The organism is Nitrospiraceae bacterium (assembly GCA_019637075.1).
GTDB lineage: Bacteria > Nitrospirota > Nitrospiria > Nitrospirales > Nitrospiraceae > JAHBWI01.
In genome coordinates this window covers 513,487-627,253 of record JAHBWI010000002.1, presented here as the reverse complement: position 1 = coordinate 627,253, position 113,767 = coordinate 513,487, and the positions used below count along the sequence as shown (strand labels likewise).

Sequence of the window (113,767 nt, the reverse complement as noted above, 5' to 3'; positions counted from 1 at the left end):
TGCCGTGGGTTGCTCCGGTAAGACCATCCAGTACAAAGATGATCACGATCGTCTGCTTCGCATCGACAAAGCAGTCGAGTCGCTGCGTAAGTCCTACGTCGAACGAGATCGAAGCGCCTTCGACGCCCTGTGTTTGCCCTCCGGTATCCTGGATCAACTGCAGCGGGATATCGAAGGTGATTTCGAAAATTTTCGCGAGATCCACTTGGAATTTGCCATGGATCGCATCCTGATCGACGGCGACAATATCGATGTGTTCGTCCATTGGCAGGGCCAATGGAAACGCAATTCGACCGAGACCGGGACACGTCAACGAGGGCACGCGCGTTTGGGGTGGGTCGGCACCCAGTCGATCCTTTTGCGTGATGTCCAAGGGGACCTGCCGTTCGGCATGGTCGGCCGAGTCAGCCAAGCTGAAGAACCGGCGCGTGGCACCCCCGCCCGATAAACTTATGAAGCCAACCGCGGCCAAGATCGAAACAGATTTTCTCGTCGTGGGGAGCGGCGTGGCCGGTCTCCGTGCCGCTATCGAGCTCGGTCGCGCCGGCCGTGTCCTGATGTTGACCAAGGGGCAGCCCCTCGAGAGCAATTCGATGTATGCCCAGGGCGGTGTCGCAGTGGCCTTGAGCGAGGAGGACGACGTCGCCATCCACCTTGCCGACACTCTCAAAGCCGGTCACGGACTCTGTCGCCGGGAAGCCGTGCGGGTACTCGTCGAAGAAGGCCCCGAACGGATCCAGGAATTAATTTCGTGGGGCGCCAAGTTCGACAAGATCGGCAAGCGGTTTGCCTTCACCCGGGAGGCCGCTCATAGCCGGAGCCGGATTCTGCGGGCTCGGGGGGATGCCACGGGCAACGAGATGGTCCGGGCGCTCATGGCGTACGTATCCCGACAACCACGGATTCAACGGCTCGATCGGCGGTTTACGGCGGATCTCGTCGTGCAGAACGGCCGTTGTTGCGGGGCCGTCGTATTGAACGAACTGACCGGCGAGCGAACGGTCTTGGCCGCGGGCGCCGTCGTGCTCTCGACCGGCGGTGCGGGCCAGGTCTATGCGCGGACGACCAATCCAGGCAATGCGACCGGCGATGGCATGGCTATGGCACTGAGAGCCGGCGCCATGCTGACGGACATGGAATTCGTCCAGTTCCATCCCACGTCGTTGTATTTGCCGTCGAGTCCGCCGTTTCTGCTGTCGGAAGCCATTCGGGGCGAGGGCGGCCAGCTACGAAATATCAAGGGCGAATTGTTCATGCATCGCTATCATCCGGACGGAGCGCTGGCCCCGCGGGATGTGGTGTCACGCGCGATTTGGTCTGAGATGGCGGCAACCAGGTCTCGGCATGTGTACCTGGATGTGACGCATCTGGGGCCTGCTTTCGTGAAACGCCGATTCCCGACCATTTACGCTACCTGCCTCCGATACGACATCGATATGACCGAGGAGTGGATTCCGGTGTCGCCCAGCGCGCACTATATGATGGGGGGCGTCTGGACGGACGTGAATGGCGCGACGACGCTGCCGGGTTTGTATGCAGCCGGCGAAGTGGCCTGCAGCGGGGTCCACGGGGCAAACCGTCTGGCCAGCAATTCGCTGTTGGAAGGGCTCGTGTTTGGGATGCGTGCCGCTCAAGCGGCTGTGGCCCATGCGGGGCGTAGCCCGTTGCCGGGTGGATTGCCCTCCCTCGAGGAACTCGAGGGGGGACGGGTTAAGGATTTGGACGATCCCGAAAAGCTCCGCAGTTCCTTGCGGCGCCTCATGTGGGGCAAGGTGGGGCTGGTGCGCTCGCGGGAATCCCTTATCAGCGCCTCCGCTCAGCTGTCGCGTTGGATGCGCACACTGGAAGGGCCTTTTGCGACCAGAGCCGCTCTCGAAGTGCGAAACATGGTGCAGGTCGGTCGGTGCATTACCGACGCCGCTCTGTGGCGCGAGAACAGTGTGGGCGCCCATTACCGGTCGGATTTTCCTGACGCGAAGGGCACAGGCTGGCAGGACCACAGTCAGATCGTGATGGGAGCTGAGCCGGCTAACGAGACGCCACAGAAGGCGGCAGGCCTCGTGATTGGTTTGAAGGGGTATAAGCGCGGTAGGAGCCGGAGGGCAGCCGGTCGTTCGTGAGGAACGTCCGATAATACCGCAACACTTTCTTGACGTATTGCCGAGTTTCCTCGATCGGTGGAAGCCCCTGATATCGTTCCACCGCGTTTTCCCCGGCATTGTAGGCGGCCAAGGCGAGGGGAAGATTTCCGTTGAACCGATCGAGCAATTGCCGCAGGTATCTGGTTCCCCCGCCGACGTTCTCGTCAGGGTTGTAGAGATCCCGCACATCCAATCGCACCGCCGTCTGCGGCATCAGTTGCATCAGGCCGATGGCGCCGGCTCGTGACACGGCCATCGGATCAAAGTCCGATTCCGTCTTGATCACTGCCCGAATCAGTGCAGGGTGAAGCCGGTTGGCGCGGGAGTGACGAGCGATCACCGGGTCCAATTCGCGGTCGGAAATCGAGGTGCGTGCCCGAGGAAGTTCGGAGATAATTTTCTGGTACCGCGGATCATTCGGGACGTTCGTGAGGGAAATCGTGCCGTTCGTATCGACGTACTGGTAGACGTCGGCGACCGCCGGAATTGGTGTGGCGGTCAGGGCCAGCAGTGCGGTTCCCAGGCAGTAATGAAGGGCAGATTTTGCCACAGGTTGCATAGCTGAAACGCCTTCCTTCGGAGGACTGTTTCAACCGTAGCACCCACCCCCAACCCTGTCAAAAGACCGCCCGATCGAGTCGCTCGAGGTGTGTGGCGCGCAACCTTCTGATCTGGTTCGTCTTTTAGTCTTGTGGCCGGCTAGGCGGTTCGAGAAAACGGGCTCGATTGGAGATGAACAGGCTATGCAGCCGGTTGGTGATGGGGCCAGGGCGTCCATTGCCGATCGGTGCCCCGTCGAGCCTCGTCACAGGCATGATCTCCATGCTGGTGTTCGTCACGAAACACTCGTCGGCCAGCGCCAGCGCCTCGACCCCGTACGCTCCTTCCTCGGACGCGAGTCCTGCTTCACGCGCGAGGGCGAGAACGAAGCCTCGCGTAATGCCGTCCAGAATGCCGCAGGTTAAGGCGGGCGTTTTCAGCATCCCCTTCGAGACAAAGAAGAGATTGCTGATGGTGCATTCCGTCAGCTCGTCGCGCCAGTTCAAGAGCAGGCTGTCGAAAGTGCCGGCCGCAATGGATTCGCGTTTGGCCAGGATGTTGTTGAGGAAGTTCGTTGCCTTGATGTGCGGCGACAACGCTTCGGGCAGATTGCGTTTGGTTTTGGCCACGGTGAGCGAAACGCCTTGTTGCCTCAGCGACGTGGGGTACGGAGCAAGCGTCTTGGTCATGATGACGGTGGTGGGTTTGGGGCAGAGACCGGGATCGAGCCCGATTTCGCCTACGCCCCGCGAAATGGTGATGCGGAGATAGGCATCCGACCGGTCAGTGCCGACCTCGTTGCGCCGCATGGCTTCGTGCAGGAGCGATGGCCACTGTTTTCCCGGAATCGGTACCTGCAGCCCGATCGCCTCCGCTGAACGTCGGAGCCGGCCGAGGTGCTGATCCCTCATGAAGATCCGATCCCCATAGGATCGCAAGGTTTCGTATACGCCGTCTCCATACAGAAATCCGTGGTCGAAGACCGACACCACCGCCTCCTCCTCGCGGACGAAGCGATCATTCAAGAACACCCACATTTACCGTTCCTCCAAGATTTTGAAAAATGCCCCTGCTTTGGATAACGTTTCCTCGTATTCCCGGTCGGGGATGGAATCCGCGACGATGCCGGCCCCGACCTGCAAATACCCTTGCCCTTGCGTGAGCACGAGGGTTCGAATCAGGATATTCAAGTCGAGGTCGCCGCTCCAGCTGAAGTATCCGAGCGCGCCGGTATAGAGCCCTCGCCGCACCGGTTCAAGCTCCTCGATAATCTCCATGCAACGCAGTTTGGGGACCCCGGTGATCGTGCCGCCTGGGAACGTGGCGCGGACGAGGTCGAGCGGATCCGTGCCGGGGATGAGCCTGCCGTGCACGTCTGACACGAGATGGCTGACATGGGAGTATTGCTCGATGGTCATGAACTCATCGACGCGGACGGAGCCGAAGGTGCAGACCTTGCCGAGATCATTGCGTTCCAAATCCACGAGCATCAGATGCTCGGCGCGCTCCTTGGGGCTGGCCAGCAACTCTGCCCGATAGCGTCCGTCTTCGTCAGTCCCCTGCCCACGAGGCCTTGTGCCCGCAATGGGCCTGGTGGACGCCAGATCGCCATCCAACCGAACGAGCCGCTCGGGAGAACAACTGACGAGATTGATTTCGTTGAACCTGACCAACCCTGAAAAGGGTGATGGATTGACGCGGCGAAGGCGTTGGTAGAGGTCGAGGGCTCCGTCTCGTTCGAATGGGCCGTCGTCCGTTCCCGCTGCGGCGAGTCTAAATCGATGCGAAAGATTGGCCTGATAGATGTCGCCTGCAGCGATGTAGTCTTGGCAGGCCTGGGCGCGCGCGACATATTCCTCCCGGGACTGTTCCGGGCGAAAACGGGCCTTGCCCCAGGAAAAGGCCGGTGAGGGGGCGGCGACCGCGCCGGCGAGTTCGGCTTCCATCGCCGCCAGGCGATCGCATCCCTCACGAAAGAGTTTGTCGCGCGGTTCGCCGAGGAATCGGGACAACGGCGGACAGTACATCAGAAACAGCATTCGGCTCTGGTGATCGATGACGGTCACGAGATCGAAGAAGGCCATGGCGACATCGGGGACCGGCACGTCGTCGATGGCATGGGTCGGGAGCCTCTCGAAACTTCGCACCAGGTCGTAGGCCAGGAATCCCATGGCTCCCCCGAAAAACGGCGGAATGCCTGGAGGTCGTACGATTCGTGAGCCAGCCAGCGCGTGTTGAAGAGCGGTGAAGGGAGAGCCGTCATGGAGCCTCATATGTCCGTCCGACCACACGCGAGTTTCCGATCCCTTCCCGGCAAGGGTCATGTAGGGATTCGCGCCGATAATTGAATAGCGGGCGGTGGTCTGGGTGCCGTGAGCGCTTTCGAGCAGGAGGGAAGGACGGTCAGGGCGGTCGAGCCTGCGGTAGAGTTCCAGCGGATCGACGGCCGGAAGAGGAATTGTCACTACCAAGGGCTGCGGAGGACCCTCGAGGAATGTTGCCGTGATTGGGCTGGTCATGTGAGCGGTCGAGGCCGGTGGTTACCTCGAGCGAAGACTATACCGTATGGAGCGGTCCGCCTCATAGGGGCCCATGTTCTTGACAAAACCCCGGTGACTTTGCTTGAATGGCGCGCCCGCCTGAGGGCGAACCCTATCCGACTGTGCGGAGCGGGCGCCGCCCGTAGGTGTGTTATGCCCGCCACCAATGATCCGTTTTATGCGGGGCTCGGACAGGCTGTCCGAATCGGGACGGAACTGCTTGCTGCGCTGATCGTCGGTGGGGGACTTGGTTGGGTTGTTGATACGTATCTCTTCGACTCCAATCCCTGGGGATTGGTGGTGGGTTTGATATTCGGGGCTGCGGCAGGAATGCGCAACGCCTACCGGGCGGCGCAGGTATGGCCCGCCGGCCAAGAGACGACTGACCGTCAAGACAAAGGATAATCGTGGAAGAAAGTCCCTTACATGCGTTTGAACTGCACGACCTGATCTCCATTGGAGCGGGAGCCTTGGATCTCTCGATCAACAAGGCCGTGATCTTGATGTGGATTGTGGTTGGCCTGGTGTCGTTTCTGATGATTTCCGCTGCCGCCACCAGACAGTTGGTCCCCGGAAAGTTGCAGAACCTGGCCGAGATGATCGTCGATTTCATTCGCGGCATCATTTTGGACACGATGGGCGAACAAGGGATGAAGTTTTTCCCGTTGATTGCGACCCTGTTTCTGTTCATTCTCTTTTGCAATTTGCTGGGGCTCATCCCCGGGTCCTACACGGTTACCAGCCAAATCATCGTGACCGCGGTGTTTGCGGTCGGCATCTACGGACTGAGCCTCGTGCTCGGATTTTCGCTGCACGGCGCCAAGTTTCTGGGCATTCTGGTTCCGCCAGGAACGCCGGGGTGGTTGTTGCCGCTCATGATTCCGATCGAGCTGATCAGCCAGTTGGCTCGTCCGATCTCGTTGGCGGTGCGGTTGTTCGCCAATATGACGGCAGGACACGTTATCTTGGGCGTGCTGTTCGGCCTCGCCATCAGCGGCGGGTTGCTGATCGGTTGGTTGCCATTTGCGTTTACGATTGCGATGAACGGCTTGGAAGTCGGTATCGCATTCATCCAGGCATATATTTTTACCGTGCTGAGCTGTGTGTATCTCGGCGATGCCATTACCTTGCACGGTCATAGCGAGCACGCCCATTAGACGGCGTGTACATAAGGGAGGAAGGACAAACAATGGATGCAGCAGCAGCAGCGTTGGTCGGTATGGGGTTGGCCGCAGCGGGATTCGCCGGGGCAGGCGTCGGCATCGGCTACATTTTCGGCAAGATGATCGAAGCGGTCGCGCGGCAGCCGGAAGCTGAAGGTCGTGTCGGCAAGTATATGTGGATCGGGTTCGCATTGGTCGAAGCCATCGCTCTGTACGGCCTCGTCATCGCGTTCATTATCATGGGGCTGCGCAAGTAGCACCGTCAGGTTAGGGTTGAGGGGTAGGCGAGCCGCATGCGGTCCGTTCCTCCAGCCTGAGCCTCAACCTCACAGTGGGTTAGAACGATGCCTCAATTCGAATCGCATTTTTTCTCGTCGCTGATTTTCTGGGAGATCCTCTCGTTCGGGATCCTCTTCTTCTTGCTCTACAAGTACGCATTCCCGAGCTTGCTCGGCATGTTGGAAGAGCGCGAAAAGAAGATCAAGGACAGCTTGGACCAGGCCGAGCGTCACCGTTCCGAGGCTGAGCGGAAGCTGAAAGACTATGAGGCCAAGCTGGCCGCCGCTTCCAAGGAAGCGGAAGGCTTATTGGCTCAGGCCAAGGAGCGCGCGCAACGGCTGATGGAAGAGAACGAGCAGCGGATGACGACGGAAGCTGAACGTATCCGTGGCGATGCCACCAGAGAGATCGAACAGGAACGCCGACGCGCGATCCAGGACATCCGATCCCAGACTACCGACCTTGCACTGCTGGTCGCGGAGAAGGTGGTGGGACGTGCGCTGACGGAAGCCGATCACCGGCGCCTGGCCGATGAGGCCTTGGAAGCCTTGGCGAAGACCTACCAGAGCCGCAACTAGTCCTTCACGCCGGGGAGGTTAGGCTCACGCCTCCCTGGCGGTATCCCTCCAGATCCAGCGTTACGAAGCGGTAGCCCAAGGCCTTGAGCTCTGCTGCAATGCGGTTGCGCCTTGCATCGTCAAGGAGACGTAAGCACTCCTCCGTCGCGACTTCGATGCGGGCGATCTCTCCGTGGTCTCTCACCCGGCATTGACGGAATCCTTCGCGCGCCAGCACGGCTTCGGCTCGATCGACGCGCGAGAGCGTGACGCGCGTGATGGGTATGCCTCGTGGGACGCGCGATGACAGGCAGGCCGCTGCCGGCTTGTCCCAATTTGAGAGCCCCAGTTCCTTGGCCAGCGCACGCACCTCGGTTTTGGAAAGCTCTGCCTCGAGCAGCGGACTGCGAACACCCCACTCGCGTGCGGCCTTCAGTCCCGGGCGATCGTCGCCTAGGTCATCCGTATTGGTTCCGTCAACAATGTGAGCATACTGCTCCGCTCGCCGTAGCGCGCCGAGCAGCGAGTAGAGGTCGGTTTTGCAGTGGTAGCAACGGCTGGCGTCGTTGACGACAAACTCCGGAATCTCCAACTGATCGGTTTCCACGAGTCGGTGTGTTGCCCCGATTTCGGCCGCAATCCGGCGCGTCGCCTCAAGTTCCGCTTCGGGCAATGTGGGGGACACTGCCGTGACTGCGACGGCCTGTGCGCCGAGCGTATCATGCGCCAGTTTGAGCACCAAGGTGCTGTCGATCCCACCTGAGAAGGCTACGATGACGGACCCCAACTCCCGGAGGACGTCCTGTGCGCGGTGCAACTTCTCGGTGAGGATGGCGGTGGGCATGGGAGCACTCATTTCAGGCGGTATGACTCGGAACCGGAAACAGCTGGCTATTGCTTGACCTTGGCTTTGGAAATGGCGCCGACGACGACCAAGGCATAATGTTGGACGTCGAGGTATTGCTTGGCGACGCGCAAAACATCCTCCTTAGCGACCTTCTCGATGGCTTTCGGATACTGGGTGAAGTAGTCCAGACCGAGATTGTAAAACTCGACCTGTGCGAGGACATTGGCCAGCTTGGCGCTGCTGTCGATCCGCAGGGGAAAGCTTCCGACGATGAAGGCTTTCGCCTCACTGAGTTCTTGATCCGTGACCGGAGCCTCACGCATGTTCTTGATCTCTGCTAGGACACCGGTGATGGCTTGATTGGTGGCTTCGGTGCGCGTTTGTAAGTTAACGAGGAAGGCGCCGGGCATCAGGCGCGTGTCGAACTGGCTCATGATGCCGTAGGCCAACCCTTGTTTGTCCCTGATGGAATCCATGAGCCTGGACGAGAAGCCGCCTGCGCCAAGGATGTAATTCATGACCGTGACGGCGTAATAGTCCGGATTGTTCCGGCTGATTCCCGTGTGTCCGAGCACAATGGTGGATTGCGTCAGATCTTTTTCGATCAGCTGGACCATCTTGCGGTCGAGCGAGGCGGGTCTCTTGAGTTGAACGGTGCTCGACGCCCCCTTCTTCCATCCGCCGAAGTGGCTTTGCACCAGGTTGTTCACCTGGTCGACCGTCAGATCTCCGACCACGACCAGGATGGTCTGGTTGGGCAGGTACTCTCGTGCGTGAAATTGCTGCACATCGGCGAGGGTGATTCGGTTGAGCGACTCCTCCGTACCTTCGGCAGGCCAGCGATAGGGGTGGCCATGGAACACGAGCTGGTTGAACGCCTTCATTGCAACGTGGCCCGGGTCGTCCTCGTCGTTCAGTAACTCTCCGATGATTTGGGTTCGAACGCGCTCAAATTCCTGCTTGTGGAAGGCTGGGTGCTGCAGCATATCCGCCAGCAGCGTAAACCCCAAATCGACATCCTTCTTGAGGACGCGGGCAGAGGCGGTCGTAAAATCTTCCGAAGCTCTGGCTTCCAGCGAGCCTCCGACGAAATCAATCTGCTCGGCAATTTGCTTCGAGGTTCGGGTCGTCGTGCCTTCGTCGAGCAGGCTTGCCGTCAGGTGAGCGAGTCCTGCCTTGTCCGATGGGTCCTGCGCGGCCCCCACCTTCAGAAGAGCGTGAATTTCGGCCGTCGGCAGAAAATGCTGTTCGAGGAACAGTACGGTCATGCCGTTCGGCGTGACGAACCGAACCGGGGTGATATCCGCAGCGTGGGCCGACCAGGTGACGCACAGGAGGAGCACCACGCACAGTGCGGCAGCCAGTTGGGCTATTCTGTCGGGACGTGGAGATTGCACGCGGTCACCAGATAGGAGGTTTACCATGGGCATCGCTTGTTATGGGGCCGGCGTGGCTGCGGCATTCTGGCGCGGAGGGTTCGGCAACAGGATGCCGGTGGTGCGCACGTCCGCGCTCAGATATTGATTGGCCACGCGAAGCACGTCTTGCACTGTGACGGCCCTCGTTCGATCGATGAATTGCTCAACCTTCCGCCACCCGGCGCCGACGGTTTCGGCTTCGCCCAACAACATGGCGTGCCGGAAGTTGGAATCTTGTTCAAAGATATGGGCGGCTTCGATTTGATTCTTGGCACGCTGCAATTCGAGCTCGGTCGGCGGTTCCGTCTGAAGACGATGGATCTCCTTCAATAGGGCTTCTTCCACCGCTTCCGTCTTCTCGCCTGGCTTCACCAAAGCATAAAAGTAAAAGAGGCCTGGGTCCGCCTGCATCAAACCGTAATCAGCTCCCACCGCGAGGGCCAATTTCTGGTCATACACCAGACTTTGATAGAGGCGTGCGCTCTTCCCATGCGACAAAATGGATTCGAGAATGTTCAAGGCGTAGGAGTCATCGCTTGTGTAGTTCGGTACCCGATAGCCCATCATGACGAAGGGGAGCTGGGCTTCACGCTTGAGCAGGAAGCGCCGCTCGCCTCGTTGATCGGGCTCCCGCACGGTCAGCGGTTTGGGGGACGGTCCCTTAGGAATGGGCTCGAACAGCCTGGCGATCGTCGGCAACAGTGATTCGGCCTTGATGTCGCCCACCACGACCAGGGTCGCATTATTGGGCGAATAATAGGTGTCATAGTGGCGCTGCAAATCGTCCAGGTTCATCGCCTCGAGATCCGCAAACCACCCGATGACCGGCCAGTGATAGGGGTGGCTCATAAAGGATTGGGCGAAGAGTGATTCAACCAGGGCTCCTTGCGGATCATCCTCCGATCGGAGCCGGCGCTCTTCCTTGACCACTTCGCGCTCGGTCTTGAATTCGTTCACGTCGAGTACCAAGCCCTGCATGCGGTCTGCTTCCAGTTCCAGTGCGAGGCCCACTCGGTCAGCGGCGAGATTCTCGAAATAGGCGGTAAAATCCTGACTCGTGAAGGCGTTGTCCATGCCGCCATTCTTACGAATCAGGCGGGAGAACGAGCCTTTCGGGTATTTGGTCGTTCCCTTGAACATCATATGTTCGAGCATGTGGGACAGGCCTGCCCGCCCCATGACCTCATTGCGGGAGCCGACTTTGTACCAGACCTGCACGGTGGCAACGGGTGCCTTCGGCACCTCGACCAGCAGGACCTTCATATCGTTCGACAGGGTAAATTCTTTGGGTTCGACGGCTTTCGCCGGCGTCGGAAGCCAGGCAAGAAGCAGAGCCGGAAATAAAGCGCTCAGGATTGACGCGCGGAACCGATTGGGGCGTGTCGACTGGCTAGTCATCTAAGAAAATCATGCTAGCAACGGGGCTGAATCTGTGTCAAGGCAACCGGCGGATTCGACTGACCGAGGCGTCCGAGTTGACCGCAGGCACCCAGCACATCGCGACCTCGGCTCCTCCGCAGATACACATCCACGTGTGCGCGGCGTAAAGTTTCCTGGAACGCCGCAACGGTTTCGTCGGTCGGCCGCCGATAGGGGCTGCCCGGGAACGGGTTGAAGGCAATGAGGTTCACTTTGCAGCGGAGCCCGCGAAGCAGCCGCACCAACGCTCGGGCTTGTTCGGGGCCGTCATTGAGGTCAGCCAGCAGCACGTATTCGAAGGTGAGACGGTCGCGCTGTGCCAGGGGGTAGGCCCGACAGGCCGCCATGAGATGTTCAAGCGGGTGCAGTCGATCGACGGCGGGCATGATTTCGCGGCGAAGCTGGTCGGTCGGAGCGTTCAAGGAAATGGCCAGGTTCACCTTCAGCGGCGCCACGTCTTTGATGCGCGACGCGAGCCCAGCCGTCGAGATTGTGATGCGCCGAGGGGAGAAGCCCAGCCCCCATGGTTGATTGGTGAGCTTGATCACGGCGTCCGCCACCGCATCCAGATTCGCTAGGGGTTCTCCCATGCCCATGAACACGAGATTCGTCAGGCGGCGGTCCTCGCCTAACTCATCCTGGGCCAGCAGCACCTGGCCGAGGATCTCGTGGGTTTTCAGATTCCGTTGTAGCCCCATCGTGCCGGTCAGGCAGAATCGACAGTCGAGCGTGCACCCGACTTGGGTAGAGATGCAGAGCGTCAGCCGATCGTCGTCGGGTATCAGCACGCACTCGATCTGCCGACTATCCACGAGCGTAATGACGAACTTTTGGGTGCCGTCTTTCGAGGAGAAGCGCTCAACCCGTTCCGGCTGCTCGATCGTGCAGGTTTCGGTCAAACGTGTGCGATCCGCCTGAGACAAGTTGGTCATTGCGGCCGGGTGTTTGATCCGGTGCTGATACAGCCAACGGAGAATTTGCTGTGCGCGATAGGCAGGCCAGCCGAGCCCGCGCACGAAGTCGGCGAGTTCTGCTTCGCTCAGCGCCAGCAGATTGATGCGTTCGCCGATGGAAGGGGGCATAGAAAGAGCCTAACATAGGAAAAAAACCTGCGACAAGCAATGCAAATCGGGTCGCCTTTATTGGATGCTTTGTTATAATAGAGCGCTGCCCACCCTCTTTCCAGGATGAACGTGAGCCGACCTTCCCGACGGACCCTTTCTGTCTGTCTTGCAGCGTGGATCCTGGCCTCGTGCGCCCTTCCGACGGCCATTGCCGATTCTCCGCCGATTCCTGCGACCACGCCTCCAGCCTGTGAGGAGCCGGAAGCCTGTTTCCGAGCCGCAGTCGGGATCAAGGAGGGGCGAGGTACGCCGGCTCAGCGTGATCAATTATTGGCATCGAAGATCGAGCAGCTGCGCCAGCTGTTGAACCTTTACCCTGGGACGATCTGGGCTAAACGCGGGGAGATCTTGCTTGGCACACTGCTGGTCGAGCGAGAACCTGCCGAGGCGGTTCGTTACCTGAGGGAGGCGCAGCGGGACACACCCATCTTGGACGACTATCTCCGGCTGTGGATCGGCGGCGCGTTACTCAAGATGAATGATGCGCCTCAAGCCGCTGAAATGCTCGAAAGCATTCCCCAGGCGGTGCCTGATTCCAATGTGTTGGCAAAGGCGGCCTATCTCACGGGCGACGCCTGGTATGCGGCCGGCGCCTATGGGAAGGCGGCCGATTGGTTCAGTCGGGCGCTCGGCCTGGCCGACAAAGATCCGGCGGCACCGGCAGCGTTACTGCATTTGGCGGATTGCCAAGTTCGAGATGCTAAATTTCCGGAGGCCCGGGCGACGTTGAAGCTCCTCTATTTGCGGTATCCCCACAGTCCGGAGGCGAAGGACGCGAAGACGCGACTTGATGCGGGTGTCGGCGGTGAATTCTGGACTCCTACGGCAGAGGACCATTACATCCGTGCCCAGGCGTTCTTCGCGCAGGCCCTCCAAGCTGAAGGAGTCGAGGAGGTCCGCCGGTTTTTGGGTATGGCACCGGGACATCCACGGCGTTTCGAAGCGCGTCTGAAGTTGGGGGTTGCGGCGGTGCGGTTGAAACAATACGACGTGGCCAGGGACGTGTTCCGAGGGCTTGCGGCCGATCGGGTCCAGGAGTCCGCCGAAGCCACCGTGTGGTTAGCGCGGGTGTACCTGCGGCAGGGGCATGGGGACAAGCTGTTGGATTTGGCCCGGTCTGTCGGCAACGGCTCGCTGAGCGGTGACCAGCGGGCGATGGTCCACCTCTTCGCTGGCGTGTGGCTGGAAGACCAGGGGCGATTCGATGAGGCCATTGCGATGTTCCAGCATGTGGCCAAGCTTGGGGATTCCGCCAGTCAACGCGCCGAAGGGCTCTGGCGAGTCGGTTGGGCCCAGTATCGCGTGGCGCGGTATCAAGAGTCCGCCGGCACATTCAGGCTCGTCGCAGAGTCTCGGGCAAACGGATTGGACTCTCAGGGGATGTATTGGCAGGTGCGGGCGAGTGAGCGTGACGCTCGTCAGAGGGACAGGTCAGCCGAGTCCTACGCCCAGGTGTGTGAGCGCTACGCCTACAGCTACTATTGCCAGCTGGCCGCACAGCGCGCGACGCTGTCACCATCGGTCCCGCCGCCCTCTACGCCTCAACCTGCCGAGTCCACGACCGGTGTGAATGGCGAGCGGCTGCCCGAGACGCGCCGTGCCGAGATTGAGCGGCATCCGGCCTATCGCCGAGGTATTGAACTGAAGACTTTGGGCTTGGGACAGGACGCCTCCCGCGAAATCGGCTACCTGACGGAACTGTACAGTCGCGATCAGGATGTGTTGCTCGCGTTTTCCGCCATGCTGAGTGAGGCGGGTGCCTACCATCCTGCATTGCGGATCGCCAAGATCCATTTCCGCGACAAGTTGGAGCGGGCGGGGATGCCCGTTGCACCGGAACTCTGGTCGGTCGCGTACCCGACGGGTCTGTTGCCGTTGATTGAAGCGCAGGGGATCAAGACGGTCGACCCACTCCTGGCTGCTGCCATTATTCGGGAAGAGAGCCAGTACGATGAAAAAGCCGTATCGATGGTGGGCGCGATCGGATTGATGCAACTCATGCCGGTGACGGCCAACGCCGTGGCGCAACGCTATGGATTTCCTGCTGTGAGCCGGGAAGAGCTCTTCGATCAGGAGACGAACATTCGGCTGGGCGTGCGCTATCTGGGCCAGCTCCTCGAGCAATATTCTGGAAATATGGCCTATGCGGTGGCGGCGTACAATGCCGGTCCGATTGCCGTGAACGGCTGGATCGCCATGCATCGGGGGCGGGATCAAGATGAGTTTGTGGAACTGATCCCCTACCAGGAAACCCGATTGTATGTGAAGCGGGTACTCCGAAGTTATGGTGAATATGTCCGTCTGCGAAGCGGTGCCGCGACCGCCTCCGCTGCTCCGGTTTCTTGACAACCCTGGGCCAACTTCCTATATTTCGCCCATTGTTTTTTATTGCTGAACATTTCCTGCAAAGTGAGGAATTCGTATGACTTTAGAGCGTCTTGATGCCCTGGAATCCCGTATTCGCGATTTGGTGAAGTTGGTCCAAGATGTAAAGCGGAAGAACGCCTCGCTCGAGGACGAGCTTCGGCTTGCACGGGAGCGCCTGGCAACTCGTGATGATGAAAACCGCCGTTGGGAGCGCGAACGCCTGGATATTCGGTCCCGTATCGAAAAGGTACTGGGGGAAATCGAGGTGTTGGAGTGTTTAGACACATCCAAGGAGGTGGCGCTTGACTAAAACCATCGAGGTCGAGATCTACGGACAGCGCTACACCGTCAATGGTGATGCCGATGAATCGTATGTGAGGCGCCTCGCTGAAATTGTTGATAAACAAATGAAAAACGTGTCGACGAGCATGAAGACTGCCACCCCCGTCAAGCTGGCTGTCCTGGCTGCCATCAATCTTGCCCATGAATGGCTGGAGTCGGAGCGCCGCCATCAGCAGGGTGAGGCCGATGTGGATCGCCGTATGGCATCCCTCATGGATTCGATCGACCAACAGATGCCATCGATCCTGTCCCGTTGAGTTTCGCCTTGCAATCGAAGAAGTGCTTTGTTATCGTCTCCCCTGTTTCTAAGTGAGTGGTTGTAACCTGGAGGGGGCAGCCAACGCACGACAGGAAAGGAAGTTTGGGGTAGGGCGGAATTTGACGACAGTGTTCGAGCGCTAAACATATGGAATCGCTACAATTCGTGGTTGTGGTCAGCGTGGTCTTCGGGGCATGGGGCAGCCGGTTCGCAGCACATGCCTGTGTCATCGTGCGACAGATTTCAGATTGGATGCTCAGCGGGAAGGGACATGTCTTGGCTCGGCTCACGCCGCAGGCGCGACTTCTTCCCGTACGGACAACATACTTGTCTCGGCGGCTTTGCCGGAATCGGGGGCGAAGCGCAGAGATGGTTGATTTGGGTCGAGGACGGCCACGCCTCGTTCCAAATGGGCTCGGGCGATTCCGCGACTCGTCTTCACTGATCTGATAGGGCCGTTCTCTTCCTTTCGGTTTTCTTCCGCCGGTCTCGGCTGGCTCGCTTTCCCTCCCTCAGATTCGTACAGTTGACTGTTGCACTGAGGCGTGCGACGGCCTCGTGCATGTAAGGGAGGTGGTTCCCATTTCTCTCAGCGTGATTGCCTATATTCTGACAACATTGTTAGGCGCGGGCGCGGGCGTCGGGTTGTATGAGTTCCTTCGCCGCCGGTCGGCACAGGCTCGCCGGGTTGAAGCCGAGGACCAGTCTGCGCAGATCATTCAAGCGGCGCAACGGGAAGCCGAGAATGTGGTGAAGGAGGCCAGACTAGAGGCCAAGGACTTGGTGTTTCAGGCCAAGACTGATGTGGAAAAGGAGCAGAAGTCTCGGCTAGCTGAGACCGCGACGGTCGAGAGGCGCATCGCCCAGCGAGAGGAAACCCTCGACAAGAAATTCGGCGTCCTCGAAAAGCGGGAAGGTGAAGCACTCAAGCGCGAGCAAGAGTTGATCCGGCGTGAAGAGGGCTTGGTTCAAAAAGAGGCGCAGTGCGCCCAGGCTGTCAAAGAACATCGTGAAGCGTTGGAACGGGTGGCCGGACTGACGGCCGACGAAGCCAAGCGGCAGCTGGTTCAGGAGATGGAGAGCCAGGCACGGTTGGAAGCTGCGGGGCTTGCCAAACGGACGCTCGAGGAAGCAAAGGAAAACGCCGAACGCGAGGCGCGTGAAATAATCGCCCGATCGATTCAGCGGGTTACCCGCGACTACGTGAACGAAGCCACGATTTCTGTGGTTCCGATTCCAAATGACGCCATGAAGGGGCGCATCATCGGTCGCGAGGGCCGGAATATTCGGGCAATCGAGGCGGCGACCGGCATCGATCTCATCATCGACGAAACACCGGAAGCCGTCATTATTTCCGGATTCGATCCGCTACGCCGAGAGATCGCGAAGGTTTCCCTTGAGCGCCTGATGCACGACGGTCGGATTCACCCGACGCGTATCGAGGAAATCGTCGACAAGGTGAAGACGGAGATCGAGAAGCTGATGATCGAAGAGGCGGAAAAGGTCATCTTCGAGGTCGGGCTCTCGGATTTCCATCCTGAACTGGTCAAGGTACTTGGGCGGTTGAAGTATCGCACCAGTTACGGCCAAAACAATCTCTACCACGCCCGCGAGGCCGCGTACATCTGCGGTATTATGGCTTCCGAACTCGGCCTGGACGTGAAGTTGGCAAAGCGCGGTGCGCTGCTGCACGACATCGGCAAGGCCGTCAGCCATGAAGAGGAAGGGCCCCACGCCATGCTCGGGGCCGAGATCGCGAAGAAATACGGGGAACATCCCAAGGTGGTGAACGCGATCGCTGCCCACCACGAACAGGTCGAGCCGATTTGTCCTGAGACGGTCTTGGTCGCGTCGGCTGAGGCGCTCTCGGCCGCCAGGCCAGGGGCAAGGCGAGAAGCGCTCGAATCGTACGTCAAGCGGCTTGAGAAATTAGAGTCGCTGGCCACCGGGCTCAAGGGAGTGCAGAAGGCCTACGCGATTCAGGCCGGCCGTGAGATTCGCGTCATTGTGAAACAGGAAGATTTGACCGATCCCGAGTGTTTTCAGCTGTCGAGGGATCTGGCGAAGAAGATCGAACAGGAATTGACCTATCCGGGCCAGATCAAAGTGACAGTGATCAGGGAAAGCCGGTTCGTCGATTACGCCAAGTGAGTGAAGGAATATGAAAGTTTTGGCCATCGGCGACATCATGGGGGAACCGGGCCGTCGAGCTGTCGGTCGGCTTTTGCCGAAACTGATTGCTCAGCACGATATCGATGTCGTGATCGGCAATGGAGAAAACGTCGCGGGGGGATTCGGGATTACTCCCGACCTCTGCGACGAGCTGTTCGATTTGGGCGTGTCGGTCATTACGACGGGCAATCACGCTTGGGACAAGAAGGAACTTCTGGACATGTTTCCTCAGGAGGCACGGTTGCTACGGCCGGCCAACTACCCCGAGGGCGTACCGGGAAGAGGCAGTTACATCATGACGACGCCCGGTGGGGAGTCACTCGGTGTGCTGCAATTGATGGGGCGGGCATTCATGCCGACAATCGATTGTCCCTTTCAGGTCGCGAAGCGTGAGCTGTCCCGTCTGAAGACCCAGGTGGCGGCGGTGGTCGTCGACATGCATGCCGAGGCGACGTCCGAAAAGATGGCTATGGGGCATTTTCTTGACGGGCAGGTGACAGCGGTGGTCGGGACCCATACCCATGTCCAAACTGCGGACGAACAGATACTTCCCAAGGGTACCGCCTACATTACCGATATCGGCATGACGGGGCCGCTGCATTCCGTCATCGGCATCAAAAAGGAGCTTGCGATCGAGAAGTTTTTGACGGGCATGCCCCGTCGGTTCGAAGTCGCCTCCGGTCCGACCGTCTTCTGTGCCGTTCTCGTGGATTTGGATGCAAAACTCGGCAAAGCGCTGTCCATTCAGCGCATCAGAGTGGTGGATTGACCTCTCACCCTGCGTGGCGACTGGCCCGGTGAACCATGCCTGGGCCTGATGCGCTTCCTCGCCAAATCGTTTCCGTTTCAGCACTTACTCGGATCATCCGCCGTTCTCTGGAAGAGCAATTCCAGGATGTGTGGATTGAAGGAGAAGTGTCCAACCTTCGTGTCCCTAGTTCCGGCCACATGTACTTCACGTTGAAGGACGAGCAGGCTCAGATTCGCGCGGTGCTGTTCCGATCGGGCGCGGGCCGGCTGAGGTTTGCTTTGCAAGAGGGCTTGTCGGTCATCGTGCGTGGACGCGTCACGGTGTATGAGCCGCGTGGCGAGTACCAAGTGATCGTTGACTATGCAGAGCCGAAGGGGATTGGCGCGCTCCAACTTGCGTTCGAGCAGCTCAAAGCACGATTGGAGGCTGAAGGCCTGTTCGCAGAGGACCGGAAGCGTCCCCTTCCGGCGTTTCCTCGAACCGTCGGCGTCGTGACTTCCCTGACCGGCGCGGCCATCCGTGACATCCTCGCGGTGTTGCAGCGACGGTTTCCCGTCGCCGACGTCCTGATCGCACCAGTGGCGGTACAGGGGCAGGAGGCCGCGGTTCAGATTGCCGATGCGATCAGCGCTTTGGGTTCCCAGCGGGATGTTGATGTGCTCATCGTCGGACGGGGCGGCGGGTCGCTGGAAGATCTCTGGTCCTTCAATGAAGAGATCGTGGTCCGTGCCATCGCGGGGTCACCGGTGCCGGTCGTGTCGGCGGTCGGGCATGAAATCGATGTGACGCTGTCAGATTTTGCCGCCGACTATCGCGCGCCGACTCCCTCGGCGGCGGCCGAAGCGGTCGTGCCGGTGTTGGAGGAAGTGGTCGATCGTCTGGCCTCAGCCGAAAGCCGCGTGCGGCGGGCGATGAAGGTCTGTCTACTGCAGTCGCGGCATATGTTGGACCGGTACGTGAGTCTGCTGGCGGACACGCGGTATCTGGTCCACCGTCAGACTCAGCGGCTCGACGAGGCGGAGGCGGCCTTGGTACGATGGATGAGTCAGCGTGTGACGCAATTGCATCGCCACGCGGTGGAATTGGATTATCAGGTGCGGGTCTCCAGCCCTCAACGGACGATCAGGCAATCCATGGGCCTGGTCCCGCAACTCCTTCAGCGGCTGGATCATGCGATTGGGAAGAGGTTGCTGCAACGGCGGCAGGTGCTCCATGCCAGGCTGGCCTCGCTCGATGCACTGAGCCCATTGGCCATCTTGCAGCGCGGATACTGTTTGCTGCAGACCGTCCCTGACGGGCAGATCATCAAGCGGGCATCGGAAGTTCATATTGGCGACAAGGTGACGGCGAGATTGGCGACCGGGCGGTTGGTCTGTTCGGTCCAAGATGTTCAATCCCATGTGTCGACTTGACCTGCATGGGGGTGTGGACCAATAATGCTCGATTCGTCCCCCTGGAGTAGGAGCGGAAGTGGCTGCCATTAAGTTCGAACAAGCAATGGCTCGACTCGAGACGATTGTCGGCGAGCTCGAAAAGGGTGATCTACCCCTCGATGAGTCGCTCAAAATCTTTGAAGAAGGTATTCGCCTGTCGAAAACCTGCTTAAAGATGTTAGAGGATGCCGAGCGCAAAGTTGAAATCCTTGTGCAGGAAAAGGACGGCCGTAAGCGGTTGCAGGCCTTTTCCCTGGAGGATGACGACGCCGGTGCCCCCTCTGCCAAAGTCTAGAATCCATCGGTCGGTAGCGGACCTGTCCACTCGATCCCGTTACAACTTGTCGTGATGTTGCTATGAGGTCGCGGATGCGTGCTGAACGCGAACGGCTCGATCGTGCGCTGGTGACGAGGGGGCTTGTCTCCAGCCGTGAAGAAGCGGCACGGGTCATTCTTGCGGGAGCGGTGCGCGTGGGGGGATCGATCGCGGACAAGCCGGCACGGTTGGTCTCGCCGATGGAGGAAGTCATGATCACCGGGCCTCGATCTCCTTATGTCGGGCGCGGTGGGGAGAAATTGGCCGCGGCGCTGGATCAGTTCAAGATCGATCCGAAGGGGTTCGTCTGTTTCGACGTAGGCTGCTCGACCGGGGGGTTTACGGATTGCCTGCTTCAACGGGGTGCCTCGAAGGTCTATGCCGTGGATGTCGGCTATGGGCAATTCGATTGGCGGTTGCGGCAGGATCCGCGGGTGGTTCTATGGGAGCGCACCAACGTGCGGTATCTCGAGCCTGATCGAATCAGTGAGCCGATCGACCTCATCGTCATCGACGTGTCTTTCATTTCCTTGACCATGGTCCTTCCTCCCGTTGTGCAGACGCTTGCTCCGCAGGGCAGCATCGTCACGCTCATCAAACCGCAGTTCGAAGTTGGAAAAGGACAGGTCGGGAAAGGGGGGATCGTGCGGGATGATGGTTTGCGTGAAGGGGCTGTTGAAAAAGTGGCGGCCTGCGCCACCGAATTCGGTTTGATGCTCGTCGAACGTATCGATTCTCCCGTCGAGGGGCGAAAGGGAAATCGAGAAATTTTGGCTTGGTTCCGTCGTGGGGTAACTGTCGCCTCATCCGCACAGCAGGGTTCTTGAAGATGAATACCTCGACGGTTCCCTCACTTGCACAACGCGAATTGACTTTGCGGCTTCGGAGAGAAGGTGTACTCTGCGATCGATCACCCTGGGTAGGGGAAGTGGTTCAACAGAGCATCCAACCAACCGGCTGAGCAGCGAGGAATGGCATGAAAGTTTTGGTGACGGGGGGCGCGGGCTTCATTGGTTCGCACGTGGTGGATCGATTGCTGCAAGAAGGGCATGCCGTGGTGGTCGTCGATAACCTGGTTACCGGGAAGCGAAGCAATGTCCCGAAGGCCGCGCAGTTTTATAAAATCGAAATCGAGAACCCCAAACTGGAGCGAGTATTTCGCAACGAACGGCCAGCGGTCGTCATGCATTTGGCCGCTCAGATGAACGTGCGGCGTTCGGTGGACGATCCCATGTTCGATGCACAGGTGAACGTCTTAGGCACTTTGAACGTCTTGGAGCAGGCGTCGCGCCACGGGGCGCGAAAGGTGATCTTTTCGTCATCTGGCGGCGCCATATATGGCGAGCAGCAGAGTTTTCCTGCAGCCGAAGTACATGTCACTCAGCCCCTGTCCCCCTACGGCATCAGTAAACTCTGCGGGGAGCATTACTTATCCTATTACAGCCGTTTGAGCGGGATTCAGACCGTCAGTCTCCGATATGCCAATGTCTACGGCCCCCGCCAGGACCCTGAGGGAGAGGCTGGCGTCGTGTCTATCTTCATTGAAAAGATGCTGCATCGAGAACAGCCGGTGGTCAATGGAAATGGGCGTCAGACCCGAGACTTCGTGTTTGTCGAGGACGTCGTCGAGGCAAACCTCATGGCACTGGGGCCTGAGGTTCAGGGGGTGTATAACGTCGGCACCGGCGTGGAAACGTCGGTCAACGACTTGTTTCACCTGTTGGTCGAGTTGACGAAGACCGAGTTCAAGGAAGTGCACGGTCCGGCGAAGAAGGGGGAGCAGGCTCGCAGCGTGCTCGATTCAACGAAGATTCGGACAGAACTGGGATGGGAACCCAAGTTTGATTTGCGGGAAGGGCTCAGGGAGACGGTCGAGTATTTTCGCGAACAAATCGGCTGATCGGTGCCTCAGTATCGAGGCACTCCCGGGTCCACTTGAATGGACCAGGCATCGATCCCACCGATGAGGTTCTTCACGTTAGGGAAACCCTGCTGGAGTAAGAAGGCTGTCGCGTCCGCGCTTCTCATCCCATGATGGCAGTAGGCGATAATCTCGGCGTTGCGGTCGATCTTATCAAGGGACTGTGGCAGGGATGCGAGCGGAACGAGGACAGATCCGTCCAGCTTCGCCAGGGCATATTCCCACGGCTCGCGAACATCTACCAGCACCGGTTTTTCGCCTTTATCGAGCTTTGCTTTGAGATCTTTGACTGTGATCGTGAACGCCATCGTGGCACCTCCGTCAGTAACTCGGATCATAAGCGAGCCTGAAAAGGAGAGTCAACTGCACTGGCTCTAGCTCGCGAGCGACCGGGCAACCGTAGGAATGGTGGTTGATCCCCTCGCGACTCGTTCTCTCCTGCTGGAATAGCGGTCGTTTTTTGTCCGCTCTGTACGGTTTCTGTCCTTTGTAATCAGTGTAATGGAGGCCAGGGCCGGGAAATGAATTTTACGTCCTTAAATAACAGTAAGTTAGGGGACGTCCCTGAGATCTGGAGGCATGAAAGTTGCGTAAAGGGAAGGGGGCAGACGTGCAGGAGGACATAACCGAAATTGTGGTGCTCGTCACGGCGGCCTCCCAGGAAGAAGCGGAGCACTTAGGGCAAAAGGTCATAGAGCGGAAACTCGCAGCCTGTCTCAACGTTGTTAGAGATATTCGATCCTTGTTCCGTTGGGAAGGGCGAGTCAACGTCGAAACCGAGTGCCTGTTGATATTCAAGAGTTCGAGGAAGTGTTATCAGGAACTTGAACAGATCATCAAAGAGAACCATAGTTATTCGGTCCCTGAGGTCATTGCTCTTCCGATTATTGCCGGCTCCGCGCCGTATCTGCAGTGGATTAGGGATGAAACGCGGAAGTAGTTGAATACACTCGCAATATTATTTGAAACAAAAGGTTGACCAAGCGGAATGAGATCAGTACACTGCGCAGAGTAGATTGACGCTCACCTTCTATTGAATCCGTTAAAGAGGTATGTGCTATGAGCCAGCAAGCGACCGAAACCAGTGATGCCTACACCGTTGTGGTGTTCCGAGGCTCTTCCTCGAAGCCCCTTCGGTTCAGCTTCCCGCGGAAATTCGTTCGTAAGCTGTTGATTTTGTCTGCCATTTTAGTTGTTGCCGACCTGTTGGTCATTTCCCACTACGTTATTCGGACGGGCGAAGTGTGGCAGTTGTCGGCTTTCCGTGCGGAAGCGATGAGTGCCCGTGAGCAGACGGCGGCTTTCTCCAGCGCCATCGACGACCTGAAGAAGCGTCTGGCGGCAATGGGTGAAGTCAACCAGCGCCTCCGCGTCATGCTTGGTATTGACGCCACGAAGCAGACCGGTGACTTGGCCAATGGCCGAGGTGGTGAAGAGTTGCCCCTTCCCGATAGTAAGGGAAATGCAACGAACTCCTCGAACCTGACCTCCGGCAACGATCCCCGTCAACAAATCTCAGAATTCAAAGATTCCAATGGGTTGGATGCAAACGTGACTGCTGAAGATGCTGAAGTGATCGCCCAGCAGGTCCGCGACAGCATCAGTGCTCTAGCCAAGGAAGCGTCTCTGGAAGAGCGGGTACTCCAGGAGTTGACTGAAGTTGCCGAGCAGCGGTCGACCCAGTGGGCCTCGACCCCTTCCATCTGGCCGGTTCGCGGTTGGGTAACGTCAGGCTTTGGTCCCCGGGTTTCCCCCTTCACGGAGAAACCAGCCTGGCATGACGGGCTGGATATCGGTGCTGCTGCAAATGCTCCTGTCCAGGCTCCCGCCCTTGGCCGCGTGATCTCGGTGAGCTTTGATTCCAAGATGGGCAACATGGTCAAGCTAGACCACGGGTATGGCATTGAAACCGTCTACGGCCACTTAGCTAAAGCCTTGGTGAAGGAAGGCCAGCGGGTGAAGCGTGGTGAAGTGGTGGCTCTCGTCGGAAGTACCGGCCTTTCGACTGGTCCGCACCTCCACTACATGGTTAAGAAAAACGGTCAGGCACTGGACCCAACCAAGTTCATCCTCGACTAAGCCGTCCACCAATTCAGAATTCGTAGGTTTCTGCAGTTTGTGACATCGGCCTCCCCTCCCTTGGATCTGACGACGGCTGCCCGTAACGGTCCATCGCTGACTTCTTCTACCCCAGACAGCAGCTCCATCTATCTTAGATCCCGTCCGGTTTAGTTCATTCCAAGGGTTTTGCTATACTCCCGCGTTCCTGCTCGACCACCTCTGATATGGGGAATCACGCATGACGGATTTGGAGATTGCGCGCTCAATCACACCCAAGCACATTTTCGAAATCGGACAGGCGTTGGGGCTTCCATCCGATGACCTTATCTCGTTCGGCCGGTACAAGGCCAAGTTATCGCTTCGATTGACCGAGTCGCTCCGGACTCGTCCGAAGGGACGCTATGTGCTGGTGACTGCCATCAATCCCACGCCACTCGGCGAAGGGAAGACCACGACGTCCATTGGGCTGGGTATGGGGCTCTGCCGACTTGGCCATCGGGCTGCCGTGACACTCCGCCAGCCTTCGCTCGGTCCGGTGTTTGGGATCAAGGGCGGGGGAACGGGGGGTGGTCGAGCGCAGGTCTATCCGATGGAGGATATCAATCTGCACTTTACAGGGGATGCCCATGCCGTTTCGTCGGCGCACAATCTCCTGTCCGCCTTTGTCGACAACCATCTCTTTCACGGCAATAGCCTCAACCTTGATCCCCAAACCGTCCATTGGCCGAGGACGCTGGGTGTGAGTGACCGAGCCCTTCGAGAGGTTGCCTTGGGGGAGGGAACCGGCGGGCGGCATGGGCGGTTTGTGATTACCGAAGCATCAGAAATTATGGCCGTCCTTGCATTGGCCACCGATTACGCCGACCTCAAGCACCGTCTTGGGAACATTCTTGTCGGAGTGACGAAGGATGGCAAGGTGCTTCGTGCGAGAGATTTCAATTGTGTCGGGTCGATGGCGGTCTTGCTGAAGGATGCCTTGTTACCCAATTTGGTCCAGACACTTGAGGGGACACCGGCTTTCGTACATGCCGGGCCGTTTGGAAACATTGCACACGGGAACTGTTCCATCGTCTCGGACCAGTTGGCCCTTCGCTGCGCCGACTATGTGGTGACGGAAGCGGGGTTTGGGAGTGACTTGGGGGCGGAGAAATTCTTCAACATTAAGTGCCGCGCATCTGGGCTTTACCCCGATGCTGCGGTGGTAGTGGCGACCCTCCGGGCGTTGAAGCTTCATGGAGGTGGCGGCATCGTCAGGGTGGGGGTTCCGCTTCCGAGCGGACTGACGGGCCCTAACCAGGCGGCGCTTGAAAAGGGATTCGGCAATCTGGAACAGCACATCGCCAACGTGCGCGCCCATGGCGTACCGGTTGTCGTGGCGGTCAATGCCTTCAAGGATGATCCGGTCGAGGAACTCAACTGGGTGCGAGAACGGGCTCAGGCTGCCGGGGCGGTTGACGCGGCCGTGTCGACGCATTGGGCTGACGGGGGGCGTGGGTCTGAAGAGCTGTCTCGAGCAGTCGTGAAGGCGGCGTCGCAAGGGACCGCGTTTCGCCATCTGTACGAGCTGACGTGGCCAATCAAGAAAAAAATTGAGGCCATTGCGACAACCATCTATGGAGCGTCAGGGGTTTCGTTCAGTCAACAGGCCGAAGCAGATATCAAGTTGGCGGAGCAACTCGGGTGCGCCGAGCTGCCTATTTGCATGGCCAAGACTCCGTTGTCCCTATCCCATGATCCAAGCCTGAAGGGACGCCCGTCGGGATTCATCGTGCCGATTCAAGAGGTCCGCATCCTGAGCGGGGCGGGGTTTCTCACTGCTATCTGTTCGGGGATGCAGTTGATGCCGGGCTTGCCGACCAAACCAGCCGGGGAGCGAATCGATTTCGATTCCATTTCCGGAACGATCGTCGGCCTGTCGTAAGCGATTCAATGCTGCTTGAGGTAGCGGAAGAACTCGGAGTCGGGGCTGACCAGAATGGTGGTCTTGTCTTTGAAGGTCTTGCGGTAGGCATCCATGGTCCGGGTGAATTCGAAGAAATGAGGATCTTGCCGATAGGCCTCGGCATAGATGTGAAAGGCCTTGGCATCGCCGCCTCCCCGCAGTTCCTCTGATTCGCGATACGCCTCTGCCAGGATGATTTCGCGATCCTTTTCCGCATCGGACTTGATCTTCTGCGATTCTTCCGCTCCCTCGGCCCGATACTGCTTGGCCTGGCGTTCCCGCTCAGCCTGCATTCGAGCAAACACGGCCTTCTCGTTCTGTTCCGGCAAATCCGCCCGCTTGATCCGGACATCCTGGATTTCGATGCCGTAGGCCGAAGCTTTTTCGTTGGATCGCTGGGTCACCACCGTCATCAGATCGGCTCGGGCGGTGGACACGATTTCCGCCAGGTCGTGACGTCCGAGTTCCACGCGCAGTTCGGAATAGATGATGTCATGCAGCCGCTGCAGCGCCCCGCGTTGGCTCTGGAACGCCTGGTAGACCTTGAGCGGATCGGTGATCCGCCATTTCGCGAAGTTGTCCAGCAACAGGGTCTTCTTGTCTTGGGTGATCACATCCTGCGCATCGGAATCGTAATCGAGCAGACGCTTGTCGAAGTAGGTCACTTCCTCGATGAAGGGGACCTTGAGGTACAAGCCCGCTTCGGTCACATTGCGGACCGGCTTGCCCAATTGCACCACGATGGCATTTTGCGTTACGTCCACGATGTAAAACGGAGAGGCTCCAAGGACGAGCAGCCCGACCAAGACGCCAACGAATGCGAGAATGAAACCTTGTTTGCTCATTGCGTCCGTTCGTGTACTCCGCTTGACGGTGCGGGCGCCGGTTTGGCGAAACGATCAAGGGGCAAATAGGGCAGAGCGCGGTCGCCGCCTTTCCCGTCGAGGACGAACTTGTCGATGTTGGGCAGGATCTCCTCGAGCGTTTCGATATAGATTCGCTTGCTGATGATGTCCTTGGCCTGGTTGTACTCTTTCAAGGTCGCGAGGAAGCGATTGGCTTCACCTTGAGCGCGGTTCAAGCGCGCTTGCGCGTAGCCCTTTGCCTGGTTCACGAGCTGCGCCGCTTCGCCCTTTGCTCGGGGAATAATGTCGTTGCGGTAGCCCTGAGCCTGGTTGATCAGCTTCTCGCGGTCTTCCTTGGCATTGGTGACGTCCTTGAAGGCAGCGGCAACGGCTTCCGGCGGATGCACGTCCTGCAGCTGAACGGCCGCGACCTGCACGCCGGTCTTATACTGATCGAGGATACGTTGGAGCTGTTCCTGCGTGTCCTGCTGAATCTGTGCCTTCCCGGTCGTCAACGCCTCGTCGATTTTGCTCTTGCCGATGACTTCGCGCATGGAGGCTTCCGCGGCTTTGCCGATTGTGTCGTGGATGTCGGCCACGTTGAACAGGTATTCGCGCGAGCTCTTGATCTTGTATTGCACAATGAATTCGATGGCGAGGATGTTCATGTCCCCGGTCAGCATCAACGCTTCCTGCGGAACCATCTGTTGCCGCCCTTGCCGATCGGTGCGAAATCCGACCTCGACACGGTGAAGTTTGGCGACTTTCGGTTGCAGAACGCTTTCAACGACCGGAATTTTGAGGTGAGGACCGGGATCGACGACCCGGACCGGCACGCCGAAGCGCTTCACCACGCCTTCTTCGTCGGGACCGACGATGAAGGCACTTTGCCAGATGAGGAAGATGATGAGCGTGACGAGGAGGAAATTGCGAAGACCGCCGGAGGGCATCAGCTGGCGAAATTGACCCTGCGCCTGCTTGAAGGCGTCATCGAACTTATCGCCCTTTTTGCTCCAAGGATCCTTGGGATCCCAGACCATGCGGAAGCTCGATTCGGCTAAGGACAAGATCGCGTGCCTGCACACCTTAACAAAGTGGGCCGGCTTGAGCAACAGGCAAGCCCGATCCGCTTGACTGATCAAGAAATGTTGATGTAATTTACTTTTCATGAATACGAGCGTTGTAAAGGATACCGCGCGGGCAGCGGAGCTCTTCCACGCCCTGGCTGATCCGACGAGATTGGACATCTTGGAGGAATTGAAGGACGGCGAGCGGTGCGTATGCGAGCTGACCGAGGCGTTGGACGCAGGACAATCTCGTCTCTCGTTTCATCTCAAGGTCCTCAAGGACGCCGGACTCATCTTGGATCGGCGCGAAGGACGTTGGATGTATTATCGGTTACAGATCGAGACATTGAACGAGCTTGAAGCAGTCATTGACTCACTCAAGGAAGCCCGCCGGGTACGTCGTTCCAGCACCTGTTGCTGATATTTTTTTGTGTCTTATGCATCAAGAATTGTTGATCAATACGGGAGGTCTACCATGGATGCACAGGGTATTCGCGAACTGGTGAAGGAAAAATACGGGGCGGCAGCCGAGCGAGCCACCAAGGGGGGAAGTTCCTGCTGCGGGGCGATTCCCGCATTAGTCAACGTCGATCCTATTACCTCGGGGCTCTATTCCTCCGAGGAGCAGGACGGACTGCCCAGAGTCGCCGTGGCTGCGTCGTTGGGCTGTGGGAATCCGACGGCGTTGGCAGAACTCCATCCCGGGGAAGTCGTACTGGATCTCGGATCGGGCGGCGGAATCGACGTCTTGCTTTCCGCAAGGCGCGTGGGCCCGACTGGCAAAGCTTACGGGCTTGATATGACGGATCAAATGTTGGACCTGGCCAGGGACAATCAAAAGCAGGCCGGCTTGCACAACGTCGAGTTTCTCAAGGGGGAAATTGAGAAGATTCCGCTGCCCGACAATTCCGTCGATGTGATCATCTCCAACTGTGTGATCAATCTCTCGGGAGAAAAGGATCGCGTTCTGGCCGAAGCATTTCGCGTCCTCAAACCCGGAGGACGGTTGGCGGTGTCGGACATCGTAGTGCGGGGAGAGGTGCCCGACGCGATTCGACGAAACTTGGAATTGTGGGCGGGCTGTGTAGCCGGAGCCCTGGAAGATCGCCGGTACCATGCCATGCTCGAGACAGCAGGGTTTGTCGAGATCGGGATTGAACCGACACGGATCTACACGGCGGCGGACATCGCGGAATTCCTCTCCGGCGCGGGTCTTGAGCAAAAGAGTCTGGTGCATGAGGTCGAAGGCAAGTTCGCCAGCGCCTTCATTCGTGCCAGGAAGCCACTGTAAACGACGGCGTGAGTGCCGCTTCTCCTCGGTGCGTCGGGTCGGGAAGCGTCCGCGGAGACGACGCTCTTCATAAAGCAATACATCGAGATATGTCTATATGTTGTGTGTGCCGGCCTTGGTGAGGCGCCGGTCAGGGGATGAACGGGAAAGGATTACCGCATGCGCAAGAGGATCCAGCAGGCGAGCGCCGCGAAGCAGCCCGACGCGGGCAGCGTTACGATCCAGGCCAACACCATGTCGCGAACCGTGCCCCAGCGGACGGCGGCGCGGCCCTTGAACAACCCGATGCCGATGATCGCCGAGCTGCTGATGTGCGTGGTCGATACCGGCCAGCCGAGGATTCCGGAGGTGAGGACGAGCGTCGAGGTGGTGAGGTTGGCAGAGAGGCCTTCTGCATGGTTCATCTGCGTGACCTTCTCCGCCAGCACCGCAGTGACGCGCTTCCCGCCCAGATGACTGCCCAAGCCCATGGCCAATGCCACACCCGCATAGGCGCCGAATTGCATAAGTCGATTGGGCCATGTCGCCGTTGCGGCGCCGAGCAACAGCATGGCCACGATTTTCGGCGCATCGTTCGTCCCCCGCGCAAACGCGGCAAGTCCGCCGGAGACCCAATGAATCGTGTCCAATCCGACGATCAGCCCTTGCAACCCCGCACGGTCGCATTGCTCGGGGATTGCCACGAAGGGACCACCAAAGACTTTGTTGTGGAACAGCAGGCGCGCACTGCCCTGGGGGTCGATGGCGACAAGCGCGCGGGAGTCCGGCATGACGCAAAGACAATGACCTCCCCACTTCGTGGCAGCGAGTCGAATCACCGGATGGACGATCAATGATACGGAAAGGGCCAGGAGCGGGCTCAGCAAAAGGGGGAGAGCGATCTTGGCTTGGATCGCCGGCCACAGCAGCCGTTCACCCAGCATGGCAGCGAGGCTGCTCCCGACGATGGCACCCGTCAGCGCATGCGTCGTCGAGACCGGAAGTCCCGTTCTCGTGGCCACTAAGACCCAGGCGACGGTCCCGCAGAGGATGGCCAGTGCTACGGCCGGTGGCAATGCAGTGCCGGCCCGTAGTAGTCCGCTGCTGAATGTTTTGACCATGGCCCCTGCGACGAAGGCCGATGTACTGGCGCCGGCGACTGTCCAGGCCGTTCCCCACAGGATGGCGCGCCGATAGTCCGTGACGCCGCTGCCGACCAGTGTGGCGATCGCTTTGGAGACATCGTTGGTCCCGTTGGCGAAAGCAAGGGCAAATACCAGAATGAAAAGGAGAATCTCCATCGCAAGGTCGAGGACAAGGTTGAGGCTAACGTGTGGAGTGATCTGGGGGCAGAACCACGTGGGTTGCGCTCGATCTCAGCCCGAACCGCAACCTCCCTACTACGTGACTGCGCCGCCGCACGAAGAGCCGGAGCCGGCCGTGCAGCCATAGCAATGGTTACGCGTGATGATGCGACGGTGTTGCAACCGAACCGGATCGAAGTCCCGAATATGCGTTGGGACGTCGGAATGTACTGGAAGGTCCAACATCTGGTTGAAATCGCAATCGTAGAGCTTCCCGTCCCATCCCACTGAGAGTGTATAGCGGCACATGACCCCGGCCGCAGCCGCGGGATTGAACGCATTCGCCAAGCGCTCCATATAACCTTCGAAATTGCCGCTCTCCACCAAAAATTCCAAAAAGCGGCTCACCGGCATGTTCGTGATGGTGTACAGGTGATTGAACACGATGCCGTGCTTGGCGAGTAATTCTTTGCGGAATTGCGCCTCGATCGCTTCCTGCTTGGGAGGGAGGAAGGCGCCGACGGGGTTGTGGACCAGATTCAATACCAACCCGCTGCCCTCACGGCCGTATCCCAAATGATTGAGCAGGCGCAATCCTTCAATTGACTTGTCGAAGATTCCGTCGCCCCGCTGTGCGTCGGTCTGCACGGCGCGGAACGAGGGGAGTGAGGCGACGACTTCCACCCGATGCGTCGCCAGGAATTCGGCCAGATCCGCCTGAGAGGGCAACAACAACACCGACAGATTGCAGCGATCCATCACCTGTCGGTTGAGCGCACGAGCCTGTTCGACCAGCCAACGAAAATTCTGGTTCAGCTCCGGCGCGCCCCCGGTGATGTCGAGGGTCGGAATGTCGGTCTGTGCCAAGGCGGCGATGCACTGTTCGGCCGTTTCCTTGGACATCTGTTCGGTTCGGTCCGGTCCGGCATCCACATGACAGTGGCGGCAGGCCTGGTTGCACAGCTTCCCGACGTTGATCTGCAGGACCGAAATGCCGGTCGCGTGCAACGGAAAGAGGCCGTGGCGCTGGATCAGTGCGTCGAACGGCGGGCAGCCGTTGATTTCGTGTAAGTGCTTCAGCTGTTCCGCGGGAGCGGCCAGCGGATTGCCTTGTGCCAGGAGCGACTGTGCCATGGTTGTTCAGTTGGGGTGGAAGGGCGTTACGATGACCTGGGTCTCGCTACTTTCCGCGCTGCAGGTTCGATAACGTTGAGGCCGGAAAGCGCACCTCACAACAGCCGAAATCTAAGGACTGTCCTTGCCCGTTGGCCAGCGCGCGCTTCATGCCCGGTGTGATGCGATAACAGACCCGTTTTCCTTCGCGGATTCCCTCGACCAGCCCGGCATGCCGAAGAATGCGCAGGTGGTGTGAGACATGGGGCTGCGCGCAGCTGAGCTTGAGCATGAGTTCCGTCACGCAATGATCGTTGATGAGCAAATATTCCAGAATCTGCAGACGGGTTTCGTCTCCGATGGCTTTCAGGACGGCCGCGCATTGGCCGGAGGTCAGAACCGTTCCGGTCGTCTTTGATTTCACGGACAACAGGCTCCTCCGGGCGCGCAGCTCACGGCTTCGCCGCTCACCTCTTGTCCGGCCCGATTGATGATCGCAAAGTGCCGGGCATAACGGGTATCTCCCAAGACCGCGACGGTCTTCGAGCAGATCTCCAGTGGCTCCCCGCGACGGTACCGATGTTGGTCGTCGTCGGCGACTTCGAGGAAAGGACCGGCCAAGAGCGCGAAGTCGCCGCGCCACACGCAGGGCTCATCCGCCGGCAGCACCGAAGCCCAGCGTGAATCATTCCGATTGAGCGGCTGCGGTTCGGCCGACAGCACAAAATGGGGCGCGAGGGGCGGCTGGCTCAAGAGCATGGCCGTGTCGGCATCGATCGGCTGTGGGATGCCGCGGTGGTACACAGTGCCTTGTTCATCGACGGCCTGGCTGAAGGGGCCGGCGAGCGTGGCATGACGCAGGGCGGTCCCGGCATTTGCCGGAGGCAGTTTGTACCCGGTCAACGTGACCGAAAAGAAATGAATCCCGTCGATGACCTGCCAGGGAGACGACTTCAGCAGGTGGATTCCTCGGAATCCGGCTTGGGCCATCCCGTTCATATAGTCGGTCAGGGTCAACGCGCCGGACAGGCAGTCTCCCCATTTGCCCGCATCGTGAATCAGATATTGCGGCACGGTCTGATCCGACACGATGTCCGAGATCGTGAACCGGCCGCCCGGCTTGGAGACGCGGAACATCTCCGTGAAGACGTTCCGCTTGTCGGGCGCCAGGTTGATCACGCAATTGGAAATGATGAGATCGATCGTGTCGTTCTCGACCGGCATCGCGTCCGCCATGCCTTTGCGGAACTCGACGTTGGAGACGGCATAACCGAGATTGGACGCTACGATCGGTGCATTGCGGCGCGCGATCTCCAGCATCGTGTCCGTCATGTCGATGCCGATCACCGCACCGGTGGGGCCTACGAGCCGGGACGCTTCGAAGCAGTCGATGCCGCCGCCAGATCCGATATCCAGCACGCGCTCGCCCGCGTGGACGGTCTGTAGTCCCGCCGGGGTGCCGCAACCGTACGAAATCTTGAGCACTTCTTCGGGAATGAAGGTTTTGAGATGCCCCATGTCGTAACTGGTGGGGCAGCACATCTGCTCGCCCGTCGAGGCAGCGCGGGCGTATCGTTCGCTGACTTTCTTGGTGATGTCGTCGGTGGCCATGTCTGCTTCGTGCCTTCCTGGGATGATATGGAATGAACTCTATGTAACACATTTTGCGCCGGTTCGGCCAACCGAGGTCCGCTGCGCTGGCCAGCCTGGTGAAGCCTATGCCCGGGGATTCGCTTCAGCGCGGGAATCCGTGGAAGGATTCCGGACGCTTTGTGCAACCGGCGACGTGAAGGGGGAAGCGAGGCCCTGTCGAGGAGCCGTCGCTTCCACGCAGTGTCGTCAGAAGGTAATGACTTGATAGCCTTGCGAGATCAGTAAACGGAAACTTGGATGTCCGTTGTACTCACCTACTAGCTTCACCCCGCACGCCACGACCTTGTCCTTGACCCCGAACGCTCCGGCGCAGAACTCGCACGCGCCGGCGATCCGATCTTTCACCGCCTCATAGAGCGCATGAATCTTGTGGTCAGGCTTCTCCAATTCGGGAATCCACTTTGGCCCGGCTCCGTCGAAAATCAGCCGCACATCGTCGTGGCTATCCTTGAACTCCTTGACCGCTTCCAGCGCGTTCACGACACGCCCCAGGCTTTCATGGGTCTCCGTATCCGCCAGAACCACAATCGTGACTTTGGATATGCTGCACTCCTTTCAATGAAGAGAGAATATTCCCTCGCGGTGACTTCTTCTGGAGTGCCTACTCTAGCGTGAGACTGCCGAAGGGATCTGTGAGATGGCTTACAGAAACTTGGAGGGAAAAACCGATACAGCAATCTGAATAGGCGGTTCCTATCAGGCGTTCAGAAGAAACGATTCGTTCGTGTTAGTCCGCGAGCCGATCCCATCTTGATGCTTTCGTGCAAACTTCTGAACGGTTTGCGCCTCAATGTCGGACATCCCTTTCGAATCGCAAGCTCAATGCGCTCAGGACATTGGTGATGTCGATCCTGCGTCATTGGGGGTGGGTGCCGGAACAGCATCTCGACCATTTTGCGCGGCCGGCTGTGCTCAGCGCACCTGTTGGATGCGCTCACGCTCGTCTCGCTGAAACATTGAGCGACTATCTGAATCGCATCGCTCATGCGCCGCAGGCGTGGCAGGCGAAGACTGACACTGTTGCCTGAAGACAGCCGGTGATCCGGCTGGGGTCGCGCGACGATTCCGGCCGGTGCCCTACGCAGAACCTTTCGCTGCTCCCCTCGCTCCAACTGTAACACAGCTCACAGACTGCCCGGCTCGATGCCGATACAGTCAGCCACACCATCGCTTGCTGGGACAGTTGTCTGCGCAGAGACAGCGTGATGTTGCGAGGGGGCCTCTCACAAAGGAGGAACGAGGATGGCGATGATGTGTTCGATGAAGGGGTGTTCGGAGAAGCCTGGGATGTGCGCTCATGAAAAGATGATGGTTGTGGTGATGGCCATGCTCATGGTTGGCGGAGCGGCCTACTGGTTGTTGGGATAGGCCGCGCGCCGTTCGGTCTTCTTCTTGGTTGGTCTATCGAGCGGGCCTGGGCTGTAGTGGCTTCACAGAGCTTGGTCGTAGGCTGAGCGAAGCCGATGAGACGTCCTACACCCCAGAAAGGGGGATTCACATGACCGAGCCCTAAATCCGTCACGATGCGCACAGGTTCAATATCGAGTGTGTCTCACAATGTCATGAAGCCTAATGAGGAGATTTCGATGAATGCCAAGACCAAGAAGAGTGCTGTGGTGCAGTCCGCATTGTTGGTGGCCTTGAGTTTGGCCGGGGCCGAAGCGGCGAGTGCTGAGCCCAAGGTGCCGGAATTGCCCAGCGGCTGGGAAGCCTGCGGCGGCGTCGCCAAGGCCGGCATGAATGATTGCGCGGTCAAGACCAGTCTCCATTCCTGTGTCGGTATGGCCAAGACCGACAATGAAGCCGATTCCTATGTGTTTCTGCCGAAAGGCCTTTGCGCCAAGATCGCGAAGGGCACGGTGTTGGCCGTCACCAAGGATGATTTGGCCAAGATGAAAGACATGATGATGAAGAAGATGTAGGGCGGACGGCGATGTCTTGCTCACATTCCACCCCGATCCCGGCTCAGGCCGGGATCGGGCTGCGGTCGCAGCATTTTCGGGAGATTCTGGATTCGACTCCAGCGGTCGCTTGGATGGAAACCCATCCGGAGAACTATTTCGGCGAGGGCGGCGCGCCGCTTCGCATCCTCGAGCGGATCAGATCCCAGTATCCATTGAGTTTTCACGGGGTCAGCCTCTCGTTGGGATCCGCCGATCCGCTCGACCGGACCCATCTTGCGAAATATAAGAACGCGATCGACCGATATGAACCGGCGTTCGTGTCGGAGCATCTCTCGTGGAGTTCCGTCGGCGGGCGGTTCCTCAATGAACTCCTCCCATTGCCCTTGACCGAAGAAAGCCTGAACCATGTCTGCCGGCGGATCACTGAGGCGCAGGAGTTTCTTCGACGCCCCCTCCTGATCGAAAACATCACGCGGTATCTGACCTGGCGTGACTGCACGATCCCGGAAGGGGAGTTTCTGGCTGAGACAGCCAAACGGACCGGCTGCGGGATTCTCCTCGATTTGAATAACGTCTATGTGAACGCGGTCAATTTTCATCTGGATCCGTTCGAGTTGCTGGACGCACTACCGGACGAGGCCGTCTGGGAAATCCATCTGGCAGGGTTCGATCGTTTCGGGGGTTGGCTCATTGATACCCATGGCGAGGCGGTCTATTCGGAAGTCTGGGGCCTCTATCAGTGGGCGATTCATCGTTTCGGGCCGCGCCCGACGTTGATCGAATGGGATACCAACATCCCGCCGCTGTCTGTCCTGGTCGATCAGGCCAAGCAGGCGGACGCGATGCTTGGAGGTTGCTATGTTCCGGCTTCGTGAGATTCAGGAGGCTTTTACCAAAGGGATGACTGAGGGGAAATACAACGCGGTGGCGGACACGATCGTATCCGGCGGCTCATCCCTACGCGGTGTGGCGCTCTATCGCCGCTTGATCCGCACCAACTACACGCAGGTGCTCAGCGTCACTTACCCGGTTCTGCGCCGGTTCGTCGGGCCTCGGTATTTTGGCTTTCTCGCGCGTGGCTATCTCACACGATACCCGTCGGCCAGCGGCGACCTGTTTGCTTATGGACGGCATCTCCCGGCACTGCTGCGTGAATTACAGGTTCCCGGCCTGCTGGTCGAACTCGCGCGATTGGAATGGGCCTGTCATGACGTGCATCAGGGGGCCGATGCTCCGCCGATATCCTACGATCAACTCGCGACCGCCGCTTCAGCCGATCCATCGCGAGTCATCCTTGTCCTCAGCCCAACGGTTCGACTGGTGCGCCTCTCGCGACCGGTCCATCGTCTCTGGTTCGCGTTCCAGGCGGAGGCTTCGGCAAACAAGCACGCCGACCTGCCCCTCGATGTCGAGGAGACGGGCGTAGCTGTCGCGAGGGCCGGAGGGGCCATCCACGTGAAAGCGCTTGCAGCGCTTGACTACCGATTGCTGGAAGCCATAGCCGAGCGAAAAACTGCGGCCGAATTGGAGCAGATCGCCCTACAGGGAGACCGCGAGTTTGATTTCTCGCGTTTCATGGCATTCATCCTCCAGTTGGGCCTGTTGGGTGGCGTTGAGATGGAGGTGCGGGCATGACAACACACGATGGATTCTTTTCGCGCGCAGTCAAGCGTGTCGCGCTCCTGCACGGTCGATTGAGCTTGGGACTGGAATCTTTGTTGCCGTTCTTCGACCTATCGGTCCGTCTCTACTTGGCGCAAATTTTTTGGAAGGGAGGCATGGTCAAGTTATCCAGTTGGATGTCCACCGTCATGCTCTTCACGATGGTCTACGATGTGCCGGTCCTGCCGCCGGAGATTGCAGCCTACCTGGCCACCGCCGTTGAATTGGGCGGTTCGTTCCTGCTGGCGATCGGCCTCGCCGGACGATGGGCGGCGCTCTCGTTGTTCGGCCTGAACATTGTGGCGGTGACATCCTACGGCCAACTATCAGCGGCCGCGCTCCAAGAGGCGTTTTATTGGGGAATTCTGTTCTTGTATTTGGTTCTGCACGGTCCGGGACGGTTGTCGGCGGATGGTCTTCTGCAGATGCTCTATCGGAGACGGCAAAGAAGCGCCAATGTCGCGGATGGACTCATCCTGGCACAAGCTCCACAGAGGGCAAGGGCGGATTGACGGGCTGTGGGATAGAAGGGCGATGACCCGGCTTTTTCACGCCGTTGCCTTGTCGGGGATAGATGAGCCGTATAGAATTCCAACAATGAGGTGCGCACATGGAGCGGTTGCCATCCATGCCGAATAAACTGTGGTTTCTGAAACATATTCGTTTGTTTGACGGGATCTCTCCCTCAGCCATGCACGAGATGGAGAAGATTACCCGCATGGAAGAAGTCAGAAAACGGCAGCCGCTGTATCTTCCAGGCGATCCAAGCAGCAGCGTATATCTGCTCAAGCGCGGCCGGGTCAAAATCGCCAATACGGCGGCAAATGGAAAGGAAATCACCTTCGAAATCATCGAGGCAGGCGAAGTCTTTGGGGAACTCGACGTGCTGCAGGATACTCCCAGGTCCACCTCAGCGGAGGCTCTCGACGATGCATTGCTTTGCGTGATCCCTCGCAAGGAGTTCGACCAGTACTTAGCCATGCACCCAAATGTGACCATCAAACTGACGAAGCTGATCGGACTGAGGCTGAAGAAGATCCAGAGTCGTGTGGAGGACCTGGTGTTCCGCGACGTGCCGGCTCGGCTGGCGCATCTGCTCTCGGAATTGGGCAGAAACGAAGGCGCTCCGGACCCGCAAGGTGTGCGTCTCAAGGTGAAGCTGACCCATCAAGAAATGGCCAATCTTATCGGCTGTAGTCGCGAAACGGTGAGTGCGACGTTAGGGCGGTTCAGGGAAGAGAGGCTGATCCATATGGATGGTCGCACTGTCGTCATTCTCCGGCCGGACGCGCTGGTTCGACTTGCCTCTTAACATCGCCTCCTGTGCGGCCTCGCCATGGGCGTTGGTCTTCTCGCAGTGATTCTTCCTCTCTCTCATCTGTGCGCTCGGAGTCGCTTCAGGAGCCATTCTCTTTCAGGAAGACCTGTCGCGACCAATGTCCCGTCGACGAGAAACGCCGGGAATGCAACGAGCCCGCTGGACTCAGCACTGAGCTCTGCGGGTATCAGCTCAATGGTCCAGTCCGGGAGTTGTCCGCGTATCTCTTCCGCCAGCTTCTGCACGGAGCGGATGGAGAGACAGCCCTGGTGTGCCAAAATGGTGAGGCGTGCCATGCGGTCACTCTAGAGGAGACCGGTCGTCTGTTCTGTGAGGGCCATTACAGAAGAAGTTTTTCCGACCAATGGTGTATCCATAGAGATCGAGGGAGCAGCCTCTCGATCAGCGGAGCGGGAAGTGATTTGGATAACTGGTGGGCGCTGGGAGGAGACTGAGTTCGTAGGAATAGTATGCGGGCCGGGTCTATTAATGAGAGCCGTGATGAATTGACCTGCCCCCCTTAAACGGGTCCAGATCCTATGTTAGGGTCGGGCCGAAAGGAGGGCCGTATGCCACGTCTCCGTCACACCGTCGAACAGATTCTTGCCAAGCTGCGTGAAGCCGAAGTCGCGCTGAGTAAGGGCCAAGCGGTGGCACAGGTCTGTCGCGGGCTCAGCATTACGGAACAAACCTACTATCGCTGGCGTAACGAATACGGGGGGCTGAAGGTGGATCAGGCCAGACGCCTGAAGGAACTGGAACGCGAAAACAGTCGGTTGAAACGCGCGGTGGCCGAACTCACGGTCGATAAACTAATTCTGAAGGAGGCGGCCGAGGGACACTTCTAAGCCCAGCGCGCCGACGGCAGACGGTGGCGCACTGCTGTGTGACGCTGGGCCTTGCAGAGCGCCGGGTATGTCGGACCTTAGGACAAGCGCGATCTACACAGCGCTATCAGCGAGAGCCGCCCGATGATGAAGCGCCGTTGACGACCGCCATCATTCAGTTGGCCAGCCAGTATGGCCGCTACGGCTATCGGCAGATCACCGGCCTGCTGCGGAACGAGGGCTGGCGCGTGAATCACAAGCGCGTGGAGCGGATCTGGCGGCGCGAGGGCCTGAAGGTCCCGAAGAAGCAGCCGCCGCGTCGGCGGCTCTGGTTGACGGATGGCTCGTGCATCCGGCTTCGAGCGGAGCATCCGAACCATGTGTGGGCGTATGATTTCATGGCCACCCGCACCGAAGATGGGCGTCCGGTGAAGCTGCTAACCATCGTGGATGAATACACGCGTGAGTGTGTGGCCATTGATGTGGGCCGACGGCTTCGATCGGATGATGTGTTATTCCGGCTTGCAGAATTGTTTGTGCAACGCGGCGTGCCACAGCACATTCGTTCGGATAACGGCCCGGAGTTCGCGGCGAAGGCCGTGCGGCAGGGGCTGGCCCGAGTTGGTGTCCGCACGTTGTTTATCACGCCGGGCAGCCCTTGGGAAAACGGCTATATCGAGAGTTTCAATGGGAAGTTACGAGATGAACTGCTGGATCGGGAACTGTTTGATACACTCTGGGAGGTGAAGGTGCTCGTGGAGCGCTGGCGGCAAACCTACAACCGGATACGGCCCCACAGTGCGCTAGGCTATCGCCCGCCGGCACCGGAAGCAATCGCGCCGTGTTGTGCGTGACTCACATGCACACTGGTACAACTACAGGGGGCAGGTCACAGCGGCGTGACCGAATACGCCTACGACGGCAATGGGAATTTGCTGACCGTCAAGGATGCCAAGAACCAGGTCACGACCTTTGCCTACGACAGCCGGAACCGGTTGCTCTCGACGACCGATCCGCTCGGAAAAGTAGAAACGTATGAGTATGACGGCAACGACAATCTCACCAAGCGGGTCACTCCGAAACTGGATCAGATCGTCTTTGCCTATGACGCCGTGAATCAGTTGCTCTCGAAGACCCTGCCGGGCAGTCTCGTCACGAGCTACACGTACGACAGCGTGGGCAATGTGACCACTGTGACCGATCCCGATAGCGTGCTCGCGATGACCTATGATCAGGCGAACCGGCTGTTGACCACCAGCACGGCGGGATCGAGCAACCAGCCCGCCGTGACGCTGACGTACACGTACGATGTAAACGGGAACAGACTGACCCTCAACGATGGAACCGCCGCACAATCGTATGGGTACGACGTGCTGAACCGACTGAGCAGCTTATCCAGCCCAGTTGGGAACGTGGGCTGGACTTACGATGCGTTGAGTCGCAGAACGGCCATGACACTGCCGAATGGGACGCGCACAACCTACACGTATGATCCCGCGTCCCAGGTCACCAATATCCTGCATCAATTGACAGCGACGAGTGCGCAGATCAACAAGGCTGATTACGTTTACAATAACGTGGGCAATCGGACGAGTCTCACTGATCGCAGAGGAAGTCAGAACTTCGGCTACGACGTTCTTGATCGGCTGACGACAGCCAGCCATCCGCTGTTGCTGAACTCGCAGAATTTCGCGTACGATCCAGTCGGGAATAGGACGACCAATAGCAGCAGTCACAACGCGGCCAATCAACTCACTGCCGATGCCCAGTTCACCTATCAGTATGACGATAACGGGAACCTGACCCGGAAAACTTCTCTCGCCACGAGCAACTTCACCGTCTACACGTACGATACCGAGAATCGGCTGACACAAGTGCAGGAATTTGCATCTGGCAATCCCACGCCGGTGACCACCTCCAGTTATCGGTACGATGGGTTGGGAAGGCGGATCGAAAAGATTGGGAACGGCCAGACCCGTCGGTATGTCTATGATGGCGAAGATATCCTCTTGGAATATGATGGAACGAATGTGTTGCAAGCCCGGTACACGCACGGCCCGGGCATTGATGAGCCAATTGCCGTCACCAAAGCGGGGAGCACCTTCTTCTATCACCAAGATGGATTAGGGACGGTGACCGAACTGACCGACAATGCAGGGACTGTTGCCAAAGCGTATGCTTACGACGCCTACGGCAACATTCTGGAATCCCCGGGAACAGTGGAGCAGCCATATACGTACACGGGGCGTGAATTTGACACGGAAAGCAGCCTTTACCATGCACGGGCTAGATTCTACGACTTTGTGGCTGGGCGATTCTTTCAGAAGGATTCGCGCGGCCTCAGTCGTGGCGAATGGAATCTCTATCAATATGTGTTGGATAACCCTGCTAACTTAGACGATCCATTAGGCGAATTCCCGCGAAGACCGCATCGTCCAATCCGCCCAATAAACGATACAATAGGGCCAGCCTATGCCTGCGTCACACGCGTTCGGGATGACGTTTGGATCCAGGCTGGTAGCCAAGGATGGCGGAATAACGATAAACGAGTTCACTGTGTAGTTTCTTGTGAGGTCGGTAAGCAATGTGGCACGGCTGCAGGATTCTCAGCAGGAGTTGCGAGGGAAGCTTATCAATTGACTTTGAAGGGGTACATTTTTGACCCTGCACAGCGTCGAGATTCTGTGCTCGATGAGCAAGCCAACATCTTTGGATTGGCATGTCCTTTGGCACAAGATTGCTATCAACGATGCATTACAAGGTATTAGAATCGAGCGCGTTCAAAGCCCGTAGTCTTTTTGGTGTTGTATGTGCTGCTTTCTTGTGTGCGCTGCTGCTGGCCTGCGACACGGCGGTGTATCATCCGGACGAGATCCGTGCTCAAAAGAAATTCCAATCGATCGTCGCTGGGATTACTGAAGAGGAGCTTAAGAAACAGCTAGGGCAACCTTTGGGACACATTGCGTTTGACCAGACGCGAGGGATCTATCAATACTTCACTTCAATAAGGCAGTCTACTGCCGTAGAATTTCGTACGCTTAGTTCGATAAATAATTCCCACCCTTCTGAGCTTCGTTTGTTGCCGACAGGCAAACACGCTAACAAGATTCTTGTCTTTGTCGATGGGACCGTGCACGGATATTTCTACTTTGGGCAGAACGGACGTTTGGAAGATAAAGCTGTGGTTGTGAGTTAGACAGATTGATTAACCTGCCATTTATGATCCTGACACAGGGCTTGCGGTATTGACCTGCCCCCCTTAAACGGGTCCAGATCCTATGTTAGGGTCGGGCCGAAAGGAGGGCCGTATGCCACGTCTCCGTCACACCGTCGAACAGATTCTTGCGAAGCTGCGGGAAGCCGAAGTCGCGCTGAGTAAGGGCCAAGCGGTGGCACAGGTCTGTCGCGGGCTCAGCATTACGGAACAAACCTACTATCGCTGGCGTAACGAATACGGGGGGCTGACGGTGGATCACGCCAGACGCCTGAAGGAACTGGAACGCGAAAACAGTCGGTTGAAACGCGCGGTGGCCGAACTCACGGTCGATAAACTAATTCTGAAGGAGGCGGCCGAGGGACGCTAAGCCCAGCGCGCCGACGGCACGAACGGTGGCGCACTGCTGTGTGACAACTGGGCCTTGCAGAGCGCCGGGTATGTCGGACCTTAGGACAAGCGCGATCTACACAGCGCTATCGGCGAGCCGCCCGATGATGAAGCGCCGTTGACGACCGCCGTCATTCAGTTGGCCAGCAGTATGGCCGCTACGGCTATCGGCGAATCACCGGCCTGCTGCGGAACGAGGGCTGGCGCGTGAATCACAAGCGCGTGGAGCGAGATCTGGCGGCACGCGAGGGCCTGAAGGTCCCGAAGAAGCAGCCGCCGTCGGCGGCTCTGGTTGACGGATGGCTCGTGCATCCGGCTTCGAGCGGAGCATCCGAACCATGTGTGTGGGCGTATGATTTCATGGCCACCCGCACCGAAGATGGGCGTCGGTGAAGCTGCTAACCATCGTGGATGAATACACGCGTGAGTGTGTGTATGATGTGGGCCGACGGCTTCGATCAGATGATGTGTTATTCCGGCTTGCAGAATTGTTTGTGCAACGCGGCGTGCCTGCACATTCGTTCAGATAACGGCCCAGTTCGCGGCGAAAGGCCGTGCGGCGAGGGCTGGCCCGAGTTGGTGTCCGACACGTTGTTTATCACGCCGGGCGGCCCTTGGGAAAACGGCTATATCGAGAGTTTCAATGGGAAGTTACGAGATGAACTGCTGGATCGGGAACTGTTTGATACACTCTGGGAGGTGAAGGTGCTCGTGGAGCGCTGGCGGCAAACCTACAACCGGATACGGCCCCACAGTGCGCTAGGCTATCGCCCGCCGGCACCGGAAGCAATCGCGCCGTGTTGTGCGTGACTCACATGCACACTGGTACAACTACAGGGGGCAGGTCAGGTAATAAATATCGGAGGTTTCAGTAGACTTGATCGCGCTATGCAACCATGGTTTCTTCTTCCATAGAGACCGCACAGGTCGTCCGTAAAGTCTTTGCGCCGGCAGCTAGTGATGCTTGAGGATAAGACAACGATTCACAATGCATTTTCCGGATCGAGGGGTTACACCATGAAGCTCAACTATGATCCGGACACACATTCCCTATATCGATCATTCTGGGAGTCCACGCGTAGAAAGTCGGAGAGCGTACCAAAAACGGCGTGCTGCTGAGCGAGAATCTTAGCCGGTCATGAACCAGTGGCTGGGCACTTCGTCCACGCTGCTTTTCCTGGGCATAGCGGGGCGGCCGCACCGGCCGCCCCGCAGTTCTCTTGAGGGAAGATGCAACGCGCCTATTGCATTGAGGCCATCGGCTTCTCGACGATGTCCCCCTTCATCGGACCCAACGCGCCCAGCAGTTCGTTCTTTTCCCGTTCCGGCACCTTGAACTTGTTCAAGGTGGCGACCAGGTCGCCGACCAGGGCATCGAAGTCGCCGCTGCTGATGCCCATGCCGGCGTGGGTGCTCTTCATGTCGCGGCCGGTGTAGGTGCAAGGGCCCCCGGAGGCTTGGCAAATTTGATCCACCAACATGCTCTTCAAGCGGGGAATGTTGGCATTGGCAAACTTGCCGTTGATGCGGGTATCCGCCGCTACGCGTGCGACGAACTCATCCACCACGGCAGTGATCGCAGGCTTTCCGCCGAGTCTCTCGTAAAGAGGTTTGTCCGTTGCCATCGGTGCGCTGCCGGCGGAACCGGTCGAACCGGTCGTGCTGCAAGCGGCCAACATTGAGGCGAATCCGGCGACGAGAGTGAATGATACGAGACGTCTGATCATGATGACTCCTCCTGGTTGTGGGTCAGTGGGTGATGGCCGGGCCTTGAGACGTCCGGCTTTCTGTTCAGGTCTACGCGGGCATCGTGCGAACGGATCTCAGGCACGTGAAAAAAAGTGTCGTTGCGGGAAAAAAGGTGAGGTGATAGAGTTTCGCTCGCTTTCCCCTCGATTAGACGAATCCAACGGCAAGCTTCTCTCGTAGTTCAGGGGGGAGCTCTATGCTCGACATGATGGCCATGGCCGCGACTCACGTACCGACACAGGAACAGCATTGGGGAATGCTGATCGCCCGGATCGCATCCGGCGACCAGTCCGCGCTCGCCGAGCTGTATGATGCCAGTAGCGCGCAGGTGTTCGGCCTGGCATTGAGAGTGCTCGCCGAACGGACTGCGGCCGAGGACGTGACGCTCGAAGTCTATACGCAGGTATGGCGGCAGGCGGGCAGCTACGATCCCGCACGAGGCACGCCGGGCAGTTGGCTCATGACCGTGGCACGGACGAGGGCGATCGATCGGTTTCGCGCCGGATATTTGGAGCGGGGCGCGCAGGCGCCGTTAGAGTCTGCCGCCGATCTTCCCGGGATGGGGGAGACGCCGGAGCAATATGCGGCTGGAGTCGAACGTCAGCGGCTGGTGCGGGAGGCGCTGACCGCACTCACGTCCGAGCAGCGCGAGGCGGTGTCGTTGGCGTATTATTGGGGATTGAGTCAAAGTGAAATCGCCGATCGCCTGCAGATTCCGCTCGGGACGGTGAAGACGCGCGTGCGACTGGGGATGATGAAACTTCGCGAAGTGCTGGCGCCGCACGAGGAGGGACTGCGGCCATGACTGATCCGCGTGATCCACGGGAGTTTGCCGAGTCCGCAGCCCTCTATGCGGCGGGTGCCTTGGGTGACGAGGAGCGCCGGCGATTCGAGCAGCGAATCGACCGGGCATCGGCTGCGGACCGTCAGGAGGCCGCTGCGTTTCAGGACGTCGCGCAAGAGCTCGCGTTTGCCGGTCCGATGGTCGCGCCCCCGGCATCGCTCAAAGAACGACTGATGGCGCGCATTGCGCTCGAACCGCAAGAGCGGGAAGGTGAGCGGGACTTTACCTTCGTCCATTCCGATCGGCTGAGCTGGCAGGAACTGGGCGGGGGCGCGTCGATGAAACTCCTGTTCAACGATACTGCCGGTGCCAGGATGACCATGCTGGTACGGCTGGCTCCAGGCGGCACGATCGCAGCCCACCGACATGCGCAGGTCGAGGAGTTCTACGTGTTGGAAGGCAGTTGCATCGCCGCCGGACAATCGCTCAAGGCCGGAGATTACCATCGGGCTGAGGCCTCCAGCCTGCATCCGATGACCTACAGCGAACAGGGATGTCTGGCGCTGGTCATTACTTCTTCGCGCAATGAACCGGCGCGGTAGGCCTGTGCATTCATCTCAGCGGCGCCGCCATCGACGCCACACCCAAACATAAACCGTCCCGTTCACCAGCAGCACCGCCGTCCCCAATAAAAGCTGCACCGTTCTGGTGAGCGTCGCGGGATAGAGGATCGGCAGCAGATACGTCGTCACGAAGTCGCCTTCTGATCCCTGTGCCCCGCCCCGTGCCCACAGCCATTGCTCCAGCGGTGTCAGCGGGCAGATCCATCCGGTGAACTCTACGAGCGCGCCCCAGGCTGCTGCGGGAAGGTGCCACTTGGCCAGACTGGGCCATCGCCACACGAGCAGTCCGCCTGCCACGACGAACAGCACGAATCCCAGATGGATCAGCACGGTCAAGTCGGCCAGAAGTCGATAGACCATGGCGGATCAACACAGCGAAGGCGCGGCGTCTGCCGGCGGGTAGGTCGGGCGTCCGTTCTCAACCAGGGCAAAGGGTGTCAGTTGATGGAGATCGTCACACCCAGGCGTGACGATTGGCTGGTGGAACTTCCAGACGGATCCGCCGCGCGCCCTTTTCTCCGGAGCGGCAAGCCACGTCACGCACAATCCCTGGCCCTGGCGGCCCAAGCCGACAGGATTTCCGCATCTTCCAACACGTCCACCGGCACTTCGTAGTAACTGGTCAGCGTCTGTTTGAGGGTCGGGCGAAACGGTCCCATCCCCCGATTCCGGTACTGAGGCCGTGTGTCTTCGTCGGTTTTAAAGTACAGCCGGCCGCGGTGAATGATGCCGAAGAACGAGCCCAGGCAATACAACCCGTGCCCGCCGAACATCGCACGGCAGGTGAGGCCTTGCAGGTCCTGGAGTTGATCCAGGACGAAATCTTTGAACCCGTCGCCGGCCATCTGTGGGTGCCTGCGCAGGATGCGGGATTACTTCAGTGCCTGCAGCGAGTCGCGCAGTTCCCGGACTTCCGCGGCAAAGAGCTCGAGGTGCTGGCTCCGTTGGGGCTGGTCATCCTTAAATTTCCACACCCGCTTGAAGATCGCCGTCATTTCCTTGTGGTGGGTGACGGCAAGCGCATAAGCCGGCGTCTCGCGCTTGGCTTTCTCGACGCAGCACAGCGAATTTTCGAAGGCGTGAAACTGATTGTGCAGGTCGTCCAGGGGTTGGTCGACGCCTTTGCCGGGCTGGGCGGCCTTGGCGCTGGCCTCCAACATGGTGGTGAGGTTGATCAAGGTGTCCACGCTGTCGGCGCCCTTGGCCTTTTCGGCAAACTCTTTCGCGTGGGGATAGAAGAGATAGCTGCAGCCGCTGGTGGTTAACAGGGCAAAACCGAGTGCCGTAGCCAAAAGAGTGTGTCGCATGGGTAGACTCCTTCGTGACCGGTTCAGGGTTGGTGGTGACTGGTCGTTACAACGGCTTCCGTCCGCCTACGAGTCGTACCGAAATTGGGAGGGCAATGGTCTGTCCCCGGCGATAGCCTGCCGCGGCCTTAAGAATTCCGCGCTCGGCTTCCGCCCGTTGCGCGGTCGTCAACGTCTTGAACAGGTTCTGCAGCGGGGCGGCGATGTCCATCAGGCTCCCCATGTATTCTTCAGCTGAGGCATACAGGGTGTCGGCTTCGAATTCCTCGTCCGTGGTGGGCGCGAAGCCCGCCTGTGCCAGCATGCTACGCAAATCGCCGGCTTTCGCCAGGCGGAAGATCCCCGGCGCCTGCGGATCCGGTGCCGGCAGCGTGACCAACGTTTTCAGAATGTCCATGGGAATACGGATGGACGGGTTCTTGTCGGGCGAGGCCCAGACCGCCGCGGCCAGGTAGCCTCCCGGTGCCAGCACTCGGGCGATTTCCTTCGCGGCCTTGGGGATGTCCGGCAGGAACATCAAACAGAAGCGGCTGATGACGGCGTCGAAGGCGCCGTCTTCGAAGGGCAACGTCGACACGTCGCCGGTGCGGAAGTTTACATGGCGGAGTCCGAGTTCGGCGGCCTTGCGGGTGGCGACCGACAACATCGACTCCGCGAGATCGAGCCCCATCACTGACCCGCTCGGGCCGACCACTTGGCCTGCCAACAATGCGGGATAGCCCGTGCCTGACCCCAGATCGAGCACCCGCATGCCGGGCCGCAGGCGGGCATCCGCCACCAGCCGGTGGTTGATCACGGTCAGGTTCTGCTGGAACAGGGCGTCCCATTTGTCCCAGCCGGAGGCGACTCGATTCCAATCCTGGCGTTGTGCGGCAATGACTTCGTCGGCGGTCTGTGGCATGGCGCTATTTCACCCGTTCGAAGTTGAAGACTTTCGGGATGTCCTTCCCGGCTTTGCTGAGAATCCAGGTCTGCGTAAAGTGATCATGGTCCTTCAGGTCGAGCGTCATCTGATGCATGTGGGCGTCGCTGGGATTCTTGAGATTCGTCGCGTCGACGAAGGCGAAGGCCACGGTCTTGTCGCCCTCTTTCGGGCTGGTCGCCTTCATGCGCGGCTGGTTGTTCAGCGAGCAGTAGTGTGTGAGCATCAGCTGGTCGCCGTCGGTGTAATACATCGTGGTCATGGGCGGACTGTCCGGCGTCGTCAACGTTTCCGTGAGGCTGGTGCCTCCAGACGTGAGTTGATAGACGACCCGATACGACTTCCCGTCGGCATCGGCGCCTTTCCATTCTCCAACGAGGGGCTTGAGTGGGGTGAGGGCGGCGTCCGGCACATCGGCGGCGGGAGAGAGTGTCGGGACGGACATAAAGACAAGAAAGAGCAGTAGGAATCCCCATAAAAATCCGGATCGCATGATCGATAACCCCCCAGGAAGACTGCGGATGGAATAACGCAGTCAAGCATGTCTGGAAGGGTGAGATCAAGCCCTTTACCGGCTCTGTACCAAATCCGAACAATCTCTTCTCCTTTCATGTTGAGACTCGTTGCGGCGGTTCGGCCGACCGAGCTTCAAGTTCCGCGATCCGCGCACGCAGGGGTGCCGCGAACCGTTCGATCTCCTCCACCGTATAGCGAGGCGTGATGTGCTGGGTGCAGTTCCAATCGAAGGCGACGAGGTCGACGAAAACCACTCTCGTCGCCGTCGCTCCGGCCTCAGGCGCCGGGATCTGTGCCACGATGTCGGGATGGGCCTCTGCCGGTTCGATGCGCGCATGCCCGATCAGTTTCAGGCGGCTCTGCTGCGGATAATCCATGAGGATGAGCGCAACACGCGGGTTGCGGCGAAGATGTCCCATCGTGAGCAATTGTCGATTGCCCTCATAGTCTGCAAAGGCCAAGGTGTCGGCGTCGAGTACCCGCAGGAATCCGGCCGGGCCACCGCGATGCTGCACATAGGGCCAGCCTTCTTCGTTAACCGTGGCGAGGTAGAAGCTGTCGCGCGCGCTGATGAATACGGCCTCATCCTCCGTGAGACGGTCCGAACCGGGACGAGGAGAGACGTGACGTTCAGCCCCGTAGGCGATCCGTTGGGTCTCGCGCACGGCCGGTGTAAACATTGCCTGGTGATACCGTATTGTCATGCTGCCTCCTCTCGCGGTCGATTCCGTTCCCTGGGGCACTCCACGAGGTGCCGATGGTTGGACCGCCTGTTTAGGAAGGGACGCACCGGCCGAATGCCATCAGCAGTCGCGGGGAGCCTGACAAGCGAATGGCCCTGCGCACCAGCGCCCAGAGCAGACCCCGCTCCTTGCGAATGAATTCGAGCCAGGTTCGGCTGTCTGCCCGGATATGCAGATCTCCGGCGCCGACATGGCCGGCTTGTACCTCAATACGCTGATCGATAATCCTCACCGTGGCCTGGCAAGGCTCTTCTCCCGTGAACGTGAAGTGATAGATGGCCGACAGATGTTTGGCCTGTCCTCGCTGAAAGACAAGCGGGAGGCTCCGCAGGAAGTCCGCGATCGTGCCCGGTCGGAGTCCATTGCCTACGGTTTTGGTGCGCTTCCTGGGGAAGTGTGCCGGCACGTAGGCCTCGGCATCCGAGCCGGGAACGACGTAGATGGTCTCGACCTTCTCTGTCAGCGGTTGGACAACCGCGGCCGTGAAGCCTTTGCGGTCCAGCAGAAACGGCGCAATCACGTCGTCGCCCGCCGGGCAGACAGCGAGGCAATAGGCGGCCTTGTAGTTCGCGCCATAAGACAGGCTTTGCCACATTGAGGCGGATTCCGTATCCGAGACCCTGGCGCGATAATCCCGCGCGCTGCGGCTGGAAGCGATCTGGTCTACCCAGTCGGTGAACCCTCCCATGAATTCCCGATAATTGTGCGTGTAGCAGGCGGAGAAATCGAATCGGCCGTCGGCGCCGATCGCGCCGGTCGGGCAGGCGGTCACGCAGAGTTTGCATTCGAGGCAAGGATTGTAGGCGAGGGGCCGGTCATAGCGATTGATGGCTCGATCCAGCACGATGGTGCCGAGCAGGATGAAGTTGCCGAACTTGGGATGGATGACGTTTCGGTGGAGGCCCATTTGCCCCAGTCCGGCTGCCACGGCGACCGGCTTGTGCGAGACCACCCAGATTTTTCCAGGGAAGCGGTCCATCTCCATGGGAAACCCCATGGCCGGGTTCATGGCCCGGATGCCTCGCCGTTCCAGTACGGCCACGATGCGGCGCGCCACGTCGTTGGTGTGGTCCCCGGTGCGATGGAATTCCACATTGGCGACGGAGCGGGCGGGACTTCGGATCGGTTCCCGGTTCATGCGGCACACAAAACTGATGAGCGACGTGGCGGAGGGGAGGAGGGTGAGGATGTCTCCTCGGTCCGCGGCCAGCTCCGGCCGATCGATCTCAACGAAGCCGACGTCATCGGCGCCCGCTTCGAGGCAGAGCTGTCGGAGTTCGTCCGCGTCCAAAACGGTTTGAGGAAGGTCCGCGACCGCGGAGGCCTGGACCTCACGAAAGTGTTTCACGGTTGGATGGTCGTTCAATTTCATCGGCGCCCTCCATCTTGGCGTGAGACGCGAGCGTCTTATGTCGATGAGACGTCATCGTCCTGCGTGATCCACCGTTCGCGCGGGCGCGTGAGCAGCGGCGTGAGTTGCCGGACGGTATCTGAATCCTTGTAACGTTCACGGACTACGTCCGCGTCTGCCAGACTCCGCCGACGGGCGAGTGCCAGCAGGTGTGTCGGTGCCAGTTCATCGACGAACAGCTGATGGAAAAGGAAGCCCTCGAATTGCCGCATCTCCGACCAGATTCGACGCGTCAGCCTGATCCCTTCTGCTGCTTTGCCCGGTTTCAGCCAGGTATCCCGCAGGATCGTCACCATGGAATGACCTCCTTGGAATGATCGTTCCAAAATAGATGAAAAAAAACACGCTCAGTCCAATATCGACAAGGCGGCCTTGGCGGTCTGCCGAACTGCGTCCGCCGGGGCGCCGGCCTTGATCATCACAATTGTGCCTTGCATCATCGTGACGAGCACGCGCGCCAGTATACGGGGGTCTTTGTCCTTATCGAGGTCTCCCTCCTGCTTAGCGCGCAGGAGCAATTTGTAGAACGCGTCTTCCAAATGGGTCAGCCTCCCGGCCACTCTCTTCCCGATGTCGGCTTGGTGCGGTGCCAGCTCCATGGCGGTGTTCGCGATGAGGCAGCCGCGACGTTGGGGATCCGACAAGGCAAATTCCATCATGCCTTCGACGAACTTGCGTACGAGAGGGAGGGCAGGGCCCGGCTGGCTGAGGAGAGAAATTCTGGCCCCTACGCTACCTTTCGTGCAGTAGAGGTCCATGGCCTTGAGGAACAATTCGCGTTTGTTGCCGAAGGTGGCGTAGAGCGAACCGCGATTGATATCCATCGCGGTGAGGAGGTCTTCCATGGAAGTCGCTTCATAGCCCTTGCGCCAGAAGACATGCATGGCCTTGTCGAGCGCTTCAGCGGGATTGAACTCTTTGGGGCGTGCCATGGGGGAAGCATAGCGAATTATGGAATGATCAGTCAATAACAAAGTTATTTTATTCTGCAGGCCGACAGAACGGCCTGCTAGGATGCTCCGATGCAGTCATCCGACATGGTTGCCGAGCCCCGACGGGCGGCGGTTTCCTTCATTCTGTTTACGGTCTTGCTCGACGTCCTCTCCTTCGGAATCATCATTCCCGTCCTGCCGAAGCTGGTCGAGGAGTTCATGGGCGGTAACACTGCGCAAGCCGCGCAGATGTATGGCCTGATGGGGACGTCCTGGGCGCTGATGCAGTTCTTTTGCTCGCCGATCCAAGGAGCGTTGTCCGATCAGTTCGGCCGGCGACCTGTAGTTCTGTTGTCCAATTTCGGGTTGGGGCTGGATTATGTGCTGATGGCGTTGGCGCCGAATCTCACTTGGTTATTCCTCGGCCGGGTGATCTCGGGAATGGCCGCGTCGAGTTTCAGTACGGCCGGGGCATACATTGCCGATGTGACGCCGCCGGATCGACGGGCTGCCGGCTTCGGCATGATCGGGGCGACGTTCGGGCTGGGGTTCATCCTGGGGCCGGCCGTGGGCGGCATCCTCGGTGCCATGGACCCGCGTCTCCCGTTCTGGGGGGCGGCGGTCACGAGCTTGGCGAATGCGTGTTACGGGTATTTCGTGTTGCCGGAGTCCCTGCCGAGCGCGAAGCGGATGCCCTTTGCGTGGAAGCGGGCAAATCCGCTGGCCTCGCTGGCGCTGTTGCGGTCGCACCATGAGTTGTTCGGGCTTGCGACGGTCTCATTTCTGGGGTCCTTGGCCCATGTGGTGCTCCCGAGCACGGCGGTGCTCTACCTCGGCTATCGCTATGGATGGGGACCATCGACGGTCGGGCTTACGCTTGCGGTGGTCGGGGCCTGCGCGATGGTCGTCCAAGGCGGGTTGGTAAAACCGATTACGGCACGATTGGGAGAACGGCGGACCCTGCTGCTTGGATTGCTGTGCGGAGCCGTGGGCTTTTCCATCTATGGGCTGGCGCCGAGCGGGTTGGTGTATTATTGCGGGATTCCCATCATGGCATTCTGGGGACTGGCCGGGCCCTCGGCTCAAACCCTCATGACGAGGCGAGTCAGCGCCTCCGAGCAAGGGCAACTTCAGGGGGCGCTCGGGAGCCTCATGGGCATCGCAGGGTTGATCGGCCCCGGGGTCTTCACGGAGACGTTCGCCTTTTTTATCGGGCCCCGATCGGACCTGCATTTGCCGGGGGCGCCGCTGCTTCTCTCGGGGGTGATGTTGCTGGTCGCCGCGGTCCTGGCCTGGCGGGCCACGAGCGCGCAGCGGTAGCCGGAGATCGGTGCCGCGGCTCACCTGTTCGCCACCCCGACGATATGTTATAAGGCATTGCGCGACTTGATGAATTCAGTGGAGGTTTAATGAGCAAGAAAGAGATCGATCAGTCTCAACGGTTAATGCGCCTGATGTTCAAGGCTCACCCTTGGCACGGGGTGTCCATGGGAGAAGCTGCGCCGGAAGTCGTGACGGCCTATATTGAGATCGTGCCGACCGATACGGTGAAGTATGAAGTCGATAAGGCCAGCGGATTCTTGAAGGTGGATCGGCCGCAGCGGTTCTCGAATTTCTGCCCTGTTTACTATGGTCTGATTCCGCAAACCTATTGTGGTGACAACGTCGCGGCGTTGTTTGCCAAACGGGCCAAGCGGAAGGGGATGGTCGGCGACGGCGATCCGCTCGATATCTGCGTCTTGACCGAAAAGACCATTCCCCATAGCGACATTCTGCTGACGGCCTTGCCGATCGGTGGGTTCAGCATGGCGGACGGCGGCGAGGCCGACGATAAAATCATCGCCGTGATGCGCGACGATGCCGTGTATGGGGCCTTCACCGACATCGGAGAATGTCCGCTCACGCTGCTGGATCGGCTGCAACATTACTTCCTGACATACAAGCAGGCGCCGGGAGCCATGCACCACAACAAAGTCGAGATCACCAGCATGTACGGCCGGGAAGAGGCCCTCGAGGTCATCCGAGCCAGCCACACAGACTATTGCGAAAAATTCCCGGAGCTGGAATCGCTCTGGAGTCAGTCGCTCAAGCATTAGTACGATTCAGAAAGGCCATCCGCACATTCTATGAAAGAGGACAAGACACACTCCGATCCGACCACCTCGGTGCATGGATTTTCCCCCGGTTTTGCCGCCCTGGGGCTGGAAGCTTCCCTGCTGGCGACACTCGAAACCTTGGGGTACGAGGAACCGACGCCGATCCAACGCGAGGCGATTCCTCCCTTGTTGTCGGGGCGCGACGTGTTGGGGCAGGCCGCGACCGGTACCGGTAAGACGGCTGCGTTCAGTCTGCCGTTGCTCCAACGGATCGCGCATGCGCCGCGTCAGCGGCCGTCGGCCCTGATTCTGGTGCCGACCCGCGAGCTGGCGGTGCAGGTGGGCGAGGCGGTGCAGCGGTACGGAAAAGAATTGCGGATGTCGGTGCTGGCGATCTACGGCGGCCAGGCGATGGGGCCTCAGCTGCAGGCCCTGCGTCGTGGGGTGGATGTGGTGGTGGCCACGCCCGGTCGCGCCTTGGATCACCTGCGGCGTCAGACCTTGCGTCTGGCAGGCCTCCAAGTCGTGGTCCTCGACGAAGCGGACGAAATGCTCGATATGGGGTTTGCCGAGGATCTCGAAGCGATTCTCGAACAGACCCCCGCAACGAAACAGACCGCGCTGTTTTCGGCAACCATGCCTCCGCGGATCGCGGCCATCGCTCGGCGTCATTTGAAGGACCCGGTCGAGGTGTCGATCGCCAAGGAGCCGGTGAAGGCCGGAGCGACGCCGAAGGTGCAACAGACGGCATACGTCGTGTATCGACAGCACAAAAGCGCCGCGTTGGCGCGGGTGCTCGACATGACGGCGCCGAAGTCCGCCCTGGTCTTCTGTCGCACGCGGTTGGAAGTGGATGAAGTCACGGCCGCGTTGAACAATCGGGGTTATCGCGCCGAGGCCATTCACGGCGGCATGAGCCAGGTCCAGCGCGACCGGGTGATGCAGGCGTTTCGCTCGGGGCAGACCGAGCTGCTCGTCGCGACCGATGTGGCCGCGCGCGGGCTGGATATCCCGCACGTGTCGCACGTGATCAACTACGACCTGCCGTCGTCGCTCGAAGTCTATGTGCACCGTATCGGCCGCACGGGCCGGGCCGGGCGCGAAGGGGCGGCCATCACGATTCTCGAGCCGCGAGAGCATCGGCTGTTGCGCAGCGTGGAGCACATGACCAAAGCCAGGATCACATTGGCGCCCGTGCCGTCGGTGGCTGACTTGAAGCGCAAGCGCCTGGAGCGGACCGGTGCTGCCGTGCAGGAGGCCATAGCCTCGGGTGATCTGGAGTCGTTCCGGGCCGTCGTGGAAGCGCTCGGGGGAGAAGGTTCGGCTCAGGACGTGGCCGCGGCCGCGTTGAAACTGGTCTATCGCGCCTTCGGGGGTGAACGGGCTGAGGAAGAGATTCCGACGGTGCAAGCACGCGGGCCCGAGCCCATGCGGCCGATGGGCCGGCCTGGGTACGAATCCCCCGGCCGTGGACGACTGGCCAAAGGCGGCCGTTCGGCCGGCATGGTGCGAGTCTACGTCGGAGCCGGTCGCGCGGCCGGGATCAGACCCGGCGACCTCGTCGGGGCGATCACCAACGAAGCCGGTATCACCTCGCGCTCGATCGGCGCAATCGAAGTGGAAGAACGGTTTTCCATCGTCGACGTGGCGGAGGACGCTGCGAGGCAAGTGATCGAGGCATTGGGGCGAACGAGACTCAAGGGGCAAAAGGTGGCGGTGAGGGTGTTTCGGGAATGAGGGAGGAGGCAGTCGGTGAGTGCCACTCGCTCGCGGAACGCGCGCCCTCGGAAGGACCTCGTTCGACGCGCGCGTCCGGTATCCACCGAGCTGCCTCCCCGCCGAGCGGGTCGAGGGTAGCAAGCTTGGTGGGACGGTTCCAATTTGGTCAATGCGCCCACTGAACGGCAGCCCTGCCACTCCATTTCCTCACTAACCACATAAGGCGACAGAAAGCTTCGACGGGCCATCTTTCCTCTGGTGCAGGCTCTCATCTGTAGCCTGGTCCTTCTCCATCTACCGTTACCGTGCGTCATGGGCCTGTCGATCGGGGGGGGATTGACGGGGTGACCGGTGTCGAGTAAATAGTTAGGAGTCCTTAGTAATGGTTCAAGTTGTCACGAGGAGGCATGATGGATACGGTGAAGGTGTTCGACACGTGGGTGGAGATCAAGGGCAAGATGCTGCATTTCGATGTGATGACTACCAATGAGGCCACGGCGCTCAAGCTTGCCAACGAATATGTGGCGAGCTTGGGGCATCAGGCGGTTACGGTCACGGCGCAGGAATGTCAGTTCTGCCATCAGGAACCACTGGTGATGTTTAACCAAGGGCAGCAGCAGGAGTTCCGTGCAAAAGGCGGTTTCATCGTTCCCTTGCCCGCCTAGACTCGCGAGGGACTAGCGAGAGAGACCATGAAACAGCTTCCCCTCGTCGGCGAGAAGACGGTCACCGAGCACATTACGGTGGGCCTCTTGAAGATTGCGATGGCCCTGCGCAGCCAGGCCTGGGACGGGGGCACGAGTCGGAAACTCACCCCAACCCAGGGGCACATTTTGACGTTGCTGGCAGACCGAGCCGGAAGTCCGGTCCGGCTCGGTGAAGTAGCGGAGGCTTTGGCGATTACCGCGGCCACGGCCAGTGATGCGGTGAAGGCGTTGGAGCGAAAGAAGCTGGTTCACAAGGCGCGTTCCAATGCGGATAGTCGAGCCTTGGTCCTGTCCCTCACTGCCGCAGGCAGACGCGAGGCTCGTCACAGTAGCGCCTGGAATGACGTGCTGCAGGGTGGGCTTGTAGAGTTGGCGCCGGAAGAACAGCGGGTCTTTCTCCGCGGCCTGTCCAAGGTGATCTGCTCGCTGCAGGAACAGGGGGCCATCTCTATTGTCCGCATGTGTGCCGGCTGCCGCTACTTCAGGCCCTATGTGCATGGGGATTCCGCCAAGCCCCATCACTGCGTATTTGTGGATCGACCGATGGACGACGGACAATTGCGATTGGATTGTCGCGAGTTTGCAGCACCCGAGACAACCGGTGGTGCGTCTGCCCGACGCGTCTTTCTCGCAGGGCCTCGCGCGAGATAAGTCCCGCTCTCCTCTCCTCGCAGCACTCGGCCCCCTATTCGTAGAATCCACCCGTTGACAGAGAGAACGACCCGACCGTAGCCTGCTGCCTTCCAGCGGGAGGGGGCGACACATGGCAAAGCGAGCGGTCACGCCAGAGGGGATCTTGCAACTCGGGTTTGCATTCTGGGGTTCGAAAACGCTGCTGAGCGCGATCGAATTGGGTCTCTTCACGGAGTTGGCGAGGGGGGCGAAGGACGAGAAGACGCTCACCCAAAAACTCGGCCTCCATCGACGGAGCGCACGGGACTTCTTCGATGCCCTGGTGGCGTTGGGTATGCTGAAACGAACGGGGACGCGCTACGCCAACACTCCGGCCACCGCGACCTTTCTGGACCGGACCAGACCTTCGTACATCGGCGGCATGCTCGAGATGGCCAACACGCGGCTGTATGGATTTTGGGGGGCGCTCACCGACGGCCTGCGCACCGGGAAACCGCAGAATGAGGTCAAGACCGGCGGCGACTTCTTCGGGACTCTCTATGCAGACCCGAAAAGGTTGGAGGGGTTCCTCAAGGCCATGACCGGTCTGAGCGTGGGCACCGCGCGGGCGATCGCGAAGAAATTTCCCTGGAAGAAGTACCAGAGCTTCGTCGATGTCGGCTGCGCGCAGGGAGGCGTGGCGGCGGAGATCGCGCTCGCGCACAAGCACCTGATCGGCGGCGGCATGGATCTGCCGGTGGTACAGCCCCTATTCGAGGCCTATGCCAAGTCTCGCGGCGTGCAGAAGCGCATGCGGTTCCACCCCGGCGATTTCTTCAAAGAGCCCCTGCCCAACGCCGACGTCATTGTCATGGGCCACATCCTGCACGATTGGAATCTGGACGAGAAGCTGATGCTCCTGCACAAGGCCTATGAAGCGGTTCCGACCGGAGGCGCCGTGATTATTCATGAGTCGCTCATCGACGATGCGCGGAAAACCAATGCGTTCGGCCTGCTGATGAGTCTCAACATGTTGATCGAGACCCACGGTGGGTTTGATTACACCGGGGCCGATTGCCGCGTCTGGATGAAACAGGTCGGGTTCCGCAGGACGCAGGTCGAGCGGTTGGCTGGGCCTGACGGGATGGTCATCGGCTACAAGTGAAGATCGGTCGCCGGTGGTAGCGGCTCCGTTGACCGTGTAAGCTGACAAGACGACGGAGCCTGTTCAAAAACCATCGAGCCGACGCATGAACAGCTGGAAGTGGCAGGGGCTGGGGGCACAGGGAGCGGTCCGCTGGGTTCTGCTCGGACTTCTGTTAGTGCTGTGCCTTGCGATCGCGGGTCTTCTCGCAGTCCCTGTCCTGCTCAACAGCTCGCTTGTGACGAACTGGGCGTTGCAGCAGGTCGAGCAGCGAACCGGATTCCGCATCACCTCCGAATCCACTCGATGGCAGCTGTGGGGCGGGCCCCGCTTGGTGATGGCCAAACCGGAGGTTCACGACGGTCCCGCGACCGATCCATTTTTCCTGGCTGATCGGCTCGAGTTTTCCTTCCAATTCTTGCCTCTCCTCGACGGCAAGCTCGTCGGGCAACAGCTCGTGATCGATCGGCCAACGCTCCGGGTACGCCGTGAACGTTCCGGTAGTTGGTCAATCGGGGCCAAGCCGACCGTCGAGTCGAGCGAACCCTCACGAGGTCCCCTCGCCGTGTTGGACGATGTCGGTACGGTTTTTGTGACGGGGGCGTCGCTGACGGTGCACGATGAGAGCGGTCGGGCGCTACGACAGCCGATGAAGATCGAGCTCAGCCGCGCTACGCTTATGCAGAGTGTGCCCGGCCGCAGTGCGACTATTCACATGGCGGGGGAAATTCCGCAGGAGCGGGACCGCGCAGCCTTCACCTTCGACGGCACCCTGGTTCAGTCCGCGCCGGATCCTGCGCAGCGCGAGACGACCGGTCAGTTGCAGATGGAGGGCGATGCGCAGTTCCATCGCGTCGACGTGCCTCATCTGATCTCCGCCTGGACGCCTCTCCAACCGATATCAGACGGCTTGCGCGGCTCGGCGCAGGCTTCAGCCCATCTGCGATTGACGCCGCGAATGGGAGGGTATGACCTCTCTGCGGACACCTGGTCGGTGACGCTTTCCGACTTGTCGCTGCAAGGCAGCGCCGAGATTACCGGCATGGGAAGTCCGGCACCGCGTTTGGCCGCGACTGTGACGGCAACGCCGGTGACGATGACCAGGCTGATGAGCCAGACGCCAAGCGCCTGGATGCCCTCAGAACTGCGGGCCAATCTTCAAAGTCGCGGCGTCGATGGTTTGCTGACCCTCCAATCCCTGTCCGTCGCGGGCCCGATCGCGTCCGACGGAGGCTGGACGATCGCCGGTTCCGCCGCCGTTCGGAATGGACGCGCCCAGATTGATCCGCAGCTGCCGGTCCTCGAAGACCTGGCCGCGACGCTCTTGTATGACGCGCAGCAACTCCGCGTCATCGGACTCCGTGCCCGCTGTGGACCAGTTCGCTTGTTCGGCGAGGAGTTGCTGGTGATGCAGTGGCTGAATGCGCCTCGCTATGACATACGGGTCAAGGGGCAATCGCCCTTGGCAGGGGTGCTCGAACTGGTCGGTCGGCTCGATCTCCCGGCTCGGGTTCGGGGTCAACTGAGCCAAATTCGGCAGGTGCAAGGGGATCTGGAACTCGTGGCGCATGTGGTCGGCGGGACGGATGGCATGGGCCATACTCCAATCGTCGATGTGGAGCTCAGCACCCAGGAGGCGGGCTTCGCTACGTCCTGGCTGCCGCTGCCGCTCGATCAGATCAAGGCCAAAATCAGAGCTTCGACGACGGTCGTGCAGGTGGAGCGACTGGAAGGACGCTTGGGACCGATCGGGCTGACCGCGGGCGGCACCGTCACGAGCACCAAAGCCGGCACATTGGCGGATTTGCGGCTGTCCGCCGTGGCCCAATCCTCAGAACTGGGCCAGCTCTTCGGTGCGGAGCAACCTGAGCGGCTCCGGCTGAAGATGGAGGGACTTGCTCGGCTCGAAGCTGCGGTCACAGGACCGCTCGATCGGCCGCGGATGCAAGGAGCCATAGAATTGAAAGCCGTCGAGTTGCGGCTGCCTCCCGTCATTACCAAGGCTCGTCACGTCCCTGCTACTCTGTCGTTCGACGCGCGACTCACAGAGGCTGTGACCCTGCAGTTGCGCCGCGCGGCCCTTACGTTCGGATCGGTTCGCCTGTTCGCTGACGGGACGCTTTCGCTGGAGAAGGAACAGTCGTTCGCCGTCAATGTGCGCTCCAAAGGTCTGTCGCTGAAGACTGTGCCGCAGGGCCTGTCGTTGGGACCTCTGACCGCGGGATTTTTGCGTGCCGCGCTTCATGTCGAAGGTCGCATTCGCGACCGGGAATCCTATCGGGCTTCCGGACAGGTGACCTTGGACGAGGGCGTGATACGGAGCGAACGACTGGCGGCGCCGGTCCGCGATCTCTTCGTCACGCTCCGGTTCGATCGCGATCGGATCGATGTGCCCAGGCTGACCTTCCGTTTGGGCGACAGCGACGCCCGCGTGAGCGGCGTCATCGACCATTGGACCCATGCGCCTGCGGCAAGGTTGCTCGTCCAGTCGTCGCAGCTCAATGTGGAGACGCTTCAGCCGGTTCCATCGTCCCTGGACTCACACGCCGACGACACCGGTCAGACCGCTTGGTGGCGGGATGCGACGGTGGATGCCACGCTATTCATCGACCATCTCTATCACCGGAAACTATTCGTTACCGGGTTGTCTTGTCACATCGGGTGGGCTCACGGCGCGTTGACGGTGGATCGGGTCAGCGGCGACACCGACGATGGACACGTGGCAGGGCGGGTCGTCCTGCGGCACGAGGGACCTCGCAGCGCGCAGGTCCGCACCGAGTTTCGGGTGGGCGGGATGTCGGTGGAGCGGCTGCTTGGGTTGGCGACGGACCGGCCGGTCCTCACCGGTTGGCTCACGACCAGCGGGAAGGTGCAGGGTGAATTCGTGCAGACCGCGCCGCAACTGAAATCGCTCACCAGTCGCCGTCCCATCCAAGTGCTTGTGGAGGACGGCCGTATCCTCGATTTTCCCGTCATCACGAAACTGCTGTACGTGATGAATCTGCCCGTGCTGCTGATGGGTGAAGTGAATTTCGAGGAACGGGGTCTTTCCTTTCGACGACTCAAGATCGTCGCCGGGGTGGATCACGGGATCGTGGTGGTCAAACAATTCCTCCTCGACAGCCCGGTCCTCAAACTCAGCGGAATCGGGAAGTACGATCTCATGGCGGACGAGTTCGATATGGTAGTGGCGGCCAGTCCGCTAGGTTCCTATTCGGGGCTGCTGAAGACACTCCCCCTGTTTCGGACCCTCCTTGCCGGAGACCGGCAGGGGTTCGATACGGCGATGTTTTCGGTCTCAGGCAAGGCCAAGGAACCGGAGGTGCGGTACCTGCCGGAGGAAACGTTTGTGAACGGGGTGAGGGGGACGGCCCAGCTGGCCTTCGACATTCTGGTCAATGCCATCAACCTGCCGAAGGACGCCTTCGAGCTGACCGAAGAGCTGATCGGAAGCGAGGGAGGGGAGCCATAGCGGAGCCGAGCCTATTCAGCGGGAGTCTTCGATGAAGTGGCCGCGGATCTCGACGTCATTTTTGACGCGTTTGACGCCCTTGACCTGGCGCGCCAGTTCGGCCGCCCTCGCTTTCTGCTGAGGAGTTTGGACGGAACCGACCAGAGTCACGGTGCCGGCCTCCGTGGAGACCAGGATTTCCGAGAGATCCTCCAGGCGGTCGGCCTTCAGCTTCGCCTCCACGTCGGTGGAGATCGTGCTGTCGTTGCGGAGATCGGACCCCGTCTGAACGGAACGAAGACCGCAACTCTGCAAGAGCGTGAGCAGGAGGAACAGACAGAGCAGGTTGATCGATCGAGTCGGCACGGAACTCCTTTGCGGGGGCGCGTCTGATCTTGACACATCGAAACCGGAGTTTTCTATGAGCAATGAGCCTGAATCGGCGGTTCTTCACGATATCAGTCAACGGTTGATGGGGGAAGCATCTGCGTTCCGAGCCTTCCTCCGCAAGCGGGTGAGCGACGACCATGTCGTGGAGGACCTGCTGCAGCAGAGTCTGATGAAGGCGATCGAGCGCCACCATGCGTTGAAACAGGCCGACAACGTCGTCGGTTGTTTCTATCGCATCCTGCGGAACGACACGGTGGATTACTACAGGTCTCGTGCCGCGGAGCAGAGAAAAGAGGAGGGGTGGCAGCAGGAGTTGGAGCGTGCGGAGGATGATAAAGTCCCGTCGCTCGATGCTGCGAGACCGACGGTCTGTGCCTGTCTGGGGACGTTGTTTCCGGAGTTGCGGCCGGCCTATGCCGACCTCATTCGGCGGATCGACTTGGAGGGAGAATCACCGGCGGCCGTGGCCAAGGCGCTGGGCGTCACCGCCAACAACTTGACCGTGAGGCTCCATCGGGCTCGTCAGGCATTGCGCGAGCGGCTCGAACAGGCCTGCGGTTTTTGCACGAAGTATGGCTGTGTGTAATGTACCTGCGTGTAAGGTCCATGACGTGCTGCCCGCAGGAGCGTCACGGTCACGGGCTGGCGTAAGCTGCCGAGCAGTCGGGGCTGAGGCGACGCCGGATGCGATCGACCGCCGGCTACAACCGAGGACGACGAGCGGGGGTGATGTCGCGACGGGTTCTGGTGCTGTGACGAACCCGCACCGTACGGCGATGTTCGATCCAATCGCCGATCATCGTCCCGATGACGACGGCAGGGATCGCTAACAACCAGACATACCAACTGGTCCAGATTTCGGGGTCATGCATGGCGAGGCCTCCTTCTCTTCCGTTTTACCCATGAAAGAAAGCAAGTGCTGTTCCCAGAGACGTTTCCTTTCCCATTCACCCGTCCGATGAGCCCAACTCTTGATCAATCCAACGGTCTTGGACGGTCGAATGATCGATCCGGCCCAAGTAGGCAATTATTGACCGTCACATAAACCTCACAGAACGCGCTCAAGTCCCACAGTGCCGGACGATCCTGTCCCGATTCGGATGCTGCGAGACCCCTCCCGACCGCTCATCGCCCTCGGTACCCCGACTGTAATGATCGGACCCCTGCTCCGTCTGTAGGGATGAACAGACCACTCATCTTATCACCCAGGAGGTTTCACATGATGGAGCTTGAAATGGGACCGACTTCACCGTCCACTGCTACGGGACGCGAGGCTTGCTGCGGCGAAGAGCCGGCCGGACACAAGGCCGTCGGCCATGCTGTAGGTCACGCGCACCACCAACACAGGCCGGCGACTGCATCGGGGAAACAGCACGGAACCCATCAGGAGATTTTCTTGAATCGAACGGCGCTAATGGCGACGTTGCATTGCTTGAGCGGTTGCACGATCGGGGAGGTGTTGGGCATGGCGGTCGGGACTGTGTTGGGTTGGAGTAATTGGCCGACCGTTGGCCTGGCCGTCGCCTTGGCTTTTCTCTTCGGGTATGGCATGACGCTCTATCCCTTGCGTCGGGCCGGGATGGCTTGGAGCACGGCCTTGGCGCTGGCCTTTGCGTCCGATACGCTCTCGATGTCGACGATGGAATTCGTCGACAATGCGCTCATGCTGGTGATCCCCGGCGCCATGGACGTGGGCCTCTCCGACCCGTTGTTGTGGGCCACCCTGGTATTGTCGCTCGTCTTGGCCGGGCCTGCCGCCTTTCCCGTCAATCGTTGGTTGATCGCGCGGGGAAAGGGGGATGCGTTGGTACATGAGCACCATTGCCACTGAGACGGTGCGCCTGGCTGCCGATCGGCGGCAGCCGGGCGAGCGGGCTCATCTCACGACGCGGCTTGACGATTTCGCGACGACCCGGCAGAAGGTAGGCAAACAAGAGGAATTGAGGATGAGGATTCGGAAATCCATGCGCGACGCAGTGATCGCGGCCTTAGCCGTGATCGCCGTCGGAATCGCCGCCTGCAACCAGTTCGAACCGCGGGACAAACGGTTTTACTATCGGGCGCTGTGGAACTTTGCGTTGCGCGAGGACCTTGCGGAACTCGACAGCGAATTCAACGGTGTGGATTTCGGCCACTCCAATCTGTATGAGAACCTGCTGCTCACCGGCGGAAAGGATGTGGCGGCGATCGACGACCGGGCTCGCAAGGAAACCCTGGCCTTCATCGCCACGAAACCGCAGCTGAACCCGAACGAGGAAGCGATCGCCCCGACGTATATGAGGTTGGCCTGGCGCGCGCAGAATACGTTTGACGAGGCCCATGCGCTGCACCGTGCCACCTACGACATCATGGCCTCGGACGAGCCGGATAAGGATCGCGCACTGCACAATGTATTGGCCTACTACCAACAGAGCGACTATGCCATCACGGCGAAGCGTCTGGATCACCATCGCTTGGACCAATTCCCCTATTCCAAGACGTTCCGCACGAGGTTCCCGCTCTTCAACGCCACCATCTGGTCCTATCACTATCTGCAGGTGGCCGTGTATGACCCACTGCGGGCTGCGCACAGCCTCGATGAGAAGAAACAAGCCGTGCGGCCGATCCTCGCGACCTACCGCGGCTATTTGGCCCAGCCTCCCGTGCAATGGACGTTCATGCCGTTGACGGCGGAATTGAGTCCCGCATTTGCCGCGCGGTACCAGGAGATCGCCAATATCTTCGATAACCTCCACATGTTGCATGACAACATCAGCGACATCCTGGCAAGCGAAGCGCTGGGGACATGGGAGGAGAAGCGAGCGGAGATCTATCGCATTGTAAACAGCTATTACCTGGCCAGTGCCGATGCGGCCAATCCCATGATCGTAAAGACGTCACTCGAGCGGGAGCATCACCATTGAAGCAGGCAAGAGGACAGAGGCTGATCGCGTTGCTGGTTGTCGTCCTCACCTTGTGGCCTGGTATCGTGACGGCTCTGGATCATGACAACCTCGACCCCAATCGGCCGATCGGGATGGAAGACGCGTATGCGATTCCAAAGGGCGAGATCGGGATGGAAGGGGGTGTCCGGTTCAACGACCGTCGCGAAGGACGGACTCGCGTGGTGTTTCAACCGCAGATCATCTACGGCGCGTTCAACAATACTCAGATCGAGATCCAAGGCGATCTGTTCACCGAGCCCCATTCGTTGGTCGGGGCGGCCAAGTCGGGAGACCTGCATGTGGGTGTGCTGTACAACTTCAATACGGAAACGCTGAACATCCCGGCTCTGGCGTTGCGGGTCGAGGCGGACTTTCCCACGGGCGTGAATTCCAAAGGCGTCGATACGCAGGTCACCGGCATCCTGACACGCTCGTTCGGTCGTCTGCGCACTCACCTGAACGTCGGCTATACGGTGTTGGGATCGCCGCAGGGGCAGGAGCGGCCGGGAGCCTATCGGGCCGTCGCGGCGGTGAGCTATCCGCTTGGCTACCCCACCAGTTTTCGCGATACGCTCATTGCCAGTGTGTACTCCCGCGAGTCCGACCTGCGCGGGCAGCGTAACCACACCGGCGCCGAGGTCGGCCTTCGGCATCAACTCACCTCGCGGATCGTGTTGGATGCGGGGCTCGGCACCGAGTTCGCTGGGCCTGCCGATCGTGCGGCTCTTTTGGGGACCTTCGGAGTGTCCGTCGGGTTCTAGGCGACCCAAGGCCGGCGTTGACTTCCGAATCCCGCAGTGCTGCAATAGGCGCAGTCAGGAGGGAGCCATGACGCGACGCATCCCGATCTCGGTGCTACTAGGCCTCTGTCTGTCGCTTGCCGGCTGCATTTCGACCGGCACTTCGAAACTCGCCGACGAGCCGACCATGGAACAGATCAAGGTGGGTGAGAGCACCAAGCAGCAGGTTGAGAGCCTCCTGGGTGATCCTGCAAACCGGCAGGCCATCGAGATGGGCGGGGCGAGCCGTGAGTGGTGGGCCTACAACTACTCGACGTCGGTGGTCAATCCGTTGGACTATGTGTTGCTGTATGGATTGTGGAACAACGGCATTGGGACGCCGGATACCAGGCATGACCTCAGCATCTTCTTCGACCACCGCGGGGTGGTGACCAGCCTCTCGCGGACGAAGACCGATTACGACTTTGGTCGCCCCTTCAGCGAGATGCATCTTGAGAGCACGGCCGATAAGGCGACCAGCTTTCAACAACCGGCCCAACGCACGGTGCGATTCCAAGATAAGGTGGAGTATCGGTATTGAAAAGGGCTTCGTCCTTGGTGAAGCGTATCTCGTCTTAAAAAGTCACGCTTGCATTTCGAGTCTCCCGTTTCACGACTTTCGTTTCACTCCATACCCTGCGAGATACGCTTCGCGAGATACGGGCGACGGCGGAGGCTGCCCGGAGAAGTCCTGCCTCCAGGGTCGCTCGGGTTTGCACTAGAACTCGTCCGCCGGTTCCTGCATCATACTCCTAGCTCTTCGGATCGAATCCTCGGCTCGGCACGATGACCGGGGTTCGCCGACACCTAAACAGGAGGCAGTCATGCAGCGGAAAGCTTCGGCCCATTGGCAGGGAGATCTAAAAACAGGCAAGGGTACGGTCTCGACCGACAGCGGCGTCCTGTCGCAAACCCAATATTCGTTTTCGACGAGGTTTGAAAACGGCAAGGGGACCAATCCGGAAGAATTGATCGCGGCGGCGCATGCGGGCTGTTTCACGATGGCGCTGTCTGCGCAACTCGCCAATGCCGGGCTCACCGCTGATTCGCTTAACACGACTGCGACCGTGACGTTCGAGAAGCAGGAACCGGGGTGGACTGTGACCGGGATCAAGCTTGACGTGAAGGGCAGGGTCCCCAAAGCGGACCAGGCTGCCTGGGAGAAGGCCACGCAGGCCGCAAAGACCGGCTGTCCGATTTCACGCCTGCTGAATACCACGATCACGATGGAAGCCAAACTCGAGCAGTAAGATGGCCGCGACGCATCGACGAGATTCGGATGGATTGGCGTTTGTGTTCGATCTCGACGGGACGCTGATCGACAGCGTGTACCAGCATGTGCTGGCCTGGCGCGAGGCGACGCAAGCGGCCGGGATCGAACTGCCGGTCTGGCGCATCCATCGGCAGATCGGCATGAGCGGGGGGCTCATGCTGGCGGCCCTGTTGAGAGAAACGGGCCGGCCCGTTTCGGATGAGCAGGCGGCGCGAATCCAGCGTATCCACTCCGAGGCTTTTGCCAAACAGGCGTCTTCGCTGCGAGTGCTTCCAGGCGCTCAAGAGCTGTTGGACACCTTGGCTGCCGAAAACATTCCGCATGCGATTGCCACCAGCGGCCGCCTGGCCAACGCGCGTCATGCGCTGCAACTCCTCCGGCTGCGGGAGAACACGCCGGTCGTGACCAGGGACGATGTTCGTTTCGCCAAGCCGGACCCCGATCTCTTTTTGGCCGCCGGTGCTCGGCTCAATGTGCCGATGGAGCGTTGTGTCATCGTGGGAGACAGTGTCTGGGATCTTTTGGCGGCCTGCCGCGCCTTCGCGCTGTCGGTCGGGCTGCTGTCCGGCGGGTACGGCCGTGAGGAACTCGAGCGGGCCGGAGCCTACCGTGTGTATCAGGATCCAGCAGAGTTGCTCAAACATCTCGATGAAGTCGGCGTGAGACGAGAAAGAGGTGCGCCATGACGGGCAAGGGGCTCAAAGGGATGCTCGGGTCTGGTGGGATGAATCGGCGGCAGCTCTTGAAGACGCTCGGCGTGGCCGGCTCGTTGGCGGCGCTCGGTGGCCCCGGCCGGTGGGCCCAAGCCTTGGCCGACACGGCCTCAAGCCAGGCAGCCGGGGCGGTGCCCATGCGCCCGCTGGGAAAGACAGGCGTGCAAGTTTCGGCCATGTGCTTCGGCGGCGCCCATTGGGGGCGCAATCAGGATGATGCCGAGGCCATTCGCATCCTTCACGAAGCGATCGATGCCGGGATGACGTTTCTCGACAACGCTTGGGAGTACAACGGCGGGCGCAGCGAAGAGCTGATGGGGAAGGGCTTACAAGGCAAGCGGCAACAGGTGTTCCTCATGACCAAAGTCTGTACGCATGGCCGGGACAAGAAGGTCGCCATGCAGCAACTCGAGGAGTCGCTCCGCCGCTTGAAAACCGACTACCTCGATCTGTGGCAAATCCACGAAGTGGTCTACGAGGACGATCCGGATCAGCACTTCGCGCCGAACGGCGCGGCCGATGCGCTGCTGGAGGCCAAACGGCAGGGGAAGGTGCGCTTCGTCGGATTCACTGGCCACAAGCACCCGAAGATTCACCTCAAGATGCTCTCGTACGACTTCCCGTTCGATGCCTGCCAGATGCCCTTGAACGTGTTCGACGGGACGTACCGAAGCTTCGAACAGGAAGTGGTGCCGGTATTGCAACAGCGAGGGATTGCTGCGATCGGTATGAAGAGCCTGAGCGGGAACGCCGAGCCGATCAAACAGGGAGTTGTGACTCCCGAAGAGGCGATTCGCTATGTCCTGAGCCTGCCCATTGCGTCGCTCGTCAGCGGCATCGATTCTGCGGCCGTACTGAAGCAGAATCTCGACATCGTGCGCCGATTTGCGCCCATGACGACCGCCGAGCGCGATGCCTTGCGGAGCCGTGTCGCTCACTATGCGTCGGACGGCCAGTTCGAACTCTTCAAGTCCACCAACCGCTACGACGGCCGCATTGGGCGCGAGCAGCACGGCCTGTCGTAACGAGACTCGAGGCGAACACCTCGATCACCAGCCGGGTGCTTCCACGCAAGGAACGGTGGGCCGTTTCAGCGCCACTCCACCGCGCCGAATCCCGACGACCCCAACAGTACATACATCAAGCTGACCGTGCTGACCGTCTGATTCCGATATTCGACGCTCGGATAGCCGGCGTTTCGCTGTGCCACGGCATACCGGACGGCGATGCCGTGGCGGTCGAAGATCCGCAGCGTGAACGCCGCATCGCCCCGCATGATGTTTTCCTGGCCGTTGCCTTCCGGTGAGAGCACCCGGCTCACATAGTATTCTCGCCCCGTAAAGTCGATCATGACCCGGTTGCCGAAGATGAGCCGCAGCGCGAGCAGCGCCTGCGGGGTCATGCCGTAGTGATAGTCCCGCTCCTCTTTGCGCTGAATGCTGTCGGCCGCACCGTACCCTGCGCCGCCCAGTGCGGTCCCTTGGAGCGCAATGTCATCGGACAGCCAGGTTTGCCAGACGGTACCAAGCGACAGCGCGGTACTCGACACCCGAAATACTTGCGGCGAGATGTAGTCGTAGCTGCCGAACAAACCCCACAGCCCCCGCGTGTCATTCCCCGATGCGTAGGTGGTCCCCAGCAGGAGCCCACGGGTGTTAAGACTTTCCAGCGTGTTCGCCGTGACGGCGGTGACGTGGAAATCGAAATAGTCGAAGGGGCGCGAATAGTGGTAGCCGGATTTGCCGGGCAATCCATAGGTCAACGTCAGATCGCCAACGGCACCATGTTCGGTTACGCTCGACGAGACGTTGTGGCTGCTGGAGGTCAGCGTGCCGCCGGCTTCCAACCTGAAGAACGTGGCAGGGTGGTAGCTGGGAAACACCGCATCGAAGCGATGGCCGAAGACCAAACGGTTGAATCCGGTTGGGGGCGAGATTGCGGCCGCGGCCGCTTCGCGAACGAAGCCGGGACGACCGTCGTCCGTTTCGAGAACCAGGCCGGCCATGCGGAACAGTGCCTCTCCCAGCAGGCTGCCTCCGATCGGGGTGGCGATCATGTCGTTGATCGAAGGGTTGGTCCGTTCCCCTGCGATTTCCCAGGCGAAGCTCCCTGCCGTGCTGTAGAGAAAGGATTCCCAGAAGGACAATCCTGAAGATCGGGCCAAGCCGTAATACACGCTGCCGCCGTAGGGGTGCAGGAACTGGTTGACCTTGAATTGATCGTTGTCGATGACCCACTTCGAATCGGTGAGGTGCTGACGAATGGTACTGCCGCTGGTTCGATAGTCTTCCCGAGGTTCGACGAAATGGCGATCGTACTGGTTCAGCAGGAAGATATAGGTCAGTACTTCGGCGGCGGGAATGACATAGCTGCGACCACGACCGGTATCCCAGTCAAGACGCTGTGAGGCCGGGGTCGGTTCAGGCGATGCGGGGGGCCCTGTATGTCGTTCGAAGCGATCGGAGCCGCTTCGGGTCCTGACGGCAATTCGGCGAAGGCTGTCGCCGGACTGGTTGGTTTCCCGAGCAGAGCGAGCGTGATGAGCGTGCGAAGTGCGCTACGGAGGAGGGTGTGCCACATTGTGACAGTAGACATGTCGCAGGAGTGTTCCGCGGGTCACTGGGCAAGCCCCTAGTTGCTGGTTCAGCGAGCCCTAATCAGCGTGGGTTCGCCGCCTGCTCCGGCCGCGAGCCTGGTGAACTGCTGCGTCAGGCCACGCACCTGGCCGAGATAGGCGGCCACATCATGGTCGCCGCATTTCTGATGGGGCGTCAGGCGGAATCCTCTGGCCGCAAAATCCCGCCCCGCCCCGGCTCCGCAGAGATGGATCAGGGCGGCTAAGTCCTGCTTCTGTCGCACCCCGGCGGCGCCACGGCGCACGCCGAGCGCAGAGGCGATGTCACGGTCGAGCGAGGCGGCCGTCAGTTCGATGGAATGGCTCGGCAGCACTCGCGTGTACAGGCTGTTGAACCAGCAGGATTCGAGGTCATGCCACGGTCCGTCCTCCACAACCGCGTGGTTATGGACGCAATAGCGTTTGGCGGCGCGGAACGTGCCGTCGGTCATTTGATACATTCCGACCGCGCTGGATGCCGGGCGATACCACTCAAAGGGATTCCACGTCGATCGCCAGCGCCAATAGGTGCGTGCCACCGGATTGCCGCCGCCTTCGACCTGGGCCAGCGCCGCCAGTAGTTCTGGCGTCACGGAGGAGGTCGCATGCTCGCGGAACAGCGGGCCGTATTGCCGCCAGGTTTCGCGCGGGCTCTTATCCAACGAGTTGTCCAGCGGAAAAAACACTTCGGTCGGTTTCTGCGCGGCATGGTAGGCCCAGTTCGCTCCCAGCCAGACCAGCACGATCAGCATGGTCACGGCCGGAATGCGGATGGCGGCAGGCGAGGCCCACAAGGCGGCGAGGGCGGCCCGGAACAGGTGCCAGCGCGTGCGGAGGCCGCGGCGAAATCCTGCGGCCATGCGACGGCCCCTGCGCGGTCGCCGCCGCGGGGTGCGAATCGTGCGGGAGAAGGTCGTGGCCATCGTGCAGTTACTATACCGTAATCGGGACGATCACGATCGTGTCAAAGAGAAAGTTGCCGGTGCGGTCGTCAGCGGAGGCGGCGGTAAGGGGTGGCCAGGCTTTTTAGTCGGATGCCGGTGCCTGCGTTATTCCAAGTCCGGGTCGTGGAGCGGCATACCGGGGCTGACCAGTGGGGACGGCGCGGGTCGGCTGTCGCTTTCTTGTTCCAACAGGGTGCGCAGGGTCGCGAGTAGCCGGTCTGCCTCGTAGTGCGGGTCTTGGTACCAGGCGGCGGACCAAATGCGATGGAGCGCCCATCCAAGCCCGCGCAGCCGCTCTTCCCTGCTGCGATCCGTCGAGACTCCCCGTCCCCCGCCGTCAACCGACGGCGCATCGCACAGCAAGCCCAGGAGATACCGCCCCGGCAGATCCGGGTGCCGTACGGCTAGATCAACACGGCAATCGACCGGTCCCACGCGCGAGTCGACCGAGAAGCCGCGGGCGTTCAGCGCGCGGGTGATCGCCTGGGTGAGCGGGCTTTCGGAGGATATCGCTTCGTCTTGGATGGGCCGCATCGCGCGCGTGACGGCATAGCGGAGAAAGGGTTTCAATGAGCCGGCTCCTCGCGCGGCCAACGTGCGTTCATCCAACGCGGCTGGATCGAAGGAGCAGAAGATCTCCAACCGCTGCGAAGCGCTGGTGGCGAGCACGTTCAGATACCGTGGTCCCTGCGGACCTTCGAGAGAGCCGAAATGAGAGCGGAAACCGCCATCGATGTCGCGCCCGTAAGTCAGCGACACCAGCACGACGTCCCGCACCTCGCGCTGGGCGCGTTCGATGGTTTTGACGAATAGCGAGCCCGGGGTTCGCTCATGGGCGGCGATGAATGCGCGGAGCGTGCGATCCTGATCAAGGCGGCGATCCAACAGATCCTGAATCAGCTCTTGTTGCCGCACGGTGCAGACCACGATGCCGAGGCTCAAGTCTGGCTGGTCCGCCGCATGGCGGATGGCCGCCTCCACGATCGCTTCCGCCTCGGGCAGGTTGCTCCCATCGCGGTAGCATCCTTGTTCGATGACGTGGCAGGTCACGCCAAACGTTCGGTCGTCCGGTGCCGGGCTTGGGGCGACCGTCAGCGCATTGTCGTAGAAGGTGCGGTTGGAGAAGGCCATAAGACTGTCATGCCGGCTGCGGTCATGCCGGCTGAGGCTGAGGGCTTGCCCATAACGGATTTCGCCCCAGGCTGCGGCCGTGTCCGGAGCGGCGAGAGAAGCCTGCTCCTCCTCTTCGATCTCCGACTGCACGAACAGGTCGGCCGAGGAGGTCGGAGCAAGGCGGCGGCTATCGCCGAACAGCACCGCTTGCTTGGCTCTGGCCATCGCCCCGATCACCTCGACCGGGCGGAGCCTGGTGGCTTCATCGATGATCACGAGATCGAATGTCGGTCGGCCTGAGGGAAGGTACTGCGCCACCGCCAGCGGGCTCATCAGATGACAGGGCCACAGGGCGGCGAGGGCGGAACCGGCTTGCGAGAACAGTTGCCGGACGCCGATTTGGGGCGCGTCGCCTGCGATAGCCCGCGTGAGCAGGCCGCGATCGGTCCAACTCTTCACCGCTCCTTCGGCGTTACCGGCAGGCAGGGGGCGTTGCGTCTTGTATCGCATGTAGCGGCGGTGCGTGAGCAGGAGCGATCGGGCTCCTTCGGCCGCCTGTTCCTGGAGGCGTTCCTGTTCGATCGAGTCGAAATCGCGCAGTTCAGAGTGTTGCTCGGCCAATGACTGCGCCAGCGAGTTCCAGACGAACAGCTCGAACGCGTGAGGCACGTCCTCGAGCGGCAGCTCGCCCGCTTCGAGCAAGGGCCTGATCTGCGGGCCTCCCTCATGCGCCAAGGCTTCGACTGCCCTGAGATATTCCACCCAGTCGCGTAAGCGCTCCGAGTGGGCGATCGCTCGCTTCGTTCGCTCGAGCAGGACGGATAAGGAGGCAGGCAACTCCTCGGCGGTCCAGTTGGCGAGATTCAGCCGCAGCAGACCCGCGAACGTCGTCCAGGCGTGATGCCAGGTCGAGGCTGCGGCGCGAAGTTGGATCAGCACCGGTTCGATCGCGGCGCGCCGGGCCGGGTAGTCACGGGAGAACAGCCAGCTGCTGATCTCGGGCGGCAGCGGCAGCGCGGCGGCCTGTTGGCTCCACGCCAACGCGTCCTGGAGCGGCGGGATCGGCGTCCGGCTTCCTGCGAACGACGTGCCGAGCAGCCGCTCCATTGTCCGGTTGCCGACGATGCGTGCGTCTTGCTTTCGATAGGTGTCGAGTTTCCGCAGCAGCGCCGGCACCTCCGCGACGGCTTTGGTGGGCGCGAGCGACAATTGTTGCGCCGTCGCCAAGACGGTCTGCAGGGTGGTGATGCGGAGCCGAAGTGCGTCGGCCAGGCCGTCCAACGTCCCGCGCGTGACGTCGAGGGGATGGTCGGGATCGCGCTCAACCGCCTTCATCAGGTGCGACTTGAGGGACCGGATCATCTGCAGTGAACGGCCGTTCGTTTCAGCCCAACGACGCAGCGTCGCGAGGTGCTCGATCGGGCCCTGGATGAGCAGGTTCAAGAAATCCTGCGCGGGCCCGCCGGTTCCCTCAAGCAGCGCCCGGGCCTTCGCATACCAGGATTCCAGCGCGGCGACCTGTTGGAACGGCGTGTCGATCCCACGAAAATTGTTTCCGAAGGCCTGCTGATAGTCCGGCTGGGCCGCAAACCGCTGGCTCAATTCCAAATGGTCGCGAAGGTCCCACAGGGCATCAGCCATCACGCGCGAATCGGCGGCCTTTCCCCCTTGATGCACCTCCATATAGAAGCGGCGGGCTCGGCGATAGGCGCCGCTGTAGAGACGTGCCATCGCGGCCGTGCCTTGGAGCGCTTTCGCATGGGCTTCCAGCTCGTCCAGGTCGTGGTCGACGGGGATCAGGTATTCGAGCGACAACATCCGCCGGCGCTCCTGGAGGTGGATGCCCCGTTCGGTCCCATCCCTGCGGGTCGCGGCGAGCGAATCGTCGAGCAAAATTGGGTCGCGCATGCGCAGCAGATCGAACGGCACCTCGATCAACAGCGAGATGGTCTGGTCGAAACTTTCGACGAACGGCAGCGTGATCGGCCCCGGCAGGCCGATTCCCTCCACTGCGCCCTGAAGCGCTTCGCGCGCCAGCCGCAAATCGTGCACCACCGCCTCGAGCAGGCCGACGGTAGATTCGAACTGTTCCAACGGGAGTCCTTCCAGACTCGAGCCGCGGATCGCGCGCAAGGGTGCGAGATCGATCCGATCGACGTCGGACGGCACGTTGCGAAAGTCGGAGGCAAGGGTCTGCCGTTCTTGGGCCACCGCTTCGAGGTCGGCAATGAATTGAGCGAGGAGACGTCTGGTGTTCCCGTCGCGCAAGGCTTCCAGTAATTCCAGTGCGGCTGACGGCGTGACGGAGGGGAGGGCACCGTCCCACTCGGCCAGCTGGTGCAGCTCGTCCTGCCTGGTGAAGACCGGCGCCCCGAGCAGATCGCGCAGCTTGTCGGTAAGGACCTGGAGGGATTCACCCTGCGCGACCACGGCCTTGCCTGCTTCCAACGCCGCGGTCATTTCGCCTTCCGAAGGCGCGACATCCACACCATACCAAGGGTGATGGCTCAGGCGCGGCGAGGCGGCGAACAAGGCGGCAAGCCGGTTTTGTAACAGGGTGGTGCATCGCCGCAATTCCGCGAGGTCGAAGCCGTCGTCCGGCGTCCATTCCAATTGGCAGAGGGAGGCTTCAAGCGGCCGCAGGCTCGGGTGGGTTTGCAAGCAGAGCTCGCGTTCCCACAGGACCTCGGCGACCGAGCGTTTCACCCCGTCGACCGGGCGTTCCAGGACGTCCGCATAGGCCCGCAGTGCGTCCTGCAGCTCTTGCTGTTCCCGTTCGGCGTCGGCCAGACGATCTTCGCCCGGCGGAGGCAAGACGAGATGCATGCGCCGATCGATTAGGCGCAGCAGGGCCTCGGTGCGGATGGTGCGGCGCTGCAAGTCGAAACAGAATTCCTGGAATCCGGCTTCCGCCAGCAAGCGATGCACATGGTCCAAGGCCGCGCGTTTGGCGCCGACGTACAGCACAGACTGCCCGCCGGAGATGGCTGCGGCGATGAGGTTGGCGATGGTGCGGGATCGGCCGGTCCCGGGAGCGGCTTGAACGACCAGGTTCCTCCCCTGTCGGGCCCTGTCGAGCACGGCTTGTTGCGAAGGATCTGCCTCGAAGATGACGGGCGTCGACGGCCCGCTCTCGTCGGATGGATCGGAAAATTCAGGGGGCTCAACCGTGGCCGGCGTCCCGGTCGGGTCATCAAGCCAGTCGTGCACGAGCTGGTTGCCGAGGAACGACTGAGGCTCGTACCAGCGGGATTGATCCAGATCGCGATAAACGAGGGCGTCACCCACCGGAAGCAGGCTGAGCGTGAGCCATCGCCGCACCCGCCAGTCCGGCGCGAGCCCCGGCAGCTGCTCGATCTTGGCCACATACTGTTCCGGCACGTCCTCGTCCGTGACCGGCGGCACGTGAAGGTCCAGCCGCATGAAGCGTTCGACGAGGGCGAGGTTGGTGGCGATCTCCTCGCCGGAATATTCAAGGCTGTAGTTCAGCGAGCCGAGCGATTCATGCGTCGAGGCCTTCTTGAGCGTAACCGGCAGCAGGAGCAGGGGAGCCAAGAGCGGTTTGTTCGGGGTCGCGGGATCGTGCCACTCCAAAAAGCCGAAGGCCAGGAACAGCATGGTGATGCCGGCTTCTTCGACCACCGTTTCCGCCTGTCGATGGAGGCGGCGGAGCAAGCGAGCGAGTTCGTCGCGGTCGTGTGCGGTTTGAAGCACGCCGTTCGGACGGGGTTGGCGTTGCCCGCCGTTGTCCTTCGGCCAGTCGGGCGATGCCGCGGGCTTCTGCGCAACGGTGCCGGGCTGAAAGGAGAAAGTTTCGCCGTTCAGGAGGCGGGCGTACAGCTCGTTGGGACGCTCACCGACCAGACCCAGACAGGCATGGCGCGGGTGGCTGAAGTTCAGCAGCGGGTTTCGATCCGAAAGGTCGAGTAGCCCGGCACGGAGTCTGGCGAGTGTTTCTTGGACGCCCATGGGGTTGTTCCATTCAATCCGTCCGGTGATCGGCCTACTGCGCGGAATCCCCCTGGGAGGTTCGAACCCTCCCGGGTAACTCTCTACATATATAGGATTGAGGGACGCTACTCAAGCCGGGGGACTGGGGGTGGGATGGGCGAATCTGGTGCGAGGTATCTCGTATCTCGTCGTTCGTATATCGAGGGAATTGGGATCAGGGGATACTCCGCGTGCCCTCGAATGACGCATCACCACGTGTGCGTGAGACGAGAGACCGCGGAGCGGCATCGTTTGTGCCATTGGGTATACGCCGTCCGCTATCTTCTCCCCCCGCGGCTTCCGCCGGACCTGCTGCCTCCGCTCGAATGGCCTCCGCCTGCATGCCCGAGATGGCCACTATAATGGTGGGGCGCAGCCGAGGAGACCTGCGGCGGGCTGGACGGCGTGGTGCGGACGTTTGGCGGGCTGGGGCGCCAGAAATGGTTGGGGTGGAGCTGATAGGGCGGCGGTTGCGGCGTGTATTGCGGAGCGGAAGGAACGGATCGGGGCGTCGGGATCACCACCGCGTCACCCACCTTGGCCTGTTGCCCCTGGCTGTTCAAGAGCGGCGGAGCCGGGCGTTGGTACACGTGCGGAACAGGCGGCATTAAGAGTGACGGACGCGGTGCCGGCGGCGTCGAACTCGGCGGTTGCGCCGGTGGGACGGGATTGTTGTAGACGGTGATCGTCCGTTGCGCGAGCGGGAGATGGCTGTGGTGCGGATAGATGCGCTGCACTTGGAGCAGCAGGCCGTAGATGCCGGGAGCTCCGAACCAAGGATAGGAGTAGAAGCCCAGCGTCGGGTAGGTCCAACTCGTCCAAGCCTGCGAAAGGAGCGCGTTCGCCTGCAGCTGGTCGAGCATGTCCTGGCGCTGATCCTGGTACTGTTGAACGTCGCTTGGAGTGGTAGCGGCGGCGAGGGCACGGTTGTTGGCATCGAGCTGTTCCTGTAGCCGATCGGTCTCGGCGCGGAGCGCCAACAATTCACTTCGAGCCTGTTCATTCTCCCGGAGCGCGGCAATCGCCCGCACCACTTCATGCGGGTCGATCTCCGCCGTGAGATCCACGCGAATCACGACCTGGTCCTGCTCTAGCCTCGTGCTCACCGTCTGGTCCACCACCTTCACGATGCCGGCCGTATAGCTTCGGATATCGTCCCGCGTAACATTCAGATCCCGCACTTCGGTAATGCTTTCCACATAGGTCGCCACCTGCTCGAGCGCGTCTTTCTTCGCTGCCTCCAACGCGAGGCGAATCGCATCCGTACGGTTGTCATGGTCGCCCATCCGATGCTCGCCGCTGGCCGTCACGGTACGCGCCTCGGCCGAACGCATGGGGGGATCGGCGGCAACGACCGGCGGAGGCGTGACAGCGATTTCCGATGTCTCGAGATCCCGTTGCGAAAGCTGCTGGCGATACTTTTCCGGTACCGACTCGAGTTCGTTGGTGAAGGTCGGAACGCCTTCCTCGTCGGTGTAGCTATAGATGGTGGAGGAAGCGAGAGTCGGGGACGTCAGGTACGTAGAGCTGGAGAGCCAGAGCGCGAGAATCGCGGCGGTAGTCAGCAATCTCCGTGAGAGGCACATGGTGAAACCTCCCGTCTCTTGGCTTATTCAGGATAACACAAGGCACCAAGCCAATTCTGCTGGGTCGGGACTATATATGTTGGGAGATCAGAGGGCTCGTTTGTCGGCCCTGTGGGTGAAACCTCAGTCCGGCTGCCAGGTTATGGAGCTTCGTTGAAGCGCTGCGGGCCTTCCGCGGGGACAGACTCAGTTTATTCACTCCAAAGGTTTGAGAGCCCTGGGTGTCCATCTTCTCGCATTGCTGCGCAAGCATGAACCGACTTAGTTGCTGCCTTCGCATCCGTTGGGGCATTTGTCGCATGAGCTTACCTGACCAATGCCTGTGCCACTCGACAAGACCGGAGGGATCTCAGTCCTCACACAAACACTCTCCCGCAAGATTTGGGTAACGCAAGCCTTTGCATGTGTGCCTTATGATCCCTGCGTGGGGAATTCTCTCACGAATTTCATCCTCGCAGGCCACGATGCGCATCCAATAATACACGTAATTGAACCATTCTCAGCTATGTATGCGCCGTGATTGAAGTGCGAGTCGCTCATCGGCGGTACGACGGGAAAATGTCAAATGAAATACTGGTATTACATGTTACGTAGGGCCGTTCGGACATATTGCGAAGACGTACGTGACTAAACTACAAATCACGCATCCGATTTAATGGTTCGTCCAATGAAGCAATGCAAGCACTCGTAGTGAGAATGTTTTGATTGTTGCCTGGGAATCCAATGCTTGGAGGATAGAGGATATATGTGCAAGAAGCTGAGGGCCTTTTCTGGAATGAGGGTCGCCGTGCTTATTTCGGTTTTCTCCATGTCAATTTGTGGCCAAGCCAACGGTGCTACTGGTGATGCTGAGGTTGTGGGCCCGCCCAATGCGAAAGAGGCTTCTGATAAAAAAGCTGAGGTGGCACCGCGGGATCAGCAAGTGACTCAAGAGAAGAGGGAGATCAAAGATTTTCGGGGTGAGTGTCTCAAGGATCTTAGTAAGGAGCCAGTTGCCGCAGGTGACTTTGGGAATGTGTCGTTCGGTCCAACCGTTGCAGCCAAGGTGCTCACCTATGACTTAGCCTCGAAGAAGGCTGGGTTTAATACAGGGGTGGGGGCCGGATTCTCTATGCGTCTCTACAGTGATGTCAAATTGGCTAGAAGTGAGGACGGTAAAACTCCGGAAGCTAGGTTTGGTATTAAGCAAATCAAAAAAGATTGTAGAGGCGAAACTTTCGACGGCGCGTGGATGCAACCAGATAACAAGAAGGTGATTCCGTGGATGTCGGTTACGCCGATTGTGTATGCGTCCAAAAGCGAAGGAAATCAGGAAATAGCCATTCAACCTGCGATATCAGTCGGGTTTCTCGGGGAGTTAGTCAATATCGGTGCTGGATTCAATCTGAGCGGGCCGGACAAAGGGCACGTGTTTCTCCTGCTCAGCCTCGGATATGGCTTTAAGTTCTGATGGTGCTGGCGTCGCTGGCTTGGCTGTGCCCTCAATTCTAAAGCAAGGTGATGGATTTTGCGGCGCCCCCTGCGAAACGTAGTGGCGACCCGAAACAACCCTTCTGGAATCTGGAATCTGGATTCTCTCACCCAGCCAAGTCGTATTGGTCCGACCACTCAGCTCGGATGCAGTGCAATTATCTGTCGTGTCTGAGTGCGGCAGCATTGTCAGGTTGGGGTGGCAGTCTTGTCAAAATTAAGACTGCCGAGAGAAATGTGTGTCTGACGAAAGAGGAGATTCGTAAGTAGATGATTAGAACTGCTCATATGGTAGGCATGGCTGTCATTGGCGCAATTATGACCTTGTGTGGGTGTGTGAATTTTCGCCAAGGTGCCGATGAGGTGTTGATTCGGGATCCTGAAATCGGGCGGTACGGAGATCCGGTATCGGCGGCGACACCGGCGAAGGAGCAATGGGAATATGCCGCGTTGAGCGAGAATGCATACCGTGAGGGAAAAGAGAATGTACGTGCAAAACGAAAGGAATTTGAGCGTTCGCTTGTTTATAGCGCGAAAATGACCCAGGCCGATTTTGAGGCGGCATGCAAAGATGATGGTCTCGCTCTTCCAGTTGCGGGGTGGAGAAAGTGGGATTTCCCAAGCAAGGATCTTCAGGCGCGGATGCTAAAAGAAGGAATGTATGTTGAGGTTCTTGAGAGAACAGAACATCCCCGGACGATAGTTGTAATCTTTGAGGGTACGAATTTCACTGACTTGCCAGATTGGAAAGCCAACTTGCGTTGGTTTCTGCGTTTCATCCCTGGTATCGAGGATCAATATATCCTTGCTGCCAAGTATTTGGCGTCCGAGTTCTACGACGTTATTACCTCTCCCCGAGGGCCTTATAAGATAAACACCTCCACTCACAATTTGGAAACCGCGGATGGAAAGCGAATCAAAGTCATCGCAACTGGACACTCCCTGGGTGGTGGTCTTGCACAACATTTTGCGTATGTCTTTAAGCAGCCTGAGCAGGAACCTTATGGCCCGAAGGTCGATGAAGTATTTGCATTCGACCCTTCGCCGGTGACTGGTTGGTTTTCGTCTAAGAATCCTCCTCGAAACTACAACGCGACTGGGCTTCGAATTCATAGGATATTTGAACACGGCGAGATTCTGGCGTATCTGAGGCTCCTGACGAGTCGACTTGCCGTCACGTCTCAAGACCCCGCCATTTGGGAGTATCGCTACAATTTTGATGCAGGGACGGGTCTAGTTGCCAATCATTCGATGCGTCGCCTGGCTTGCGGATTGATTCGCGCTGCTGAGCCTTGGTCAGATCAAAGCAAAGCGAAGCCCGAAGGCAACCGGTGAATCGGTAAGGTCTGCAGTTTATAGGTCAAGGAGGCAGTGATTGCGCAAATGTCTCGGCGCATTGATGTTGGACATGATTCCAGGAAACTCTAGCCCCGAGGAACGGGCTTCCTTGGTCTCCTGCTACTCTCAGTATTCCAGGACGAACTCACTCGGCGCAGATGCCTCCCTCTCGCGAATCTTGTCCAAAGACTCGCTCTTTTGTCTCACGCCTTTTGTCTTACGCTTCACGTCCTCTCGCGTCCTTCCTCCTGCCTGCCAGGGCTTCTCCTAGTCCCCGGTCGGAGGATTGAACGGTACCCTGATGTTGTCGGGCCTTTCTCGGCGGACACATTTTCCCAGGACGCCCGAATTAGGGGAGGGACAACCATGCGACACATTTTCTTCCTGTCATTGGTGCTGGCAGCCAGCATCGGCGTTGAAATTCAGCCGGGCCGGGCGGAACAAAACCGCACGATGAGTCACCATCAAGAGTTGCAGGGTGTGGTCGTCGAAAAAGGGGGGGCGTTGGCAGTGCGGGTCCCCAATGGCACCACCTATCAACTCAACGAAAACCGGTCGCAGCGGCATGGGTATGAGATGCCCAAGGTGGGCGATCAGGTAACGGTCGTCATCGACGAGAACAATATGGTCCTCGATGTGCACCCTCAGGGGACGGAAGGAAAACACAAGTTCGTCACCGGACAGGTGCTATCGATCGGCAAACTCCAGCGCGAGATTACCCTCAAGACTGCACAGGGCGAACGCAAGTACCAGCTCGAAAAGCAGGACTTGCCGGCAAGCGTCACGGATGGCGCCAAGGTGCGGGCGGAACTGAACGAAGCGGGACAGGTGATCGACGTGCATCCCCTGCAGTCGAAGGCGGGGCAGTGAGGGACCTCTACTAGTTGTTCGGTTCAGGCCGGGCTGTGGGTGACTGCAGCTCGGCCAAGTCCGGTCTCCCATCGATGCCGGCAATCCGAACCGTTTCCTAGCCGGCCTGCGCTTCCGAGGCTGCATACCAATCCAACCCGTTCTGACCGACCGATCGGCCGGTTTCCTTCTGACCTCCCCCTTATGTTCCCGGCACGTTGCAGCCATTGACTTCTCTCCGTAATTCGGTTCAGAGTTCGACCCGTCAAAGGCCCTAGGGTAAGTCACCAGTGAACCTCCTGAGGCGAAAGGGGAGGCCGCCTTCGATGATCCCCCGTCGCCTGCCTGCCCGGTTCTTTGCCCCGGCGGTTCTTGCGGCCTGTTTCATCGCACCGCCGACTATCGAATCCCCCGCCCATGCTGCCTCTTGCGAGGCGGTCGTGGGCATGTGGGTCTGGTTTGCCGGCGGCGAGGTGACGATCAAACCGGACGGCACGTTTACCCAGCAGTCCGGCAATTCCGGAACCTGGGAATGCCTGGACCCAGCCAAGGGGGCGATCACGCTCAAATGGAAACAGGGCGGCTATGTCAATCGCCTCTCCCTCGCCGAAGGCGGCACCACATTGGTGAGCGCCGATCCCGCTCAACCCTTCGTCAAGGCATTCAAGAGCAATCGGGAAGGGGCCCTGAGCGACCTCTTAGTCCGGCGACAAGAGAGCAACGGCGATCAGTCCACCTCCCGCAGGCCTCCGGACCAGGCGAGCCGGACCGTGCCGATCAAGCCCTCGACACCTCTGCGAAATGCCGAGGAAAAGCCGACGCCGTTCGAGTCTCCGCAAAAGTTTGTGGCTGCGGCTCCCAAGGTCGAAGCGCAATTCAAACGGAGCTACGACCTCTTTATGAAGAAGGACTACGCCGCCGCTACGCCGATTCTGCTGGAGGTCGCGAAGGCCGGGCATCCGCGCGCTCAAGCCCTCTTTGGCCGAACCTATCAGGAAGGTTTGGGGCAGAAGGTGGCCTTCAAGCAGGCGGCGGACTGGTATGGGAAGGCGGCAGCGCAAGGACATCGCGCGGCCCAATTCTCGTTGGGAAATTTGTATTTCGAAGGCGACGGCGTGGCAACGGACCAAGCCAAGGCGATCCAGCTCTATCGACAGAGCGCTGAACAGGGCTATGACCAGGCGGAGCTCATCTTCGGTCTGTCGTATGAGTTCGGTTGGGGTGGTCTCAAGTGGGATCGACGCCAGGCGATCGCGTGGCTGGACAGGGCGGGGAAGCATCGAGACGGCCAAGCGGGATGGATCGCCACATGGCTCGAAAAATCCGATACGCCGCATTTCAAGAACGAGGTACAGTTGGGCAAATACATCGGGTCCATTATCGAGCGACGGGCGGCAGCGGCGTTCGAGAGGGGCGGCGCGAGTTCGATCCCAAGCGAAAAGTGTGATTGGCGTTCCGCGCAGAGAGCCGAGGCGCTCGAGAAGGCCGGCCGCGGCGACCAGGCCTCACGCTGCCGCGGCGGCGACAAGGAGTATTGTGGCCCGTGACCCGTGAGACGGTGCTCCAATCCGTTCCCGCCGAGTCTTCCGAACCGCATTCCTTTTCCTTGTTCAAGGACGATCTGGTCTCGCGCAGCTTTGCCGCGCTCGGTCCGTTGATTCCTCTATTGCCTTACGTGATCGACTTGCCGGAGCCGTGGCTCAGGGCCATCCAAGAAGGCAAGAAGCTGTTACATTGACCTAACGCCGACTCCTTCTTCCTCCGACTAGAACCGATATGAACAGTCGATGACCATCTGCTGGGTCGCGTGGGGGAAGTCCGGCCGACCCTGATTGCCCGGCCTGAAGAATCCTTGGTCCCGCAGCGTCACCCGAGTGTTTTATCCCTTCCCTCAGCCACAAGCTCTATGCTATTGCCTCTTCTATGGTTTCCCCCGACTCCGAATTCCTTCTGACCTTCTCCAACCAACGCGCCTGCGTTTCTCCGTGGGGTGCTTCGCTGCGGCGGTACTTTGTCGCCGCGCCGGATGGAACTGAGACGGATATCGTCTGGGGCTATTGGGGAGGCAGCAATAAGAAAGGCGGGCAGGGGGACGTGCTGATTCCGTTCCCCGGTCGTGTGGCGGAGGGCCGGTACAGCTTCGAGGGCGAGAGCTTCCAACTCGAACGCAATGACAAGGAAGGGCCGAACGCGATTCATGGCTTCGTGCGGACGCAGCCTTGGCGGGTCGTACGTCAAGAGACCGCCGAGGCAGTCTTTGCGATCGACCTTTCGGCTGAGCACTTTGCAGCGAAGGGCTATCCCTTCTCGCTTGCGATCAGCGTCTCCTATCGGTTAGATGCACAGGGCCTGTCCTGTTCCTTCGAAATCCGCAACGTCGGTTCGCGTGTCGCACCGGTCGGTGTCGGGTTCCATCCCTATTTCACCGTTGGTCTCGATCCGGTCGATGGAGCTGAGGCTAAGGTCCCCGCGGCCGCCACGCTGGAGTTCAACGACAAGCTGGCACCCACTGGAACAGTGCTGCCGGTGGCCGGCACAGACTGGGACTTCCGCCGGCTTCGCCCGATCGGGCCGCGCCGGTTCAACCATTGCTATCTGCAACTCGAGCGTGACGCCGACGGATGGGCGAGGGCTCACCTGCGCAATCCGGAGAGCGGGCGAACCGTTGAGGTTTCGATGGATCGTTCCTTCACAGCTATCGTGGTCTACACCGGGGATGCGATTCCCAACCATGCGCGCCGGGCCTTCGCTATCGAACCGATGAGTTGTGCGACGGATGCGTTGAATCATTCGGACTGGGGTTTGAGGAAGTTAGCAGTGGGTGAGTCTTTTAGTGGAACGTACCGTATCACCCACCGCTAACAGGATGTTGAAGATGCCTTCGCCGCGTCGCTCGTATCTCGTCGTTCGTATTTCGTGGGAATCGCAATCAACGATCTGCAATCAGCCATGAGCTGTTTCCTTTGATGAGCTACACTTCACGAGATACGAGATACGTTCTTCGCCCCTCTCTCCTTGATCCCTCCTGCCGAAATCGCTAGGCTATGCTCCTGGCAGGGGGAGGTTGAGCATGGACTCCAACCAACCGGGTACACGTTCCGATGACGAGGGGCTTTTGCTGCCGCCGGCTGTTGAGCCGACCGCTGCCGAGGAGCGGAGTTTTCGGCTGAAGTTGGGCGTGTTCGCGTTTGCCGTTGTGGTTGCGGTGGGCGCCGCATTGGTAGGCTACCCGACGTGGCAGGAGTATGTCGCGCAGCAGGAGGCCAAGCTCGAACTGCGGGCCTACATCGACGTGCGCGCGATGGGGCCGGTGGCGCTCAAGGAAGCGGTTTCGCCACGTGTGCGTGAAACGATCAAGAACATCGGTCGAACCCCCGCCTATAACGACAGCATTCAGGCGCACATCACTATTACCGACTATCCGCTCACCAAGAGTTTTGAGAAGTTGACTTGTCCGCCCGACGATCACCAACCTGACAAGCGCAGGTGGTTTCTTGGCAAGGTGCCGCGACTGGAAACTGTCCGCGAAGCGCCGTTGACTGCCGAGGAAGTCGGCGCCATTCAGACGGCTAAATCGGCGCTCTACTTCCATGGGACTGTCTGCTACCGGGATATCTTTCACGAGCCCCACCGCACGGACTTTTGCATGTTTTGGAAATGGGATGCCGGCCGCTTGAGTCCGTCACTGTCCTGCGACCAGGGGAATAGTGCCGACTAGGAGAGCAGATGGCGGTTGGCTTATGACGAATGGCCGGAGGAGCGCGGCAGTCGTCGCTCGTGACGCATGAGCATATCTTGTTGAGTCGGTTTGAGGGAGATGGGATCATCGACGCTCCATCTTGAGACGCTTTACGTCAGCATGATAAAGTAAAGCACAGGAGGCTCCATGGCCGTTCAAAAGCTCAGCAGTAAAAACCAGATCGTACTCCCGAAGGAGGCGCGCCAAGCCATGGGAGTAAAGGGGGGAGATGAGTTGCTCGTCGTCGTGAAAGACGACTTGACCCTCATCATGCCTAAGCCAAAGCGATATGTGCGCGCGCTGCAAGGATTGGCAAAAGGCGCCTATCCACGCCATTATCTGAAGCGAGAACGCCGCTCGTGGTAATGAGCGCGGGTGGAATGGGACTTCCTTCCGAACGCACTCGCATTGCACTCGATACCAACGTCTTTATCTACTTCCTGGCCGACCACCCGAGGTATGGCAAGTGGTGCGGCGCCCTTTTTGACAAGATTGAGCGCGGCAGGTATGCGGCGACAACCTCCACCATCACGCTTCTGGAACTCCTCGTCCAGCCCTACCGAGATCATCAGGATGAGCTGGCGCAGAAGATATTTGCGCTTTCAAGTACGTATCCGAAGCTCGAGTGGTTACCCGTTACCATGGCGACCGCAGACCGGGCTGCTGAGTTGCGCGCACGCTATAGGCTAAGCACGCCGGACTCGATCCAGTTGGCCACGGCAATCGTATTCAAGGCAGAGCGGTTCTACGGCAACGATCGCGCGTTGCGCCGGGTGAAGGAGCTGGAGTGCGTGATTCTGGACGAGGTCATTTAGCGAAAGGCATTTTCATGACCAGCTGCTCGGTGCGGCACGTGCTCCTGCTGCTCGCTCTCATCTTTGCTGCCGGTTGCGCGACGGTGGAGGTCGTTCCGCCGGTCAGCATGCATGAGCACCAGTTGAGTCCCGGCGTCAAACCGGTGGGCCATGTCCATGCGAACGTCTGGGGGATTTATCTCTTTCGACGTGTACCGCTGATCACCGGCAATATCGACGATGGCGGCATGGGCCTGCCGTTCCATATCTTCACCGATAGTGTCCGGATCGAATCCTTGGTGGAACGGGTGAGTCGTGAGTCACAGCGGCGCGGCGGTGTGCTGCTGACCGATCTGCAAAGTACCGATCGTTCCTATTGGCTGGGCTGGACCCTGTTGTTCTGGCTGAAAGAGTACGATGTGTCCGCCAATGCCTCCTTGCCGTGACGGGCTTTGGGCTGAGCCGGCCCGACGCCGTCTCGTTGACAGCTCAGTCCGCCGGCGGTAGCCTACGCTCGCCCATTCGGGAGGCGTCTTGTCCAATCTCAACGATCCTCGCGTGCTCTTCGCCGCCGAGCGCACCCTGTTGGCTTGGAGCCGAACGAGCTTGGCTCTGCTCGCATTCGGCTTCGTGATCGAGCGCGCAGGTCTCCTTCTAAAAATCCTGGCGCCCCAGCAGGGCAGGCTGGGCAGCGAGACGCTGACATTCTGGCTCGGGGTCGGGTTCATCGCCCTGGGCACGTTTGCCGCCCTGTATTCGTCCCGCCAATACCTGGCGGTCCTCAAGACGCTCGCACCGGCTGAAATTCCCGCAGGCTATACCCCGCGCTGGGGATTGGTGGTGAATGCGGTCGTGGCGGGACTCGGTGGGCTGTTGGTCGTGGCGTTGTATGTGGCACGGGGCTGAGCTGCAATCGCCTCGTGCAGTTCTCGAGACGGTTTCCCGATCATGGGTTCGACCAGGCCTACTCAGAAGATTGTGCGCTACCGGACCCAGAAGTCCAGTTCTCGCTTTCCCTTCCCCTTCAGCTCGGCATCCTGCCACCGATCGTGTTCCTTCAAGTAGCCCTTCGGGGATTGATCCTTCTGCTGCAGATCGTTCACGAAGGCCAGCCACCGGTAGTGGTGATAGACGGATAGGATATGCGCCGAATACTGCCGAGCCAGTTCCTGATTGCCTCGCACGATCACGAAGTTTTCGTCGTTCTTTTCGCTGGCGGACTTCGAAAAGTTATGGCTGCCGGTCACGACGATCGGGTTCGTGAAGGGATCCACGACGATCAGTTTAGAGTGGACGATGGCGAAGCCGATGACCCCGCCGCCCATCGGCGGCAACAAGAATTCATCGCGCGTGACGGTGGCGGCCCAAGAGGCGAAGGGGGTGCGGATGCCTTGCGGTTGCACGATATCCAGATCCACCGAGGCCTTCGGCGTCGGGCCGAGGATCTCCACTGACACGGCGGATTCGTCGGTTGCGGCTGCTGCCGGAAGCGTGCTCACCACGCCTTTGATGTAGAGGGAGGGTTTGTTCTTCTGAATCTGTCGCACGGTGCCGAGCGTCGCGCTGCCGCCGGGTTGGAACATCAGGAACAATATGCCGTCCTTCGCGCCGTTCAGAACGTCGTCGAGTGCCGCGAGGTCGACGGATTTCCTGGTACGGGTGAACCAAAGCGTGGTCTCGCTCTTTCCCTGCTTCAGGATCTTCGGCTGGCTGTTGTCATCGGCCAGGGTGGGTGGAAACGCACTCCCCGCATCCTTCAGACGATTCCATTGTTTGAGATATTCCGCGGCCATGTTGCCGTTGGAGATGAAGAGGCCGTTGTTGATTTGGGTGCAGAGCCCTGTCGGGGTCCAATTGGTGCTGCCGGTCCAGGCGGCCTGGGGCTTTTGCTGCTGGTCGGTGACGACCAGGAATTTATTGTGGCCGAGCGCGCCGGGTGAGATGAAGCGATCGCACACTTCGACCTTGGCAGCCGTGAGCTGTGCGCGCGCCTCTGCGTTTTGGTCCCGTTTGCGTGCTTCGGCCGCTGTCTCGCCGGTTCTCGGCGTGATCGACCCGTTGGCCAGCACGACGTGCGCTTTGGCCCCGAGCGCCTTGAGGCCGTCGAGCAATTCCTGATCCTCCAATTCATAGAGCGCGGCAAAGACGTGGTGGCGGCCTTTCTTGGCATCAGCCAACAGTTCTCGTATCCGCACGCCCAACGCACCGGCCAGGAAGCGTCGGATCGGCAGTTCGTGATCGGACAGGCTGGCTTTGAATACCGCGAGCGCTTCTTTCCTGGTGGCGAGGTTTTTCTTGATCCGGAGTTCCTCGAGGTAGCGAGCCATGAATTGGGAAATGACCATGCCGCGATTGAAGTAGGAGGAAAAGCCATCGACTTTTCCGGCCGAGAGCGTCGCCCACGGCGTCCAGTCACTCGACTCACTGATGAGCTGCTGGAGCTTGCCGCTCACTTGGACCATCGGCGTGACGCGATACCGAACCGTGTCCCCCAGGTTGGCGTCATAGTCGGCCCACCAGAATCGTTGGAACGGCCAGACCGTCGATGGCCGATGTTCGCCTTGCTTCGGATGATCGGCCTCAAAACCCATTCGATTGTCGAGCGTGCTCCGTTGGATCGTGCCGCCCGAAAGTTTCTGCTCGCGCTCGACGGCGAAACCCCAACAGTTGGGGATGTGTGCATCGATGCGCCAGAACACGACGGCATCATCACAATTGGCGATCAGCGTGACCGTGACAGGCATGGACGACTCCTTTTTAAGAGGTCGGTCGGGATCGTAGTCGCAATGGAGGAATAGGGCAAGAGAGCTGAACAGTCCGGCGGGTAATGGACGTATTTGATGGGCAGGTTGTTGGAGACCTTGAAATCTGCCGGCGCCATGTCGATTCCTCCGGTATTGAGTCGATGATGCAACATCCGTACAATGTTTCCATGGACAACAGCCCCGCCACCCGCATCAAGACGAAGCAGCCCGTCCCCTATGGGCTTACGGCCGTCCATCAAGACACCCACGACACGAAGACGTTCTGTTTCGCCTTGCCGGAGGACGCCACGCTCGATCTGCTGCCGGGCGATCACCTCTACGTTCATGCCGATATCGAGGGCAAGACGATCAAGCGTCCCTACACGCCGTCGTCGATGCCCGGCACGACAGGCTATTTCGATCTGACGGTTAAACGCTATGAGAACGGGCGGATCTCAAAGTATTTGCACGAGCGGCAGCCCGGCGACAAGGTTCTCATGAGCGGGCCGAATGTCGGCGGTCACTGGGTCGACGGCATGGCCAAGCAGGTCGGGTTCGTCGCGGGTGGCACCGGCATCACGCCGATGATTTCCATCATCCGCTGGATTCTCGCCACGAGCCAGCCCGTCGAATTGTTTTTGCTCTACGCGAACAAGACCGAGGCCGACATCATCTTTCGCGAGGAGTGGGACGAGAACGCACGCGAACATGCAAGCTTTCACTGTTTCCATGTCTTGAACCAACCGCCGGCCGGGTGGACTCAGGGGACAGGCCACATCAACGAAGACCTGCTCCGTGCACATCTCCCTTCGCCGGGCCCCGACAGCGTGATCTTTCTCTGTGGTCCTCCTCCCATGGTCGATGCGCTGGAAGCCACGCTCAAGAAGATCGGGCACGGCCAGCAGGCGATTATTCTACCGTAATTATTTCTACAACCCTTCCGCGTCGCACATTTCGGTCCATCAGCGGTGCGACCGCTTCCTCGCTGCTTTGTATCGCATCGGATAAGTAGTCGTATCCGATGGGATACTCCGGTTACGTCATTCAATTGTCGAAGCGTGAGACAGTGACCGGCGGATGCGCGAAAGTTGCGCCTGCCTTGCGGCGTCCGCAAATCTCCCGGGAAGGTTCGACATTTGCAGCAGAGTTGGGGGATGTCATGGAGGCCAACGATGAGTCATGTATGCGCACAATCGTTACCGCATCGCTTTAGGCACAGGGCCATGGCGGCCGGCGTCCTGCTTGCGCTGCTGTCGCTGAGTGCCTGCCGCACCTATCGAGTGGATAGTGTGGTCGATGCGCCGGATGCCAACCCTGGTGACCATGTCTGTGCGAGGGCAGTCGCTCCGGGAAGTGAAGCCGGTAGTCCTGGCGGGCTCTGCACGTTACGGGCGGCCGTCATGGAATCCAACGCGTCGGTCTGGCGGGACACGATCGAAGTGCCTGCGGGACTATACCGGTTGACGATACCTTTGAACGCGGGAGGCGGAGGACTGCACATCACCGATGGAGTGAAGATTCAGGGCGCGGGCGCGGCCGGCACGATCATCGATGGCAATCGGCTCGACAGCGTCATCTATGTGGATCATGAGGGACTTGAGTTGAACCATGTTACGGTGCAGGGCGGGCTGCAACAATTCGGGGGCGGTCTCCGTCTCAATGCCGGGACTTCGGAGCTCTCGAATCTGATCCTGCGCGACAACGAGGCCTTCACCGGCGGCGGAGGCTTGTTGGTCGCCGATGGGGCGGTCGGTAAGCTGCGTCGAAGCACCGTGACGGAGAATCATGCGGTAGGGGCCTTCGGCGGCGGCATCCAGAATAAGGGCGAACTCTGGGTGTACGACACGACCATTTCAGGAAATGAGTCCAACCGGGCCGGTGGGATTCGCAACGAAGGCCAGCTCAACCTGCGCAATGTCACGATCAGCGGCAACGTTGCGAGTTCGCCGGAAGCCGGCACCGGCGGCATCTCGCAGAACGGCTTTGCGGTGCTCAACAATGTGACGATCACCGACAACACCGGGGTTGGAAACAACGCTGCCAGCTTTCGCGGCGGCGGCATCCAGGTCGTGGCGGGCAAAACGACGGTCGTGAAGAACAGCATCATCGCCGGGAACCATGGCGGGATCGGCCCGAACGACTGCGACGGTTCGTTGAGCGGGGACAGCAAGTATAATCTCATCGGGGATACGAACGGCTGTACGATTCCCTTGTATGTCTCGACCTTTGTCCTCAACGCCGATCCTCAACTGGGAGCCCTCGCGGCAAATGGCGGGCCGACCACCACTCATATGCCGACAGCGGCGAGTCCCGCGATCGAGGTCGCCTATCAGTTTCCTCCCCCGGCAGTAGATGCCTGCGAGGCGATGGACCAACGGGGCGTGCCGCGGCCGCAAGGCAATGGACATTGCGACATGGGGGCGGCGGAACGCACCAGCCTCAATGTGTTCATCACGGGGTTCATGTTGGTCGATGCCGCAACGAACACCGATCTCATTCCATTGCTTCATGGCGATCGACTCGTGCTGTCGTCGTTGCCGGCGCAGCTGTCGATCCGCGCCGTCGTGTCCGGTGCAGCAGGCAGTGTGAGGTTTGGCTATGACTCAACCCCGGCGATTCAAACGGAAAATGTCGCTCCCTATGCCTTGGCTGGGGACACGGCCGGCGACTATATGCCGTTCTCATTCAATAAGGGGACCCATACCGTGACAGCGACGCCGTTCGCATCATCCGGTGGGGCCGGAGCGGCAGGCGGCAGTCTGAGCATTTCTATTGTGGTGGAGTAGCAGGCGCGCGGCTTGGTCTGCGGAGCGGGAGATCCGGCCGCAGGCCGACCGCGTTTCGTGCCATCCAACCATCGGTGTCCCTCTGGTATTTCCGTCGCTCGCCGTTCCGCTTGTTCCCTCTCCTCGGATCGCGTATCGTCGACCATCGTGATGGGCAAGCACGGATCAATGGACGGTTGCTCGGTGATCGTCGCCGGTGCGGGACTTGCGGGACTGACGGCCGCCTATGACTTGCAGAGGGCAGGCGCGAAGGTGACGGTCGTCGAGGCGAGGGATCGCGTCGGTGGGCGTGTCTGGACGGTGCGCGAGCCGTTCGTCGGTGGGCAATATGCCGAGGCAGGCGGAGACCTGATCGATGACGATCAACGGGCGATCAGACACTTGGCAAAAGCTGTGGGGCTTCGTCTTGCGCCGATTTTGAAACGCGGATTTTCGTTTGTCTCCAAGGCTGTCGGCGGACGAGTCAGCCAATCGAGTGCGCCGGCCGGAGGAGTCTGGGCGCAGCTGGCCGAAATGGCGATGCCCTGGATCGAAGCCTATAGGAAGAGCGAACAGCGGTGGGACAGCCCGGTTGCGCGGCTATTGGCGGAGCGGTCGGTTGCGGACTGGTTGAGCGAAATCCATGCCGATCGGAGTCTTCGTGCGCGGATGGATGGGTTGCGGGGATTTTTCCTGGCAGATCCTAACGAGCTGTCGCTTCTGGCATTGGTGGATCAATTGGCGACCGAGTCGACGGGGCCGGGTGGCTTCTACCGCATCAAAGGCGGCAACGATCGGTTGGCCTCAGCGTTGGCCGAGCGATTGGCTGAGCCAGTGCTGTTGCAAGCAATGTTGACGGCGGTGATGCAGCGTCAGGGTCATGTAGCGGTCACGCTCCAACAGGCAACCGGCCGGCGAACGATGAAAGCCGACTACCTTGTCATGGCGTTGCCTGCGACGATGGTGCGGCGCATCCTCTTTCGTCCGGCCCTGCCTCAGGCACAACAACAGGCCATGAAAGGGCTGCGTTATGGTCACGGCACGAAGACGCTCCTCCAGTTCGATCGCCGGTTTTGGCACCGGAGCGGGCAGCCGCGCGCCTATGGAACGAATCTGCCGATCGGTGCCATCTGGGATGGAAACGAAGAGCAACGAGGTCCAGCCGGTATCCTTACGCTCTTGGCGGGTGGCTCGGCAAGCAATGAGACCAAGCGCCTAGTCCGGACTCGCGGGGTGGCGGGACTCGTCGCAGCCCTCTCGTGGCTTGGCGCGGGCAACTCTCGCCTTTTGGCAGCGCGGCAGGTCCGGTGGGAAGACGATGTCCTGGTGCGAGGGGGCTATGCCGTCTTCCACAAGGGCTACGATCCGGGGCAGCGGGCCTGGTTCGCCCGACCGCATGGGCGCGTGTTGTTTGCGGGCGAGCACACGAGCCTGCGGTGGCAAGGCTACATGAACGGCGCAGTCGAAAGCGGTCAGCGAGCCGCAGCGGAGGTGTTGGCCCTCCGGGCTCTCGGGAGGCAGTGACATTCTGGGCCCTCGCCACATCCTGGTGTTAGGAAGGTGCCCGCGCTTGTAATTGGTCGAGCCGATTGGTCCGATCGCACGCTTATGCACACAATATAAAGGAGGTGACGCATGAAGGTTCCGTTCACGCTTGGGCCCGTGTGGCATTTCGGTTTGGCGGTCCGCGATTCGCGGGCGAGCGCCAAGTGGTTCATGAAGCTGTTCGGCCTGGAGAAAGCGTTCGAACATGACGGCTGGGTCGGGGTCGGCAATAAGAACGTTCTCATCGTCTTTTTCAACGGCAAGCCCTCGCCCAAGACGATCGGGCATGTCGCCTTCCACTTGCCGAACATGGCGGCGCTCAAAAAAGCCTTGGCCCATTTGAAGAAGCACAAGGTCGCGGTCGAGGATCCGGGAGAAGAAATCGGACCGGTCGCGCCGGGCTCCCCTCATATAGGCTTGTGGTTCAAGGACCCGGACGGGTACCGGTGGGAATTGGCCGTCTACAAGCGACGATAGTAGATGACTGATCAGCTATTGAGGCATCTCCGGGCAGGAGCGTTGTTGTAGGCGAAGGAACAGCAATCCGCAGGATGTTCAAGAAGGCTGTCCGAAGACGCCGCAGGCGTACCCTCGGGGGTACGTTGCGGATGTATTCAAGCCGAACACCAAGCCGGCGGTCTTTTTCAACATTCTGCTAGGGCCCGGTGGTTACTTGGCGATGGTAATGCTCGGCACACCGCTGCGCGGCACGTCGGTCACGGTCATCTGAAACAATTGGAAGAGGAGCTTGAACGCTTCGCGATTCCAACGGGCTAGGGGGCCGGTGGTGTTGACGGCGTAGTACTTGCCGTTGACCTGCACGGCTCCCTCGACCCCTTTGGGGCTGTTGTCGCCCACGAGCAACTCGATCGTGCGGATAGGATTTTCCGTGACCGGCGGGGTGCGGGCATCCTTCTCCACCTGGAACTCCGGTTCCTCGTCGATCGACTGACCCAGAAAGCTCAGCATGGCGTTGAAGCTCCGGAGCCGAAACTCCCCCTGCATCGGCCACTCGCCGCCGTAGTGTCCCGGCCGGATGTCGAAGGAGACGTCCGTGCCGGGCTCCTGGTCCGCCGCCTCGTGCAGTTTCATCCGCACCTCGGGCGACAGCGTGTCGGGATCGTAGTTGGTGATCAGGATTCGTCCGGACACCGGTTTGCGCAGTACATAGACGTTTTGCTTCGGATCGTAAGTCGTCAGGTATTCCTGCTCCAGTGCCTTGAAGCCTTCCGCCGTCACGGAGGCAGCCGGAATCGTCCAGGTCCGTTCGAAGACCAGCGGTTCCGCGTAGAGCCTGTTGGCGTCCTGGATGGCGGAGAGATGCAGCACAGCCTTGCGGAACATGGCATAGCCAGCCTTGTCCGATGGGCTATTGCGGTAGGCCACCTCCTCGTTGTTTTCTTGCAGCCGCAGTTCCTTCGCCATCAATCGGAGCAGCAGGTCGACGTCGACGCCTTGCCGCAGCAAGAGTGTGAACTTGGACTCTTGGAACGGCGTGAGGAGCCGTCGGGTGAAGTCCTCGCCTTCGATCGGCGCGATGCTGATCGTCGGGTTTTCCGCGATGCTCCCGCCGAACAGCGGCAGGATCTTGCCGCCGGAGTCGCCGGTCAGCGCGGGGGTGGCGCCGGCGTTGACGCGGAAATCGAACGTCGCGGCGACGTTGGAGACGCCGGTGAAATGGATCGGCTGGTGGTGGTGCGCCCGCGCAATGTTGATCATCAACTGTTTCGAGAGGGCATCCGTGATCGCTTCGTCATAGGCCAATACGGCCCGATTCAACGTGGGCGGCGACAAACAGCCGGCCGCTGCAGTCGAAGCCAGGCAGAGGGCGAACAGGCGGAGGATGGACTGGGCTTGTCTCATGGCGGTGACCCGGTCAGGGATGGTCTCGCGGGTTGTATCACAAGCGACGGATGCCTTCCTAGCGAGGATTTTAGGCCGCGGCAAGGCTGTCGCCTCAAGGCGCGCGATGATCTACAATAGGCCGACAAACCGATTTTGCCGTACCAACGTGCCTGTCCTCGATCCAGGAGGTTGCCATGTTGAAACCGGAACCGGCCGGCGGGCCGACCCCGCAGTTGTTCTTTCAGACGGCCAATGCCTACCAGCGGTCACAAGCGCTCAAGGCCGCCATCGATCTGGATCTCTTCACCGCCATCGGGCTCGGACATGATCAGGCGTCGACTCTGGCCGAACGTTGCGGGTCGGCCAAGCGCGGTGTGCGCATCCTTGCGGACTACCTGACCATCCAAGGTTTCCTGACGAAGGAAGGTGATCGGTACAAATTGACGCCTGACAGCGCGGTGTTTCTGGATCGGCGCTCGCCCGCCTACATGGGGTCCGTGCTGGGATTTCTGCATGCGCCGAAGTTCATTGCCGCCTTCGATAATTTGACCGAGGCGGTGCGCAAGGGAGGGACGGTGGCGGGGGAGGCGGGGACGGTCACACCCGAGCATCCGTTGTGGGTGGACTTCGCGCGATCCATGATCCCGATGATGGCCAAGCCGGCGGAGGAAATCGGCATGTTCGTGCGGCAGTCGCAGCCCAAGGTGAAGAAAGTGCTGGATATCGCGGCAGGGCACGGCTTGTTCGGCGTCGAGATCGGAAGCCGCTGTCCTCAGGCGGAAATCGTGGCTCTGGACTGGCCCAACGTATTGACCGTGGCCCGCGAGTTGGCCCAGAAGGCCGGCATCGAATCGCGCTATCGCACCATCGCCGGCGATGCCTTTCAGCAGGAGTTCGGCGACGGCTACGATCTCGTTCTGCTCACGAACTTTCTCCACCATTTTTCGGCCCAGGCCTGCGACTCGTTGTTGCGCAAGATCCATCGGTCGCTCGCACCGGGCGGGCGAGTCATCACGCTGGAGTTCATTCCGCACGAGGACCGTGTCACGCCGCCGCCGGTGGCCGAGTTCAGCCTGATCATGTTGGCGACGACGCCGGAAGGGGATGCCTATACGTTTCGGGAGTATGAACAGATGTTTGCCTCAGCGGGGTTTTCTCGGACTGAGTTGCATCCCGTGGCCGGCTCGATCGAACAGGTGCTGGTGTCGTACGTGTGATGCCGTAAGTCAGCCGCGTCGCCAGCCGATTGTTTTCATGTTGCGGGTGCATCCACCCGTTGACGCGACGGAGCGGCTTCAATAGAATTCGTATCAGGATTTTCCCCAAGGCCGATACGGGTTTGGTGAGGGTTTCATGGCGCGACATTGGTTGCTTGGCCTGTTGATCTCCGTTTCCGTTCTGTCCGGTTGCGCTGCCAACGTCCGCGATACCGATTTGCTGGCCAGCAATAGCGTGATGCTGGAGCCTTCCACCGCGAACACGATTTTCATCCAGAACCGCAATTCCTCGGACAATCAAGCCGTCAGCTTGAGCGATTTGGGCTCGCGCTTGAGCGCGAAGGGCTATCAGGTCGTCAACGATCCGCAAGCTGCGGTCTACGTGGTGCTGACGAACATCGTCTATTGCAACCAAACAAAGGTGGAACTGCCGGTCGACGAGATGGTGGCAGGCGGCTACGGGTCGGGCTTCAACTCCGTGATGTCGGGATTGAGCAGTCTGTCGGGGATGGCCAGCATGGCCGGCCCGCACGGTGCCATGGCCGGGGCCGCCGCCTCGATGGGCATCGGCGCCATCAGCGGCATCGGCAACTCGGTCGGCAATATGTTCGGCGGGCCGTCTCGTCCCAAGTTCGACGAGAACATCAATTACGCCTGTGTGGCGGACGTGCAGATTACCGATCGAGCCTTGACTGGTGGCGCCATCGCTTCCGCCGGTTCAGGGGGCGTGCCTCCCAGCGGCGTATATCAGACCAGGCTGGCGGCCAGCGTTCACCAGAAAAAGCTCGATGCTCAAGAGGCCACGCCGCTCGTGCAGCAGCGGCTGAGTGCCGCCGTGGCGGGCCACTTCTAACAGGATGTTGAACATGACCGCCAGGTTTGTCCTCGCCTCGCATCGGCTTGCATCGTGTTTAGTGGTTCTCGCATGGTTCTCCGCCGGCTGCTCCAATGTCCTCACGTCCGGGCTGATGAACGATAGCTCAATTCTTCTGCCGCCCAGCGGGGAGCGGACGATTTACGTGCAGCTGCGGAATACCTCAGAAAATCAGCAGGCCACACCGAGCGATCTGAGCGCGCGGTTGGGTGCAAAGGGCTATCACGTCGTGACCGACCCGGCTGGGGCCGCCTATTGGCTTCAGGCGCAGATACTCTATTGTCACAAGGCCGGCGAAGGGATCACGCCGGAATCCGTGGCCAAATCCGGATTCGGCACGGGACTGGGCAGCGGGGGCACGCCCCTGTCGCACCAAACCGGCGGTGGGGACATGCAGGCGATGGTCGGCCGTATGATGGCGGGCATGCCGGACGTGAACGCGATGATGCGGATGGCGATGAGCGGGCGAGGCGGATACATGGGCGGAGGCCCTCCGCCGAAGGATGAGAGTGTGACCTATCTGTGTGTTGCGGATATCCTTGTGACCGAGCGGGGCAAGAACGGGCAACCCTCCGCGCAACGGATGCGCTCGGTCGCCCATGTCCTTCAGAAAGGCCTAAACATCGAAGAGGCCACGCCGATCATCCGGGACAAACTCGCCATTGGGATGGTGGGGCCGTTTTAGACTGTCGTTTGATTCGGTCGCTGCAGTTCCCCACGGGGGCACGGTTGGTTCAACCGCATCACCGATCAGCCAGGTATCAGTCGCTGCTGGGTGGGCAACAAGCGTCAGTGACGTATAGCCGATAGAAAGGTGTGAGCCATGGCAGGGATCGATCGGATTTCAGCGGAATCCTTTGCGCAGGACTGGATTGCAGCCTGGAACAGCCGCGATCTCGATAGGGTCCTCTCACACTATGCCGATGAGTTCGAACTGTCGTCGCCGTTGATTGTGACGTTCGGAGGCGAGCCGTCCGGTCAACTCAAGGGCAAGGTCGCGATCAGGGCCTACTGGGCCAAGTGCCTTCAGGTGGTGCCGGACCTCGAATTAGAACCGATCGCGGTCCTGCTGGGCGTCGGGAATTCCATGGCCCTGCATTACCGCTCCCTCAACGGACGGCTGGCGATGGAACTATTGGAGTTCGGCGAGGGAGGCAAGGTCGTGAAGGCTTCCGCGCTGTATGGTCCCTAATCTCTGACCCGCCCTACACCTTTTGTGCGATGAGAGCGAGTTTCTCCGCTCTGGTCAGGGCCTTGATGGCGGCTTCACGCTTGAGCGCCGCGCCTTTTGTCCTCCGATACTCGGCATGACGAAGTTGAACCGGTCTTCGGGGCTTCGTATATTTAGCGCCGCGACCCGCGTCATGCGCCACCAGCCGCTGCGGCAGATTATTCGTAATACCGGTGTACAGACTCCCATCGGCACATTCCACCACATACACGACCCATTTCTTCATTTCCTTCTTTGCTGCTGATTCATCTGCCATGACCATGTGGGTTGGATTGCCTGAGAACTAGGGTTCCTGCGAGGCAGCTTTCTCCTGCCGTCGTTGTTTAATGGTCCTCATGCCGCTTTGATTGAGCGACGAAAGGAGGCTGCCATGCGTTTTGCCATCGCCATCGTTATAACCTGCGTAGCGCTTGTCGCCGCCGTCGACCGAGCCGACGCGCGGGATCGCAGCGGGGTGTTCAAGGCCAGCGAGTTGATCGGGATGAACGTACTGGGGACCGATGGGAAAAATCTGGGCGACATCAAGGACCTGGTGATCAATCCCGACGATGGGGCGATCGACTACGCGGTGTTGGACTTCGGCGGCTTTCTGGGCATCAGAGATAAGTACTTTGCGATTCCATGGGATGCGCTCCAGGTCGCTTCGGATAAAAGCGCAATCCTCATCGACGCGACGAAGCGGGATTTGAAGAAGGCGCCGGGCTTCGACAAGAACAACTGGCCCGACTTCGGCGACCTGGCTCAGACCACGGTCATCTACGAATTCTATGGTATTCCGGTTCCCAATGTGTCGGGGGCGCATAAGCCGACCAAATGAGGAGGAGGTTGCCATGTTTCTCAAGTGGGCCGCCATTTTCTTCGTGATCGCGATGGCTGCCGCCGGCATGGGATTCGGTGGTATTGCCGAAGGCGCGGCCGAGATTGCCCAGATCCTGTTCTATATCTTCCTAGCTATCTGCGGCGCTTTTCTGGTTGCGGCGCTCTTTGTCGGCGGCAAGCTGGCATCGTGAGGCCACGGGGGCGGCCTGCATCAGAACCCGCGGCCGCCTCCGCCGCCGAAGCCTCCGCCGGATGATCCGCCGCTGAAACCCGAGCCGCCGGAACTTCTCGGCGCCGACGTCATTGTCGATCCGGTCCGCGACGCCAGATCGCTCATGCGACTGGTGAATCCGCGCATATTGAACTGCGCGAGGTCGCTGCCCTGGTACCAAGCGGGGGCGGCCGTGACGATGGATTCGAACGCGCGGGCCCAATTGGTCTCCACGCCGAGTGCCATCGCATAAGGGAGAAATTTCTCGAACAGCTCCGGCGTCTTGACCACACGCTCGAAACGGTCGGCCTCGACCCGAGTCAGAAACTCCTCAAAGCCCAGCACCGATTCCAAGGTACGTGTCCCTTTGACGGTTCGCGCCGGCATGATGCGGCCGAACCCCGCCACGATCATTCCGGAGAGAATACCGGAGATGAAAAAGGTCGGCGGGGCGATGCCCCAGCTGTCGGCGACGGCGGCGAGTGCGAACGTGAGCACCAGTCCCAGTAGGCCTCCGGCGAGGTAATAGTTTTCCTTCACCTTGTCAGGTCGCTGCGCATAGTAGGCGTGAGTTTGGAGTGAGTCGAAAATCGCATTGCGGATTCCCGGCAACGACCGGTAGAACTTGTTCTCGAGGCTGCTGAGTGCGACCTCGTCTTGGTTTTCATCCGTGAAGAGAGCTTCGAGGAGGAGCCGCTCGTGTTTATGAAGACGTGCCCACTCCTTCCTCGGTGCGCTGCGATGAAAGAGATAGTCCGTGCCGGTCCAGAGACCGAAGAGTTGGGGAGTCTTGAGTTCCCGAATGCCGAGGTATCCGCGCACGGCAAGATCCACGAGGGTGGCGGTGATGTCCCGCACGTCCGGGCTCTCGTCTGAGAGCGTGCCGATCTCTGCCGGCGTCAGCCGGTCCGGCGGCTCGTAGGCCACCGCGATCGGACGCAGGCGCGGATCCCGCCCTCTCGTCCACCAGAGCCGGAACATCACCGCCAGCACGAACAGTGGAATGGCGAGCGGCCAATTTGCACGGGCAAACATGGTCGTCCGGTCCATCGGCGTGGGCGCTGTCACCAGCCCCTTGTCCCACCCGATCACGGCCGTGAGTCCCTCGCGGAATCCGAGCGGGCGGGTCATGATCATCGTGATGCGAGAACCCTCGATGGAGACCGTCGCGGCCTCTTCCCGCGCCCCATAGGCGCCGGTAAAGGCCTGGGCCCGCACGCCGGTGGCATTCGGCGGGAGCAGGATGCGCGCCGAAGCCTGTTCGATCGGGACATCCCACTCATCGCCGGTGACGTTCCAGTAGAGCTCGTCGTGGTCTTCGAAAAATTTCAGCCCGTTGCGGACGCGATACTTCAGCACGAACGTGCAGGTGGCGTCGTTCGCGCCGGGAATCCAAATGCGAAAATTCCGGTAGTGCCGCTCCCGGCTGCTTTCGAGCTTGAGCGGGGTGCCCTGCTCGTCGGTGGCAGTGACGTCGTCGAGCAACAATGCGTAGGAGAACCCTTGCGGGGTGCGGTATTCAACGGGGATCAGACGCTCGATGCCGTTCCAGGATCCTTCGAAGCGGGGACTCACCGTTTCGGTGACGAGCAGATCGCCGTTCGGGAGGACTTGCAGGTCCACGTCGAAGCGGCTGAGTACGAAGGATCGTGCATCGGCGGGGAGGCGTTGGCCGAAAAGTGCGAGGCACAGCGCGGCAATGAACAGGGTCGAACGGAGAAGCTCGAGGATGGGCCTTGTTGCCACCATGACCGGCGGTGGAAATCTTAGAACTGCACGCGCGGCGGTTCGCGCTGGACGTTGTCGGTCAATTCGAAAAATTGCCGGCCCATGAACCCGAACCATTGCGCGATGAAGTTGGTCGGGATCTCCAGTCGCTTGGCGTTGTAATCACGCACGACTGCGTTGTAGTAGCGGCGCGCGTTCTGAAGCGCGTCTTCTATCTGATTCAGGCTGCCCTGTAATTGGTTAAAGGCCTCGACGGCGCGCAACTGCGGGTAGGCCTCCGCCAGCGCGAAGAGCGAACGCAACGACTGCGTGAGTTGGTTCTCTGCCGCTGCCTTGGCCTCGGGCCCCTGGGCGGCCATGGCCTTGGCCCTGGCATTGATCACGGCTTCGAGCGCGCCTTTTTCATGCGCGGCGTAGGCCTTGACCGTTTCGACGAGGTTGGGAATCAGGTCGTAGCGACGCTTGAGTTGCACGTCGATGTCGGCCCAGGCGCTTTCGCAAGCCGCTCGTAGCCGGACAAGCTGGTTGTACATCCCGATGACGATCAGCACGAGCACGATCAGTACAATGAGAATGATCCAACCCATCGAGATCTCCTTCTTCAGCCGCCTGCGGCGGTTCGCCCGGCGGAATGATAGCCTGGGCTGGTGCGGCTGTAAAGCCGCGGGCCTGCGTGACTTTCCTAATGGCTCCAGGTATCCTCCACTCGCATATGAGACCTATCGCACGGGCGTTGGCTCACGAGGGTCCTGGTATTTTCCCCCAAGGAGGATTCTATGGTTCAGGGCAACGGGCGTTGTGGGATCACTGCGGTCATGCTGCTACTCTGTCTCATGGGCGGCGGCGCCGCGTGGGTTCCCGGCGTGCGCGCCGAGGAAGCGACGGTCGATGCCAATAGTCCCGACGCGATCAGACAGACCCTCGACCAGCAGCAGGGCAAACGGGTGAAGGTCAAGTTGGTTTCCGGGCAGGATCTCGACGGTAAGGTGGCGAAGGTCGGGACCCACGTACTGGTGCTCAGCGAGTTGTCCGGGATGGAGTTCTTCGATGCCACCGTGCGGCTGGATCAGGTGGCTGCGGTGATCGTGCGCCGCAGCAAATGATCCTCGAGTCCGGTGCGCGTCCTCCCGACCGGGGCGCGTGTCAGTCGACTGGAGACGAATATGTCCGACCCCGTCTTGCGTAGAACCGTCGATCTCTCCGGCTTTCCGGATTTGGTGGTCATCTACCTCGGGATGAGGGTCAACCGCTGGACGGGGTTGAAGACGCTCTTCGGGTTCGGTCCGAAGATCGCCGAGTCGGTGGAAGCCAGGCCCGATGGTCTTCTCCTCCATGAGAACCTTGTCTGGTCGCTGCTGCCTCCCCATGTCGGCATGAGACAATACTGGCGGGATTTCGACTCCCTTGAACGCTGGGCGCGCTCCGATCCCCACCGGCAGTGGTGGCAGCGGTTCCTTCGTAATACCGGAGGGACGGGATTCTGGCACGAGACCTACTTCATGCGAGGCGGGATGGAAGCGGTGTACAACGACATCCTGCAAGAGATCGGGTTTCTGCGCTTTGCGCCGGTGCAGGCAGCCAAAGGGGCGATGTTCACGGCCAGAAGCCGAGCGGGACGAGCCGGTGATTCGGCATTGCCGCCGGCGGTGACGGAACAAGAGTTGGATCGGTGACCGGCTCGTCCTCAAGCCTGCTCCTCCGCAAGCTTGAGGGTGGGGATCGCCGGTCGATCGGAGGGTCGGGTCTGGTTGTGGCGGAGGTGCTGGCCGACCCTGCCCTCTTTGACGAACTCTTCTCCGGGCTGCGCTCGCTTGATCCCGTGGTGCGTATTCGGACGGCGGATGCGCTGGAGAAGGTCACGGCGACCCGTCCCGATCTTCTCCGTCCATACAAGCGTGATCTTTTGGGCCCGTTCTCGGAGAGTGCGGACAAGGAAATCCGATGGCACGTTGCTCAAATGTTGCCGCGGGTTCGATGGAGCCGCCGAGAGCGCAGCCTTGTGTATGAGATCCTGCGCGCATATCTCCGGGATTCCAGCAGCATTGTGAAGACGTGCGCCATGCAGGCCTTGGTCGATCTCACGGCGCAGGCGCCTGACCTTCGCTCCCCCGTGTTGCGACTGGTTCGACGGTTGACGACCAGCGGCACACCTGCGATGCGGGCTCGCGGGCGAAGACTGTTGACGGCGCCCGCGCGGGTCCGGTCGTAAGCGCCTTCCGGTCGCTCAGGCCGGATTTTCGGAGAGGACAATCCTGGCAGTGGTCTCGAGGGCAGCCGTCCTCGGCCGCGCGGTACGAGCCGCACCTCGGGGCATTTTTGTTCCAGCTGCTTCCGGAGCAGGATCAGCCTGGCTTCGAAGTTATCCTTCCACTCGGGCAAGCCCAGCCGACCGTCCATCCGCAGTTCGCGATTCATAAATTCCACCCGCTCCCTACGCCTTAATCTGTTTCTTCCCTGACGTGAAAACCGCCGCGCCGCATTTTACGCAGGGCATGACCTGGGAGTTTGAAGTGCGAGAGCGATTTGTCGCAGCCAAGGCGGTAGTTGCATAGCCACCCGGTCGGGCTTTTATACTATGACGATGCGCGACATGAGCATAACCGGTATTCAACCATCCCTGGTCGATCAACGAGCGGCCCTGCTGCAGGTGGCCGAAGCCATCGCCACGCACCGCGATCTACCCTCGCTCTTCCGCGACCTCGCGCAGCGGTTGCCGGGCGTGGCGCCGTTCGACTTTATCGGCCTCGTCCTCCACGAGCCCTCAAAACATGTGATGCGGGTGCATGTGTTGGAAACGGTCGGGCTGCAGCGGACGACGAGCAAGCTCGACGGGATGCAGATCCCGGTGGAGGAATCCGCCAGCGGTTGGGTGTGGAGCCATCAGCGGCCGTTGATCATTCCGTCACTGGCGGAGGAGATCCGCTTCCAGGTTGGAATGGGCGCGCTTCGCGACATCGGCGTTCGCTCTCTCTGTCTGTTCCCGCTGACGACGGCCATGCGCCGGCTGGGTGCCATCGGATTCGGCAGCGTGAAACCGTTTGCCTTCGACGAAGGGAGCGTTGCATTCCTAAATCAGGTCGCCAAGCTGGTCGCGGTGGCGGTGGACAACGTGCTGCATCATCAGGACGTCGTTCACCAGCGCGATCGCTTGCGTCTGCTCTTGGAAGTAACGGAGTCGATCGCCGCGCACCGTGATCTCACGTTGTTGCTCCAGGATTTGGCCGATCGACTGCCGGACATCGTGCCCTTCGATTTCATCAATGCTGTCTTGCACGATGCAGACCGCGACGTGATGCGTTTGTGGCTGTTGGTGTCGGCGACGCCGTCAACCATCAAGCCCGGATTGGAAACGCCGGTCGAGCAGTCGCCGGGCGGATTCGTGTGGAAGACTCAGCAGCCGCTGACGGTCGACGACGTGCTCAAGGAGGAACGCTTCCCGAATTTGATGGCGCTGTTCCGCGAAAACGGCGTGCGCTCTTTTTGTGTGGTGCCGCTTACGACGGCGCAGCGCCGTCTCGGGGCCATGGGCTTCGGCAGTTTGCAGGCCCGGGCCTATCAGGAATCCGAAATCGCCTTCATGCAGCACGTGGCCAAGCAGGTGGCCGTTGCGCTGGATAACGCGCTCCACTCCAAGACGGCGATCGAGTACCAAGGCCAATTGACCAGGGAACGGGATCGCCAACGACTGTTGCTCGAAGTCAACAACGCCGTGGTCTCGCATCTCAATCTCGAGGAGTTGTTCAAGGCGGTGAGCGAGTGCCTGCGGCGGGTGATCCAGCATGATGGGTCGAGCTTGCTGCTGTTCAACAGCGAGACCGGTCAGTGGCGCATCCATGTGCTGGACTTCGAGCGGAATGAAAGCTTCATCGAGGAGGGACTGGCGGAGGAGTGCACCCAGTCTCCGTCCTGCCGGGCGATCACCTCGGGCCGGCCGGCGATGTTCGGGGAAGCGGACCTGCGGGAGATGGCGAAATCATCCCCGATCGCCCAGGAGTTGTTGGATTGCGGCCTTCGGTCCTTCTGTTCCGTTCCGCTCCTGTCTCACAGCCGTACGCTGGGGGCGCTGAACGTAGGGCGCCGCAGGGACGACGGGTTTGCGCAGGAGGATATCGACCTGCTGAGTCAGGTCGCACGGCAGATCGCGATCGCCGTCGACAACGCTCTGAATTACGAGCGGGCCCAGCAGGCCCAGCGAGAATTGGCCCGGGAACGCGACCGCCAACGGCTGCTCCTGGAAATCAACAATGCCGTCGTGCTGCACCTGGAGTTGCGCGAATTGTTCGCCTCGATTACGGCCAGCATTCGGCGTGTGATGAAGGCGGATGTGGTCAGCCTGACGCTCCTGGATCAGGACACCAACCAGCTCAAACTGTACGCGCTCGACTTCCCAGGGAGGAAAGGCTTCATCGAAGAAGGCACGACCTGCATGCTCTGTGGGTGTCCGTCGTCGACCGCCATCACGCGGCGCATGCCGGTGGTGTTGGGGTCTGAGGATCTCGGGCAGTCGGAGAGTACGGTGTCCAAGCGCCTGGTGGCGGAAGGGGTCCGGTCCGCCTGTTGCGTGCCGCTGCTGTTGGGGGATCGCACGTTGGGCGGGTTGAACATCGGCAGCCTGCAGGAAGGCGCTTTCACCACGGCCGATGCGGAGCTCTTGGGCGCGGTGGCCAAGCAGATCGCCCTCGCCGTGGCCAATTCACTCGCCTACCAGGAGATTGCCGGGCTCAAGGACAAACTGGCAAAGGAAAAGGTCTATCTTCAGGAAGAAATACAGACCGAATACAATTTCGAGGAAATCATCGGCGACAGCCGCGCGCTCAAGCAGGTGCTCAAGGAAGTGCAGACGGTCGCCGTGACCGATTCGACCGTGTTGATTCTCGGTGAGACGGGGAGCGGCAAGGAGCTGATCGCGCGGGCGTTGCACAATTTGAGCGACCGCCGGGACCGCACGTTCGTGAAGCTCAACTGCGCCGCGATTCCGACCGGGTTGTTGGAGAGCGAGCTGTTCGGCCACGAAAAGGGCGCCTTCACGGGCGCGATCGCGACCAAGGTGGGCCGGTTCGAACTGGCCGACGGCGGCACGATCTTTCTTGACGAGGTCGGGGAAATCCCGTTGGAGCTGCAGGTGAAGCTGCTGCGGGTACTCCAGGAACAGGAATTCGAGCGATTGGGCGGTACCAGGACCCTCCGTGTGAACGTGCGGGTCATCGCGGCGACCAATCGGGACCTCGGTCACATGGTGGAGGAACAGAAGTTCCGCAGCGATCTGTACTACCGGCTCAAGGTGTTTCCGATTATGGTGCCTCCCCTGCGCGATCGTGTGGAAGATGTTCCCCTGCTGGTCCGGCACTTCGCCCAGAAATTCGCGACCAGGATGAAGAAGCGGATCGACGCGGTCCCCGCTGCAGCCATGAAGGCGCTGCAAACCTACCCTTGGCCCGGCAACGTCCGGGAACTTGAAAACTTCATCGAGCGTGCCGTGATCCTGTCATCCGGCTCGGACCTGTTCGTGCCCATGGCCGAACTGAAGCGGCCGACTCAGCTCCAGCAGGCGCCCGTCGCCACGCTCGAGGCGGCGGAGCGCGAGCATGTGCTGAAAGCGCTGCGTGAGAGCAACTGGGTCATCGGCGGCGCGCAGGGGGCCGCCACCAAGCTTGGCATGAAGCGCACCACCCTCCAGTCAAAGATGCAGAAGCTCGGCATCTCGCGACCGGCCTAGGAAGGGTAAATAGCGTGAAATGTGAGACGTCGGACGCGAGACGCTCATCCAACAACCCTGTCTCCCGTTTCTCGTTTCACGTATTCATGATCCTTGCTGCTAGTTTCCCGCATCGAGCGGCAGTCTCACCAGTTTTGTAATCTTCCCGTCTCCATTCAGCTCGAGGCTCACATGGTCCCCGACCTTGATGTCCCGCAGCAGGCTGCGGTCTATCACCGGGAGGAGCCAGGAATCCCCCTTCGGCATCCGCAGGGAAATTGACGCTGCGTCCGAATCGATGGCGAGCACGGTCCCGCCGATCAAGGTCGTGCCCGTCGCGGTGAGGTTGCCGCCTAGAACCACAAGCAACGCGAGGCCTAGAACGAGATAGAAGTGAGTGGGTGCATATCTCATCATCCGCCTCCTTTGTCGGCTCAACAATACGACACCATCCTCCCTTTCATACCGACCTCGGGGCAGGAAAGAAAACTGGGAACATCCCCAGGGGCATCGACCCAGGTAACGCGATAAGGTAGAGAAGGACTATGTCCCGCATGCGTGTGGTGATTATCGGAGGGGGGTTCGGAGGGCTGGCCGTCGCGCAGAGGTTGCGGCGAGCCGATGTGGACATCACCTTGATCGACCGCACGAACCATCACCTCTTCCAGCCCTTGCTCTACCAGGTGGCGACTGCGGCGCTCTCGCCCGGTGATATTGCCTGGCCCCTGCGGACCATTTTCCGCTCGCAGCCGAACATTCGGGTCGTGATGGGAGAAGCGCAAGGCATCGATCCTCTCGGCAGGCAGGTTCAGGTCACGGACCAGCCTCCAATTCCGTTCGATGCGTTGATCGTCGCGGTCGGATCACGACATGCCTACTTCAATCGTCCAGACTGGGAAAGGTTTGCCCCCGGATTGAAGACGCTTGCTGACGCCATTGCCTTGCGCGCGCGCATGCTGTCGGCCTTCGAGCAGGTGGAGCGTCAAGCTGCGACGACGATGGGTGCGACTCCGTTGACCTTCGTGATCGTGGGCGGGGGACCGACCGGAGTGGAGCTGGCCGGGGCCATGGCGGAGATCGGCCGAAACGCCATGTTGCCGGATTTCCCGTTTTTCCGACGACAAGGGGTGAGGATTTTGCTCGTGGAGGCAGGATCAAGGATCCTTTCCGGATTTGCCCCCGATCTCTCTGCGAAAGCGAAGGCTGCGCTGGAGTCGTTGGGCGTCACCGTCCTCCTCAACCAAGCGGTACGCGAAGTCGGCCCGAAGGGAGTGGTGCTGGGCGGGCAGGTCATCGAAACCAACCATATCATTTGGGCGGCCGGCAATCGCGCTTCTCCGCTCCTGTCCTCACTTCAGGTTCCCTTGGACAAGGCCGGGCGGGTCCTTGTACGCCCCGACCTGACGGTTCCGAACGACGAATGGGTGTTTGTAATCGGCGATGCCGCGGCCGTTCATGATGGACAAGGACAGCCGCTTCCAGGCTTGGCTCCTGTGGCCATGCAGGAAGGACGGTATGTGGCCGCGGTGATTGCGGAACGGAAACTGCCGGCGAAGCGGGCAGCCTTTCGCTATGCCGACCGTGGGACGTTGGCCACCATTGGGCGCGCGAAAGCCGTGGCTCAGTTCGGAACAATTCACGTCTCCGGGGTCTGGGCCTGGCTGCTCTGGTGTACGGTGCATATCTTCTTCCTGATCGGCTTCCGTAACCGGTTCAGGGTCATCTCCGAATGGATCTGGTTCTACCTCACGTTCAAGCCCGGCGCGCGATTGATCTATCAATCTCAGGAAACCGACCGCTCCTGATCGCTTCTCTGCAGAAGCGCGCCGATATTTCGGCGTCTGCCGAATAGGCGGCAGTCACGCCTCGTCACGGTGGGTGACGGAAATCTCCTGGCGGCAAAATCCACAGGGCGTCCGGGCCTTTTCTCAACGAGTTAGAGCGGGCAGGCGAGATAATTGTGTGCTGGAACGCCGCTTGCTCGATCCTTTGCCAAGACAGTTTAGCGGAGGAGATTCACCATGAATCGTCGAGTCGTCGGATCATCGCTGCTGCTGGCTCTGGTCGTGGGGACGGGCATGGGGTTGGCGGCGTGGAAATATGGAAACCTCCAAGGCAGTGCGTCCGCAGCGGCGCATCAACTGGAGCCGATGGAATCGGTCGCGGTCGCCGCCGCAAAGGAAGTCGAGCATCATCGCAGCGCGACGGCGATCGGGACGGTGCTGGCGTTGCGGTCGATCACCCTGCAGAACGAGTTGGCGGGAACCGTGAGCCAAGTGCGGTTCCAGCCGGGACAGATCGTCGAAGCCGGGTCGGTCTTAGTGGCGCTCGACGTGTCCGTCGAAGAGGCGGATCTCAAGGCTCAGCAGGCGCAGGCGGTGTTGGCGCGGACCGTGCTCGAACGGCGGCGCGCATTGAACCAAGATCTTGCGGCGGCGCAGGAAGAAGTGGATCGGGCTCGAGCCGACTTGGATGTGGCATTGGCCCAGATCGCCCGCACGAAGGCCATCATTGCCCGCAAGACCATTAGTGCGCCGTTTCGCGCCAAGGTCGGGTTGGCCGACGTGCATCAGGGCCAATACCTCAACGAAGGCACGCAAATCACGACGCTGCAGGGCATCGATGACGCGGTCCACGTGGATTTCGCGGTGCCTCAACATGTCGCGGCCGAATTGCGCGAAGGGTCGCCCGTGGATGTCTACGCAACCGGCAGCCCCATCGCGATCCCGGCAAAGATCGTCGCGCTCGATGCGCGGATCGACCCTGCCACCCGCAACTCCATGGTGCGCGCCAGAATCGAGCAGGCTTCGATGGCCCCATCGCCCGGCGCCGCCGTCCGGATTCGAATCGCGGTCGGGGCGTCGAAAAGGGCCGTGACGGTCCCGGTGAATGCGCTCCGGAAAGGGCCTGCCGGCGACCAGGTCTTCGTGATCGAGTCTGATGGGGAAGGGAAGTCCCGCGCCCATGTGCGGCGGGTCGAGAGCGGCTCCATGCTCGGCGACGACATCGTGATCCAGGGAGGTCTGGCGGCAGGCGAACTGGTGGCGGCCTCCGGCTCCTTCAAGTTGCGCGAGGGGGTGCTCGTGGCCTCAGCCGGTGCGCCTACGACGGGACCGAAGCAAGATCAATTGCTCAGCGAACGCTGAGAACGAACCACGGGAGCCTGGCCATGCGATCGCTCACCGATATCTTCATCAAGCACCCCGTGTTGGCGATCGTCGTCAACCTCGTGCTCGTGCTCGTCGGTTGGCGGGCCCTCACGACGCTGCCGGTGCAGCAATATCCGAAGATCGAGAGTTCCTCAGTCATCATCACGACCGTCTACTACGGCGCCAGCGCCGAGACCGTGCGGGGCTTTCTGACGACACCGATCGAACGTGTCGTATCCGCCATCAGCGGCGTGGATTACGTCGACTCGACCAGCCGGGCCGGCTTGAGCACCGTCACCGTGCATCTCAAGCTGAATCACAACAGCACGGCCGCCCTGGCGGAAGTGACCGCGCGGCTGCAACAGGTTCGGTCGGAACTGCCGGCCGAAGCGGAGCCGCCGGCGATCGAGGTGCAACGAGCCGACCGGCCCTACGCGTCGTTCTATCTGAGCTTTACGTCCGATGAACGGAGTGTGCCGGCCGTGACCGACTGGCTGTTGCGGAGCCTGCAACCGCAGTTCGCAACGTTGTCGGGTGTGCAGCGTGTGACGATCGAGGGTGGCCGCCAGATCGCGATGCGTGTCTGGATCGATCCGGATCGGCTCGCCGCGTTCAACCTGTCCCCCGGCGACGTGCAGGGGGCCCTGCGCCGCAACAATTACCTCGCCGCGGTCGGTCGGACCAAGGGCAATCTCGTGCAGGTCAACTTGCTCGCCAATACCGACCTGCGTTCCACCGAGGAATTCGAGGAACTCATCGTCTCGGAACGCGGGGGCGCGATCATTCGCCTCAAGGACGTGGCGCGGGTCGAGCGCGGAGCGGAAGAGGCCGAGATGGTGGCCAAGTATAGCCGGATGGAAGGAGTCTATCTCGGCATCTGGCCGGTGCCCGGCGCCAACGAGATCGACGTGGCCCATCGGTTGCGGGACGAAATGGAGCGCATCCGCCCGACGTTGCCCAAGGACATCGAAATGCAGTTGGTGTGGGACGGCACCATGTTCATGCGGAGCGCGTTGGCCGAGATCACCAAGACGCTCGGCGAAACGATCCTGATCGTCGCCACGGTGGTCTTCCTCTTCATGGGCTCGCTGCGGACGGCGTTGGTGCCCCTCGTGGCCATGCCCGTGTCCCTGATCGGCGCCGCGCTGTTCATGTATGCGTTCGGCTTCAGCCTCAATCTCCTGACGATCCTGGCGATCGTGTTGGCGGTGGGGCTGGTGGTCGATGACGCCATCGTGGTCGTGGAGAATGTCGAGCGGCATGTGCGGGAAGGGAAGACGAGGCTGCAGGCCGCGCTGGTCGGCGCGCGCGAACTGGTGGGGCCGATCATTGCAATGACGATCACGCTGGCGACGGTCTATGCGCCGATCGGCTTTCAGGGCGGCCTGACCGGTTCGTTGTTTCTCGAGTTCGCCATGACGCTCGCGGCGGCGGTCGTGCTGTCCGGTGTCGTGGCCGTCACACTGTCTCCGGTGATGAGTTCGCGCTTCGTCCATTTGGAAGGCCAAGGAGGGCGTCTGACGCGGCTGGTCAATCACGCGTTCGACGGCGTGCGGCGGGTCTATGCCCATCTGCTCGACGGCGCCTTGGAAATCCGGTGGGCGATTGTGGCGGTGTCGTTGCTCATTATGCTGGCGGCCTGGCCCCTCTACCAGTTCTCGCGTCAGGAACTGGCGCCGGTGGAAGATCAGAGCCACATCAGCCTGTTCATGGAAGCGTCACCCGATTCGACCGTGGCCGCCACGAACCAGGATTCGTTGAACGTGGTTCAGGCCGTCACCTCGTTTCCCGAGGCTCGGTTCATGTGGTCGCTCACTTCGTCGTGGGGTGGGTTCGGCGGCTTGGTGGCCAAGGATTGGCGCGAGCGGACCCGCTCGACCGAGCTGATGTATGGGGAGGTCTACGGAGCGATCTCGCAGATCCCGGGGCTTCGGGTGTTCCCTCGATTGGATCCGCCCTTGCCCACGCCGGGCCAGTACGATGTCGAATTGATCCTCGAGAGCGAAGCGCCGGCCGAGCAACTGCTCGAGACCGTGGGGGCCGTGCTCGGAGCCGGATGGCGGAGCGGCAAGTTCCTGTACGTGGACACCGACCTGAAGGTGGACCTGCCGGAGGCGCGGGTCGTGTTGGATCGCGAACGATTGGCGGACCTGGGGCTCGATCTGGCCGGAGTCGGTCGGGAATTGGGCACGATGCTCGGCGGGGCCTACGTCAATCGGTTCAACTTCTACGATCGCAGCTACAAGGTGATTCCGCAGATCGACGACAAGGACCGAGCCACGCTCGATCCCCTGCTCGATCTGAAGATCAAGACGGCGGGCGGGCAACTCGTGCCGGTCTCGACGTTCACGCACATCGAAACCAGCACCGCGCCGCGGACGCTGAATCGATTCCAGCAGCGCAACGCCGTCAAGGTATTCGGCGGGGTGAAGCCGGGCATCACCAAGGAAGAGGGACTGCGGGTGCTCGAGGAAGCCGCGGCGGCGGCAACCGGTCCGCGCGTGGCGATCGACTATGCCGGCGAGTCGCGGCAAATCCGTCACGAGGGCTCGGCCTTGACCGTCACACTCGGGTTTGCCGTCGTACTCATTTATCTGGTGCTGGCGGCCCAATTCCAGAGCTTCCGTGATCCGTTGATCGTGCTCTTGGGGTCGGTGCCCCTCGCGATTTCGGGCGCGTTGGTATTCAGCTTCCTGGACCTGACCACCATCAACATCTATTCGCAGGTGGGTCTGATTACGCTGGTGGGGTTGATCGCGAAGAACGGCATCCTGATCGTGGAGTTCGCCAACACCCTGCAGGAGCGCGGTCTGCCGAAAATGGCGGCGCTGCGCGAAGCGGCGCTGACGCGTCTGCGTCCCGTGTTGATGACCTCGGCCGCCACGGTGTTCGGGCACTTGCCGTTGGTGTTGGTGTCGGGACCGGGCGCCGCCGCCAGGAACAGTATCGGGATGGTGCTGGTGACGGGGATGACCGTCGGCACGCTGTTTACGTTGTTCGTCGTGCCGGTCTTCTACTCAGTGATCGCGGCCCAGCGGGAGCCGCAGCGTGAGGCGGAAGCGGTCGAGTCGCAGGATCTCGTGCTTGCGCCTGCGAAGGCGTAACGGACGGAACAAGACGGAGACGACGAGACATCGGACCATGCTGAAGATCTCAACGCACAAGACCAACGGCTCGGCCCGACTCACGTTGGAAGGCCGGTTGACCGGGCCATGGGTGTATGAACTGGAGCAGGCTTGGCAGACGGTGCGACCTTCGACGCCGGTGCCGCCTGAAATCGATTTGACCGGCGTGACCTTCATCGCCGAGGAAGGGCGGACACTCTTGAATCGCATGTGGCAGCAGGGCGCGGTGTTCATCGCCAAAGGCTGCTGCACAGGGCATATGGTGGATGAGATCACAGGGGCGAGACGGAGCCGCCGGTTTCAAGGGGGCGAACATGAGTTCTGAGATCACGCGAACAGTCTTGGGATTTTTAGCGGCGGGCCTTGTATCGGCCGGATGCGCCGTCGGGCCTGACTACAAGCGCCCGGATGTCACGACGCCGGCCTCGTTCAAGGAGGCGACGGCCGTGAAGGATACAGAGTCCTTCGCCAATCTGCCCTGGTGGAATCTGCTCAAGGATCAGGAACTCCAACGTTTGATACGGACCGCGCTGGAGGGCAACAAGGATCTCACGCGAGCCGTGGCGTCGGTGGAGGAGTTTCAAGCGCGGCTGTTCGTGGCCAAGATGGATTTCGCGCCGAAGGCCGACGTGACCGGGAACGCGCCGGCGTTCGGGCGCAAGGCGCAGTTTCTGTTTCCCGGCTTCCCCAATCCCTTCAATTATTACCTGCAGGGGAACTTGTCGTGGGAACTCGACATCTGGGGCCGCATCCGACGTTCCAACGAGGCCGCGCGCGGCGATCTGTTGGCGCGCGAAGAAGCGAGGCGGGCCGTGGTGCTCCAACTCGTCAGCGGTGTGGCGGAGGCCTATTTCGATCTGCGGCAATTCGACATGCAGCTCGATGTGGCGACGCGGACGTTGGCTTCCTGGGAGGAATCCGTCCGGATCGCCCAAGCGCGGCTGCGGCAGGGCATGATCTCGAAGATCGACGCAGACCAGTTCGAGGCCGAGCGGGCCAATGCGGCGGCACGGGTGGCGGAGCTCACCAGGCAGACGGTGCAGAAGGAAAACCAACTGAGCGTGCTGCTTGGACGGAATCCCGGCTCGATTGCGCGGGGCCAGTCGCTGACCGAGCAGGCCCTGCCCCCCGACATTCCGGCCGGACTTCCTTCGGAGCTGTTGCAGCGGAGACCGGATCTCGTACAGGCCGAGCAGGAATTAGCTGCGGCGACTGCGCGCATCGGGGTGGCGAAGGCGGATCGCTTTCCCAAGCTGAGCATCACCGGCATCCTTGGTGTCGCCAGCCCGCAACTCTCGCGATTGGCGGCGAACGAAACAGCCTTCGGGGTGGCGGGGCCGAGCGTGGCGGGGCCATTGCTGAATGCGCAAGTCCTGGGATTTCAGCAGGAGGCGGTCGAGGCACAGATGCGCCAGGCCTTGGCGCAGT

Annotated in this window: 112 protein-coding genes and 1 pseudogene (2 of these 113 running past the window's edge); 76 read left to right on the top strand and 37 right to left on the bottom strand. The window is 60.3% G+C overall.

The genetic code is table 11. The annotated features are described in order from the left end of the window. Together KF814_07245 and nadB are read left to right on the top strand one after the other, a co-directional pair. Positions 1-448, top strand: the 3' portion of a protein-coding gene (locus KF814_07245) for a hypothetical protein (protein MBX3235930.1). The gene continues 68 nt to the left of window position 1, outside the view; 448 of the gene's 516 nt are visible here — the last part of the coding sequence; the start codon falls outside the window, past its left edge; it ends in the stop codon at positions 446-448. A gap of 4 nt (positions 449-452) precedes the next feature. Beyond that, the gene (gene nadB, locus KF814_07240) at positions 453-2,120 is read left to right on the top strand and encodes an L-aspartate oxidase (protein MBX3235929.1); all 1,668 of its coding nucleotides are present in this window, start codon (positions 453-455) and stop codon (positions 2,118-2,120) included. Here the strand turns inward: nadB and KF814_07235 are convergent. From KF814_07235 to KF814_07225, 3 genes are all read right to left on the bottom strand, one after another. Next, positions 2,029-2,700, bottom strand: a complete 672-nt coding sequence (locus KF814_07235) for a lytic transglycosylase domain-containing protein (protein ID MBX3235928.1) — start codon at positions 2,698-2,700, stop codon at positions 2,029-2,031. The genes nadB and KF814_07235 overlap by 92 nt on opposite strands. 124 nt (positions 2,701-2,824) lie before the next feature. Continuing rightward, positions 2,825-3,718: an aminotransferase class IV gene (locus KF814_07230; protein MBX3235927.1), complete on the bottom strand. Its 894-nt coding sequence runs from the start codon at positions 3,716-3,718 to the stop codon at positions 2,825-2,827. Beyond that, on the bottom strand, positions 3,719-5,200 hold the full coding sequence (locus tag KF814_07225) for an anthranilate synthase component I family protein (protein MBX3235926.1): 1,482 nt from the start codon (positions 5,198-5,200) through the stop codon (positions 3,719-3,721). A 174-nt stretch (positions 5,201-5,374) separates the two neighbouring features. Here KF814_07225 and KF814_07220 point away from each other — a divergent pair, with 174 nt between their 5' ends. The 4 genes from KF814_07220 (at position 5,375) to atpF (ending at position 7,241) form a co-directional block, all read left to right on the top strand. Further along, positions 5,375-5,626 carry an AtpZ/AtpI family protein gene (locus KF814_07220; protein ID MBX3235925.1) on the top strand — a complete coding sequence of 84 codons (252 nt, stop codon included), beginning with the start codon at positions 5,375-5,377 and terminating at the stop codon, positions 5,624-5,626. A gap of 2 nt (positions 5,627-5,628) precedes the next feature. Next, positions 5,629-6,378, top strand: a complete 750-nt coding sequence (locus KF814_07215; protein ID MBX3235924.1) for a F0F1 ATP synthase subunit A — start codon at positions 5,629-5,631, stop codon at positions 6,376-6,378. Between the two features lie 32 nt (positions 6,379-6,410). Continuing rightward, entirely contained in the window at positions 6,411-6,641 is a 231-nt protein-coding gene (gene atpE, locus KF814_07210; GenBank protein ID MBX3235923.1) for an ATP synthase F0 subunit C, read from the top strand. 87 nt (positions 6,642-6,728) lie between these two features. Further along, positions 6,729-7,241, top strand: coding sequence for a F0F1 ATP synthase subunit B (gene atpF, locus KF814_07205; protein ID MBX3235922.1), 513 nt, complete (start codon positions 6,729-6,731; stop codon positions 7,239-7,241). Positions 7,242-7,245: 4 nt separating this feature from the next. Here atpF and larE read toward each other — a convergent pair whose 3' ends face one another. The 4 genes from larE to rlmN are packed head-to-tail and all read right to left on the bottom strand — an operon-like array spanning position 7,246 to position 11,986. Beyond that, on the bottom strand, positions 7,246-8,064 hold the full coding sequence (larE, locus tag KF814_07200; protein MBX3235921.1) for an ATP-dependent sacrificial sulfur transferase LarE: 819 nt from the start codon (positions 8,062-8,064) through the stop codon (positions 7,246-7,248). A gap of 47 nt (positions 8,065-8,111) precedes the next feature. Next, positions 8,112-9,464, bottom strand: a complete 1,353-nt coding sequence (locus KF814_07195; protein MBX3235920.1) for an insulinase family protein — start codon at positions 9,462-9,464, stop codon at positions 8,112-8,114. Between the two features lie 39 nt (positions 9,465-9,503). Next, entirely contained in the window at positions 9,504-10,883 is a 1,380-nt protein-coding gene (locus tag KF814_07190) for an insulinase family protein (GenBank protein MBX3235919.1), read from the bottom strand. Positions 10,884-10,897: 14 nt separating this feature from the next. After that, on the bottom strand, positions 10,898-11,986 hold the full coding sequence (gene rlmN / locus KF814_07185; protein MBX3235918.1) for a 23S rRNA (adenine(2503)-C(2))-methyltransferase RlmN: 1,089 nt from the start codon (positions 11,984-11,986) through the stop codon (positions 10,898-10,900). Between the two features lie 111 nt (positions 11,987-12,097). Between rlmN and KF814_07180 the strand changes: the two genes are divergently transcribed. The 9 genes from KF814_07180 (at position 12,098) to KF814_07140 (ending at position 21,568) form a co-directional block, all read left to right on the top strand. Further along, positions 12,098-14,374 carry a transglycosylase SLT domain-containing protein gene (locus KF814_07180; GenBank protein MBX3235917.1) on the top strand — a complete coding sequence of 759 codons (2,277 nt, stop codon included), beginning with the start codon at positions 12,098-12,100 and terminating at the stop codon, positions 14,372-14,374. Positions 14,375-14,450: 76 nt separating this feature from the next. After that, positions 14,451-14,705: a cell division protein ZapB gene (gene zapB, locus KF814_07175; GenBank protein MBX3235916.1), complete on the top strand. Its 255-nt coding sequence runs from the start codon at positions 14,451-14,453 to the stop codon at positions 14,703-14,705. Then, positions 14,698-14,994 carry a cell division protein ZapA gene (locus tag KF814_07170; GenBank protein ID MBX3235915.1) on the top strand — a complete coding sequence of 99 codons (297 nt, stop codon included), beginning with the start codon at positions 14,698-14,700 and terminating at the stop codon, positions 14,992-14,994. The genes zapB and KF814_07170 overlap by 8 nt, the downstream gene beginning before the upstream one ends. 575 nt (positions 14,995-15,569) lie before the next feature. Beyond that, on the top strand, positions 15,570-17,147 hold the full coding sequence (gene rny, locus KF814_07165; GenBank protein MBX3235914.1) for a ribonuclease Y: 1,578 nt from the start codon (positions 15,570-15,572) through the stop codon (positions 17,145-17,147). Positions 17,148-17,157: 10 nt separating this feature from the next. After that, the gene (locus KF814_07160) at positions 17,158-17,937 is read left to right on the top strand and encodes a TIGR00282 family metallophosphoesterase (protein ID MBX3235913.1); all 780 of its coding nucleotides are present in this window, start codon (positions 17,158-17,160) and stop codon (positions 17,935-17,937) included. 35 nt (positions 17,938-17,972) lie between these two features. Then, positions 17,973-19,331, top strand: coding sequence for an exodeoxyribonuclease VII large subunit (locus tag KF814_07155; protein MBX3235912.1), 1,359 nt, complete (start codon positions 17,973-17,975; stop codon positions 19,329-19,331). Between the two features lie 58 nt (positions 19,332-19,389). Further along, positions 19,390-19,647 carry an exodeoxyribonuclease VII small subunit gene (xseB, locus tag KF814_07150; protein MBX3235911.1) on the top strand — a complete coding sequence of 86 codons (258 nt, stop codon included), beginning with the start codon at positions 19,390-19,392 and terminating at the stop codon, positions 19,645-19,647. Positions 19,648-19,709: 62 nt separating this feature from the next. Then, positions 19,710-20,495 carry a TlyA family RNA methyltransferase gene (locus KF814_07145; GenBank protein MBX3235910.1) on the top strand — a complete coding sequence of 262 codons (786 nt, stop codon included), beginning with the start codon at positions 19,710-19,712 and terminating at the stop codon, positions 20,493-20,495. 149 nt (positions 20,496-20,644) lie between these two features. Beyond that, positions 20,645-21,568 carry an SDR family oxidoreductase gene (locus tag KF814_07140; GenBank protein MBX3235909.1) on the top strand — a complete coding sequence of 308 codons (924 nt, stop codon included), beginning with the start codon at positions 20,645-20,647 and terminating at the stop codon, positions 21,566-21,568. Positions 21,569-21,576: 8 nt separating this feature from the next. On the opposite strand, the gene KF814_07135 is transcribed toward KF814_07140, so the two are convergent. Then, complete coding sequence (locus KF814_07135; GenBank protein ID MBX3235908.1) at positions 21,577-21,897, bottom strand: rhodanese; 321 nt, start codon at positions 21,895-21,897, stop codon at positions 21,577-21,579. 302 nt (positions 21,898-22,199) lie between these two features. Between KF814_07135 and KF814_07130 the strand changes: the two genes are divergently transcribed. The 3 genes from KF814_07130 to KF814_07120 all read left to right on the top strand — a co-directional run bounded on the left by KF814_07130 (position 22,200) and on the right by KF814_07120 (position 25,571). Further along, positions 22,200-22,529 carry a divalent-cation tolerance protein CutA gene (locus KF814_07130; protein ID MBX3235907.1) on the top strand — a complete coding sequence of 110 codons (330 nt, stop codon included), beginning with the start codon at positions 22,200-22,202 and terminating at the stop codon, positions 22,527-22,529. A gap of 119 nt (positions 22,530-22,648) precedes the next feature. Further along, on the top strand, positions 22,649-23,668 hold the full coding sequence (locus tag KF814_07125; protein MBX3235906.1) for a M23 family metallopeptidase: 1,020 nt from the start codon (positions 22,649-22,651) through the stop codon (positions 23,666-23,668). Between the two features lie 220 nt (positions 23,669-23,888). Then, positions 23,889-25,571 carry a formate--tetrahydrofolate ligase gene (locus KF814_07120; GenBank protein MBX3235905.1) on the top strand — a complete coding sequence of 561 codons (1,683 nt, stop codon included), beginning with the start codon at positions 23,889-23,891 and terminating at the stop codon, positions 25,569-25,571. A 5-nt stretch (positions 25,572-25,576) separates the two neighbouring features. Here the strand turns inward: KF814_07120 and KF814_07115 are convergent, their stop codons facing one another. Next, positions 25,577-26,437 carry a protease modulator HflC gene (locus tag KF814_07115; protein ID MBX3235904.1) on the bottom strand — a complete coding sequence of 287 codons (861 nt, stop codon included), beginning with the start codon at positions 26,435-26,437 and terminating at the stop codon, positions 25,577-25,579. Further along, complete coding sequence (gene hflK, locus KF814_07110) at positions 26,434-27,477, bottom strand: FtsH protease activity modulator HflK (protein ID MBX3235903.1); 1,044 nt, start codon at positions 27,475-27,477, stop codon at positions 26,434-26,436. The genes KF814_07115 and hflK overlap by 4 nt, the downstream gene beginning before the upstream one ends. Positions 27,478-27,604: 127 nt before the next feature. Here hflK and KF814_07105 point away from each other — a divergent pair, with 127 nt between their 5' ends. Then, positions 27,605-27,925: a winged helix-turn-helix transcriptional regulator gene (locus KF814_07105; GenBank protein ID MBX3235902.1), complete on the top strand. Its 321-nt coding sequence runs from the start codon at positions 27,605-27,607 to the stop codon at positions 27,923-27,925. 54 nt (positions 27,926-27,979) lie between these two features. Beyond that, positions 27,980-28,795, top strand: coding sequence for an arsenite methyltransferase (locus KF814_07100; GenBank protein MBX3235901.1), 816 nt, complete (start codon positions 27,980-27,982; stop codon positions 28,793-28,795). Between the two features lie 152 nt (positions 28,796-28,947). On the opposite strand, the gene KF814_07095 is transcribed toward KF814_07100, so the two are convergent. The 5 genes from KF814_07095 to KF814_07075 form a co-directional block, all read right to left on the bottom strand. Continuing rightward, entirely contained in the window at positions 28,948-30,075 is a 1,128-nt protein-coding gene (locus KF814_07095; protein ID MBX3235900.1) for an inorganic phosphate transporter, read from the bottom strand. A gap of 99 nt (positions 30,076-30,174) precedes the next feature. Next, positions 30,175-31,212, bottom strand: a complete 1,038-nt coding sequence (gene arsS / locus KF814_07090) for an arsenosugar biosynthesis radical SAM protein ArsS (protein MBX3235899.1) — start codon at positions 31,210-31,212, stop codon at positions 30,175-30,177. Positions 31,213-31,258: 46 nt separating this feature from the next. Then, positions 31,259-31,615: a winged helix-turn-helix transcriptional regulator gene (locus KF814_07085; GenBank protein ID MBX3235898.1), complete on the bottom strand. Its 357-nt coding sequence runs from the start codon at positions 31,613-31,615 to the stop codon at positions 31,259-31,261. Next, complete coding sequence (locus KF814_07080; GenBank protein ID MBX3235897.1) at positions 31,612-32,802, bottom strand: methyltransferase domain-containing protein; 1,191 nt, start codon at positions 32,800-32,802, stop codon at positions 31,612-31,614. Before KF814_07080 ends, KF814_07085 begins: the two co-directional genes overlap by 4 nt. 228 nt (positions 32,803-33,030) lie before the next feature. Continuing rightward, positions 33,031-33,369, bottom strand: a complete 339-nt coding sequence (locus KF814_07075; GenBank protein MBX3235896.1) for a DsrE family protein — start codon at positions 33,367-33,369, stop codon at positions 33,031-33,033. A 1,061-nt stretch (positions 33,370-34,430) separates the two neighbouring features. Here KF814_07075 and KF814_07070 point away from each other — a divergent pair. The 9 genes and pseudogenes from KF814_07070 to KF814_07030 all read left to right on the top strand — a co-directional run bounded on the left by KF814_07070 (position 34,431) and on the right by KF814_07030 (position 42,969). Beyond that, positions 34,431-34,766: a DUF2282 domain-containing protein gene (locus KF814_07070; protein MBX3235895.1), complete on the top strand. Its 336-nt coding sequence runs from the start codon at positions 34,431-34,433 to the stop codon at positions 34,764-34,766. 11 nt (positions 34,767-34,777) lie between these two features. Further along, positions 34,778-35,623 carry a DUF692 domain-containing protein gene (locus tag KF814_07065; GenBank protein MBX3235894.1) on the top strand — a complete coding sequence of 282 codons (846 nt, stop codon included), beginning with the start codon at positions 34,778-34,780 and terminating at the stop codon, positions 35,621-35,623. Beyond that, positions 35,607-36,383: a putative DNA-binding domain-containing protein gene (locus KF814_07060; GenBank protein MBX3235893.1), complete on the top strand. Its 777-nt coding sequence runs from the start codon at positions 35,607-35,609 to the stop codon at positions 36,381-36,383. Before KF814_07065 ends, KF814_07060 begins: the two co-directional genes overlap by 17 nt. Then, positions 36,380-36,922, top strand: a complete 543-nt coding sequence (locus tag KF814_07055) for a DoxX family protein (GenBank protein ID MBX3235892.1) — start codon at positions 36,380-36,382, stop codon at positions 36,920-36,922. Before KF814_07060 ends, KF814_07055 begins: the two co-directional genes overlap by 4 nt. Before the next feature lie 98 nt (positions 36,923-37,020). Beyond that, on the top strand, positions 37,021-37,722 hold the full coding sequence (locus KF814_07050) for a Crp/Fnr family transcriptional regulator (protein MBX3235891.1): 702 nt from the start codon (positions 37,021-37,023) through the stop codon (positions 37,720-37,722). 575 nt (positions 37,723-38,297) lie between these two features. Further along, a protein-coding gene (locus tag KF814_07045) for an IS3 family transposase (protein MBX3235890.1) occupies positions 38,298-39,409 on the top strand; the annotation gives its coding sequence in 2 pieces (ribosomal slippage) (positions 38,298-38,559 and positions 38,559-39,409; 1,113 coding nt in all). 45 nt (positions 39,410-39,454) lie between these two features. Continuing rightward, complete coding sequence (locus KF814_07040) at positions 39,455-41,323, top strand: RHS repeat protein (protein MBX3235889.1); 1,869 nt, start codon at positions 39,455-39,457, stop codon at positions 41,321-41,323. Beyond that, on the top strand, positions 41,305-41,751 hold the full coding sequence (locus KF814_07035) for a hypothetical protein (GenBank protein ID MBX3235888.1): 447 nt from the start codon (positions 41,305-41,307) through the stop codon (positions 41,749-41,751). The genes KF814_07040 and KF814_07035 overlap by 19 nt, the downstream gene beginning before the upstream one ends. Positions 41,752-41,863: 112 nt before the next feature. Further along, positions 41,864-42,969: pseudogene (locus KF814_07030) on the top strand (IS3 family transposase). Between the two features lie 431 nt (positions 42,970-43,400). On the opposite strand, the gene KF814_07025 reads toward KF814_07030, so the two are convergent. Then, positions 43,401-43,886 carry a group 1 truncated hemoglobin gene (locus KF814_07025; protein MBX3235887.1) on the bottom strand — a complete coding sequence of 162 codons (486 nt, stop codon included), beginning with the start codon at positions 43,884-43,886 and terminating at the stop codon, positions 43,401-43,403. A gap of 218 nt (positions 43,887-44,104) precedes the next feature. On the opposite strand from KF814_07025, the gene KF814_07020 reads away from it, so the two are divergent. Together KF814_07020 and KF814_07015 are read left to right on the top strand one after the other, a co-directional pair. Continuing rightward, positions 44,105-44,713 (top strand): sigma-70 family RNA polymerase sigma factor, encoded by a 609-nt coding sequence (locus KF814_07020; protein ID MBX3235886.1) that lies wholly within the window; start codon positions 44,105-44,107, stop codon positions 44,711-44,713. Then, positions 44,710-45,294 carry a cupin domain-containing protein gene (locus KF814_07015; protein MBX3235885.1) on the top strand — a complete coding sequence of 195 codons (585 nt, stop codon included), beginning with the start codon at positions 44,710-44,712 and terminating at the stop codon, positions 45,292-45,294. Before KF814_07020 ends, KF814_07015 begins: the two co-directional genes overlap by 4 nt. A 15-nt stretch (positions 45,295-45,309) precedes the next feature. On the opposite strand, the gene KF814_07010 is transcribed toward KF814_07015, so the two are convergent. The 9 genes from KF814_07010 to KF814_06970 all read right to left on the bottom strand — a co-directional run bounded on the left by KF814_07010 (position 45,310) and on the right by KF814_06970 (position 51,146). Beyond that, positions 45,310-45,675, bottom strand: coding sequence for a DUF2784 domain-containing protein (locus KF814_07010; GenBank protein MBX3235884.1), 366 nt, complete (start codon positions 45,673-45,675; stop codon positions 45,310-45,312). Positions 45,676-45,851: 176 nt separating this feature from the next. Further along, positions 45,852-46,160, bottom strand: a complete 309-nt coding sequence (locus tag KF814_07005) for a TfoX/Sxy family protein (protein MBX3235883.1) — start codon at positions 46,158-46,160, stop codon at positions 45,852-45,854. 27 nt (positions 46,161-46,187) lie between these two features. Next, complete coding sequence (locus tag KF814_07000) at positions 46,188-46,622, bottom strand: hypothetical protein (GenBank protein ID MBX3235882.1); 435 nt, start codon at positions 46,620-46,622, stop codon at positions 46,188-46,190. A gap of 46 nt (positions 46,623-46,668) precedes the next feature. Then, on the bottom strand, positions 46,669-47,523 hold the full coding sequence (locus tag KF814_06995) for a methyltransferase domain-containing protein (protein ID MBX3235881.1): 855 nt from the start codon (positions 47,521-47,523) through the stop codon (positions 46,669-46,671). 4 nt (positions 47,524-47,527) lie between these two features. After that, the gene (locus KF814_06990) at positions 47,528-48,037 is read right to left on the bottom strand and encodes a hypothetical protein (GenBank protein MBX3235880.1); all 510 of its coding nucleotides are present in this window, start codon (positions 48,035-48,037) and stop codon (positions 47,528-47,530) included. Between the two features lie 115 nt (positions 48,038-48,152). After that, positions 48,153-48,764 (bottom strand): pyridoxamine 5'-phosphate oxidase family protein, encoded by a 612-nt coding sequence (locus KF814_06985; GenBank protein MBX3235879.1) that lies wholly within the window; start codon positions 48,762-48,764, stop codon positions 48,153-48,155. A 70-nt stretch (positions 48,765-48,834) separates the two neighbouring features. After that, positions 48,835-50,175 (bottom strand): SCP2 sterol-binding domain-containing protein, encoded by a 1,341-nt coding sequence (locus tag KF814_06980; GenBank protein MBX3235878.1) that lies wholly within the window; start codon positions 50,173-50,175, stop codon positions 48,835-48,837. A 35-nt stretch (positions 50,176-50,210) separates the two neighbouring features. After that, complete coding sequence (locus KF814_06975; GenBank protein ID MBX3235877.1) at positions 50,211-50,510, bottom strand: hypothetical protein; 300 nt, start codon at positions 50,508-50,510, stop codon at positions 50,211-50,213. Between the two features lie 51 nt (positions 50,511-50,561). Beyond that, entirely contained in the window at positions 50,562-51,146 is a 585-nt protein-coding gene (locus tag KF814_06970; protein ID MBX3235876.1) for a TetR/AcrR family transcriptional regulator, read from the bottom strand. A 90-nt stretch (positions 51,147-51,236) separates the two neighbouring features. Here KF814_06970 and KF814_06965 point away from each other — a divergent pair, with 90 nt between their 5' ends. From KF814_06965 to KF814_06935, 7 genes are all read left to right on the top strand, one after another. Beyond that, positions 51,237-52,466 (top strand): TCR/Tet family MFS transporter, encoded by a 1,230-nt coding sequence (locus tag KF814_06965; GenBank protein ID MBX3235875.1) that lies wholly within the window; start codon positions 51,237-51,239, stop codon positions 52,464-52,466. 89 nt (positions 52,467-52,555) lie between these two features. Next, positions 52,556-53,242 carry an inorganic pyrophosphatase gene (locus tag KF814_06960; GenBank protein ID MBX3235874.1) on the top strand — a complete coding sequence of 229 codons (687 nt, stop codon included), beginning with the start codon at positions 52,556-52,558 and terminating at the stop codon, positions 53,240-53,242. 30 nt (positions 53,243-53,272) lie between these two features. Next, entirely contained in the window at positions 53,273-54,979 is a 1,707-nt protein-coding gene (locus KF814_06955) for a DEAD/DEAH box helicase (protein ID MBX3235873.1), read from the top strand. 389 nt (positions 54,980-55,368) lie between these two features. After that, positions 55,369-55,626 (top strand): DUF2024 family protein, encoded by a 258-nt coding sequence (locus KF814_06950; GenBank protein MBX3235872.1) that lies wholly within the window; start codon positions 55,369-55,371, stop codon positions 55,624-55,626. A 27-nt stretch (positions 55,627-55,653) separates the two neighbouring features. After that, positions 55,654-56,319: a winged helix-turn-helix transcriptional regulator gene (locus KF814_06945; protein ID MBX3235871.1), complete on the top strand. Its 666-nt coding sequence runs from the start codon at positions 55,654-55,656 to the stop codon at positions 56,317-56,319. Between the two features lie 112 nt (positions 56,320-56,431). Continuing rightward, on the top strand, positions 56,432-57,445 hold the full coding sequence (locus KF814_06940; GenBank protein MBX3235870.1) for a methyltransferase: 1,014 nt from the start codon (positions 56,432-56,434) through the stop codon (positions 57,443-57,445). 85 nt (positions 57,446-57,530) lie between these two features. Further along, entirely contained in the window at positions 57,531-60,896 is a 3,366-nt protein-coding gene (locus KF814_06935) for an AsmA-like C-terminal domain-containing protein (protein MBX3235869.1), read from the top strand. 15 nt (positions 60,897-60,911) lie between these two features. Here the strand turns inward: KF814_06935 and KF814_06930 are convergent, their stop codons facing one another. Next, positions 60,912-61,241: a BON domain-containing protein gene (locus KF814_06930; GenBank protein MBX3235868.1), complete on the bottom strand. Its 330-nt coding sequence runs from the start codon at positions 61,239-61,241 to the stop codon at positions 60,912-60,914. Between the two features lie 55 nt (positions 61,242-61,296). On the opposite strand from KF814_06930, the gene KF814_06925 reads away from it, so the two are divergent. Then, the gene (locus tag KF814_06925) at positions 61,297-61,851 is read left to right on the top strand and encodes a sigma-70 family RNA polymerase sigma factor (GenBank protein MBX3235867.1); all 555 of its coding nucleotides are present in this window, start codon (positions 61,297-61,299) and stop codon (positions 61,849-61,851) included. A gap of 115 nt (positions 61,852-61,966) precedes the next feature. On the opposite strand, the gene KF814_06920 is transcribed toward KF814_06925, so the two are convergent. Beyond that, positions 61,967-62,137 carry a hypothetical protein gene (locus KF814_06920; GenBank protein ID MBX3235866.1) on the bottom strand — a complete coding sequence of 57 codons (171 nt, stop codon included), beginning with the start codon at positions 62,135-62,137 and terminating at the stop codon, positions 61,967-61,969. Between the two features lie 347 nt (positions 62,138-62,484). Here KF814_06920 and KF814_06915 point away from each other — a divergent pair, with 347 nt between their 5' ends. The 7 genes from KF814_06915 (at position 62,485) to KF814_06885 (ending at position 67,979) form a co-directional block, all read left to right on the top strand. After that, entirely contained in the window at positions 62,485-63,096 is a 612-nt protein-coding gene (locus KF814_06915; GenBank protein ID MBX3235865.1) for a DUF4396 domain-containing protein, read from the top strand. Next, positions 63,077-64,168, top strand: coding sequence for a hypothetical protein (locus tag KF814_06910; GenBank protein ID MBX3235864.1), 1,092 nt, complete (start codon positions 63,077-63,079; stop codon positions 64,166-64,168). The genes KF814_06915 and KF814_06910 overlap by 20 nt, the downstream gene beginning before the upstream one ends. Continuing rightward, a complete protein-coding gene (locus KF814_06905) occupies positions 64,165-64,950 on the top strand; it encodes a transporter (GenBank protein MBX3235863.1) in 786 nt (261 codons plus the stop codon). The genes KF814_06910 and KF814_06905 overlap by 4 nt, the downstream gene beginning before the upstream one ends. Positions 64,951-65,017: 67 nt before the next feature. Next, the gene (gene bamE, locus KF814_06900) at positions 65,018-65,509 is read left to right on the top strand and encodes an outer membrane protein assembly factor BamE (GenBank protein ID MBX3235862.1); all 492 of its coding nucleotides are present in this window, start codon (positions 65,018-65,020) and stop codon (positions 65,507-65,509) included. Between the two features lie 283 nt (positions 65,510-65,792). Then, a complete protein-coding gene (locus KF814_06895) occupies positions 65,793-66,218 on the top strand; it encodes an OsmC family protein (protein ID MBX3235861.1) in 426 nt (141 codons plus the stop codon). A gap of 1 nt (position 66,219) precedes the next feature. Further along, the gene (locus KF814_06890; protein ID MBX3235860.1) at positions 66,220-66,927 is read left to right on the top strand and encodes an HAD family hydrolase; all 708 of its coding nucleotides are present in this window, start codon (positions 66,220-66,222) and stop codon (positions 66,925-66,927) included. Further along, complete coding sequence (locus KF814_06885; GenBank protein MBX3235859.1) at positions 66,924-67,979, top strand: aldo/keto reductase; 1,056 nt, start codon at positions 66,924-66,926, stop codon at positions 67,977-67,979. Before KF814_06890 ends, KF814_06885 begins: the two co-directional genes overlap by 4 nt. Before the next feature lie 65 nt (positions 67,980-68,044). Here KF814_06885 and KF814_06880 read toward each other — a convergent pair whose 3' ends face one another. The 4 genes from KF814_06880 to KF814_06865 all read right to left on the bottom strand — a co-directional run bounded on the left by KF814_06880 (position 68,045) and on the right by KF814_06865 (position 77,201). Then, entirely contained in the window at positions 68,045-69,442 is a 1,398-nt protein-coding gene (locus tag KF814_06880; GenBank protein MBX3235858.1) for a DUF3943 domain-containing protein, read from the bottom strand. A gap of 155 nt (positions 69,443-69,597) precedes the next feature. After that, a complete protein-coding gene (locus KF814_06875) occupies positions 69,598-70,320 on the bottom strand; it encodes a transglycosylase SLT domain-containing protein (protein ID MBX3235857.1) in 723 nt (240 codons plus the stop codon). A gap of 297 nt (positions 70,321-70,617) precedes the next feature. Beyond that, a complete protein-coding gene (locus tag KF814_06870; protein MBX3235856.1) occupies positions 70,618-75,594 on the bottom strand; it encodes a DUF4011 domain-containing protein in 4,977 nt (1,658 codons plus the stop codon). 299 nt (positions 75,595-75,893) lie between these two features. Further along, positions 75,894-77,201, bottom strand: coding sequence for a DUF4124 domain-containing protein (locus tag KF814_06865; GenBank protein ID MBX3235855.1), 1,308 nt, complete (start codon positions 77,199-77,201; stop codon positions 75,894-75,896). A gap of 745 nt (positions 77,202-77,946) precedes the next feature. On the opposite strand from KF814_06865, the gene KF814_06860 reads away from it, so the two are divergent. The 11 genes from KF814_06860 to KF814_06810 all read left to right on the top strand — a co-directional run bounded on the left by KF814_06860 (position 77,947) and on the right by KF814_06810 (position 86,297). After that, entirely contained in the window at positions 77,947-78,651 is a 705-nt protein-coding gene (locus KF814_06860; protein ID MBX3235854.1) for a hypothetical protein, read from the top strand. Between the two features lie 290 nt (positions 78,652-78,941). Beyond that, positions 78,942-80,006 carry a DUF2974 domain-containing protein gene (locus KF814_06855; GenBank protein ID MBX3235853.1) on the top strand — a complete coding sequence of 355 codons (1,065 nt, stop codon included), beginning with the start codon at positions 78,942-78,944 and terminating at the stop codon, positions 80,004-80,006. A 369-nt stretch (positions 80,007-80,375) separates the two neighbouring features. Then, positions 80,376-80,879, top strand: a complete 504-nt coding sequence (locus KF814_06850) for a hypothetical protein (protein ID MBX3235852.1) — start codon at positions 80,376-80,378, stop codon at positions 80,877-80,879. A gap of 305 nt (positions 80,880-81,184) precedes the next feature. Then, positions 81,185-82,405 carry a sel1 repeat family protein gene (locus KF814_06845; GenBank protein ID MBX3235851.1) on the top strand — a complete coding sequence of 407 codons (1,221 nt, stop codon included), beginning with the start codon at positions 81,185-81,187 and terminating at the stop codon, positions 82,403-82,405. Next, positions 82,402-82,596 carry a hypothetical protein gene (locus tag KF814_06840; protein ID MBX3235850.1) on the top strand — a complete coding sequence of 65 codons (195 nt, stop codon included), beginning with the start codon at positions 82,402-82,404 and terminating at the stop codon, positions 82,594-82,596. Before KF814_06845 ends, KF814_06840 begins: the two co-directional genes overlap by 4 nt. 185 nt (positions 82,597-82,781) lie before the next feature. After that, positions 82,782-83,720 (top strand): hypothetical protein, encoded by a 939-nt coding sequence (locus KF814_06835; GenBank protein ID MBX3235849.1) that lies wholly within the window; start codon positions 82,782-82,784, stop codon positions 83,718-83,720. A 208-nt stretch (positions 83,721-83,928) separates the two neighbouring features. Further along, positions 83,929-84,576 (top strand): hypothetical protein, encoded by a 648-nt coding sequence (locus KF814_06830; protein ID MBX3235848.1) that lies wholly within the window; start codon positions 83,929-83,931, stop codon positions 84,574-84,576. A gap of 168 nt (positions 84,577-84,744) precedes the next feature. Continuing rightward, positions 84,745-84,963, top strand: a complete 219-nt coding sequence (locus KF814_06825) for an AbrB/MazE/SpoVT family DNA-binding domain-containing protein (protein ID MBX3235847.1) — start codon at positions 84,745-84,747, stop codon at positions 84,961-84,963. A 14-nt stretch (positions 84,964-84,977) separates the two neighbouring features. Continuing rightward, the gene (locus tag KF814_06820) at positions 84,978-85,412 is read left to right on the top strand and encodes a type II toxin-antitoxin system VapC family toxin (protein ID MBX3235846.1); all 435 of its coding nucleotides are present in this window, start codon (positions 84,978-84,980) and stop codon (positions 85,410-85,412) included. A gap of 14 nt (positions 85,413-85,426) precedes the next feature. Next, a complete protein-coding gene (locus tag KF814_06815; GenBank protein MBX3235845.1) occupies positions 85,427-85,837 on the top strand; it encodes a hypothetical protein in 411 nt (136 codons plus the stop codon). A gap of 88 nt (positions 85,838-85,925) precedes the next feature. Continuing rightward, entirely contained in the window at positions 85,926-86,297 is a 372-nt protein-coding gene (locus tag KF814_06810) for a DUF202 domain-containing protein (protein MBX3235844.1), read from the top strand. Positions 86,298-86,374: 77 nt separating this feature from the next. Here the strand turns inward: KF814_06810 and KF814_06805 are convergent, their stop codons facing one another. After that, positions 86,375-88,135, bottom strand: coding sequence for a hypothetical protein (locus tag KF814_06805; protein MBX3235843.1), 1,761 nt, complete (start codon positions 88,133-88,135; stop codon positions 86,375-86,377). A gap of 188 nt (positions 88,136-88,323) precedes the next feature. Between KF814_06805 and KF814_06800 the strand changes: the two genes are divergently transcribed. From KF814_06800 to KF814_06785, 4 genes are all read left to right on the top strand, one after another. Further along, entirely contained in the window at positions 88,324-89,058 is a 735-nt protein-coding gene (locus KF814_06800; GenBank protein MBX3235842.1) for a cytochrome-b5 reductase, read from the top strand. 249 nt (positions 89,059-89,307) lie between these two features. Further along, on the top strand, positions 89,308-90,921 hold the full coding sequence (locus KF814_06795; protein MBX3235841.1) for a hypothetical protein: 1,614 nt from the start codon (positions 89,308-89,310) through the stop codon (positions 90,919-90,921). Positions 90,922-91,089: 168 nt separating this feature from the next. Continuing rightward, a complete protein-coding gene (locus tag KF814_06790) occupies positions 91,090-92,424 on the top strand; it encodes an FAD-dependent oxidoreductase (GenBank protein ID MBX3235840.1) in 1,335 nt (444 codons plus the stop codon). Positions 92,425-92,535: 111 nt separating this feature from the next. Continuing rightward, entirely contained in the window at positions 92,536-92,922 is a 387-nt protein-coding gene (locus tag KF814_06785) for a VOC family protein (protein MBX3235839.1), read from the top strand. 192 nt (positions 92,923-93,114) lie between these two features. On the opposite strand, the gene KF814_06780 is transcribed toward KF814_06785, so the two are convergent. Further along, positions 93,115-94,308 (bottom strand): hypothetical protein, encoded by a 1,194-nt coding sequence (locus tag KF814_06780; protein ID MBX3235838.1) that lies wholly within the window; start codon positions 94,306-94,308, stop codon positions 93,115-93,117. Between the two features lie 176 nt (positions 94,309-94,484). Here KF814_06780 and KF814_06775 point away from each other — a divergent pair, with 176 nt between their 5' ends. From KF814_06775 to KF814_06760, 4 genes are all read left to right on the top strand, one after another. Next, positions 94,485-95,507: a methyltransferase domain-containing protein gene (locus tag KF814_06775; protein ID MBX3235837.1), complete on the top strand. Its 1,023-nt coding sequence runs from the start codon at positions 94,485-94,487 to the stop codon at positions 95,505-95,507. 136 nt (positions 95,508-95,643) lie between these two features. Next, a complete protein-coding gene (locus tag KF814_06770) occupies positions 95,644-96,360 on the top strand; it encodes a hypothetical protein (GenBank protein ID MBX3235836.1) in 717 nt (238 codons plus the stop codon). Between the two features lie 13 nt (positions 96,361-96,373). After that, on the top strand, positions 96,374-97,066 hold the full coding sequence (locus KF814_06765; GenBank protein ID MBX3235835.1) for a hypothetical protein: 693 nt from the start codon (positions 96,374-96,376) through the stop codon (positions 97,064-97,066). A 138-nt stretch (positions 97,067-97,204) separates the two neighbouring features. Further along, positions 97,205-97,573 carry a nuclear transport factor 2 family protein gene (locus KF814_06760; protein MBX3235834.1) on the top strand — a complete coding sequence of 123 codons (369 nt, stop codon included), beginning with the start codon at positions 97,205-97,207 and terminating at the stop codon, positions 97,571-97,573. A 13-nt stretch (positions 97,574-97,586) separates the two neighbouring features. Here KF814_06760 and KF814_06755 read toward each other — a convergent pair whose 3' ends face one another. Next, positions 97,587-97,838, bottom strand: coding sequence for a GIY-YIG nuclease family protein (locus tag KF814_06755; protein ID MBX3235833.1), 252 nt, complete (start codon positions 97,836-97,838; stop codon positions 97,587-97,589). A gap of 144 nt (positions 97,839-97,982) precedes the next feature. Here KF814_06755 and KF814_06750 point away from each other — a divergent pair, with 144 nt between their 5' ends. Beyond that, a complete protein-coding gene (locus KF814_06750) occupies positions 97,983-98,429 on the top strand; it encodes a PRC-barrel domain-containing protein (GenBank protein MBX3235832.1) in 447 nt (148 codons plus the stop codon). A gap of 13 nt (positions 98,430-98,442) precedes the next feature. Next, positions 98,443-98,622 carry a DUF1328 domain-containing protein gene (locus tag KF814_06745; protein ID MBX3235831.1) on the top strand — a complete coding sequence of 60 codons (180 nt, stop codon included), beginning with the start codon at positions 98,443-98,445 and terminating at the stop codon, positions 98,620-98,622. Positions 98,623-98,642: 20 nt separating this feature from the next. Here KF814_06745 and KF814_06740 read toward each other — a convergent pair whose 3' ends face one another. After that, positions 98,643-100,391 carry a DUF2207 domain-containing protein gene (locus tag KF814_06740; protein MBX3235830.1) on the bottom strand — a complete coding sequence of 583 codons (1,749 nt, stop codon included), beginning with the start codon at positions 100,389-100,391 and terminating at the stop codon, positions 98,643-98,645. 17 nt (positions 100,392-100,408) lie between these two features. Next, a complete protein-coding gene (locus tag KF814_06735; protein MBX3235829.1) occupies positions 100,409-100,957 on the bottom strand; it encodes a LemA family protein in 549 nt (182 codons plus the stop codon). 189 nt (positions 100,958-101,146) lie between these two features. Here KF814_06735 and KF814_06730 point away from each other — a divergent pair, with 189 nt between their 5' ends. From KF814_06730 to KF814_06715, 4 genes are all read left to right on the top strand, one after another. Continuing rightward, the gene (locus KF814_06730) at positions 101,147-101,473 is read left to right on the top strand and encodes a hypothetical protein (protein MBX3235828.1); all 327 of its coding nucleotides are present in this window, start codon (positions 101,147-101,149) and stop codon (positions 101,471-101,473) included. A 60-nt stretch (positions 101,474-101,533) separates the two neighbouring features. Next, on the top strand, positions 101,534-102,043 hold the full coding sequence (locus KF814_06725) for a DUF4188 domain-containing protein (protein MBX3235827.1): 510 nt from the start codon (positions 101,534-101,536) through the stop codon (positions 102,041-102,043). Then, a complete protein-coding gene (locus KF814_06720; GenBank protein ID MBX3235826.1) occupies positions 102,040-102,579 on the top strand; it encodes a hypothetical protein in 540 nt (179 codons plus the stop codon). Before KF814_06725 ends, KF814_06720 begins: the two co-directional genes overlap by 4 nt. Before the next feature lie 381 nt (positions 102,580-102,960). Beyond that, a complete protein-coding gene (locus KF814_06715; protein ID MBX3235825.1) occupies positions 102,961-106,086 on the top strand; it encodes a sigma 54-interacting transcriptional regulator in 3,126 nt (1,041 codons plus the stop codon). A 99-nt stretch (positions 106,087-106,185) separates the two neighbouring features. On the opposite strand, the gene KF814_06710 is transcribed toward KF814_06715, so the two are convergent. Beyond that, the gene (locus tag KF814_06710) at positions 106,186-106,482 is read right to left on the bottom strand and encodes a hypothetical protein (GenBank protein ID MBX3235824.1); all 297 of its coding nucleotides are present in this window, start codon (positions 106,480-106,482) and stop codon (positions 106,186-106,188) included. A 128-nt stretch (positions 106,483-106,610) separates the two neighbouring features. On the opposite strand from KF814_06710, the gene KF814_06705 reads away from it, so the two are divergent. The 5 genes from KF814_06705 to KF814_06685 form a co-directional block, all read left to right on the top strand. Continuing rightward, complete coding sequence (locus tag KF814_06705; GenBank protein MBX3235823.1) at positions 106,611-107,870, top strand: NAD(P)/FAD-dependent oxidoreductase; 1,260 nt, start codon at positions 106,611-106,613, stop codon at positions 107,868-107,870. Positions 107,871-108,086: 216 nt separating this feature from the next. Next, a complete protein-coding gene (locus tag KF814_06700; GenBank protein ID MBX3235822.1) occupies positions 108,087-109,211 on the top strand; it encodes an efflux RND transporter periplasmic adaptor subunit in 1,125 nt (374 codons plus the stop codon). A gap of 23 nt (positions 109,212-109,234) precedes the next feature. After that, positions 109,235-112,318, top strand: a complete 3,084-nt coding sequence (locus KF814_06695; GenBank protein MBX3235821.1) for an efflux RND transporter permease subunit — start codon at positions 109,235-109,237, stop codon at positions 112,316-112,318. A gap of 37 nt (positions 112,319-112,355) precedes the next feature. Then, positions 112,356-112,664 (top strand): hypothetical protein, encoded by a 309-nt coding sequence (locus KF814_06690; protein MBX3235820.1) that lies wholly within the window; start codon positions 112,356-112,358, stop codon positions 112,662-112,664. Beyond that, a protein-coding gene (locus KF814_06685; GenBank protein MBX3235819.1) for an efflux transporter outer membrane subunit crosses the window boundary here: on the top strand, positions 112,654-113,767 show its 5' portion. The gene runs 338 nt beyond the window's last position; 1,114 of the gene's 1,452 nt are visible here — the first part of the coding sequence; its start codon is at positions 112,654-112,656; its stop codon lies beyond the right edge, outside the window. The genes KF814_06690 and KF814_06685 overlap by 11 nt, the downstream gene beginning before the upstream one ends.

What these genes read in the sequence shown, in the direction of transcription:
- KF814_06705 (MBX3235823.1), top strand. Translation starts at nt 106,611, where the DNA reads ATGTCCCGCATGCGTGTGGTGATTATCGGAGGGGGGTTCGGAGGGCTG.
- KF814_06715 (MBX3235825.1), top strand. Translation starts at nt 102,961, where the DNA reads ATGAGCATAACCGGTATTCAACCATCCCTGGTCGATCAACGAGCGGCC.
- KF814_07135 (MBX3235908.1), bottom strand. Translation starts at nt 21,897, where the DNA reads ATGGCGTTCACGATCACAGTCAAAGATCTCAAAGCAAAGCTCGATAAA.
- hflK (MBX3235903.1), bottom strand. Translation starts at nt 27,477, where the DNA reads ATGGTCTGGGATCCCAAGGATCCTTGGAGCAAAAAGGGCGATAAGTTC.
- KF814_07065 (MBX3235894.1), top strand. Translation starts at nt 34,778, where the DNA reads ATGTCTTGCTCACATTCCACCCCGATCCCGGCTCAGGCCGGGATCGGG.
- KF814_07015 (MBX3235885.1), top strand. Translation starts at nt 44,710, where the DNA reads ATGACTGATCCGCGTGATCCACGGGAGTTTGCCGAGTCCGCAGCCCTC.
- KF814_06955 (MBX3235873.1), top strand. Translation starts at nt 53,273, where the DNA reads ATGAAAGAGGACAAGACACACTCCGATCCGACCACCTCGGTGCATGGA.
- KF814_07160 (MBX3235913.1), top strand. Translation starts at nt 17,158, where the DNA reads ATGAAAGTTTTGGCCATCGGCGACATCATGGGGGAACCGGGCCGTCGA.
- KF814_07025 (MBX3235887.1), bottom strand. Translation starts at nt 43,886, where the DNA reads ATGATCAGACGTCTCGTATCATTCACTCTCGTCGCCGGATTCGCCTCA.
- KF814_06820 (MBX3235846.1), top strand. Translation starts at nt 84,978, where the DNA reads ATGGGACTTCCTTCCGAACGCACTCGCATTGCACTCGATACCAACGTC.
- KF814_06985 (MBX3235879.1), bottom strand. Translation starts at nt 48,764, where the DNA reads ATGACAATACGGTATCACCAGGCAATGTTTACACCGGCCGTGCGCGAG.
- KF814_06740 (MBX3235830.1), bottom strand. Translation starts at nt 100,391, where the DNA reads ATGGTGGCAACAAGGCCCATCCTCGAGCTTCTCCGTTCGACCCTGTTC.
- KF814_06710 (MBX3235824.1), bottom strand. Translation starts at nt 106,482, where the DNA reads ATGATGAGATATGCACCCACTCACTTCTATCTCGTTCTAGGCCTCGCG.
- KF814_06735 (MBX3235829.1), bottom strand. Translation starts at nt 100,957, where the DNA reads ATGGGTTGGATCATTCTCATTGTACTGATCGTGCTCGTGCTGATCGTC.
- KF814_06885 (MBX3235859.1), top strand. Translation starts at nt 66,924, where the DNA reads ATGACGGGCAAGGGGCTCAAAGGGATGCTCGGGTCTGGTGGGATGAAT.
- KF814_06725 (MBX3235827.1), top strand. Translation starts at nt 101,534, where the DNA reads ATGTCCGACCCCGTCTTGCGTAGAACCGTCGATCTCTCCGGCTTTCCG.
- KF814_06755 (MBX3235833.1), bottom strand. Translation starts at nt 97,838, where the DNA reads ATGAAGAAATGGGTCGTGTATGTGGTGGAATGTGCCGATGGGAGTCTG.
- KF814_06965 (MBX3235875.1), top strand. Translation starts at nt 51,237, where the DNA reads ATGCAGTCATCCGACATGGTTGCCGAGCCCCGACGGGCGGCGGTTTCC.
- KF814_06765 (MBX3235835.1), top strand. Translation starts at nt 96,374, where the DNA reads ATGACCGCCAGGTTTGTCCTCGCCTCGCATCGGCTTGCATCGTGTTTA.
- KF814_07155 (MBX3235912.1), top strand. Translation starts at nt 17,973, where the DNA reads ATGCCTGGGCCTGATGCGCTTCCTCGCCAAATCGTTTCCGTTTCAGCA.
- KF814_06830 (MBX3235848.1), top strand. Translation starts at nt 83,929, where the DNA reads ATGGACTCCAACCAACCGGGTACACGTTCCGATGACGAGGGGCTTTTG.
- KF814_07060 (MBX3235893.1), top strand. Translation starts at nt 35,607, where the DNA reads ATGTTCCGGCTTCGTGAGATTCAGGAGGCTTTTACCAAAGGGATGACT.
- KF814_06785 (MBX3235839.1), top strand. Translation starts at nt 92,536, where the DNA reads ATGAAGGTTCCGTTCACGCTTGGGCCCGTGTGGCATTTCGGTTTGGCG.
- KF814_06875 (MBX3235857.1), bottom strand. Translation starts at nt 70,320, where the DNA reads ATGCTGATCGTGCTGGTCTGGCTGGGAGCGAACTGGGCCTACCATGCC.
- KF814_07055 (MBX3235892.1), top strand. Translation starts at nt 36,380, where the DNA reads ATGACAACACACGATGGATTCTTTTCGCGCGCAGTCAAGCGTGTCGCG.
- KF814_07010 (MBX3235884.1), bottom strand. Translation starts at nt 45,675, where the DNA reads ATGGTCTATCGACTTCTGGCCGACTTGACCGTGCTGATCCATCTGGGA.
- KF814_06865 (MBX3235855.1), bottom strand. Translation starts at nt 77,201, where the DNA reads ATGTGCCTCTCACGGAGATTGCTGACTACCGCCGCGATTCTCGCGCTC.
- KF814_06910 (MBX3235864.1), top strand. Translation starts at nt 63,077, where the DNA reads ATGAGCACCATTGCCACTGAGACGGTGCGCCTGGCTGCCGATCGGCGG.
- KF814_06870 (MBX3235856.1), bottom strand. Translation starts at nt 75,594, where the DNA reads ATGGGCGTCCAAGAAACACTCGCCAGACTCCGTGCCGGGCTACTCGAC.
- KF814_07005 (MBX3235883.1), bottom strand. Translation starts at nt 46,160, where the DNA reads ATGGCCGGCGACGGGTTCAAAGATTTCGTCCTGGATCAACTCCAGGAC.
- KF814_06750 (MBX3235832.1), top strand. Translation starts at nt 97,983, where the DNA reads ATGCGTTTTGCCATCGCCATCGTTATAACCTGCGTAGCGCTTGTCGCC.
- KF814_07120 (MBX3235905.1), top strand. Translation starts at nt 23,889, where the DNA reads ATGACGGATTTGGAGATTGCGCGCTCAATCACACCCAAGCACATTTTC.
- rlmN (MBX3235918.1), bottom strand. Translation starts at nt 11,986, where the DNA reads ATGCCCCCTTCCATCGGCGAACGCATCAATCTGCTGGCGCTGAGCGAA.
- KF814_06855 (MBX3235853.1), top strand. Translation starts at nt 78,942, where the DNA reads ATGATTAGAACTGCTCATATGGTAGGCATGGCTGTCATTGGCGCAATT.
- KF814_07020 (MBX3235886.1), top strand. Translation starts at nt 44,105, where the DNA reads ATGCTCGACATGATGGCCATGGCCGCGACTCACGTACCGACACAGGAA.
- KF814_06845 (MBX3235851.1), top strand. Translation starts at nt 81,185, where the DNA reads ATGATCCCCCGTCGCCTGCCTGCCCGGTTCTTTGCCCCGGCGGTTCTT.
- KF814_06850 (MBX3235852.1), top strand. Translation starts at nt 80,376, where the DNA reads ATGCGACACATTTTCTTCCTGTCATTGGTGCTGGCAGCCAGCATCGGC.
- KF814_06975 (MBX3235877.1), bottom strand. Translation starts at nt 50,510, where the DNA reads ATGGTGACGATCCTGCGGGATACCTGGCTGAAACCGGGCAAAGCAGCA.
- KF814_06815 (MBX3235845.1), top strand. Translation starts at nt 85,427, where the DNA reads ATGACCAGCTGCTCGGTGCGGCACGTGCTCCTGCTGCTCGCTCTCATC.
- KF814_07050 (MBX3235891.1), top strand. Translation starts at nt 37,021, where the DNA reads ATGGAGCGGTTGCCATCCATGCCGAATAAACTGTGGTTTCTGAAACAT.
- KF814_06790 (MBX3235840.1), top strand. Translation starts at nt 91,090, where the DNA reads ATGGACGGTTGCTCGGTGATCGTCGCCGGTGCGGGACTTGCGGGACTG.
- KF814_06950 (MBX3235872.1), top strand. Translation starts at nt 55,369, where the DNA reads ATGATGGATACGGTGAAGGTGTTCGACACGTGGGTGGAGATCAAGGGC.
- KF814_07220 (MBX3235925.1), top strand. Translation starts at nt 5,375, where the DNA reads ATGCCCGCCACCAATGATCCGTTTTATGCGGGGCTCGGACAGGCTGTC.
- KF814_07105 (MBX3235902.1), top strand. Translation starts at nt 27,605, where the DNA reads ATGAATACGAGCGTTGTAAAGGATACCGCGCGGGCAGCGGAGCTCTTC.
- KF814_06970 (MBX3235876.1), bottom strand. Translation starts at nt 51,146, where the DNA reads ATGGCACGCCCCAAAGAGTTCAATCCCGCTGAAGCGCTCGACAAGGCC.
- KF814_07125 (MBX3235906.1), top strand. Translation starts at nt 22,649, where the DNA reads ATGAGCCAGCAAGCGACCGAAACCAGTGATGCCTACACCGTTGTGGTG.
- zapB (MBX3235916.1), top strand. Translation starts at nt 14,451, where the DNA reads ATGACTTTAGAGCGTCTTGATGCCCTGGAATCCCGTATTCGCGATTTG.
- arsS (MBX3235899.1), bottom strand. Translation starts at nt 31,212, where the DNA reads ATGGCACAGTCGCTCCTGGCACAAGGCAATCCGCTGGCCGCTCCCGCG.
- atpE (MBX3235923.1), top strand. Translation starts at nt 6,411, where the DNA reads ATGGATGCAGCAGCAGCAGCGTTGGTCGGTATGGGGTTGGCCGCAGCG.
- KF814_07145 (MBX3235910.1), top strand. Translation starts at nt 19,710, where the DNA reads ATGAGGTCGCGGATGCGTGCTGAACGCGAACGGCTCGATCGTGCGCTG.
- KF814_06860 (MBX3235854.1), top strand. Translation starts at nt 77,947, where the DNA reads ATGTGCAAGAAGCTGAGGGCCTTTTCTGGAATGAGGGTCGCCGTGCTT.
- KF814_06980 (MBX3235878.1), bottom strand. Translation starts at nt 50,175, where the DNA reads ATGAAATTGAACGACCATCCAACCGTGAAACACTTTCGTGAGGTCCAG.
- KF814_06920 (MBX3235866.1), bottom strand. Translation starts at nt 62,137, where the DNA reads ATGCATGACCCCGAAATCTGGACCAGTTGGTATGTCTGGTTGTTAGCG.
- KF814_06690 (MBX3235820.1), top strand. Translation starts at nt 112,356, where the DNA reads ATGCTGAAGATCTCAACGCACAAGACCAACGGCTCGGCCCGACTCACG.
- KF814_06990 (MBX3235880.1), bottom strand. Translation starts at nt 48,037, where the DNA reads ATGCGATCCGGATTTTTATGGGGATTCCTACTGCTCTTTCTTGTCTTT.
- KF814_06800 (MBX3235842.1), top strand. Translation starts at nt 88,324, where the DNA reads ATGGACAACAGCCCCGCCACCCGCATCAAGACGAAGCAGCCCGTCCCC.
- KF814_07095 (MBX3235900.1), bottom strand. Translation starts at nt 30,075, where the DNA reads ATGGAGATTCTCCTTTTCATTCTGGTATTTGCCCTTGCTTTCGCCAAC.
- KF814_06795 (MBX3235841.1), top strand. Translation starts at nt 89,308, where the DNA reads ATGAGTCATGTATGCGCACAATCGTTACCGCATCGCTTTAGGCACAGG.
- bamE (MBX3235862.1), top strand. Translation starts at nt 65,018, where the DNA reads ATGACGCGACGCATCCCGATCTCGGTGCTACTAGGCCTCTGTCTGTCG.
- KF814_06925 (MBX3235867.1), top strand. Translation starts at nt 61,297, where the DNA reads ATGAGCAATGAGCCTGAATCGGCGGTTCTTCACGATATCAGTCAACGG.
- KF814_07070 (MBX3235895.1), top strand. Translation starts at nt 34,431, where the DNA reads ATGAATGCCAAGACCAAGAAGAGTGCTGTGGTGCAGTCCGCATTGTTG.
- KF814_06695 (MBX3235821.1), top strand. Translation starts at nt 109,235, where the DNA reads ATGCGATCGCTCACCGATATCTTCATCAAGCACCCCGTGTTGGCGATC.
- KF814_07140 (MBX3235909.1), top strand. Translation starts at nt 20,645, where the DNA reads ATGAAAGTTTTGGTGACGGGGGGCGCGGGCTTCATTGGTTCGCACGTG.
- KF814_07100 (MBX3235901.1), top strand. Translation starts at nt 27,980, where the DNA reads ATGGATGCACAGGGTATTCGCGAACTGGTGAAGGAAAAATACGGGGCG.
- KF814_06835 (MBX3235849.1), top strand. Translation starts at nt 82,782, where the DNA reads ATGGTTTCCCCCGACTCCGAATTCCTTCTGACCTTCTCCAACCAACGC.
- KF814_06770 (MBX3235836.1), top strand. Translation starts at nt 95,644, where the DNA reads ATGGCGCGACATTGGTTGCTTGGCCTGTTGATCTCCGTTTCCGTTCTG.
- atpF (MBX3235922.1), top strand. Translation starts at nt 6,729, where the DNA reads ATGCCTCAATTCGAATCGCATTTTTTCTCGTCGCTGATTTTCTGGGAG.
- KF814_06890 (MBX3235860.1), top strand. Translation starts at nt 66,220, where the DNA reads ATGGCCGCGACGCATCGACGAGATTCGGATGGATTGGCGTTTGTGTTC.
- KF814_07190 (MBX3235919.1), bottom strand. Translation starts at nt 10,883, where the DNA reads ATGACTAGCCAGTCGACACGCCCCAATCGGTTCCGCGCGTCAATCCTG.
- KF814_06915 (MBX3235865.1), top strand. Translation starts at nt 62,485, where the DNA reads ATGATGGAGCTTGAAATGGGACCGACTTCACCGTCCACTGCTACGGGA.
- nadB (MBX3235929.1), top strand. Translation starts at nt 453, where the DNA reads ATGAAGCCAACCGCGGCCAAGATCGAAACAGATTTTCTCGTCGTGGGG.
- larE (MBX3235921.1), bottom strand. Translation starts at nt 8,064, where the DNA reads ATGCCCACCGCCATCCTCACCGAGAAGTTGCACCGCGCACAGGACGTC.
- KF814_07080 (MBX3235897.1), bottom strand. Translation starts at nt 32,802, where the DNA reads ATGGCCACCGACGACATCACCAAGAAAGTCAGCGAACGATACGCCCGC.
- KF814_06730 (MBX3235828.1), top strand. Translation starts at nt 101,147, where the DNA reads ATGGTTCAGGGCAACGGGCGTTGTGGGATCACTGCGGTCATGCTGCTA.
- KF814_07035 (MBX3235888.1), top strand. Translation starts at nt 41,305, where the DNA reads ATGCATTACAAGGTATTAGAATCGAGCGCGTTCAAAGCCCGTAGTCTT.
- KF814_06960 (MBX3235874.1), top strand. Translation starts at nt 52,556, where the DNA reads ATGAGCAAGAAAGAGATCGATCAGTCTCAACGGTTAATGCGCCTGATG.
- KF814_07115 (MBX3235904.1), bottom strand. Translation starts at nt 26,437, where the DNA reads ATGAGCAAACAAGGTTTCATTCTCGCATTCGTTGGCGTCTTGGTCGGG.
- KF814_06775 (MBX3235837.1), top strand. Translation starts at nt 94,485, where the DNA reads ATGTTGAAACCGGAACCGGCCGGCGGGCCGACCCCGCAGTTGTTCTTT.
- KF814_06945 (MBX3235871.1), top strand. Translation starts at nt 55,654, where the DNA reads ATGAAACAGCTTCCCCTCGTCGGCGAGAAGACGGTCACCGAGCACATT.
- KF814_06760 (MBX3235834.1), top strand. Translation starts at nt 97,205, where the DNA reads ATGGCAGGGATCGATCGGATTTCAGCGGAATCCTTTGCGCAGGACTGG.
- KF814_06780 (MBX3235838.1), bottom strand. Translation starts at nt 94,308, where the DNA reads ATGAGACAAGCCCAGTCCATCCTCCGCCTGTTCGCCCTCTGCCTGGCT.
- KF814_06935 (MBX3235869.1), top strand. Translation starts at nt 57,531, where the DNA reads ATGAACAGCTGGAAGTGGCAGGGGCTGGGGGCACAGGGAGCGGTCCGC.
- KF814_06825 (MBX3235847.1), top strand. Translation starts at nt 84,745, where the DNA reads ATGGCCGTTCAAAAGCTCAGCAGTAAAAACCAGATCGTACTCCCGAAG.
- KF814_06995 (MBX3235881.1), bottom strand. Translation starts at nt 47,523, where the DNA reads ATGCCACAGACCGCCGACGAAGTCATTGCCGCACAACGCCAGGATTGG.
- KF814_06805 (MBX3235843.1), bottom strand. Translation starts at nt 88,135, where the DNA reads ATGCCTGTCACGGTCACGCTGATCGCCAATTGTGATGATGCCGTCGTG.
- KF814_06700 (MBX3235822.1), top strand. Translation starts at nt 108,087, where the DNA reads ATGAATCGTCGAGTCGTCGGATCATCGCTGCTGCTGGCTCTGGTCGTG.
- KF814_06745 (MBX3235831.1), top strand. Translation starts at nt 98,443, where the DNA reads ATGTTTCTCAAGTGGGCCGCCATTTTCTTCGTGATCGCGATGGCTGCC.
- KF814_07230 (MBX3235927.1), bottom strand. Translation starts at nt 3,718, where the DNA reads ATGTGGGTGTTCTTGAATGATCGCTTCGTCCGCGAGGAGGAGGCGGTG.
- KF814_06895 (MBX3235861.1), top strand. Translation starts at nt 65,793, where the DNA reads ATGCAGCGGAAAGCTTCGGCCCATTGGCAGGGAGATCTAAAAACAGGC.
- KF814_07000 (MBX3235882.1), bottom strand. Translation starts at nt 46,622, where the DNA reads ATGCGACACACTCTTTTGGCTACGGCACTCGGTTTTGCCCTGTTAACC.
- KF814_06940 (MBX3235870.1), top strand. Translation starts at nt 56,432, where the DNA reads ATGGCAAAGCGAGCGGTCACGCCAGAGGGGATCTTGCAACTCGGGTTT.
- KF814_07235 (MBX3235928.1), bottom strand. Translation starts at nt 2,700, where the DNA reads ATGCAACCTGTGGCAAAATCTGCCCTTCATTACTGCCTGGGAACCGCA.
- KF814_07225 (MBX3235926.1), bottom strand. Translation starts at nt 5,200, where the DNA reads ATGACCAGCCCAATCACGGCAACATTCCTCGAGGGTCCTCCGCAGCCC.